This window comes from Paenibacillus sp. sgz302114, from assembly GCF_056120345.1.
The window spans coordinates 1-115,343 of sequence record NZ_JBVYOI010000011.1 but is presented as its reverse complement, the minus strand read 5'-3'; the positions used below and the strand labels follow the sequence as shown (position 1 = coordinate 115,343).

General features: G+C 52.7%; 99 protein-coding genes and 1 pseudogene (1 of these 100 running past the window's edge). 80 read left to right on the top strand and 20 right to left on the bottom strand.

The genetic code is table 11. From position 1 onward, the window contains the following. Positions 1-210, top strand: the 3' end of a protein-coding gene (locus tag AC0LWF_RS22405; RefSeq protein ID WP_474653756.1) for an ATP-binding protein. The gene continues 1,374 nt to the left of window position 1, outside the view; only the last 210 of its 1,584 coding nucleotides appear in the window; its start codon lies off the left edge, out of view; the stop codon is at positions 208-210. A 406-nt stretch (positions 211-616) separates the two neighbouring features. Here the strand turns inward: AC0LWF_RS22405 and AC0LWF_RS22400 are convergent, their stop codons facing one another. Both AC0LWF_RS22400 and AC0LWF_RS22395 read right to left on the bottom strand, forming a co-directional pair. Next, positions 617-2,641, bottom strand: coding sequence for an ABC transporter ATP-binding protein (locus tag AC0LWF_RS22400; protein WP_474653755.1), 2,025 nt, complete (start codon positions 2,639-2,641; stop codon positions 617-619). A 64-nt stretch (positions 2,642-2,705) separates the two neighbouring features. After that, positions 2,706-4,457 carry an ABC transporter ATP-binding protein gene (locus tag AC0LWF_RS22395; protein WP_474653754.1) on the bottom strand — a complete coding sequence of 584 codons (1,752 nt, stop codon included), beginning with the start codon at positions 4,455-4,457 and terminating at the stop codon, positions 2,706-2,708. 520 nt (positions 4,458-4,977) lie between these two features. Between AC0LWF_RS22395 and AC0LWF_RS22390 the strand changes: the two genes are divergently transcribed. Continuing rightward, positions 4,978-7,176 (top strand): copper amine oxidase N-terminal domain-containing protein, encoded by a 2,199-nt coding sequence (locus AC0LWF_RS22390; protein WP_474653753.1) that lies wholly within the window; start codon positions 4,978-4,980, stop codon positions 7,174-7,176. Between the two features lie 77 nt (positions 7,177-7,253). Here the strand turns inward: AC0LWF_RS22390 and AC0LWF_RS22385 are convergent, their stop codons facing one another. Beyond that, the gene (locus AC0LWF_RS22385; RefSeq protein ID WP_474653752.1) at positions 7,254-9,326 is read right to left on the bottom strand and encodes a GxGYxYP domain-containing protein; all 2,073 of its coding nucleotides are present in this window, start codon (positions 9,324-9,326) and stop codon (positions 7,254-7,256) included. A 303-nt stretch (positions 9,327-9,629) separates the two neighbouring features. Here AC0LWF_RS22385 and AC0LWF_RS22380 point away from each other — a divergent pair, with 303 nt between their 5' ends. The 15 genes from AC0LWF_RS22380 to AC0LWF_RS22310 all read left to right on the top strand — a co-directional run bounded on the left by AC0LWF_RS22380 (position 9,630) and on the right by AC0LWF_RS22310 (position 29,947). Further along, complete coding sequence (locus AC0LWF_RS22380) at positions 9,630-11,822, top strand: hypothetical protein (RefSeq protein WP_474653751.1); 2,193 nt, start codon at positions 9,630-9,632, stop codon at positions 11,820-11,822. A gap of 160 nt (positions 11,823-11,982) precedes the next feature. After that, positions 11,983-12,996, top strand: coding sequence for a dienelactone hydrolase family protein (locus AC0LWF_RS22375; protein ID WP_474653750.1), 1,014 nt, complete (start codon positions 11,983-11,985; stop codon positions 12,994-12,996). Positions 12,997-13,018: 22 nt separating this feature from the next. Next, positions 13,019-13,378, top strand: a complete 360-nt coding sequence (locus AC0LWF_RS22370) for a VOC family protein (protein WP_474653749.1) — start codon at positions 13,019-13,021, stop codon at positions 13,376-13,378. 26 nt (positions 13,379-13,404) lie between these two features. Next, positions 13,405-13,983, top strand: coding sequence for a GNAT family N-acetyltransferase (locus tag AC0LWF_RS22365; RefSeq protein WP_474653748.1), 579 nt, complete (start codon positions 13,405-13,407; stop codon positions 13,981-13,983). A gap of 178 nt (positions 13,984-14,161) precedes the next feature. Then, a complete protein-coding gene (locus tag AC0LWF_RS22360; RefSeq protein WP_474653747.1) occupies positions 14,162-15,931 on the top strand; it encodes a sensor histidine kinase in 1,770 nt (589 codons plus the stop codon). Beyond that, positions 15,924-17,546 (top strand): response regulator transcription factor, encoded by a 1,623-nt coding sequence (locus AC0LWF_RS22355; RefSeq protein ID WP_474653746.1) that lies wholly within the window; start codon positions 15,924-15,926, stop codon positions 17,544-17,546. Before AC0LWF_RS22360 ends, AC0LWF_RS22355 begins: the two co-directional genes overlap by 8 nt. Before the next feature lie 200 nt (positions 17,547-17,746). Beyond that, positions 17,747-18,688, top strand: coding sequence for an ABC transporter permease (locus tag AC0LWF_RS22350; RefSeq protein WP_474653745.1), 942 nt, complete (start codon positions 17,747-17,749; stop codon positions 18,686-18,688). 18 nt (positions 18,689-18,706) lie between these two features. Continuing rightward, positions 18,707-19,666 carry a carbohydrate ABC transporter permease gene (locus AC0LWF_RS22345; RefSeq protein WP_474653744.1) on the top strand — a complete coding sequence of 320 codons (960 nt, stop codon included), beginning with the start codon at positions 18,707-18,709 and terminating at the stop codon, positions 19,664-19,666. Between the two features lie 65 nt (positions 19,667-19,731). Continuing rightward, positions 19,732-21,345 (top strand): ABC transporter substrate-binding protein, encoded by a 1,614-nt coding sequence (locus AC0LWF_RS22340; RefSeq protein WP_474653743.1) that lies wholly within the window; start codon positions 19,732-19,734, stop codon positions 21,343-21,345. Positions 21,346-21,420: 75 nt separating this feature from the next. Further along, a complete protein-coding gene (locus AC0LWF_RS22335) occupies positions 21,421-22,335 on the top strand; it encodes a phytanoyl-CoA dioxygenase family protein (RefSeq protein ID WP_474653742.1) in 915 nt (304 codons plus the stop codon). A 310-nt stretch (positions 22,336-22,645) separates the two neighbouring features. Continuing rightward, positions 22,646-23,620 (top strand): ABC transporter permease, encoded by a 975-nt coding sequence (locus AC0LWF_RS22330; protein WP_474653741.1) that lies wholly within the window; start codon positions 22,646-22,648, stop codon positions 23,618-23,620. A gap of 25 nt (positions 23,621-23,645) precedes the next feature. After that, positions 23,646-24,533 carry a carbohydrate ABC transporter permease gene (locus tag AC0LWF_RS22325; RefSeq protein WP_474653740.1) on the top strand — a complete coding sequence of 296 codons (888 nt, stop codon included), beginning with the start codon at positions 23,646-23,648 and terminating at the stop codon, positions 24,531-24,533. A 154-nt stretch (positions 24,534-24,687) separates the two neighbouring features. Then, entirely contained in the window at positions 24,688-26,361 is a 1,674-nt protein-coding gene (locus tag AC0LWF_RS22320; protein ID WP_474653777.1) for a type 2 periplasmic-binding domain-containing protein, read from the top strand. A gap of 108 nt (positions 26,362-26,469) precedes the next feature. Further along, the gene (locus AC0LWF_RS22315) at positions 26,470-28,383 is read left to right on the top strand and encodes a cache domain-containing sensor histidine kinase (RefSeq protein WP_474653739.1); all 1,914 of its coding nucleotides are present in this window, start codon (positions 26,470-26,472) and stop codon (positions 28,381-28,383) included. A gap of 1 nt (position 28,384) precedes the next feature. After that, complete coding sequence (locus AC0LWF_RS22310; RefSeq protein WP_474653738.1) at positions 28,385-29,947, top strand: response regulator; 1,563 nt, start codon at positions 28,385-28,387, stop codon at positions 29,945-29,947. 294 nt (positions 29,948-30,241) lie between these two features. Here the strand turns inward: AC0LWF_RS22310 and AC0LWF_RS22305 are convergent, their stop codons facing one another. Continuing rightward, a complete protein-coding gene (locus AC0LWF_RS22305) occupies positions 30,242-31,120 on the bottom strand; it encodes a helix-turn-helix domain-containing protein (protein ID WP_474653737.1) in 879 nt (292 codons plus the stop codon). A gap of 160 nt (positions 31,121-31,280) precedes the next feature. Here AC0LWF_RS22305 and uxaC point away from each other — a divergent pair, with 160 nt between their 5' ends. The 4 genes from uxaC to AC0LWF_RS22285 all read left to right on the top strand — a co-directional run bounded on the left by uxaC (position 31,281) and on the right by AC0LWF_RS22285 (position 35,963). Beyond that, on the top strand, positions 31,281-32,687 hold the full coding sequence (gene uxaC, locus AC0LWF_RS22300) for a glucuronate isomerase (protein WP_474653736.1): 1,407 nt from the start codon (positions 31,281-31,283) through the stop codon (positions 32,685-32,687). A gap of 27 nt (positions 32,688-32,714) precedes the next feature. Next, positions 32,715-34,226, top strand: coding sequence for a tagaturonate reductase (locus AC0LWF_RS22295; protein ID WP_474653735.1), 1,512 nt, complete (start codon positions 32,715-32,717; stop codon positions 34,224-34,226). 40 nt (positions 34,227-34,266) lie between these two features. After that, the gene (locus AC0LWF_RS22290) at positions 34,267-34,521 is read left to right on the top strand and encodes a hypothetical protein (protein WP_474653734.1); all 255 of its coding nucleotides are present in this window, start codon (positions 34,267-34,269) and stop codon (positions 34,519-34,521) included. 185 nt (positions 34,522-34,706) lie between these two features. After that, positions 34,707-35,963, top strand: a complete 1,257-nt coding sequence (locus tag AC0LWF_RS22285) for a stalk domain-containing protein (protein WP_474653733.1) — start codon at positions 34,707-34,709, stop codon at positions 35,961-35,963. Positions 35,964-36,060: 97 nt separating this feature from the next. Here the strand turns inward: AC0LWF_RS22285 and AC0LWF_RS22280 are convergent, their stop codons facing one another. Next, positions 36,061-36,996 (bottom strand): SPFH domain-containing protein, encoded by a 936-nt coding sequence (locus AC0LWF_RS22280; protein ID WP_474653732.1) that lies wholly within the window; start codon positions 36,994-36,996, stop codon positions 36,061-36,063. Between the two features lie 7 nt (positions 36,997-37,003). Further along, entirely contained in the window at positions 37,004-37,429 is a 426-nt protein-coding gene (locus AC0LWF_RS22275; RefSeq protein ID WP_474653731.1) for an NfeD family protein, read from the bottom strand. 84 nt (positions 37,430-37,513) lie between these two features. Between AC0LWF_RS22275 and AC0LWF_RS22270 the strand changes: the two genes are divergently transcribed. From AC0LWF_RS22270 to AC0LWF_RS22260, 3 genes are all read left to right on the top strand, one after another. Next, positions 37,514-38,440, top strand: coding sequence for an aminoglycoside phosphotransferase family protein (locus AC0LWF_RS22270; protein ID WP_474653730.1), 927 nt, complete (start codon positions 37,514-37,516; stop codon positions 38,438-38,440). A gap of 42 nt (positions 38,441-38,482) precedes the next feature. After that, a complete protein-coding gene (locus tag AC0LWF_RS22265) occupies positions 38,483-38,854 on the top strand; it encodes an iron chaperone (protein WP_474653729.1) in 372 nt (123 codons plus the stop codon). Between the two features lie 62 nt (positions 38,855-38,916). Then, positions 38,917-39,468, top strand: coding sequence for an MOSC domain-containing protein (locus AC0LWF_RS22260; protein ID WP_474653728.1), 552 nt, complete (start codon positions 38,917-38,919; stop codon positions 39,466-39,468). Between the two features lie 110 nt (positions 39,469-39,578). Here AC0LWF_RS22260 and AC0LWF_RS22255 read toward each other — a convergent pair whose 3' ends face one another. Next, positions 39,579-40,664 carry a CobW family GTP-binding protein gene (locus tag AC0LWF_RS22255; protein ID WP_474653727.1) on the bottom strand — a complete coding sequence of 362 codons (1,086 nt, stop codon included), beginning with the start codon at positions 40,662-40,664 and terminating at the stop codon, positions 39,579-39,581. A gap of 152 nt (positions 40,665-40,816) precedes the next feature. Between AC0LWF_RS22255 and AC0LWF_RS22250 the strand changes: the two genes are divergently transcribed. The 3 genes from AC0LWF_RS22250 to AC0LWF_RS22240 all read left to right on the top strand — a co-directional run bounded on the left by AC0LWF_RS22250 (position 40,817) and on the right by AC0LWF_RS22240 (position 43,272). After that, positions 40,817-41,857, top strand: coding sequence for a CobW family GTP-binding protein (locus AC0LWF_RS22250; RefSeq protein ID WP_474653726.1), 1,041 nt, complete (start codon positions 40,817-40,819; stop codon positions 41,855-41,857). A gap of 77 nt (positions 41,858-41,934) precedes the next feature. After that, positions 41,935-42,471 (top strand): hypothetical protein, encoded by a 537-nt coding sequence (locus AC0LWF_RS22245; protein WP_474653725.1) that lies wholly within the window; start codon positions 41,935-41,937, stop codon positions 42,469-42,471. A gap of 129 nt (positions 42,472-42,600) precedes the next feature. After that, the gene (locus AC0LWF_RS22240) at positions 42,601-43,272 is read left to right on the top strand and encodes an adenylate kinase family protein (RefSeq protein WP_474653724.1); all 672 of its coding nucleotides are present in this window, start codon (positions 42,601-42,603) and stop codon (positions 43,270-43,272) included. Between the two features lie 563 nt (positions 43,273-43,835). Here the strand turns inward: AC0LWF_RS22240 and murG are convergent. Then, on the bottom strand, positions 43,836-44,945 hold the full coding sequence (gene murG, locus AC0LWF_RS22235) for an undecaprenyldiphospho-muramoylpentapeptide beta-N-acetylglucosaminyltransferase (RefSeq protein WP_474653723.1): 1,110 nt from the start codon (positions 44,943-44,945) through the stop codon (positions 43,836-43,838). A 247-nt stretch (positions 44,946-45,192) separates the two neighbouring features. On the opposite strand from murG, the gene AC0LWF_RS22230 reads away from it, so the two are divergent. The 9 genes from AC0LWF_RS22230 (at position 45,193) to AC0LWF_RS22190 (ending at position 59,462) form a co-directional block, all read left to right on the top strand. Next, the gene (locus AC0LWF_RS22230; protein WP_474653722.1) at positions 45,193-46,176 is read left to right on the top strand and encodes an iron-hydroxamate ABC transporter substrate-binding protein; all 984 of its coding nucleotides are present in this window, start codon (positions 45,193-45,195) and stop codon (positions 46,174-46,176) included. 121 nt (positions 46,177-46,297) lie between these two features. After that, entirely contained in the window at positions 46,298-48,073 is a 1,776-nt protein-coding gene (locus AC0LWF_RS22225) for a sensor histidine kinase (RefSeq protein ID WP_474653721.1), read from the top strand. Further along, positions 48,066-49,532: a response regulator transcription factor gene (locus tag AC0LWF_RS22220; protein WP_474653720.1), complete on the top strand. Its 1,467-nt coding sequence runs from the start codon at positions 48,066-48,068 to the stop codon at positions 49,530-49,532. The genes AC0LWF_RS22225 and AC0LWF_RS22220 overlap by 8 nt, the downstream gene beginning before the upstream one ends. 1,014 nt (positions 49,533-50,546) lie before the next feature. Further along, positions 50,547-51,464 carry an ABC transporter permease gene (locus AC0LWF_RS22215; RefSeq protein ID WP_474653719.1) on the top strand — a complete coding sequence of 306 codons (918 nt, stop codon included), beginning with the start codon at positions 50,547-50,549 and terminating at the stop codon, positions 51,462-51,464. Between the two features lies 1 nt (position 51,465). Beyond that, complete coding sequence (locus tag AC0LWF_RS22210) at positions 51,466-52,377, top strand: carbohydrate ABC transporter permease (protein ID WP_474653718.1); 912 nt, start codon at positions 51,466-51,468, stop codon at positions 52,375-52,377. A gap of 84 nt (positions 52,378-52,461) precedes the next feature. Continuing rightward, positions 52,462-54,090: an extracellular solute-binding protein gene (locus tag AC0LWF_RS22205; protein ID WP_474653717.1), complete on the top strand. Its 1,629-nt coding sequence runs from the start codon at positions 52,462-52,464 to the stop codon at positions 54,088-54,090. Between the two features lie 178 nt (positions 54,091-54,268). Beyond that, positions 54,269-55,855 carry a DUF4091 domain-containing protein gene (locus AC0LWF_RS22200; protein WP_474653716.1) on the top strand — a complete coding sequence of 529 codons (1,587 nt, stop codon included), beginning with the start codon at positions 54,269-54,271 and terminating at the stop codon, positions 55,853-55,855. A 2-nt stretch (positions 55,856-55,857) separates the two neighbouring features. After that, the gene (locus AC0LWF_RS22195) at positions 55,858-57,585 is read left to right on the top strand and encodes a DUF4091 domain-containing protein (protein ID WP_474653715.1); all 1,728 of its coding nucleotides are present in this window, start codon (positions 55,858-55,860) and stop codon (positions 57,583-57,585) included. Then, the gene (locus tag AC0LWF_RS22190) at positions 57,579-59,462 is read left to right on the top strand and encodes a DUF5107 domain-containing protein (protein ID WP_474653714.1); all 1,884 of its coding nucleotides are present in this window, start codon (positions 57,579-57,581) and stop codon (positions 59,460-59,462) included. Before AC0LWF_RS22195 ends, AC0LWF_RS22190 begins: the two co-directional genes overlap by 7 nt. A gap of 376 nt (positions 59,463-59,838) precedes the next feature. Here the strand turns inward: AC0LWF_RS22190 and AC0LWF_RS22185 are convergent, their stop codons facing one another. Then, positions 59,839-60,636, bottom strand: coding sequence for a class I SAM-dependent methyltransferase (locus tag AC0LWF_RS22185; protein WP_474653713.1), 798 nt, complete (start codon positions 60,634-60,636; stop codon positions 59,839-59,841). Positions 60,637-60,916: 280 nt separating this feature from the next. Here AC0LWF_RS22185 and AC0LWF_RS22180 point away from each other — a divergent pair, with 280 nt between their 5' ends. Then, the gene (locus AC0LWF_RS22180; protein ID WP_474653712.1) at positions 60,917-61,909 is read left to right on the top strand and encodes a phosphotransferase enzyme family protein; all 993 of its coding nucleotides are present in this window, start codon (positions 60,917-60,919) and stop codon (positions 61,907-61,909) included. A gap of 191 nt (positions 61,910-62,100) precedes the next feature. Here AC0LWF_RS22180 and AC0LWF_RS22175 read toward each other — a convergent pair whose 3' ends face one another. After that, entirely contained in the window at positions 62,101-62,391 is a 291-nt protein-coding gene (locus AC0LWF_RS22175; RefSeq protein WP_474653711.1) for a hypothetical protein, read from the bottom strand. 451 nt (positions 62,392-62,842) lie between these two features. Here AC0LWF_RS22175 and AC0LWF_RS22170 point away from each other — a divergent pair, with 451 nt between their 5' ends. Then, positions 62,843-64,447 (top strand): PAS domain-containing sensor histidine kinase, encoded by a 1,605-nt coding sequence (locus AC0LWF_RS22170; protein ID WP_474653710.1) that lies wholly within the window; start codon positions 62,843-62,845, stop codon positions 64,445-64,447. Positions 64,448-64,570: 123 nt separating this feature from the next. Continuing rightward, positions 64,571-67,864 carry a fused isobutyryl-CoA mutase/GTPase IcmF gene (icmF, locus tag AC0LWF_RS22165; protein WP_474653709.1) on the top strand — a complete coding sequence of 1,098 codons (3,294 nt, stop codon included), beginning with the start codon at positions 64,571-64,573 and terminating at the stop codon, positions 67,862-67,864. Positions 67,865-67,902: 38 nt separating this feature from the next. Here the strand turns inward: icmF and AC0LWF_RS22160 are convergent, their stop codons facing one another. The 4 genes from AC0LWF_RS22160 to AC0LWF_RS22145 form a co-directional block, all read right to left on the bottom strand. Beyond that, complete coding sequence (locus AC0LWF_RS22160; protein WP_474653708.1) at positions 67,903-68,334, bottom strand: MFS transporter; 432 nt, start codon at positions 68,332-68,334, stop codon at positions 67,903-67,905. Then, complete coding sequence (locus AC0LWF_RS22155; RefSeq protein WP_474653707.1) at positions 68,331-68,540, bottom strand: hypothetical protein; 210 nt, start codon at positions 68,538-68,540, stop codon at positions 68,331-68,333. Before AC0LWF_RS22155 ends, AC0LWF_RS22160 begins: the two co-directional genes overlap by 4 nt. Positions 68,541-68,568: 28 nt before the next feature. Beyond that, on the bottom strand, positions 68,569-70,140 hold the full coding sequence (locus AC0LWF_RS22150; RefSeq protein ID WP_474653706.1) for a methyl-accepting chemotaxis protein: 1,572 nt from the start codon (positions 70,138-70,140) through the stop codon (positions 68,569-68,571). Between the two features lie 96 nt (positions 70,141-70,236). Then, positions 70,237-71,808, bottom strand: coding sequence for a methyl-accepting chemotaxis protein (locus tag AC0LWF_RS22145; protein ID WP_474653705.1), 1,572 nt, complete (start codon positions 71,806-71,808; stop codon positions 70,237-70,239). A gap of 352 nt (positions 71,809-72,160) precedes the next feature. On the opposite strand from AC0LWF_RS22145, the pseudogene AC0LWF_RS22140 reads away from it, so the two are divergent. After that, positions 72,161-72,316: pseudogene (locus AC0LWF_RS22140) on the top strand (ankyrin repeat domain-containing protein); the annotation flags it as partial. Continuing rightward, positions 72,276-72,452 (top strand): hypothetical protein, encoded by a 177-nt coding sequence (locus tag AC0LWF_RS22135; RefSeq protein ID WP_474653704.1) that lies wholly within the window; start codon positions 72,276-72,278, stop codon positions 72,450-72,452. The pseudogene AC0LWF_RS22140 and the gene AC0LWF_RS22135, both read left to right, overlap by 41 nt. Before the next feature lie 747 nt (positions 72,453-73,199). Here the strand turns inward: AC0LWF_RS22135 and AC0LWF_RS22130 are convergent. Further along, positions 73,200-74,684, bottom strand: coding sequence for an esterase-like activity of phytase family protein (locus AC0LWF_RS22130; protein ID WP_474653703.1), 1,485 nt, complete (start codon positions 74,682-74,684; stop codon positions 73,200-73,202). Positions 74,685-74,820: 136 nt separating this feature from the next. On the opposite strand from AC0LWF_RS22130, the gene AC0LWF_RS22125 reads away from it, so the two are divergent. From AC0LWF_RS22125 to AC0LWF_RS22095, 7 genes are all read left to right on the top strand, one after another. Further along, positions 74,821-75,738, top strand: coding sequence for a hypothetical protein (locus AC0LWF_RS22125; protein ID WP_474653702.1), 918 nt, complete (start codon positions 74,821-74,823; stop codon positions 75,736-75,738). A 179-nt stretch (positions 75,739-75,917) separates the two neighbouring features. Further along, on the top strand, positions 75,918-77,186 hold the full coding sequence (locus tag AC0LWF_RS22120) for a DUF4367 domain-containing protein (protein WP_474653701.1): 1,269 nt from the start codon (positions 75,918-75,920) through the stop codon (positions 77,184-77,186). 165 nt (positions 77,187-77,351) lie between these two features. After that, positions 77,352-78,536, top strand: coding sequence for an alanine racemase (gene alr, locus AC0LWF_RS22115; RefSeq protein ID WP_474653700.1), 1,185 nt, complete (start codon positions 77,352-77,354; stop codon positions 78,534-78,536). Between the two features lie 248 nt (positions 78,537-78,784). Continuing rightward, positions 78,785-79,066, top strand: coding sequence for a CopG family ribbon-helix-helix protein (locus AC0LWF_RS22110; RefSeq protein ID WP_090581236.1), 282 nt, complete (start codon positions 78,785-78,787; stop codon positions 79,064-79,066). A 3-nt stretch (positions 79,067-79,069) separates the two neighbouring features. After that, positions 79,070-79,420, top strand: a complete 351-nt coding sequence (locus AC0LWF_RS22105) for a type II toxin-antitoxin system PemK/MazF family toxin (RefSeq protein ID WP_090581240.1) — start codon at positions 79,070-79,072, stop codon at positions 79,418-79,420. Between the two features lie 166 nt (positions 79,421-79,586). Then, positions 79,587-80,279: a hypothetical protein gene (locus AC0LWF_RS22100; protein WP_474653699.1), complete on the top strand. Its 693-nt coding sequence runs from the start codon at positions 79,587-79,589 to the stop codon at positions 80,277-80,279. 9 nt (positions 80,280-80,288) lie between these two features. After that, on the top strand, positions 80,289-80,963 hold the full coding sequence (locus tag AC0LWF_RS22095; protein ID WP_474653698.1) for a hypothetical protein: 675 nt from the start codon (positions 80,289-80,291) through the stop codon (positions 80,961-80,963). Positions 80,964-81,109: 146 nt separating this feature from the next. Here the strand turns inward: AC0LWF_RS22095 and yicI are convergent, their stop codons facing one another. Next, a complete protein-coding gene (gene yicI / locus AC0LWF_RS22090) occupies positions 81,110-83,434 on the bottom strand; it encodes an alpha-xylosidase (protein ID WP_474653697.1) in 2,325 nt (774 codons plus the stop codon). Positions 83,435-83,574: 140 nt separating this feature from the next. Between yicI and AC0LWF_RS22085 the strand changes: the two genes are divergently transcribed. The 25 genes from AC0LWF_RS22085 to AC0LWF_RS21965 all read left to right on the top strand — a co-directional run bounded on the left by AC0LWF_RS22085 (position 83,575) and on the right by AC0LWF_RS21965 (position 103,114). Further along, complete coding sequence (locus tag AC0LWF_RS22085) at positions 83,575-84,444, top strand: helix-turn-helix domain-containing protein (RefSeq protein ID WP_474653696.1); 870 nt, start codon at positions 83,575-83,577, stop codon at positions 84,442-84,444. A 173-nt stretch (positions 84,445-84,617) separates the two neighbouring features. Continuing rightward, on the top strand, positions 84,618-85,349 hold the full coding sequence (locus tag AC0LWF_RS22080) for an SAF domain-containing protein (protein WP_474653695.1): 732 nt from the start codon (positions 84,618-84,620) through the stop codon (positions 85,347-85,349). Next, positions 85,346-86,215, top strand: a complete 870-nt coding sequence (locus AC0LWF_RS22075) for a CpaE/TadZ family protein (RefSeq protein ID WP_474653694.1) — start codon at positions 85,346-85,348, stop codon at positions 86,213-86,215. The genes AC0LWF_RS22080 and AC0LWF_RS22075 overlap by 4 nt, the downstream gene beginning before the upstream one ends. Then, positions 86,215-87,636 (top strand): ATPase, T2SS/T4P/T4SS family, encoded by a 1,422-nt coding sequence (locus AC0LWF_RS22070; RefSeq protein WP_474653693.1) that lies wholly within the window; start codon positions 86,215-86,217, stop codon positions 87,634-87,636. The genes AC0LWF_RS22075 and AC0LWF_RS22070 overlap by 1 nt, the downstream gene beginning before the upstream one ends. Beyond that, complete coding sequence (locus AC0LWF_RS22065) at positions 87,630-88,565, top strand: type II secretion system F family protein (protein ID WP_474653692.1); 936 nt, start codon at positions 87,630-87,632, stop codon at positions 88,563-88,565. The genes AC0LWF_RS22070 and AC0LWF_RS22065 overlap by 7 nt, the downstream gene beginning before the upstream one ends. A gap of 39 nt (positions 88,566-88,604) precedes the next feature. After that, positions 88,605-89,495 (top strand): hypothetical protein, encoded by an 891-nt coding sequence (locus AC0LWF_RS22060; RefSeq protein ID WP_474653691.1) that lies wholly within the window; start codon positions 88,605-88,607, stop codon positions 89,493-89,495. Positions 89,496-89,518: 23 nt separating this feature from the next. Beyond that, positions 89,519-89,671: a hypothetical protein gene (locus tag AC0LWF_RS22055; protein WP_177182765.1), complete on the top strand. Its 153-nt coding sequence runs from the start codon at positions 89,519-89,521 to the stop codon at positions 89,669-89,671. A gap of 18 nt (positions 89,672-89,689) precedes the next feature. Next, positions 89,690-89,836 carry a hypothetical protein gene (locus AC0LWF_RS22050; RefSeq protein ID WP_177182766.1) on the top strand — a complete coding sequence of 49 codons (147 nt, stop codon included), beginning with the start codon at positions 89,690-89,692 and terminating at the stop codon, positions 89,834-89,836. After that, positions 89,833-90,258: a hypothetical protein gene (locus AC0LWF_RS22045; RefSeq protein WP_474653690.1), complete on the top strand. Its 426-nt coding sequence runs from the start codon at positions 89,833-89,835 to the stop codon at positions 90,256-90,258. The genes AC0LWF_RS22050 and AC0LWF_RS22045 overlap by 4 nt, the downstream gene beginning before the upstream one ends. A 20-nt stretch (positions 90,259-90,278) precedes the next feature. After that, the gene (locus AC0LWF_RS22040) at positions 90,279-90,761 is read left to right on the top strand and encodes a hypothetical protein (RefSeq protein WP_474653689.1); all 483 of its coding nucleotides are present in this window, start codon (positions 90,279-90,281) and stop codon (positions 90,759-90,761) included. 48 nt (positions 90,762-90,809) lie between these two features. Beyond that, on the top strand, positions 90,810-92,057 hold the full coding sequence (locus tag AC0LWF_RS22035; protein ID WP_474653688.1) for a M24 family metallopeptidase: 1,248 nt from the start codon (positions 90,810-90,812) through the stop codon (positions 92,055-92,057). A 495-nt stretch (positions 92,058-92,552) separates the two neighbouring features. Then, the gene (uxuA, locus tag AC0LWF_RS22030; RefSeq protein WP_474653687.1) at positions 92,553-93,605 is read left to right on the top strand and encodes a mannonate dehydratase; all 1,053 of its coding nucleotides are present in this window, start codon (positions 92,553-92,555) and stop codon (positions 93,603-93,605) included. Between the two features lie 10 nt (positions 93,606-93,615). Further along, on the top strand, positions 93,616-94,503 hold the full coding sequence (locus AC0LWF_RS22025) for a sugar phosphate isomerase/epimerase family protein (protein ID WP_474653686.1): 888 nt from the start codon (positions 93,616-93,618) through the stop codon (positions 94,501-94,503). Further along, positions 94,500-95,645 carry a Gfo/Idh/MocA family protein gene (locus tag AC0LWF_RS22020; protein ID WP_474653685.1) on the top strand — a complete coding sequence of 382 codons (1,146 nt, stop codon included), beginning with the start codon at positions 94,500-94,502 and terminating at the stop codon, positions 95,643-95,645. Before AC0LWF_RS22025 ends, AC0LWF_RS22020 begins: the two co-directional genes overlap by 4 nt. A 47-nt stretch (positions 95,646-95,692) precedes the next feature. Further along, the gene (locus AC0LWF_RS22015; protein WP_474653684.1) at positions 95,693-96,508 is read left to right on the top strand and encodes a sugar phosphate isomerase/epimerase family protein; all 816 of its coding nucleotides are present in this window, start codon (positions 95,693-95,695) and stop codon (positions 96,506-96,508) included. Then, positions 96,495-97,580: a Gfo/Idh/MocA family protein gene (locus tag AC0LWF_RS22010; protein ID WP_474653683.1), complete on the top strand. Its 1,086-nt coding sequence runs from the start codon at positions 96,495-96,497 to the stop codon at positions 97,578-97,580. The genes AC0LWF_RS22015 and AC0LWF_RS22010 overlap by 14 nt, the downstream gene beginning before the upstream one ends. 28 nt (positions 97,581-97,608) lie before the next feature. Further along, positions 97,609-98,523: an AraC family transcriptional regulator gene (locus AC0LWF_RS22005; RefSeq protein WP_474653682.1), complete on the top strand. Its 915-nt coding sequence runs from the start codon at positions 97,609-97,611 to the stop codon at positions 98,521-98,523. 54 nt (positions 98,524-98,577) lie between these two features. Beyond that, positions 98,578-99,360, top strand: coding sequence for an SDR family oxidoreductase (locus AC0LWF_RS22000; protein WP_474653776.1), 783 nt, complete (start codon positions 98,578-98,580; stop codon positions 99,358-99,360). A 164-nt stretch (positions 99,361-99,524) separates the two neighbouring features. After that, a complete protein-coding gene (sigY, locus tag AC0LWF_RS21995; RefSeq protein ID WP_474653681.1) occupies positions 99,525-100,067 on the top strand; it encodes an RNA polymerase sigma factor SigY in 543 nt (180 codons plus the stop codon). Then, complete coding sequence (locus tag AC0LWF_RS21990; protein ID WP_474653680.1) at positions 100,064-100,462, top strand: DUF5345 family protein; 399 nt, start codon at positions 100,064-100,066, stop codon at positions 100,460-100,462. The genes sigY and AC0LWF_RS21990 overlap by 4 nt, the downstream gene beginning before the upstream one ends. Beyond that, on the top strand, positions 100,450-100,662 hold the full coding sequence (locus tag AC0LWF_RS21985; protein ID WP_474653679.1) for a hypothetical protein: 213 nt from the start codon (positions 100,450-100,452) through the stop codon (positions 100,660-100,662). The genes AC0LWF_RS21990 and AC0LWF_RS21985 overlap by 13 nt, the downstream gene beginning before the upstream one ends. A gap of 3 nt (positions 100,663-100,665) precedes the next feature. Further along, on the top strand, positions 100,666-100,869 hold the full coding sequence (locus AC0LWF_RS21980; protein WP_474653678.1) for a PLD nuclease N-terminal domain-containing protein: 204 nt from the start codon (positions 100,666-100,668) through the stop codon (positions 100,867-100,869). Between the two features lie 13 nt (positions 100,870-100,882). After that, entirely contained in the window at positions 100,883-101,851 is a 969-nt protein-coding gene (locus AC0LWF_RS21975) for an ABC transporter ATP-binding protein (protein ID WP_474653677.1), read from the top strand. Beyond that, positions 101,848-102,645, top strand: a complete 798-nt coding sequence (locus AC0LWF_RS21970; protein WP_474653676.1) for an ABC transporter permease — start codon at positions 101,848-101,850, stop codon at positions 102,643-102,645. Before AC0LWF_RS21975 ends, AC0LWF_RS21970 begins: the two co-directional genes overlap by 4 nt. Positions 102,646-102,733: 88 nt before the next feature. Continuing rightward, complete coding sequence (locus AC0LWF_RS21965; RefSeq protein WP_474653675.1) at positions 102,734-103,114, top strand: ATPase; 381 nt, start codon at positions 102,734-102,736, stop codon at positions 103,112-103,114. 54 nt (positions 103,115-103,168) lie between these two features. Here AC0LWF_RS21965 and AC0LWF_RS21960 read toward each other — a convergent pair whose 3' ends face one another. Both AC0LWF_RS21960 and AC0LWF_RS21955 read right to left on the bottom strand, forming a co-directional pair. Continuing rightward, on the bottom strand, positions 103,169-104,239 hold the full coding sequence (locus AC0LWF_RS21960) for a fatty acid desaturase (protein ID WP_474653674.1): 1,071 nt from the start codon (positions 104,237-104,239) through the stop codon (positions 103,169-103,171). 226 nt (positions 104,240-104,465) lie between these two features. Then, a complete protein-coding gene (locus tag AC0LWF_RS21955) occupies positions 104,466-105,629 on the bottom strand; it encodes a hypothetical protein (RefSeq protein WP_474653673.1) in 1,164 nt (387 codons plus the stop codon). A 240-nt stretch (positions 105,630-105,869) separates the two neighbouring features. Between AC0LWF_RS21955 and gatC the strand changes: the two genes are divergently transcribed. The 6 genes from gatC (at position 105,870) to AC0LWF_RS21925 (ending at position 113,505) form a co-directional block, all read left to right on the top strand. After that, entirely contained in the window at positions 105,870-106,157 is a 288-nt protein-coding gene (gene gatC, locus AC0LWF_RS21950; RefSeq protein WP_090581334.1) for an Asp-tRNA(Asn)/Glu-tRNA(Gln) amidotransferase subunit GatC, read from the top strand. A gap of 44 nt (positions 106,158-106,201) precedes the next feature. Beyond that, a complete protein-coding gene (gene gatA, locus AC0LWF_RS21945) occupies positions 106,202-107,659 on the top strand; it encodes an Asp-tRNA(Asn)/Glu-tRNA(Gln) amidotransferase subunit GatA (RefSeq protein ID WP_474653672.1) in 1,458 nt (485 codons plus the stop codon). 36 nt (positions 107,660-107,695) lie between these two features. Beyond that, positions 107,696-109,138, top strand: a complete 1,443-nt coding sequence (gatB, locus tag AC0LWF_RS21940; protein WP_474653671.1) for an Asp-tRNA(Asn)/Glu-tRNA(Gln) amidotransferase subunit GatB — start codon at positions 107,696-107,698, stop codon at positions 109,136-109,138. Positions 109,139-109,276: 138 nt separating this feature from the next. After that, positions 109,277-111,112: a DUF4097 family beta strand repeat-containing protein gene (locus AC0LWF_RS21935; protein WP_474653670.1), complete on the top strand. Its 1,836-nt coding sequence runs from the start codon at positions 109,277-109,279 to the stop codon at positions 111,110-111,112. 78 nt (positions 111,113-111,190) lie between these two features. Then, entirely contained in the window at positions 111,191-111,625 is a 435-nt protein-coding gene (locus tag AC0LWF_RS21930; RefSeq protein ID WP_126019515.1) for a Fur family transcriptional regulator, read from the top strand. Positions 111,626-111,780: 155 nt separating this feature from the next. Continuing rightward, on the top strand, positions 111,781-113,505 hold the full coding sequence (locus tag AC0LWF_RS21925) for a glycosyl hydrolase family 18 protein (protein WP_474653669.1): 1,725 nt from the start codon (positions 111,781-111,783) through the stop codon (positions 113,503-113,505). A 75-nt stretch (positions 113,506-113,580) separates the two neighbouring features. Here AC0LWF_RS21925 and AC0LWF_RS21920 read toward each other — a convergent pair whose 3' ends face one another. Beyond that, the gene (locus AC0LWF_RS21920; RefSeq protein WP_474653775.1) at positions 113,581-113,955 is read right to left on the bottom strand and encodes a YgzB family protein; all 375 of its coding nucleotides are present in this window, start codon (positions 113,953-113,955) and stop codon (positions 113,581-113,583) included. A 142-nt stretch (positions 113,956-114,097) separates the two neighbouring features. On the opposite strand from AC0LWF_RS21920, the gene AC0LWF_RS21915 reads away from it, so the two are divergent. Then, positions 114,098-114,973 (top strand): nucleotidyltransferase-like protein, encoded by an 876-nt coding sequence (locus AC0LWF_RS21915; protein ID WP_474653668.1) that lies wholly within the window; start codon positions 114,098-114,100, stop codon positions 114,971-114,973. A gap of 189 nt (positions 114,974-115,162) precedes the next feature. On the opposite strand, the gene AC0LWF_RS21910 is transcribed toward AC0LWF_RS21915, so the two are convergent. Next, the coding region (locus AC0LWF_RS21910; RefSeq protein ID WP_474653667.1) for a hypothetical protein at positions 115,163-115,343 on the bottom strand (181 nt) is incomplete at its 5' end.

Here is a 115,343-nt window from a genome sequence, read left to right as displayed (position 1 = left end):
ATCGAATTGTCAGATACGGGGACAGGGATGTCCGAAGCTACGAAGGAGAAACTATTTGAACCGTTCTACACCACGAAAGGGCATGGCACGGGACTCGGCTTGTCGATATCACACAAGATTGTCCAGGATCATGATGGCAGAATGGATGTGAAGGAGACGAGCGCGAGCGGGACGGTGTTCTTGATCATGCTTCCGTTGGTGGGTTTTTAAGTCGGGTGAGAGCCCCGAATTTGGCTGCTGAGAGCGGGAAAATCCTCTCTCACCGATCCAATTTGGACACTTTGCGCCGGGGCTGTTACCACACTCCAGTCAAACTCGACTCGCTGGCATGATAACTGAACCTGAAGGGGAAGTCGACTAGAATTAATCGACGCGAGTGGCTGAGAGAACGTATACGTGCTCTCGCGTGCCGCAGATGCCCAAAACCTTGGCGTTTCAGAGCTGAGAGCACATATATGATTTCTCAGCGCGAGAATCGCACGTACGAGTGGCTGAGAGAACGTATACGTTCTCTCGCGCTCGGCAGAGAAGTCCGGTTCCCCCGGACTTTCACAAGTACAAACAAAGGGAGAGCCCCAACAACAACTGGGGCTCTCCCTTTGTTTCCCTAACTAGCTTAAGCCAAGGCGCTAATCACGGCGCCTTGCTGCAGCTGGTACATGGCGAAGTACTTGCCGCCATGTGCCATCAGCTCGTCGTGATTGCCGCGTTCTACGATGCGGCCACGGTCGAGCACGAGAATTTGATCCGCAGCGCGGATCGTCGAGAGCCGGTGCGCGATGACGAACGTCGTGCGTCCGCGCTTCAGCACATCAAGCGCTTGCTGGATGATCGCTTCGGTCTCCGTGTCGATGCTCGCTGTCGCTTCGTCGAGGATCAGAATCGCCGGATCGAAGGCGAGCGCACGCGCGAAGGAGATGAGCTGCCGCTGACCGGCGGACAGCGTGCTTCCTTTCTCGATGACAGGCTCATCAAGCCCGTGAGGCAGCTGCATGAACATGTCGTACGCGCCGACGTCGCGGAGCGCTCCTTCGATCTTCTCCCGCGTAATCGCCGGGTCGTCCAGACTGATGTTCGAGGCGATCGTGCCGGTGAAGAGGAACGGCTCCTGCAGCACAATGCCCATATGCTGGCGCAGCTGCTGCTTCGACATGTCGCGCACGTTAGTGCCGTCGACTGTGATGGCGCCGCGATCAATATCGTAGAAGCGGAAGAGCAGGTTCAGAATCGAGCTTTTGCCTGATCCGGTGTGACCGACAAGCGCGACCGTCTCGCCCTGCTTCGCGTTAAAGCTAATATGCTTCAGCACGTCTTCGCCTTCCTTGTAGCCGAACGAGACGTCCTCGAAAGCAACATTCCCCTTATAACGCGCCATCCGCTGTTCAGAAACCGGAGTGCCCGGCTCATCCAGCAGTGCGAATACGCGCTCCGCCGATACCCGCGCTACTTCGAGGTTCGACAGCTGATTCACCATCCCGACGATAGGTTGCATCATCCGGTTCATGTAATCAATGAACGCGTAGAGGACGCCGACGGATACAGCCGTACCGAACCAGCCGCCCGCAAACATCCAGATGACCGTGAGAAAAATCACATTCCGAAACACGTTCAGCAAATTGTGACTCGTCACCGAGTTCAAACGCAGCATTTTGTTCTGATACTTGAAGTACTCGTCGTTCATGACGTCGAACTCCGCTTTTGTTTCTTTTTGCTTGCGGAAAACTTGGATGATCGGCATGCCTTGAATGGATTCGTTAATCATGCCGTTGATGTCACTCAGTCGCGAGCGAATGACATGGTTGAAGCCACCCGCATATTTGCGGTAAATAACGATCCAGAAGTACAGAATCGGCAGCAGCGGCAAAGCAATTAGAGCAAGCCGAGTATCGAGCAGGAAGAGTGCGCCCATGATCGCGGTCATATAGATGATGCCGGAGAAGAAGTTCGCGAGCACCGATACATACAGCTCGCGGATTGCCTCTGTGTCATTCGTCACCCGTGCGACGACTTTGCCTGCCGGCAGATTATCGAAGTATTGAACCGGCAGCTCCTGAATATGCCGGAATACGTCATTGCGCATCTTGCGTACAATGCGGTTCGCCGACACTTGAAGCAGGAATTTCTGACCGTAAGCGAGCCCCGCCCCGATGAGCAGCATCCCGACATAGCCAGCTGCCAGCGTAATCATGCTCTTCAGCTCCGGCTGATAGAAGTGATACGTCTCATCTCGGCTCAGCAGAACAGCAGGATATTGCTGCTTGCTGCCATCCTCGGCAGTAAGCGTTAGCTTGCCGTCGGCGAACTTACGCGCACCCTTGTCAGGCACACCAGCCGCATCGACAAAATAATACGTAAGCCCCGTCTGCAGCACGCGCACCTCGCGGCCCTTCGCCTCGCCAGCCTTCCAATGATCGGCACGCTTATAATAACTGCCGTTGTACGCTACGTCATAGCGTCCGTCTTGTTTGCTCTCGTACCACGGTTTCTCGATGCCCATAATGTTCGTATCAATCATCCGTTTGGCGAGAAAAGGTCCGACCAGCTCCGCGGAGATGGCGAGTGCAAGCAGCAGAAGCGCCAGCAGAATCGGTCGTTTGTAATGCCATGCATATAGAAATAATCGTTTTCCGTTATTGCCCATTGTAGGTGTCACCTTCGTTTCCTTATATCTCATTTAAGTCTGCAGCCGGGGGCGCTTCCGCGCATTATTCTTCCACCACGGCAGCGAGCTGCTGTCTATCGTATTGTTCTTTGTACCAGCCATTATTCAGAAGCAGCTGCTCATGCGTGCCTTCTTCTGCGATTCGTCCTTCGTCCAGCACGATAATCCAATCCGCATGCTGCACGGCGGAGAGCCGGTGCGTCGTAATGAGCGTCGTCTTGCCGGCTCGTTCCCTGCGAAGTCCTTCCAGAATCTCAGTCTCTGTCTTGGCATCGACTGCCGAGAGAGCATCGTCCAGCATAAGAATTTCCGGGTTCGCGATGACTGCTCTTGCAATGCTGACCCGCTGCTTCTGTCCGCCGGAGAGGGCAACGCCTTTCTCCCCAACGAGTGTTTCCAGACCGTCTGGCAGGTACGCCACGTCTTTGCGGAAAGCAGCCAGCTCCAGTGCTTTGCCTAGCAGCTCATCGTCCATCGAACCGCCTGTAACGCCATAAGCGATATTTTCGCGGATCGTCTTGCTGAACAAAATCGGCTGCTGCGGCACATAGCCGACCCAGCTGCGAATCTGGTCGAGCTCGATATTCGTAATCGGGACACCGCTAGCCTTCAAGCTGCCTTGGCCCATCGGGTACTCGCGAAGCAGCTGACGAAGCAAAGTCGTCTTGCCGCTGCCTGTTCTGCCGACGATGCCGAGCGTTTGACCGCGCGTAAGCTTTACATTAATATCGACTAGGTTGTCGATGGAAGAGGACGGATAGCGGAAGGTGAGCCCTTCGGACTCAATCGATTCCGGCACTTGCACCTGCACGGGCGACTTCGCATCCACGACGTTCGGCTTCACGCCCAGCGTCTCATTGATCCGGTCGAGCGAGGCGTTGCCGCGCTGCATAATGTTGATAAGCTCGCCGATAGCGAACATCGGCCAAATCAGCATGCCTAGGAACATGTTGAACGACACCATATCGCCAAGGGAAATCTCGCCCCGGAACACGAGCCATCCGCCAAAGCAGAGACCGATCAAATAGCTGATGCCGACGAGAATTTTGAGTGAAGGCTCGAACAGCGCATCAATCTTGGTCACTTCGATGTTTTTGCGGAACACCTCATCGGTCATGTCGCTGAACCGTTTGCGATCCGCATCTTCCTGCACGAACGCACGGATGACCCGAACGCCAGAGACGGATTCAAGCACTTGGTCGTTCAGCTTGCCGAAAGCGTCCTGTTGAATCGTAAACCGTTCGTGGATTTTTTTGCCAAAATGCTGCATAACAAGTGCGAGCACCGGCAGCGGCAGCATCGCCGCAAGCGTCAGCTTCCAGCTGATGAAGCCAGCCATCATAACGAGAATGGTCGCCATCCAGATGGTGGAATCGACCAGCGTCAGAATGCCGAAGCCTGCCGTATTCGATACGGCGCCAATATCGTTCGTCGCCCGGGCCATCAGGTCGCCGGTGCGATTGCGTTCATAGAACGTTGGCGTCATCTTCAGCAGATGGCGCATGAGGCGCGAGCGGAGTTTACGCTCCAGGATGAAGGAGGAGCCGAACAGCTGCGACCACCAGACATAAGTGATGAGATAAACGATGACAGTGAGGCCTGCCCAGTAGAGCAGCAGCTCCGTCAGCTTCTGCCGCGTCATCGTGCCTTGGCCGATGCTATCGATGGCGAAGCCGATCATTCTCGGAGGGATAACCTCAAAAAGACCGCAGATCGTAAGCAGCACGAGAGCAAGCGTGTAACGCTTCCAATGCATTTTGAAAAACCAGCTTAATTTTTTTAATACGTCAAACACGTAGATCAACAACCTTTCCAGCTTAGATCGATACAAAAAAAGAGGCCTACCGCCGTAAGCGATACGCCTCATCCTGCATGCAGGGCTGCGTGTCAGCGTGAGAGCTGCCGCGGCTAAGCCTGATGCAAAATAAAAAAGGCGCACGATTACGTTGCCGTAACCATGCACCTACTTCCGTTAACAAGCGTGAATGCTTCGCTTAATTAACGCCCGTTTGCGCGAGGGTTACGTCCACTATGAAATTTGCACTGCGAGTAAAATCAATCATATGTGCTGTGCGCCGATTTCTCATGTCGTAACCCTCCCTTCCGTTCATCGAATATATGTGCCACTGTATCATTGGCCGCCAAACATTGTCAACGGGGAAATCTGAAAATGTGTCTAAAATATGTCGCTTCCCAGTTTTTTGCAACTAAATAGTCAGATGCTGCGTCAAATGATCTGTACTGGTTATGAATTTCCAAATCACGTTTGCGGGGAACACATTCGAAAGAAGTTTAGCGAGTAGAGGAGACGGAGCATGAAATCTTTGAAATGGATGTTGATCTTATCAATTTTATCACTCTTAATATTGCCAATCGCCACCACAGTACCAGGGGATGCTTTTGCGGCGGGAACGGCTAGCACAGGCACAACGTCCGTCACAAATACGGGCACGCCTGTCCCGTGTACAACGATAGACCCAGGCACGACAACAGATCCGAACACAACAACAGATCCGAACACAACAACAACAGATCCAGGAACAACAACTCCAGATCCGGGCACAACAACAACACCGGATCCAGGAACAACAACGCCAGATCCAGGCACAACACCAGTTCCGTGCATCAATGTACCCGTGCAAACGGACAGACTGGATTTGACAATCGGAAGCACGAACATGTTGCATAACGGCAGCACGTATCAATCCGCTCAGCCTGTCATTAGTCTGAACGGCAGAACGTTCCTCCCGTTTAGTTCAATCGCAGCTCGCTATGGCTACAAAATCTCGTACAATGCGAAGACGAAGGAGTCCATCGCGACAGGCACTCAGCATACGCTTGTGTTCAAGATCGGCAGCGACGTGGCGACCAGAGATGGCGTTCAGACGAAGCTCACGGGTCCAACCTTCGTATCGAAGGGATACTTGATGGTCCCGCTTCGCTCCTGGGGCGAGATGGCAGACAGCACAATTGCAGTCGTTGGCAAGCAGATTACACTGAAATGGTCGTCCATCGTTATCCCGCCGAAGCCAACAGCAGAGTTTGAGGTGCTGCCTACTGAGATCTATGCCGAGCAAACAACGGTTACCTATGTAGATCATGGGACAAATGCAACAGGACAGCCGTTTGTAGACGAGCGATGGCAGAACCGGATGGACATCTTCCCAACAGCTGGCACTTATATCGTCACAAGACAGGTTGAGGACAGCAACGGTGTCTGGAGTGATCCGTACAGCGTTACCGTAACGGTCAAGGCGCCGAACTTGCCGCCTGTCGCGGACTTCACAACAGATAAGACGCAGTACCGGATTGGCGAAAATATTACCTACACCGACATCAGCTCCGACGATGAGAATGCGATTGTCCGCAGTACGTTCACAGGCAACGACAAAGCATTTTTCGAGCCGGGCGACAAGGCCGTCATGCTGGAAGTCGAAGATAAGCATGGCATGAAGACGCAGATTACGAAGATGGTTACGATTACGAACGAAGTGCTTTACACGAAGGATGAATATGGACGGCTATTCACGGCGCCAGGCGATATTTATACGGTTGACGGCTCGGCTGCACTGACGTATGCAGCGAACAAATATACGATCCAATCGGAGCCTGCCCAGATGGTTCGGAGCAACAGCCCGGAGACGCTACTGCAGGAAGGCGTCGCGTATCATGCTCAGATGACGGGCAAAGTGCGGTTCATGTTCCATAATGTCAATAAAATCGGTTATTCCGTTACGGTTCACCTGCTCGCGACGAATATGGGCAATTCAACTGCACGAGTGAGTAAATCCGCAATCGGCATGGGCGGCCCGACAGCTTCCCCCGAGCTTGCCGGCAAGCTGTCCACATCCCGTTACCTGAGCTCGCTCGCGAGCAATCCCGAGCCGGTTTGGACGGCGATTGCACCAGGCGAGACGAGGGAGATACTGCCCGATATTGCCAAGGTACCGCTCAAACCGAATGAATCCTTCAGCTCATACGCGGACATCTTCTCCGACAAGGAGCTGCTGTACACCGTTGTCGTCACTGCCGTAGGCAAGGACCCGGTCGCGGAGTTGCCGAATTTGCCTGCTATGCCGCGAGACGGGCATGTTAGAGGGACCTTCTACAATGCAGACCGTTACATTGAAATTAACGATATTCTCGGTAATAAGCCGGAAGTGGTTAAGGTTGGCGATAAAGTCATTGACCCTTTCCTCGACGGAATTGACGAGACATCGGGAAATCTCGAGTATAACGAGGGGAATTACGGGGTGTTGTACCGCATGCATATGGCACACGTTGCTCCTCATACGCTGATCTCGCTTAATCCGCGCGGCGGGTTGTATACGGGCGCGTTTATGGTTAACGGCCAGCTCGTAACGGTGTCAACACTGAGAAACAATACGCAGGCTACCGTCCTGTACCGGACCGGAGATACAGAGGAAGCGGTCGACATCGTGTTCACCGTCGCTTCCGGAGCATATCTGCCTGTCGCGATGCTGTTCACGCAGCTGCCGCCGCTTCGCCAGTAGCATGCGTTTTAAAGTAAAGAGGCTGGAAGCCGTCATCCCAATGACGGCTCCCAGCCTCTTTGTTGTTCCATGAATGCTTAGTGCGACAGACCGTTCGCTTCGCGAACGAGGGAGAAGTACTGATCGGCGCGTACGACTTGGTATTCGGAACCAAGCGCTTTGCTCATCTCTACGACATCTGTAGGCGTCATGCTCCATGCCAACAGGCCGAGCGAGACGAAGAGCGGCGACTTGCCGTCCCAATTCGCTTTTGCAGCTGCGAGGATGTTCTTGCCATCTTGCGCGGTGCTGATGCCTTGAATCGTCGAAACCGGCAGCTTGCCCTGTTGGATCTTGACGCCGTAGTTGCCTTCCCAGCTTTGGAACAGCCCTTGTACATGCAGGTCGTTCACGTAGGAATTCGCTTTCGATTCGCTAAGCGGCACGTTCTGGCCATCCACCCGGTTCAGGACGTAAGGAATGGTCATGCCGGTCTTCTTCAAATACGCATACGACTGCTTCATGAACGTAGAGAACGTGCTCTCCGGCCATGCATCCGGGTAGAAGTAGCCTGCGCCGGATGGTCCTGCGATCAGCAAATCGTTTGCAGTTGCCGTGCGTTTGTAGTAGTCGAGCATCGCAGGCGCGCCGTCATAGAGAAGCGGGCTCGATGTCCAGTTGATCGGCACTTTGCCGCGGTTCGGATCATCCCACAGAATGCGCATCCGGTGCTGGTTGTACTGGAAGTTATCGCCTTCACTGAATGTGTAGGTGACGTAGATTTTGTTCGCGAGCTTCGGAGTTGCTGCTGGCTTCGCATTGTCCGCAACGGGTTTTGCACCGGAGAACACAGTCAAATTGCTGAACCAGTCTGCCGCGAGCACGTAGACGCTGTGATTCGACGTCACTTCGGTGCCGCTGAATTCGCCATCGACATCGTTGCTGAACCAGCCGAGGTAAGGCGAGCCTGGCTCAACGCTAGACAATATACGCTCGAACAGCGCTTTTTGCTCAGGCACGTTCGAGTCCAGCCAGACGACCATCGCTTTGTTCGCGACTGCATAATCGCGCAGATAGCCGTACGACTCACGCTGTTGCGAGGTTGCCGGCTGTTCGCTGCCAGCAGTTACTTTGTACTGGTTCCACATATCCACCGACGCAGTGAGCTGCTTCGTGCCGGCAGGAGGCGTGAACTTGTACACGAAATAGCGTCCGTTATCCGCGAAGCGATGACCGCCGCTGCCGGAAGAGAGCTGCGAGCTCTGCGGATCATAGAGGAAAGGTGCCTCGTCAGCAGTGCCCGGAATGAAGTGCGCGATTGTCTGGCCGTCAGCCTGAACCGTCACTTCATGCACAGCCGTACCCCAGCCGTCCTGTGTGAACGCGTCGTCGAAGCGCAGGTACACATCCGAGTTTCCAAGGAAGCTCGTCAGGTCGAGATCGTACACCTTGCGGTTCTTCGCATCGCGCTCTTGCGTCGTGTCTTGCGCAATCGTCTTGAACGACGGTGGAAGCGTGGAAGGCAGCTTAACGGAAGTATCCGGGCTTAGGCCGACCAGCATCCGGTGCGATGTTTGGCTCCACAGGTTCTCATACGCCCAAGTGTAGGCATCCAGACGATCCTTGAATTTGCCCCCAAGATCATCCAGCACCTTCAAATTGTAAGGAGCGGCAGTTAATTTGGCAGCCAGCTCAGGACTTGCCACGACAGCGCCTTTCAGCCCTGCCATTGTCGTTGCGACGTTGATGGAATCGGCTACTTTCGGATCATAGACGATAATGCCTTTTGCTTCATGGGCAAACTTCTTGACGATGTCCCAGTAATTGTCGCGCACCTTGTACGGCACGTCGAGGTCGTTCAGCCAAGTGAACTTGCCTTCTTCTTTATTTTCGATCAAATAAATCCGAGGCTCCGTGCGGTTCACGATCCCTTGCAGCGTAGCCATCAGAAGCTTAATATCTCCAGGCGCATCGTACACATCGGCGACTTCAAGCTGCTTCACCTTGGCGAAGGTAGGCAATTCTTGCTGCTTCGGCCACGAGATGGTGGAAGCGGACGGTTTATCACTTGCTGTCTGTTGCTGCGGATTGCCGGCAGCGGCAGATGCGCCGAGCGATAAGGATACGGTACATAGCAATGCAAGACTAATTGAGACGATTCTTCGGATCAAGTTGCACACCTCATCTTAGCGGAATTTTGCAGCTCCAATGCTCTTGCCTCGTTCGTCCACCTCCTCAGTCGGCTGAGCTTTGAGCTACAGTATATATTTAATATAATCTATATAAAATTTCAATGATTTCGACAAAGGTTATCAAGAAGTTACAGCGAAATTTATCGAGTAGTTCAATAGTATCGTGGATAAAATGGGGTTAAGTCTATTATTTTTACTGAAATTAATATATATTAAATATATACTAACCGGATGTGCGAAAATGAAGCTGCAATGATGATGATCCAGGGAGGAATGAGGCAATTGAAGAAGGCGAGGAACGAATGGACCGGCTTTCAGGAGTCACGTCCATATGGGCCGAAGTATGATTTACGGACTGATTTTGTCATGGTGTACGGGATTTCAAAAGATTTGCCGAGCCGCATTGAAGGCTGGAAGAAAGCCGGTTATACGATCCATCTCATGACTGGTGTCTCATGGGGCGAATATCAGGATTATCTGTTCGGTCGATTCGACGGGCGCGACCATTGGGATGAAGCGCAGAAGGATCGCGCGGGCAACCATTTGCTCCATGGCAAGGACGTGCCTTACATGGTGCCGACGATTTCTTTTGCCGAATATTTGGCGACATTCATTAAGAAGGCGATTGATTGCGGCGTCGAAGCGATCCACATGGAAGAACCGGAGTTCTGGGCAGCAGCGGGCTACTCGGACGCTTTCAAACGCGAATGGCTGAACTTCTATGGCGAAGAATGGATTGCGCCGCATTCATCCCCTGACGCGCAATACCGTGCATCGAAGCTGAAAGCGCAGATGTACTATCGGGCGCTGGACCGGCTGTGCAGCCAGATGAAGGAGTATGCGCTCGTGACATACGGCCGCACCGTTCGCTTCTATGTGCCGACGCACAGCCTGATTAACTATACGCAGTGGCGGATTATTAGCCCAGAGGCGCTGCTCGTGTCGATGCCGTCTTGCGATGGCTTCATAGCGCAGATTTGGACCGGTACGGCGCGGACGGCGAATGTGTATCAAGGCGTACGCCGCGAGCGGACTTTTGAGACCGCTTACCTCGAATACGGCAATATGCAGGAGCTTACACGCGGCACAGGGCGGGAAATGTGGTATTTGCACGATCCAATCGAAGACAATCCGCGCTATACGTGGAGCGATTATCGGCAGAACTACAAGTCGACCGTCGTCGCTTCTTTGCTCCACCCGGAAGTGAAGCAGTATGAGGTATGTCCGTGGCCTTGGCGCGTATTCTCGTTGGAATACCCGAGGCAGGCTGTAGACAAAGAAACGATTCCTAGCCAATATGCGACTGTGCTCTTGACGGTGATGGAAGTGCTGCGGGATATGCACAATCATGAAGAAGAGCAGGCAGGAGAGGGCTATACGTCCGGTGTTGGACTTTGCTTCGCGAACTCCGCGATGTACCAGCGGGGAGATGTTATTCCGGAAGGCGAGGAAGATACGGCTGTCTTCAAATACGACGGCACGACGACCTCCGACCTGCTCTCGCCGCCGCAGCAGGAGCTGCTCGACTTCTCGGCGTTCTACGGCATAGCGATGCCATTGGTGAAGAGCGGCATTCCGCTTCGCACGGTGCAGCTCGATAATATTCTTACATTCCCTGGCTATCTGGACGGATACCGCGTCCTGCTGCTCAGCTACGAATTTATGAAGCCAGAGCATCCAGGCATCCATCAGTCGATTGGGCAATGGGTACGAGAGGGCGGCGCGCTCATCTATATTGGCGACGGCTCGGATCCGTTCCATAGCGTAAACGAGTGGTGGAACCGTGCTGGCGCGCGCCGGACGTACGAGCGTCCGGAGGAGCATCTGTTCGAATCGCTCGGCCTTGGACGGGAGCTGGCGGAGGGCGAACATAAAGTAGGCGAAGGCGCCGTGCTGTTCCTGCGCCAGCATCCGACGGAGCTGTCCCGTTCTGCCGAGGGCGCTAAAGTGGTGCAGGATCTTGTGCGCCATGCGCTCGCGATTCGCGGCGAGGAGAGCGACTACAAGGTGAATCAGGCGCTCCAGCTTAAGCGCGGACCGTATCTGATTACCCATGTGCTTGATGCGGAGGGCGCTTCGGACAGTGGGCGTGGAAACGTGGTGCTGCAAGGATCGTTTATCGATCTATTCGAAGCCGATCTTCCGGTGCTTACGACAGTAGAGCTCGCACCGGGCGATGACAGCTTGCTGTATGATCTTGGAAGCTTGAAGCAGCAGAAAGTTGGTAGCTTGGCTAAAATAATCGTTAGCTCATCGAAGATTCGTGACGAGCAGCTGGCTGCTTCGCGCTTCTCCTTTGTATCCGAGTCTCCCTCAGATATGACGATCAGCACGCGAATCGCTGTCGCAAGCGAGCCGGTTCGAGCACTGGCAGGCGATGCGGCTGCGGAATGCGTCTATGATGCTGCATCGGGCACGGTGCTGGTTCGTTACCCTGGCGCGCCAGAGGGAATTTCTGTCGGCTTGGAATGGTAAGCTTGGTAGCGGTTTGAGGGAAAGCCGTCTTTTGACCGATTGGTCAGGAGACGGCTTTTTGATATGCGGCAGGAAGGAGTTCAGCTGGTGTTTCGCGAACATGGTTGTAAGTATGTAGGTCGTATTATCCTGTAGTGCCATTGATAAGGAGGAGTAATAGATGTGGAATCCAGACCAGTATTTGGAGTCATTCTATAATCGGGTTCAGCCAAGCGAGCGTTTTGCAGCAGAGACGTCTGAGGAATGGCAGGCGTGGAGGGATCGGCTGCGCAGCCGGTTCGTAGAGCTGCTCGGAGGTTTTCCTCATGAAGCGGCGGAGCTTGCGCCTGAGCTGCTGGAATCCGTCGATTGCGGCAGCTATACGCGGCAGCGGATCCAGCTTCAAACCTATGGCGGCATGTATATGCCGGTGTATGTGTTGATTCCGAAGTCGTATCGTGCTGGCGACGGAGCGGTTATTGCGCTGCATGGCCACGGTTATGGCAGCAAGGATATTGTCGGGTTGAATGAGGACGGCACGACGCGGACGGGCGACCCGGGGTATGAGAAGGATTTTGCCGTACAGCTTGTAGAGAAGGGCTTCCTCACGCTTGCTCCCGAGCTGCTTGGCTTCGGCAACCGCAAGCTGGCTGAGGATGCAGACAAATATAGCTCCTGCCACCGGCTATCGACGTTTCTGCTCGCGATGGGGCAGACGATGGCGGGCCATCGAGTCTATGAGACGCTTCGCTGCGTCGATTATTTGCTCACTCGCGAGGATGTCGATGCTGCGCGTATTGGCGCGATGGGCATCTCGGGCGGCGGGCTCGTTGCTTCCTTCGCAGCCGCAGTCGATGATCGTATCTCGGCTGTTGTCGTAAGCGGCTTTGCGAATACGTTTCAGGCGAGCATTCTCTCGATTTCACACTGTATCGACAACTTCGTGCCGGGGCTGTCGCTTGTGGCGGAGATGCCGGATTTGCTCGCCCTGATCGCACCGAAGCCGATGCTGCTGGAGTCGGGAACTCGCGATCCGATTTTCCCGGAGCATGCCGTTATTGAGGCATATGAGAAGCTTCAGACGGTGTATGGGCTGCTCGGAGTGGAAGAGCGAGTTGTGCTCGATCTGTTCGAGGGTGAGCACGAAATATCGGGTAAGCAGGCACTGGATTGGCTGAAGCGGGTCTGGGCTTGATTTTTCAGAGGAGGCGAATGGGATGAAAGCAATCAAATTGAGACCCTTTATTCCGTCGGGGGAAGATTACGAGCTGGCGATGCGTTTCTTTGAAGAGCTGGGCTTTGAGAAGGGGTATTCCGACAGCGGACTGAGTATCTTCCGAAGCGGCGAGCAGGAGTTTTTTCTGCAAAATTACCACAATCAGGAGATGCAGAACAATCTAATGGTGGAGCTGGAAGTCGAGGACTTGGACGACTGCTGGCAGCGGATTGAAGCGATTGCGAAGTCGGGGCTTTACCCGATTCGGGCGAAGGAGCCGATGGATTATCCATGGGGCAAACGTGAGGTTCACCTCGTTGATCCGGCCGGTGTGTGCTGGCATATCTCGCAGACGAAATAGACGGTAGAGAGGGAACGTGGAAAGTGATGGACGTGAAACCTATTGTACTGACAGGCAACCGGGTCGAGCTTGTGCCGATGAATTCCGGGCATGTTGAAGGATTGTACGAGGCCGGGAAATACCCGGAAATTTGGGAAGTCACGCAAGGTGCGATGGCAACGCTTGATGACGCAAAAGCATACGTGGAGAAAGCGCTCAGCGGACAGGGAGATGTGCGTTTTGTCATTAAAGACCGCGCAACCGGAGTTATCCTCGGCAGCACGCGGATGTTCGATATCTCCGTCGCCAACCGCAGCCTCGAGATCGGCTCAACATGGCTGACCCCATCGGTGTGGCGTACGAGTGTGAATACGGAGTGCAAATATTTGCTGCTGAAGCACTGCTTCGAAACGCTAGGCACGATCCGCGTTCAGCTGAAGACCGACCTGCGCAACATCAGATCGCAGCGGGCGATCGAGCGTCTCGGCGCGGTGAAGGAAGGCGTTCTGCGCAACCACATGATCCTGCCCAGCGGGATCATCCGCGATTCGGTCTACTACAGCATCCTCGATCGCGAATGGCCATCGGTCAAGGAGCGGCTGGAGAGCTTGATGAGCCCGCTGTAAAGTCGCTCTCCATGTACAGAAATAGCTCGCTTTTTCCAAGGACGACCTTCGAACGCCAAAGGTCGTCTTTTTTGCTATGCAAGGAAGGCTACTGTTTTTTTCCGCACAGGAGTGCTACTCTATTTTCATAGTAAAATTTGTAAGCTGTAGAAGGATACGGAGGTTCGGGGTGATCATCATGGTCCAGAAAAAGCGTACGCTGCGATATAAATTTTTTGTCGGATTCGTTATCGTCACCGTACCCCTGATTTTGTTTCTGTTCTATAACAACTATTACGCGATGAATGTTGTGCGGGAACAGGTGTCGCAGTCCAACAGTAATTTGATCTCCACGCAGGCGGCGAAGAAGGACATCGCCTTGGGCCAGACGGTCAGTTATCTGCTCAGGCAAGTGACCAACAACACCTCGTATCCGAATTTGTTAGCGCTCTCATCGTATCCGGAGGACAGCGGAGACTATTTCTTTGCCAAGCAATCCTTGCTCACTTCGTTCGACCAGGACTATGGGGCGTACAAGGAAGTCGACACGTTCTTCGTCTATCTGGATAAACCGAGCCGGCTCATATCCTCACAGCGTTCGTACTCGGAAATCGAACGTTACCATCAAGTGCTGGACGCGTACATGTCCGACAAGGAGCATCGGAAGGTGCATGAGTGGGATATCATCCAGATGCCGGATGCCAATTATTTCGTTCGCATCGAGCAGGTGGCCGACAATGCGATCTACGTCGGCGCCTTGATCAAGGCAGAGATGCTGATCGACGAGTTGAACGCGGCTCCGCTCGACTCCGGGCTAGAAGAGCTGCTCGTATCCAGTTCAGGGGTGCCGCTCACGGCCACCACGCTGACAGGCAAGGACGTCGAGAACATCGAGCACAGCTTGAAGAAGCCAGGTAACGAAGCATACCGCAAATTCAACCGCGCAAACGGCGTCGAATACTTGGCGGTCAGTGCCGCGTTCGCGCAAGCCCCGGTGCACATGATTGCCATCGTGCCTGAGAACAGCTTGTTGAAGCAGCTGTTCTACTTCCAATGGGCGATATATTTGGTTCCTGTTCTGGGCCTGGTCGTCATTTTGTTCTATTCGTTCTTCCTGAAGCGCACGCTTCTGAGGCCGATGCAAGCGCTTATGGCCGGCATGAGGCGGATCATGCACGGCGATCTCAGTGTCCGGCTGAAGGAAGGGTCGTCGTTCGAGTTCGCCTTCCTCATCGATACGTTCAATGGCATGGTCGGTCAGATCAGCCGACTCAAAATCGATATCTACGAAGGCATGCTGAAGAAGCAGGAGGCCGAGTTCAAGCATTTGCAAGCGCAGATCAATCCGCATTTCTACCTGAATTCGCTGAACATCATCTACAGCCTCTCCTCCCTTCGCAAGAATGATCTGGTCGAGAAGATGACCGAGCATCTCGCGGATTACTTCCGCTTCATTACGCGGGCACACCGTGAATTCATCACGATTTCGGAAGAAATCGACCACATCTCCAACTACTTGGAAATCCAGAAGCTGCGTTTTCCCGATAAGCTGGCTTACAAGGTGAACGTTCCAGCAAGCTATGCCGGCTACTTCTTGCCGCCGCTCACCATCCAGCCGTTTATTGAGAACGCTGTCATTCACGGCATGCCGGAGGGTGAAAGGCTTTATGTCATATCGATCGAGGTCAAACCGCCTGACGACGGCAGCGGCGGCTGCGAAATTGTCATTACCGACAACGGCCGTGGCGTTTCACCGGAGAAGCTGCGGCAGCTGCAAGCCGGCATCACCGCCGACGGCGGGGAACAGGGGGCCGGCGGGCTCGGTATTTGGAACGTCAGACGCAGGCTTGGCATGATTTACGGAGAACGGGCGGAGTTCTGCTTCTCCTCCGAAGAGCAAGAAGGCACAGTCATTCGCATTCGGTTGCCCGCGGAGCGGGATAACGAAGGAGGAGACAGCGATGTATAATTTGCTCGTCGTCGATGACGAGAAGTATGCGGTGGAAGCGATCTTGAATTGTATCGACTGGGAGTCCATCGGCGTGACCGGCTTGTTCAGCGCATACGGCGTCGGCTCGGCCAAGGAGCAGCTGAACGCGAACCCCATCGATATTATTGTGTGCGACATCGAAATGCCCGGCAGCAACGGACTGCAATTGCTCGAGTGGGTGAATGAGCATAAGCCGGGCACGATGACCATATTCATCACCGGGCATGCCAATTTTGCCTATGCGCAGCAAGCCATTCAGTTAGGCGGCTTCGATTATTTGCTGAAGCCGGTTAAGCATAAGCAGCTCGCCGAGGTCGTCTCGCGGGCATGCGAGAAGCTGCAGCAGGAGCGAGATAGGCGGGACTACTCGGAGCGCTACGAGAAATATGCTCAGCTGTGGGAAACGCAGAAGCCGCTCCTCTGGGAGAAGTTCTGGCGTGACGTGCTGGAATCGCGCGCCATGCCTACCAAGGAGCGCCTCGCGCAGGCTATCTCGGCGTACGGGCTGCCGATCACGCCGGATACACTGGTCAGGCCTATCCTGCTCAGCGTCGAAGAATTCCGCGAGGCGTTCAGCAAGCGGGACGAGGAGATTCTGGAGTACGCGCTGCTCAAGAGCGCCGAGGAGATGTTTCTGAATGCTCGCCGGGGAGCGGTCATTCGGGATTCGGGAGGCATTCAGTTCGTGCTGCTGTACGAGGATGAGCTTGCGCCGGAAGGACATGAGCTCGCGGACGTGTGCCAGGCTTATATGCGGGCGTCATCCGACTACTTCTACTGCCGCTTGTCCTGTTATATCGGCGAGCAGGCGCCTATCGGCGGCTTAGCGGAGACGTACCATGCCCTGCTCGAGATGGAGCAAAGCAACGTGGCGGCGTCGGAATCGGTGCTGTTCCTGCGGGATGTCGGCTTCGAGCGGAGCGGCCGGCGGCAGATGCAGGCGCCGACCGATATCGATTGGGCGGAATGGACCGTGCTGTTCGAGTCGGGTAAGAAAACGGAGCTGATGGAGCGGGTGAACGCGGCGTTCAAGGAGCTTGCCGCGCAGCCGGTCACGCAAGAGTCGCTGGAAGCGGTCTATTATTTGTTGCTGCACATGGTCTATCATGTTTCTCACCGCAAAGGCTGGTCGGCCAAAGAAGTAGTCGGTGCCAAGCTGCTCGGCGGCGAAGGCTCCGCCACACGGTCGCTTGCCCGGCTGAGGAGCTGGGCGGAACGGCTGCTCACGGCAGGCATGGAGTACTACAGCCAGCATGAGGGCGATCACCGCGCCAACATCGAGAAGATAAAGAAGTACATTCAGGAACATATCCGGGACGTTAACCGGGAGGATATCGCCGCGCATGTTTATTTGAATTCCGCGTATCTGTCGCGGCTGTTCAAGAAGGAGACGGGACAGTCGCTGATGGATTTCATCATTCTGGCCAAAATCAACCAAGCGAAAATATTACTGACGGAAACGCAACGAAAAATCAGCGACATCGGCGGTGCACTAGGCTACGAGAACTTCTCTTACTTTGGGAAGGTGTTCAAGAAGACGGTGGGCATTACCCCTCAAGAATATCGCAAGCGCTATCAAGGCATTGTAGGCTGAGGAGGCTGCCGCTTGCAGCCGGAATTGTGCCGTTCTCGCGTATATCCCTTTAACCCCCGGCCAAGCCACTTGGCGGGGGTTTGTCATAATAACGTCATCTTTGTCACTTCTATTCATATCTGACCCGGCCACTCTTTCCCTACAATAAGCTTAAGAAACGGAATTGATGTCGAAATGAACCAGAGGTGATTGTACTGAGCATGGAATTGAAGAAGAACCGTATCTCGTTTCGCCGCAAGCTGATCAAGAACCGCTACTTGCTGCTGATGATGCTTCCCGGAACGCTCTACCTGCTTATCAATAACTATTTGCCGATGTTCGGCACGCTAATCGCTTTCAAAAGCGTCAAAATGTCGCTTCACAACTGGTGGTTTACCAGCCCGTGGGTCGGCTTCGACAACTTCAAGTTTCTCTTCAAGTCGTCGGACGCATGGATCATCACGCGCAACACGGTGCTATACAACGCGCTGTTCATCACCATTACGCCGGTTATCGCCGTGACCTTCGCGATCATGCTCAACGAACTGCGGAATCGGCTTGCCGCCAGATTCTATCAGAACATAATGTTCTTGCCCTATTTTCTCTCCGCGGTGGTTGTTGGGTATTTGGGCTACTCCATGCTGAGCGTGGAATACGGCTTCGTGAATACGCATATTCTCGCCCCCCTGGGCATTGATTCAATCGCTTGGTACAACGAGCCGAAGTATTGGCCGTTTATCCTGCCGCTCGTCTACATCTGGAAGAACATCGGGTACTCCACAGTTATCTATTTGGCCGCGGTCATCGGCATCGACAACGAATATTACGAAGCGGCCCTCATCGACGGCGCGTCCAAATGGCGACAGGTCGTGAGCATCACACTCCCTCAAATCCGTCCGATTATTATCATTCTCACGCTGATGGCCGTCGGGCACATCTTGAACGCTGACTTCGGCTTGTTCTATCAAGTACCACTCGATTCAGGCTCGCTCTATCCGACGACAAACGTTATCGATACGTATGTGTATCGCGCGCTGCTTTCCTTGGGAGACATCGGCATGTCCTCCGCGGCGGGTTTATACCAATCGGCAGTTGGGTTTGTGCTCGTCTTGTCGGTCAACCTAATCGTTCGCAAGTTCAATCGTGAGAGCGCTTTATTCTAGAGAGGAGCGACAACCGCAATGAATACGACGACTGCACAAGCACCGGCAGCGGAGGCTGCCGTCTCCAAACCGGCGGCCAAGCGCATCAACTCCATCTCGGCCGGCCCCAATCTGGTCATCAACGTGATTTTCCTTCTCTACAGCATCGTCTGCCTGCTTCCGATTCTGCTCGTCATTTCCGCTTCCTTGTCCGACGAGACGTCGATCACGCTTCATGGCTACGCGCTTATACCGCGAGAATGGAGCCTTTCCGCCTATCACTATCTCGGATTTGATATGCACAAGATTCTGGGCGGTTACGGCATCTCGATCGCCACGACGATCATCGGCAGCTTGACAGGCATGCTGATGACGGCCTTGTATGCGTATCCGCTGTCGCGTACCGATTTTCAATTCCGCGGCTTCTTCTCCTTCTTCATCTTCTTCACGATGATCTTCGGAGGAGGCCTCGTTCCGAGCTACCTGGTCTATACGTACATCTTCCACTTGAAGGATACAATGTTCGCGCTTATCGTGCCTGGCTTGCTCATGAGCGCGTTCCTCGTCCTGACGACGAGAACCTTCTTCCAGCAGACCATTCATCCGTCAATTCTGGAGTCCGCGCAGATCGATGGCGCAGGCGAGTTCCGAATTTTCTTCGGCATCGTGCTTCCGCTGTCGCTTCCGGTCATGGCGACGATCGGGCTATTCTATACGCTCGGTTACTGGAACGACTGGTTCAACAGCCTTGTCTACATCAATAACGACAAAATGGTCAATCTCCAGTACATGATGTACAAGGTTATGCGCAATCTGCAGTTTCTGCAGTCCAACGCCCAGAGCAGTTCGGCTATCGGCGCACAGGAGATCGCCAAGATTCCGAGCGAAACGGTCAGGATGGCCATGTGCATCGTCGGCATGGGACCGATCGTGCTTGCGTATCCGTTCTTCCAGCGTTATTTTGTCGCCGGCTTGACAGTCGGTGCAGTGAAGGGCTAATCCCGGTCTGACCGGTTAGCAATTATACAATTACGTCTTCAACTACAAAAAACGGGAGGTATTATATGAAAAGCTTAAAGAGAAAAGGCCTGACCGCCTTAGCAACTGCTTTCGCGGTGTCTACGCTGCTTGCGGGCTGCGGAAACAACGATAATTCCGGCGCGAACGGCAATGCCAATTCCAGCGACGCGAATGCGGCGACGAAGGAGACAAACGCGGCGAAAGATAACGCGGCGAACAACGGCAGCACGAACGAGGCTGCCGCAAGCAACGCCTCCGATGCGTCCAAGCTGGAGCCGTACACGATCAAATGGTTCGTCCCTGGCGCAGCGGCCCAGAAGGATCAGGCAATGGTCAACGAGGAAGTCAGCAACTATTTGAAAGACAAAATTAACGCATCCTTTGATCTCGAAGTCATCGACTGGGGAAGCTGGGACGACAAAATGAACCTGAAATTCGCGTCCAGCGAACCGTTCGACTTGCTGTACACGGCGAACTGGAACGGCTTCACGACGAAGATATCCCAAGGCAACATCATTGACATGACGGATCTGATCGACCAGTACGCGCAGGAAGCGAAAGGGGTCATCGAGCCCGCTCTTCTCGAAGGCTCCAAAGTGAACGGCAAAAACTACGGCATGCCGACGAACAAGGAAATGGCGACTCAATGGGGCATCATGCTCCGCAAAGACCTCGTGGATAAATACAAAATCGACATCACGACAATCAAGACGTTGGAAGATCTCGAGCCGTACTACGACATGATCAAGGAGAATGAACCGGGGGTAACGCCTTTCTACCTGAACAAAGATATATCGCTGCTCAACGTATGGAATTCCAACCACTTCGATCACTACGACGGCGCCGGCGGCACGCTTCCTCTCGGCCAATCGGATTTCAAGCTGATCAACGGTCTGGAAACGCCGGAGGCGAAAGCCGGCTACGACTTGATTCACAAGTGGTATCAAAAAGGCTACGTCAATAAAGACGCGGCGACGCTTCAAGACTTGAGCGGCGGTCTGAAAGCAGGCAAGGCGTTCGCGTATCCAGAGCAGCTGAAGCCGGGCAAAGACGCCGAAGTCAGCACGCAAACAGGCGTGAAATGGGTGCAGGTCGAGCTGACGCAGCCGATCATCGGCACCGGCGATACGCAAGGCGCGATGACGTCGATTTCCAGAACGTCCAAGGATCCTGCGCGCGCCATGATGTTCTTGAATTTGCTGTACACGGATAAATACTTGGTCAATCTGATCGCGTTCGGCATCGAAGGCAAGCACTACAAGAAGGCGGGCGATAACACAATCGATTTCGCCGACGGCATAACGGCTCAAACGTCGGGCTACAACCTGAATCAGCCTTGGCTGTTCGGCAACCAATTCAACGACTACCTGTGGACGAACGAAGATCCGCAGAAGTGGCAGAAGTTCAAGGACTTCAACAAAGCAGCGAAGAACGACGCTTTGCTCGGCTTCGTGTTCGATCCGACGAACGTGAAGACGGAGACGGCTGCAATCGCAAACGTCGGCAAAGAGTTCAATTCGGGACTCAACACCGGTACGCTCGATCCGAACGTGTACTTGCCGAAATACATCGATAAGCTGAAAGCGACCGGCATCGACAAAGTCATCGCCGAAGAGCAAAAACAGCTCGATGCGTGGCGCGCGGCGAAGGGACAGTAAGGCGATAAGGAGGGAAGCCAGTGCTGCTTTCGGCACGGCTTCTCTTCATATTTCGAACGGAAAGCAGGTTATAAGGTGGACAACAAGGCGTTATCAAAGGAACAAATCGAGCATTTCATCGAATTCGGATGGGTGAAGGTCGAGGAAGCGTTCCCGCGCGAGCTGGCGCTGGAATGCCAGCAATTCATCTGGGAGAAGCTGAGTCGGTTCGGTGTTGAGCGGAGCGACCCCTCGACGTGGCAGCAGCCGATGTACAACATACGGGAGGCCTACAACGGCGGAGCCTTCGACCGCTGCAACACGGATCGGATGGCGGATGCGATCGAAGACTTGACCGGCCATGGACGATGGATCGACCGTGGTGTCTACGGGAAGGAAGAGGTCGTCGCCACGTGGGGCTGGTGGCCAGTCAATTTCGCGCTTGGCGCCGATCGGCCATGGACCGTGCCGACGAGCGGCTGGCATTGGGACGGCGGCCATTTTCGCCACTACGTAGACAGTCCCGATCAAGGACTGTTATGCTTGTGCATCTTCTCCGAAATCAGGCCGCATGGCGGCGGAACGTTGATCATAGAAGGCTCTCACAAGGTCGTGGCGAAATTTCTGGAGAAGCATCCCGAGGGGCTCGAGCCGCAGGAGGGCATCGACATGCTGAACGCGGAGCATCCGTATTTGTCGGAGCTCACCGGCCTGACGGGGGCGGGTGAGGACGATCCCGATCGGATCAAACGCTTCATGGATGAATGGCATGTTGATACCGACGGCTTCAAGCTGCGCGTCGCGGAAACGAGCGCTTCGCCTGGCGACATCATCTTGTGCCATCCGTTCTTGTATCATGCGGCGTCCCAGAATCACTCCGGCAGCCCTCGCTTCATGTGCAACCAGAAGACACCGCTGAAGGAGCGGATGAATTTCAACCGTGAAAGCCATGACGATTATTCCCCGGTGGAGATCAGCATTCGGCAAGCGCTGGATAGGAAGCAGGAGTAGGAAGCAGACGCTTTTAAAATCTTAGGGAAGCACCTGGAAGAAGCCTTATAGGCCTTCTTCCAGGTGCTTTGCTTTTTGTGTGAAAGGAAGCCTGGTTTTTTCCGTCTCAGCGTGCTTCACATACCACCCAACCCGAAATTTTGCGCCACGAAGCAAAATTTGAGACCTTATAATACCTCCCCTCGCCAGCTTACAATGAACACACGGCAAGTTTGTAAGTGCTTACATTCCGCGCTGTCCTTATGCACTATCCTTTCGCACTAGCCTTACTACATCAAATTCATCATCAAGCTTTTGGAGGTCTGCCAGCATGAGTGCCGATTTGAGTTATGAACTGTCTGCTAAGCAGCAGCTGCCGGTTAGCCGGAAGGACAAGGCGCTGAAGCTGGTCCGCAAGCTAGCTGGCCAGAAGTATTTGCAGGTGATGGCGCTGCTCGGTGTGGCGTGGATGGTTATTTTCAACTACATTCCGATGTACAGCGTCATTATCGCCTTCAAAAACTACAACATTATCCACTCGGTGCACGATGCGCCTTGGGTCGGGCTCGATAACTTCCGCGAGTTTCTCGACGACGATGAGCTGCCTGGGGTCATCTGGAACACGGTCGGCATGAGTATCATCAAGCTGGCCATCTCGTTCCCGCTGCCGATCATTTTCGCATTGTTCCTTAACGAGCTTCGTTCACTCAGGCTCAAGAAGATGGTGCAGACCATCTCGTACCTGCCGCACTTTCTGTCCTGGGTCATCCTTGGCGGCATCCTGACGACATGGCTCGCGGATGTCGGCATTATCAACCACCTGCTTATGGCGCTCGGATTCATAGATGAGCCGATCAGCTACTTGGCGGAGCCGAGCTACTTCTGGTCGATCGTCATCACCTCGGATATATGGAAAGAGCTTGGCTGGTCGGCGATCATCTACCTCGCGGCAATCGCAGGCGTATCGCCGGAAATGTACGAAGCGGCCACAATCGACGGTGCAGGCCGGTTCCAGAAAATGTGGTTCGTCACCCTGCCGAGCATCAATGGCACGATTACAATTCTGTTCATCCTCGCGGTGAGCGGCATTCTGAACTCGAACTTCGATCAAATTCTCGTGCTGCGAAACTCGCTTAATGAGAGCGCCAGCAATGTCATCGACGTCTACGTCTACCAGACAGGCATACTGAGCAGCCGATATTCCTATTCCGCCGCAGTTGGGCTGATCAAATCGGTTATCGCGCTCTTGCTGCTGCTGACGGCGAACCAAGTGTCGAGGAAGCTGAACGATACGTCGCTATTCTAACGGTAAAAAGGAGGCCTTACTAACGATGCTTCTGCTCAAACGAAGAACTCCCGGCGAAGCGATCTTCGATGCTGGCAACGCCTTCGGCATGCTGGTGATCTGCTTCATTACAATTTATCCGATCTGGTACGTGCTCGTTAACGCCTTCAATGAAGGGCAGGATGCGATGCGCGGCGGCATCTACTGGTGGCCGCGGGTGTTCAGCTTCGACAGCTTCCATGCGGTGTTTGTTAACCCCGGCATTATGACGGCGATGGGCATTACGGTCGCCAAGACCGTCGTAGGAACGGTGCTGCACGTCTTCTTCACCGCGATGGTCGCCTATGCGCTCTCAAGAACGGAGCTCATCGGACGCAAATTGTACATGTTAATCGGCACGGTTACGGTGATCTTCAGCGGCGGTCTCATTCCGTACTACCTGCTCATTCGCGATCTCCATCTGCTGGACAATTTTCTCGTTTATATCATTCCGGCGATGTTTAATTTCTTCGATCTAATCATCTTCCTGGCATTTTTCCGCGAGATTCCATCAGGCCTTGTGGAAGCGGCGAAGATTGACGGCGCCAACGATTTCTCGATCTTCGTGCGGGTCATTATCCCGGTCTCGATGCCGGTCATCGCGACGATCGCGCTGTTCCATGGCGTGTACCAGTGGAATGATTATTTTACGGGGATGATCTTCATCAACAACATGGATCTGCAGCCGATCCAAACGTTCCTGTACCGCGTTATCGCCCAGTCGAGCTCCAACCTCATGATGGCGGCGATGCCGGGGGGCATTACGAAGAGTGTCACCTCGCAGTCGATCAAGCTCGCAACGATGGTCGTGACCACGCTGCCAATCGTGCTGGTATACCCGTTCTTGCAGAAATATTTTGTCAAAGGGCTGATGATCGGTTCGATCAAGGGCTGAGCAGCTGCTCCCAAAGTCGGTTTTTCGTCAGAACTGGTAGCGTTTACACCGGGGATGACCTTATAATAAGCGAAGCAAAGGGGAAGAGCGCATGAGAAGAGGAAAGCTTCATCGCGTCATTGCTTTCATGTCGGTACTTGCTTTAGTTTTCACGATGGCAGCATGCTCGAGCAGCAACAACGATAACAGCAATAGCACCGCGAATACGAGCGACAGCGACAATAGCAACAAAGCCGCCAATACAACAACAGACGGCAACGCAGCTGCAACGAACGATGCCAAAGCGGACAACAAGCCTGCAGCTAACCCAGACGAGCCGGGCTGGAAGTCCGATACGTCGCCGATTACGTTCGACTGGTACCTCAACTTCTCCTGGTTCCCGAATAAGTGGGGCGTAGATGCAACTTCCCAATACATTACGAAGAAAACCGGCGTCAACATCAACTTTATCGTGCCGGCAGGCAATGAGAATGAGAAGCTGAATACAATGATCGCTTCCGGCTCGCTGCCAGACTTTATAACGCTTGGCTGGTATGAGGACGGCGTGAAGAAAATGATCGAAGGCGGAATGGTAGAGCCGCTTAACAAGCTGGCGGAGCAATACGATCCGTACTTCTTCAAAGTGGCAGACGGTGCGAAGACATCGTGGTACACGCAGCCGGACGGCAACTTCTACGGTTATCCGAACGCCTCGTCGTCGCCGAAGGATTTTGAGAAGTTCTCCGGAGATTACACGTCGAATCAAACATTCGTCGTTCGCAAAGATATGTACGAAGCGCTCGGCAAGCCGGACATGCGCACGAAGGAAGGCTTCCTGAACGCGCTGAAGCTGGCAAAAGAGAAGTTCCCGGAAGTGAACGGACAGCCGCTCATTCCGCTCGGCCTTCATGAATTTACAGAGACGGGCAACTACTCGCTCGAAGGTTACCTGCAGAACTTCCTTGCCGTACCGTATGAGAAGGATGGCAAGCTGTACGACCGCCGCACGGATGCTGAATATCTCGGCTGGCTGAAGACGTTCCGCAAAGCGAATGAAATGGGCTTGCTCGCGAAGGACATTTTCATCGACAAACGTCCGCAAATGGAAGAAAAAATCGCGCAAGGCCGTTACTTCGCAATGCTGTATCAACGCAGTGATTTTGCCGCTCAACAGAATGCATTGTTCGCGAAAGACCCTAACTCGGTGTACATCGCTGTAGACGGACCGGCTGATGAAGCGCAGGATCCGCCAACATTGTCAGGCCCTGGAATCTCCGGCTGGACGGTAACGCTCATCTCGAAGAACGTGAAGGACAAAGCAAGAGCGATTAAGTTCCTGAGCTACCTCGTCAGTGAAGAAGGCAACAAAGACTTGTACATGGGTATTCCTGGCGAGACGTACGATGAAGTGGACGGCAAGGCAACATTCAAGCCGGAAGTACTCGAACTGCTGAACAAAGACCGCTCCGCGTTCGATAAGAAATATGGCGCATCGTATACATTCTGGATGCTGATGGATACGAATATGAACCTTCAATGGGCGCCGCCAAGCGTTGAGCCTTCCAAGCAAATGGAAGATTGGACGAAGGGCAAGACGACAAGCTTCTCGCAATTTGATCAGATTGACCCGACAGGCAACTCGGAGGAAGGCATTGCGAATACGAAGATCGCTCAAACTTGGGGCAAAACATTGCCTAAGCTTATCCTCAGCAAATCGGATGCGGACTTCGACAAGCTGTTCACCGAATTCCTCGATAAGCGCAAAGACGCCGGTCTCGATAAAGTTCAGGCGTACCAGCAGACTCATTATGAAAGTAATGTAGCCAAGCTGAAAGAGTTTCTGAAATAATAGAATCATGCGTTCCTGTTCGACGAACAGCCGGTGGACTATCCGCCGGCTGTTTATGCCCGTTTCTTGGGTCTATCATTCAACTCTTCTGAAGGCGGTTGCATGTGGATGAAAAATCGGTTGCGAATGACAAGTCGAGAGCTGCTATTCAAGCTGGAGCAGCTGTCCCTTCAGAAGAGACTCTTCTTCTCGTATATTCTTATTCTTCTTCTGCCAACGCTCTTCATTTCGTTCCTTATCTTTAAAGAGCTGAAGGACAATTATATGAAGGATATTATTAAGAAGTATGAGAATACGCTCGAGATCGAGCGCGTCAATTTGAACAACAATATCGAGACGATGGAGCGGGCGGCGCAGTTGTCCATCTCTGATAAAGAGGTGCTCTACTACTTGGAGCGGACGAGTGAGCCGAATGCGTCGGAGCTCATTGCGTTCGATACAACTGCCGTCTCGAACATTCTTCGCTTGCAGTTCAACAATCCGAACATTGAGCATATTCGACTGTTCTCGAACAATAAGCAGATTAACGAGATATGGCCGGTCATTCTGCTGGAGCGCCGAATGTCGGCGGAGCCTTGGTATAAGAAAGTGAATGAGCTGAACGGTGCGGAGCTGTGGTACTTCGACCGAATGGACCGGGAGCCGATTCGTCCGATAGTGGCGGATGCGAAGGAATCGAGACCGAAGCTGTCACTGCTGCGCGAGATCGAGTATCCGGCAGGCAGGCATGTCGGCATTATGCAGGTCGATATGCTGCTGACGAATTTCTTCCCGAATGTGTACCAGAGCCAAGGCGATGGCCAATCCCAGATGTTCATCATCGACCGAGAGGGCAAAATGTTCCGAAATGCCGGAAGCAGCTTCCTCGGTAGTGTCGGCTTAACGGAGAGCGACATCCAGCATGAGCTGAGCAAGCATCTAACCGGAGGCGGCAGCGGACATTTCTTGTTTGAGCAGGAGGGCACGCCTTTCCTCGGCAACTATATTCATATTGAGAAGCTGGACGCCTATGTGTTCAACGTCGTTTCGCTGAAGAACGTGTTTGCAGACATTAACAAATCGCGGAACAAAATCATTTTCGTCAACATTCTGCTTCTCGTTATTCTATCGATTTCGACTTACTTCCTGAACGCCATTATTTTGAAGAAGCTGCATACGCTGTCGGACTTCATGAAGCGGGTACGCCAAGGCGACTTTAACTTCGACTTCACGATTCGCGGGGGCGGCGAGGTCGGAGAGCTGGCCCACCATTTTCGCAAAATGCTGAAAAAAATTAATGAGCTCATCGCCGATGCCGTCACGAAGCAGGCGGCTTCCAAGGAGGCGGAGCTGCGGACGCTGAAGAATCAGATTGATTCGCATTTCCTCTATAACACGCTAGAGAACATCAAGATGCTCGCGGAGATCGAGAACCAGCCTGTCATCTCTGATGCGCTTACCTCGCTTGGAGGCATGATGCGTTACAACCTTAAATGGACGAGTGAGTATGTGCGGCTGAAGGATGAGCTCGGTCATATTACGAATTACATTGCAATCATGAATGTGCGGTTCGACAATACGGTAAATTTGCAAATCGATGTTCCGCCGGACTTCCTGGAGCAGGAATTGCTCAAAATGTCGCTGCAGCCGATCGTCGAGAACTCCGTCAAGCACGGCATGAAGTGGAAAGCGTCAGAGGAGCGGAACCTCGTCATTACCATTTCGGCAGTTGTGACGGATACGAGCATTGTGCTTGAAATTGCCGACAATGGTACCGGCATGACGCCGGAGCAGACGACGGAGCTGAATCGGAAGATTGGTAGGGAAGAGACGGGTTGGGTCGGCAGAGGCGGTCACGGAGAGGTGGCTGCAGCGCAGGAGAATCAGACCGAAGGCAGCGGCATCGGGCTGCGCAACGTGCATCAGCGAATCCAGCTGTTCTACGGCAAAGAGTACGGCTTGCATGTGGAGAGCAGCGAAGGCGCGTATACGCGTGTCATTATGCGAATTCCTTATTTTATATGGAACGGAGGGCTGAGCTGACATGCGGAACTTATTAATCGTCGATGATGAGAAGAACATTCGGCTGGGGCTTCGAGCAATTATCGAGCGGGGGCTTCCGGGGAGCTACCAGATCCAGTTCGCGGCCGAGGGCGAGGAAGCGTTGGAGCTGATCCGCGAAGGCGGAATCGAGCTAGTCATTACCGACATTCGGATGCCGGGCATGGACGGACTGGCGCTAATTCGGGAAGTGCAGGCGCTCGAGCTAGAGCGGAAGCCAGCAATGATGATTCTGAGCGGACATGACGACTTCCAATATGCGAAGAAAGCGATGCTGTACGATGTGAGGGAATACTTGCTGAAGCCGATCGTGCGGGATGAGCTGTTCGCTTCGCTTGAGCGGGTGGAGCAGGAGCTTGCGCGCAGGGCGCAGCTAACGGAACGGCTCGAAGAGGTGCATCATTATCGGGATGAGCTGCTGGCTAGCCAGCTGAATTATATCTTCCTGCATCCAGCTATGGAGGAGGCGGAGATTGCGGAGCGGTGTGAGAAAGCAGGCTGGAGCGCTGTTGTGGCTGGGGATGCGGGCTACTATGTTTCACTGCTCAGGCTAGCTGGCGGCAGCCGGTCCGGGCAGCTTGAAGCGCTTGTCGGGGATGAAGTTGTCGGGGGAATCCGGTTTTATTTTAAAGATAAAGATGACCGGTTTGTCCTGTTGTGCGAGTCTGCTGGGCCGCTTGAGCGACTGGTCGCGTTCATGCAGAAGCATAAAATGGCTGGGCAGATTGGCATAAGCGGCAGGATGCACGGGGCAGGAGATGTGAAAGCGGCATACGCGGAGGCGCGCGAAGCGCTCGGGTACGGATTCTTGCAGATTTGCGGCGAGCCGCTGCTGTTTCATTATGACCGGGAGAGAGAGCATGCCGGCGAAGGTGGACTGGTGCCTCTTGAAGAAATCCGCAAGCTCGCCAACATGCTTGGCACCGACCGCGATAAGGAAATGAAGGCGATTCTGACCGAGCTGCTTGATGCGAAGCGACTGGTTGGTTTTGATATGGCGTATATCGAGGAGATCAGCAGGCAGCTGAACGAGCTCGTCTTCGACAGCGTCTTTAATCGCTACGGCGAAGAGTCGGTGGAGATATTGCGCATCTACAAGAAGGTCGGCAGCATCTACAATTTTGAGACGATTCACGATTATTTTCACGGCGTCGAGGATTTGCTGCTGCGTCTGAGCGACTATGTGCGAAGCCTGCGCTCGGTTCATGCGGAGCATAAAGAGATGAAGAAGGCGGTCAGCTACATTCACGAGAACTATCACCGCGACCTGAACATGGCAATGGTGTCCAATCACGTCTCGCTGAACTATTCGTACTTCAGCCAGTCATTCAAGGAGTTCACGGGCGAGAGCTTCGTTACATACCTGAAGAAGGTGAGGATCGAGAAGGCGAAGGCGCTGCTGCTGGAGGAATCGGACTGCAAGGTCTACGAAGTGAGCGAGCGCGTCGGCTTCGAGAACGCGAAGCAGTTCAACCGCGTCTTCCGCGAGATGGAAGGCATCTCGGCGATGGAGTACCGCACGAAGGCTGCGGTGCAGCGGGCTTGAGGGATAAGGGGAAGGCAGCCGGGGGCTGCCTTTTTTTGTGCTGCCTTAGGTTCTATAATCAAACGAACCACTACCCGGCCCGATTGCAAGGAGTTACGGTACTCAGCGGCCTTATTCGGCGAAAAGCGGTGTTGGTTTTGTTCTAACGGTTTTCAGCGACGTTAACTGGTTGATAGAGGGTAATTTGTCGTCCAATGAGTGGCAATAGCGTCTCTACGAACCGTTAGCGACAAGTAGAGCCGAAAAACAGGCAAATAAACGCTCTGAGTACCGCTAGAACTTGGTGAGTTCAGCTCACCCCAGCCGCCCCATCTTCCGAAACCCAAGCGGCGTCGTCCCCGCCACTTTCTTGAAGATCCGATCAAAATGCCCCGCGTTCTCGAAGCCGGTCTGCTCGGCGATCACGATCACCTTCAGCTCGGTCTCCTTGAGCAGTCGCTGCGCCTCGCGCACCCGCGTCAGATGGATGTACTCGACCAGCGTAAAGCCGGTGATCGTCTTGAAGCTGCGGCTGAGGTAGTACGGGCTAATGTAGAAGCGCTTCGCGAGATCGGCGAGAACGAGCTTCGTGTCGTAGTGCTCATTGATGTGCTGGACGACCTCGGAAATTTTGTGCTGGAGCGGACTTGCTGCCACCGTAGAAGCGGAACCGTCGCTGCTTTGCTCATCTTGCGAAGCCGGTATTCTGGCAGCAAACAACAGCAGCTCGGTGAGCAGCACGCGCAAGCAAGTTTCGTAGCCGAGGCGGCGCTCGACGGTTTCTGTGACCATCCTGCCAAGAAGCTGGTGGACAAATTGCTGCTCCTCGGAACCCAAACGCAGGAGGCGAGCATTGCTCGCGAAAGGCTCAAAGAGCGCTGGATGGTGCAGCGGATGGCCCTCGCCGAGGAATGCGTCGCTGAAGTTAATGACGATGCGCTCATGCGCAAGCGGTCCGAACGCAGCAGAGTTGTGCACGACATGTTTGTTCACGAATACGAGGTCGCCGGCGGCAATTGTATAGGATCGGTCATCAATAAAATGATACCGCTGCCCTGACACCTGATAGTAAATTTCATAGGTACGATGAATGTGATTGTTCCGCTCAAACGGCTTCGTCCGGCGGACCTGTTGGATAAAGAAATCGCCTTCCTCATCCCCGTAGGAGAGCGGTTCATCTGCAATTAGCCTCACTCGTAGCACCTCTTTAGCATAATGGCTTCATAGTTCGATTTTAGCGCAAGATCGGTGAATTATGAAAGAGAAAAAGCAAGATTAGTCACGAAATCTCGCAAATATTGCGCTATGCTGTAGAGGGGAATGGACTCTATTACAAGGGATGGTGCTAGCTGTAATGAAAGCTTTTATGGATGATGATTTTCTATTACATAGTGAGACGGCGCAGAAGTTATACCACGAGTACGCGAAGGACATGCCGATTATCGACTATCACTGCCACCTAAGCCAGCAGGACATCTACGAGAACAAAGCCTACAACAACCTCACCGAGGTTTGGCTGTACGGCGATCACTATAAATGGCGCGCGATGCGTGCAAATGGCATTGAAGAAAAATATATTACAGGCGGCGAAGGGGTCAGCGATTACGATAGGTTCTTGGCCTATGCCCGCACGGTTCCGATGATGCTTGGCAATCCGCTCTATCATTGGTCGCATCTGGAGCTGCGCCGGTTGTTCGGGATCGAAGAGTTAATTAACGAGAAGAACGCGCCGATTATTTGGGAAAAAGCGAACGCTAAGCTGCAGGTCGGCGGTTTCGCGGTGCGTGACTTTATCCGTAATGCCGGTGTGGAGGTCGTCTGCACAACAGATGATCCGGCTGACTCGCTGGAGCATCACGCTCTCCTGGCGCAAGAGAAGGAGCTCGGCTTCCAGGTGCTGCCTTCGTTCCGTCCGGATAAAGCGCTCGAAATCAACCGCGCTACTTTCATCGAATATATTGGCAAGCTGGGTGCGGCGGCCGATATTAACATTGCAAGCTACGAGGATCTGCTTCAAGCGCTAGAGAAGCGGGTGCGATACTTCCATGAAGTCGGCAGCAGAGTGTCCGATCACGGGCTTGATTATATGCCTTGGGCAGAGTCGACGCGCGAGGAAGCGGCGGAAATCTTTGCGCGCGGACTGCAAGGCGGCGGCGTCTCGCTCGAGGAAGAGCGCAAGTACAAGGCATACACGCTCGTGTTCTTAGGCGAGCTGTATGCAGAGCTGGGCTGGTCGATGCAGCTGCATATGAACGCACACCGCAACAACAATGCGCGCAAATTCGCGCAGCTTGGCCCAGACACGGGCTTCGATTCGATCAGCGACAGCCCAGTCGCGGTGCCGGTTGTACGATTCCTCAGCCGCTTGGATGAGCACGACAAGTTGCCGCGCACGATTGTTTATTCGTTGAACCCGTCGGACAACAATGTGCTCGCTTCGCTCATCGGGAGCTTCCAAGGCGGGGGCATTCCGGGCAAAATCCAGCTCGGCTCCGCATGGTGGTTCAACGATACGAAGGATGGCATGCTCGAGCAGCTGAAGTCGCTGGCGAACATGGGGCTGCTGAGCCGTTTTGTCGGCATGCTGACCGATTCGCGCAGCTTCCTCTCGTATACGCGGCATGAGTACTTCCGCCGAATCTTCTGTAATTTGATTGGCGAATGGGTGGAGAATGGCGAAGCGCCGAATGAGATCGAAGCGCTAGGTGAGATGGTGCAAGCGGTCTGCTATAACAATGCGAAAAACTACTTCCGTTTCTAATTCGGCTCATAAGAGAGGGCTGTCCGTATGAACGCGAATGCAAGTTCAAATACAAATGTAAACGCGAGTGCTCTTAGCCGTTCTTCCCTGACAAGCGAGCAGCAGGAGCAGTTCGACTTGATGCTGGAATCGCCTGTCACGATTGTTCAAATAGGCGAGGGGAACTTCCTGCGCGGCTACTTCGATTGGATGATTCATGTGCTGCGGCAGCAAGGCTTATATAATGGCAGCATCGCGCTGTGCCAGCCGCGTCCGAGTGGCAGAGCGAAGCTGGATAAGCTGCGCAGCCAGCAAGGCATCTATAATCTCGTCACGCGCGGCTTCGAGCACGGGGAGCAAATCGAGCGTAGAGACACGATCGCCGTGTTTTCGAGAATGATCGATCCTTATGCGGAATGGGAAGCTTTTCTCTCGCTTGGCGAGGAACCGCAGCTTCAGGTTGTCATGTCGAACACGACGGAAGCGGGTCTCGTCTACGCGCCGGAAGCGTATGAGGCAGGAAAGCCGGTGCTGTCTTACCCGGGCAAGCTGACTTTGCTGCTTTATCGGCGATACGTGACGTTCGGCAGTGAACCGGAAATAGGCTTGATGCTGCTTCCCTGCGAGCTGCTTGAAGGCAATGGGGATTTGCTGCGCGAATGCGTGCTGCGATATGCGCAGGACTGGGGATTGCCGCAAGAGTTTCAGGCTTGGGTTTCGTCGCATAACCGGTTTCTGAACACGCTGGTCGACCGCATTGTTACCGGCTACCCGGAGCGTGAGGCGGATAGCTGGTTCGCAGAGTGGGGTTATTCGGATGCGGCGCTCGTAACGGCTGAGCCGTATCACCTGTTTGCAATCGAGGGCGAACCGGAGCTGGACCATCTGCTGCCGCTTGCCAAGGCGGGGCTTGAGGTGAAGTGGGTTCCAGATTTGACGCCGTATAGGCTCCGCAAGGTGCGTCTGTTGAACGGTGCGCACACGTTGATGACGCCGCTCTCCATTCTGCGCGGATTGACACATGTGCGCGAAGTGATGGAGCATGAGGAGCTTGGCGCATTCGTACGGAGTACGGTGATGGATGAGATCATCCCGGCTGTGCCGCTGCCCGCGAAGGAGGAGCTTCGCAGCTATGCGTACTCCGTGCTGGAGCGGTTCTTGAATCCGTTCATCGAGCACCGGCTTGAGGCGATTGCGATGAACAGTGTCAGCAAATTCAAGGCGCGGCTATTACCATCGCTGCTGCATGATCCGTCGCGTCAGGGTCTAGTGTGCGGATTCGCGGCTCTGCTGAGGTATTACCAAGCATCGGCGGATGCGGACGGCCGCTACTGGGGGCGTACTTTCGCAGGCGCGGCCTATGAGCTGAAGGACGACCTTGCAGTTGCTCAGGCCCTTGCAGCATGCTGGTCGCGGCAGGAGACGGGTGGAATAAGTTCACCGGCTGAGCTGGCTGAAGCGTTGTTAGGTTTGACGGCGGTATGGGATCAGGATCTATCTAAGGTTAGCGGCTTAGCTGAAGCAGTTGCGGCGGCTTGGCTTGAAATGGGTGCAGTGTAATCGTGAAGTGAGCCCGTTCATTCGGGAGGCGACTGGCAACATGCGTGATGATACTAGTAAAGCTAGAACGCCGCAGGAGATCAACCTTGAACTCTACCCGCAAAATGATATTTACAGCACGGTGCTCCAATACGAGCGAGATGACCGGAGCGGATTGTTAATTGGCTGCCTCGCCCGGGTGAGGAGACTTACATGCTTGATAGCAGCGAAATCCAAGAGCGCATCCCGCATCGCTGCCGTGAACGGCGAGATCGTCTGCGAGGCGGAGATTATGATTGCTTTTAGCACGATATAGAGTGTATTCACACAGGGAGGCCATCCATCAGAGGGTGGTCTTTTTTGGTATTCAGGAATTTTCTTACATGCTAGAATGGATTGCGATGCACTTATTAATAGGGGGATGTTCGTGAAGGGGCTTAAGGTTGCAGCGATAGCAGGTATTGCGCTGGTTAGTTTTTATTCAGGCGCTCGTGCGGACAGTTGGATAAGCAAATAAAAGTCGATGCAAGGCCAGTCCCGGTGACGGTGGACGGCAAGCTTGTTACACCGAAGGACGGCAAGGCGGCGACGAATAACTCGAAATTGCCGAAGACGGACTTCTCATTATTGTACAACGGCATTTATTATGTTCCGCTCGGAACCATTCTTGATCTATCAAAGGTCAATTATAAGTGGGATAGCAAATTAAAAGGTTATGCGATTACGACCAAACCGAATACGACCACTAGCTCGAACATTTTGAACAATAATGATGTGAAGGTGACTGCAAGCTCGCTCGGACTTCAAATCGATGGAAAGACGATATCCCCGCTGAATGGCATCTATATAAACGGCAAAGAAAGGAATCCTTTCTCGCTGCAGGTAGGCGGTGCTACTTATATGCCGATTGATTACATACTGGCTAACTCGGGATATCAGGTCGATTACGATACGAAGACCAGATCCATTATGGCCAAATCCCCTGCTTATTTAGCTCAGGGTGGAACGAAAGAATTGATGTCGTTTACGAAGTTCGAGACGAAGAATATTATTTGGAAGTTTACGAACCGCGGTCTCAACTACAAATACATCTACGAAGATGGCGAGAATTTGCTGAAGGACGAAGAGAGCTATTTCGGACAACCGTTGAAAGATAAGGTGGAAGCCTACATCTACGGTAACGAGGGCTTCCTTGGCGGTTACCGGCAAGCAAGCTACAATGGTGATTCGGATACGTTCCGCATTAATGGGGATGACTTGGGCGGCGGAAGAAACCAGGATATTCGGTATCATTTTGTCCACGAAATGGCCCATGCTTATACGAACCACAAATGGGGAATGCGTGCGATTAGCGCGGCAATGAATGAGCATCCATTATGGTTAATGGAGGGCATTGCAGAATACGTTGCGAAGCAGAAGGTGACGTATACGCCGATGGTGCTCCCGAACAATCCTAGATTGAAAGATTTAGGGTATGGCAAAGAAACGTATACGAAAAATTTGCTAGAGCTCGCGGACAGAAACCATTTTGATTTTGGCAAAATGAAGCTGTTCATGGATTCCGAGTCCTTCGGCGATTATATGATCTATGAGTCGATAATCTACTATTTGGAGACTGCATTAGGTCATGATAAGCTGTTCGCTTATGTGGATTTGCTGGCGGCAGGAACAGGCACGGAGCAGTCGCTTCAGAAAGTATATGGCAAATCCGAAGCGGCGTTAGTGAGTGATTGGAAGGTTTATTACGGTTTGAAATAAGCGGCGAAGCCCACATAATAAAAGTGCCGAAGAAGTCCCATCAAGGACCTCTTCGGCGCTTCACGATCAAGGAGGTCCGCCGCAAGCGGCCCTCTCTTTATTTGGGATTCGTAATATCGAAGATTTTGCCGATCATCCCCGCGGAGCCAAGCGCGTTCACCGCGTCGGTCGGGATAAAGATTGTCGTTGCCCGGCCCTCCGCCATTTGCCCCAATGCCTCGAATGACTTATAAGCTAGTATCTGCGCATCCAGTCCAGCCAGCTTAATGGCCTCGATCCTCGTTCGCTCCGCCTCGGCGACATGCTTGATCGCTTCCGCTCGGCCTCGCGCTTCGAGCTCCTGCGCCTTCTGCTTCGCTTCCGCATCGAGAATTTGCCGCTGCTTCTCGGCCTCGGCCGCGAGGACGACGGCTTGCCGCTGCGCCTCTGCGCGCAGCACCGTCGATTGCTTCTCGCCTTCTGCCTGCAGGATGATGGCGCGTTTCTCACGCTCCGCTCGCATCTGCTTCTCCATCGAATTCTGGATATCCGAAGGGATGGCTAACTGCAGCACCTCGACGCGCTCAATACGAACCCCCCAGCTCTCAGACGCTTGATCGAGCACCATTCGAAGGTCCGTCTGGATACGGTCGCGGTTGGAGAGAATTTCGTCCAGCTCCATTTTGCCAATTGTCGCCCGCAGTGCAGATGCCACAATGTTATGTATGCCGCCTACATAGTTCGCAATGCCGTAGGTCGCGAGCTTGGGATCCACAACACTGAAGAACGTCGCAAGCTCCACGCCGATAGCAACATTGTCCTTCGTAATGACCGATTGCGAGGGGACGGTTTCCTGATGGATGCGAAGATCGTGGCGCAGCCGGATTTTGTCAATGACCGGTATGATGAGGTTCACCCCGGCATGAAGCGTTTTGTTGTATTTGCCGAGCCTCTCCACGATTGCTACGGTTTGCTGCGGAATGATCCGAATGCCTTTAATGACAATAACTGCGACCACTGCAAGAATAACGATAAAGACAATAATGCCAACCAATCTGCATCTACTCCTTCGTCACGAATAATTTCGTTACTCGTACCTCTGCGACGGTTACTTTCGTTCCCACTTCAAGCTTCTCGCCAGACACCGCGGACCAAATCTCTCCATGCACCTTGACTAACCCCGCCTCCTCAGGCGTGATGGTTTGGATGACGAACGCTGCTTGTCCCACCAAATACTCGGAGCCTTGCCGCATGAGCATTCTCGAACTCGACGGAACGACTTTCCGAAGAATCGGCAGCAAGAACATATACAGTAGAGCGAGCGCGATTACAAACGTGAAGAATTGAACCAATAGCGGTAATCCGGTCAGTGCGGTTATGATAGTAATAACGGAAGCGGCCGCCATCAGCAAGAAGTAAAACGTTCCCGTAAACAGTTCAACCAGCACAAGCACGGCAGCCAGTATTAGCCAAGCGATCGCGTACAAGCAAGTCCCCCCTTCATGAAGCGTCCATTTCTATGTCTATGTTTAAATGGGTAGAACAGAACTGTCCAGGAGGTGAAAATAAGGATGAACAAGCGGTATCGCTTCAACGAGAATGAGATCGAACATATCACGAAAGAGTTTGGTCATGCTTTCTACGAAAAGGTGCAGAGAGATATTGAAGTTTATGCAGATAAGTGGGCATTGACATCGCTCGAGCTCGTTCCTTCCTATTCCGCGAAGCTTGTTTTTAAATGCCATTCAGACAGCTATGGTAGCGCCGTTCTCAAAATAGGCATAGTTTCTAAAGGAGTAATAGGTACAGAGCTGAGCACTTTGCTCGAATATGGCGGTAGACGATTCGGTAGAGTATTTGACGCTGATATTGACAACGGTGTCATCCTCGAAGAGTGTGTAAGTCCGGGGATTCCTCTCAGGAATGAGAGCTTGCTTGAAGAGAGGCTTTCTGTTTTTGCTTCTCTATTCAATGATTTGCACATTCCCCCCGTTAAAGCAGACATATATCCGACTTATACAGAGTGGGTCAGCAAGATAACGGAATACATGAGCACTCGGCCGGATTGTAAAGAGTTATATAGACATATGAAAAAAGCAGAGGATATCTGCGTATCCGTTGCTGTCTCCTATTCGAATCAGATGCTCCTTCATGGCGACTTTCATCATGATAATATTTTGCTAGGTGATGATGGGAAGTACGTCATTATAGATCCTAAGGGTGTAATAGGCGATCCGGTATTCGACGTTCCGAGATTTATATTAAATGAGTTCGGTGACGAAATAACGCAGGAAGTCTATGAGAAAATAAACGATATCATAGGCAGTTTAGAAGAGAAGCTTCATATTCCAAACGACATCTTGCGGAAATGCCTTTACGTTGAAACGGCGATGGGGGAGTGCTGGATGGTGGAAGACGGAGCGCCTCCGGAGGAATATCCGCGACTGCTAAAGGCGGTTGATTTCGCAGAATCACTCTTAGACTACAGCAGAGCTTAATGGGCAGAATTGAAGTATAGACTTATTTTAGGAGGAACGGGAATGGAAGCTTTTGCAGAATATTTAGCTGGCATCAAGGACCCGCTGCACCGGGCTCGTACGGAAGAAGTGCTTGGTTGGATCATTGAGAAATTCCCAAGCTTAGTGCCGATCATTGCATGGAAACAGCCGATGTTTACCGATCACGATACCTACATTATTGGCTTTAGCGTCTCCAAGCAACATATGGCGGTTGCCCCTGAACGGGCAGGAATGGCCCATTTTGCTGAAGATATTGAACAGGCGGGTTATGATCGTACGGACCTGCTGTTCCGCATAAAGTGGGGAAGTCCGGTTAATTATGAACTGCTTGAGAGAATGATTGCCTTTAATATTGAGGATAAGGCGGATTGCACTACTTTTTGGCGGAAATAACAGGAAACCGAAGCATGGTTGATACGAGCTAATAATAGACTCGGAAGGTGATGGTGACGATCGTGGAAAATGCTCTCGGAACAGTCATATCAGTCAGTCGCAGCGCAGCACATACGTTCAGTAAAGAAACCGCTCCGGTCATTAGGCTGCTTGCCGGGCTAGGCGTGGAAGGTGATGCGCATATGGGCACGACCGTAAAGCATCGTTCACGGGTTGCCCAGGACAAGAGTCAGCCGAATCTACGTCAAGTTCATCTCATTCATTCGGAGCTGTTTGATGAAGTAGGGAATGCCGGTTTTCACGTCGAGCCGGGGCAGATGGGGGAGAACATGACAACCCGCGGGATACAGCTGCTCGGTCTCCCCACCGGCACAAAGCTGTACATTGGTGAATCAGCGATTGTTGAACTTACAGGGCTTCGCAATCCATGCGCGCAGATCGATCAGTTCCAGCAAGGGCTGTTAAGCGCGGTTCTGGACCGCGATGAGGACGGGAACCTAATCCGCAAAGCAGGCGTAATGGGGATCGTGCTGGTTGGGGGAGACGTTCGTGCTCACGATACCATTCGCACTGAGCTGCCGCCGGAACCATTTCGTCCACTAGAGCGGGTTTGAAAATAATCCGAGGATCAGGCAGGCAGAGATGGCAAGGGATAAGGGTGGATACATCATGACAATACAAAAAGGCGAGCGAAAATCACTGTGACGTGACCTCGCTCGCCTTCTTATTTGCGCACAGCCACTCCTGCGAAGCGCGCCCACTCCTGCTTGATCTTGCTCTCGTCGAGCTCGATGCCGATCATGACGAAGTACGGCTCGCCGACGTAGCTGCTCGGCGCCCATTCGATCCGCTTGCCCGCCAGCTGGAATAGCATCAGGCTGCCATCGCGGCCGAAGGGCATATACCCTTTGGCGCGCAAGCAATTGTTGCCGCGCCCGCTGACGAAGCTCTCGAACTGGCGGCGCGTCAGTCCGCCTGCGTCAGCGCCGGGATAGATCGCCGCGGTGCGAATGCGCGCGAACGACGTGCTCGTCGCGCTCCCCGCCGCGCCGCCGGCGCTGGCGCCAGACCCCGCTGCAGCGGCTTTGCCGGCTCCGGCGGGTACCGAGCTGGCGGCGATGCGCCCGCCGCCTGCCGCTGTAGCGCGCGCGCCGGTCACAACGGCTGGCTGCCGCCGGCCCGTCGCCGCGACGCCCTCGAAGACGATCGCGGAATCGATCTCGCAGCGGATTGCCGTCACATAGCGGGCAGCGGGATTGCGGTCCAGCGTGAGCTGATGCACTTTGTCCGCTGTACGGTTCGAGATGAGGTCGGCCTTGTTCGCGATGATGACATCCGCCACCTCAATCTGCTTGCGCAGTGTCCGGATCAGCTCGCGATCCGATGAGAAAACGCTGTTATAATCAAGCGCATGCTCGGCATCCAGCACGGTGACGATTCGGTGCAGCTTCACTTTGCCGATAATACCCGGCTCGGTAATCGCCTCCGCGATTTCTTCCGGGTTCGCAACGCCGGTCAGCTCCATTACAATAACGTCTGGCCGCATGAGAGCAAGCCGCTCCAGGCAAGAGGCCAGCTCGCTCTTCTTGCTGCAGCATAGGCAGCCCTCCGTAATGCGCTCCAGCATCTGATAGGCGGACTCGCTGCTGACGAGCGTGCCGTCCACGTCGACGGCGCCGATCTCATTCATGAGCACCGATGCCCGCAGACCGCTTGACCTCGCATGCTGCAGCAGTCTTAGCAGCAGAGTCGTTTTGCCGCTGCCCAGAAAGCCGCTCAACACGATTACTGGAATTGCTGTTTGTTCCATGATTGCGCGCTCACTCTCCCTCTAAGGTCCATTGCAAGAAAGAATATGCGGCAGCCAGCCAAAATAATACCCCAGCGTCCTTCAACTATTAAATTCGCTCAAATAACGGTATAATTTGAGCCAGCCATTCTATGTGTGAGAGGACGTAATTTATGCCAGCTTCTATTGAACATTCGATTCCGGTTCATCTGCTGTCCGGCTTTCTCGGCAGCGGCAAAACGACATTACTCAATCAAGTTGTTGACTATTATAAAGCGCAGGATGTGAAAGTCGCCATCATTATGAACGAGCTTGGCGACGTCAATCTGGACGGTCAGTTCGTGGAGGGTGACGTGCCTATGGCGGAGATGCTCTCCGGCTGCATCTGCTGCACCATTCGTGGCGATCTGAGCATCGAGCTGAAGGAGCTTATCGACGAACATCAGCCGGAGGTCGTGCTGATTGAATCGACGGGCGCTGCGAATCCGATGGAAATCATCGACGCGGTGACGGAGGCGGCGCTGTTCATGCGCATCGACCTGCGTACGATCGCTACGGTCGTTGACGGCCCGGAGCTGCTTGAGCGCAGCCGCCGGGGCGGCAAGACGTTCAAGCTGATGCAGGACCAGATTCGCTGCGCGACGGACCTGATCGTGAACAAGGCTGATAAGCTCGCGCCCGAAGAGCTTGTCGAGGTGCAGCAGCTTGTGCGGGAGCTGAACGCGTTCGCTCCGCTGACCGTGACCGTCCGCTGTGTAACGGACCTCAGCATCTTCGATCACGAAGCAGCAGCGCCGAAAGCGAAGCTGGCTCCGTCAGCTGAGCGCTTCGATGATACAGCCAGCGGCAAGCATGTATGCGGCGCGAACTGCAATCACGATCACGATCATGACCATGAACACGAACATGGCGATTACAGCTCGCATTCGCATGTCATGACGCTGACGCATTATTTTGCCGGACCAATTAACAGCCATGCCTTCGAGGAGCTCATCCGGCGTCTGCCGAGGGAAGTGTACCGGGCGAAAGGAATCGTCACCTTCACCGATACGAGCAGCCGCTTCCTGTTCCAGTACGCTTATCGCGAGGTGGAGTTCATCCGCATTACGCCTCAGGGGAATGTGAGTGATGTGGCGGTGTTTATCGGGGAGCATTTCGGCAAGGAAGCGCTCCAGCACGAGCTGGAAGAACTTGAGCAGAACCGGCTTGGATAAAGATTTCGCAACTAGGGCATGCTACCGCTTGAACGGGCTGGACTTTATTGTCTGCCCCGGAAGGGAGCTGTTACATAGTGAAAAAACAACTACGCAAGCAACTTTTTGTACTCGGTTCGGCAGCTGCCTTGCTGCTCTCCGCAGTACCGGCCTACGCACAGGAGCCTGTAAGCACGGCAACTCCGCCTTCGGAGCAGCTGGAAGCACAGCATGAGCAGGAGCGCGGACACTGGCGCTGGTCGCATCATGGCAAGGGCGATCACGGCAAAGGTGATCACGGGCATCACGAAGCTCGCAAGCTGAAGCATCTGAATGAAGCGGCAGCGTACTTCGGCATCAAGACGGATGGCAAGTCGACCGAGCAGATTATTAAGGAACTCAAGGCGGCGCGCGATGCTGATCCGGCAAAATGGGACAAGTTCAAGACCGAGATGAAAGCGAAGCGGCTTGCCCATCTGCAGGAAATCGCGAAGGGCCTCGGCATTAAGACCGAAGGCAAAACGGCGCATCAGCTGCGTGAGGAAATCCATGCGAAATGCAAGGAGAGCGCGAAGAAGAATGACGGCAAAGGCGAGTCTGGCGCGCAATCGCTCCAGATGCCGAGCAAGCAATAGCTCATAATTACGATAGAGGCAGCAGCCGAGCGTCATGCTCAGGCTGCTGCTTTTTTTATATCTATTTTTACAGGAAAAGGAAAAGCTCTGTGGAATAGAAATGGGAGACAGCTAAAAGGGGGAATGAGCATGAATCAACAGCAGAAGGAGAAGCAGCTCATCATAATCGACGGGATGCCGGGATCGGGCAAGACGACGATGGCAACGCATATAGCCAAGAAGCTCGCAGCTGCGGGGGTAACGAACCGTTTGTTTGTGGAGCTAGAAGAGAACCATCCGCTTATGCTGAAGGACGTCCAGTTTGAGTTGCTATCTACAGACGCGGGGGCAGACAAATTCATCACGGATCTGGAAGCTTGTTATGAGGCATTCGTGCAGGATCGGCTTATTCAGGAGGAGCAGATCACGATTATCGAGAGCGTCATGCTGCAAGATGTCATCAGCGTCTCGCATTTGTGCGGCATGGATCGGGGCAAGCTGCAGCTGCTGGCGCTATCGCTGCAGCGGCTGCTCGAACCGCTGAATCCGCGGCTCATTTATTATTATCAGATGGACGTGGAAGGACAGTGGCGTTTTATTTGCGGCGTTCGCGGCAATGAATGGGGACCGGTGTCGCTGCACACCGATGAGGACTTCAAGGAAGCTGGCGAGGTATGGTCCCTCAGCCAGGTCTTCGTTCGCGGAGTTGTCGATGAGTGGGCGATTCCGAAGCTGATTATCGAGAATCGCGATTACCTGTGGGATCAGAACACGGATCGGGCTGAGCAGTTTGTCGCGGAGACATTCGGGCTGGCTTGGTAAAGTAGCAATCGATCCGCGGCTCGGTTGCTCGTATGTTCAGTTGCGAAGCCTCCCAGCAGTTTAGCTGTTCAGCCAATCAGATACCACTCAGCCACTCACCCACCACTCGGTAGTAGATACCCAGCCGTTCAGTCACCAATCATGCTCATAAGTGCGATAATCCACTTATTTTCGGCGAAAACGTCCGATTGGCTGCTCATAAGTGGATATATCCATCTATGTCTACGCATATTGCCCTAAATGCACTTTCAGGGTCTAGATAAGTGGCTATTTCAGCTATATCCACTTATTCTCACCGTAGCGCCTGACTCGTCTCCGATAAGTGCTAAACGTTATTCCAGGAAAACCAGCTCCTTTCAGCCGCGAAATAGGCAAATAACGATTGTGGGGTTCGTTACATTTTGTCACGGGTGAAATTTTGCTTAATAAGGTTACTACGATTCGTTAGCGCGGATACTCGGCGTAATGCAAGCGGCTCGCATGAAAAAAATGCCCGAGAGGAAGTTCCAGGAACTTCATTCTCGGACACCAAAAAAACGGCTGCCCTCACTGGCAGCCGTTTCCTATTCACGCGCAAGCTGGTCAATCAGCGCAATCACCTGCAACGTAGAGTCGCCTTGCTGACCCTTCTGCATCTGCTGCTTGATCGCCTCGCGGCTCTCGTACACCTTGCCGAGCGACTGTAAGAATGTTTCGTCGGTCAGCTCCTCCTCCTGCAGCACCTCGCAAAAGCCTGCTGAGCGGAACGATTCGGCATTCAGAATCTGATCGCCGCGGCTTGCAGACTTCGAGAGCGGAATGAGCAGCATCGGCTTGCGCAGCGCGAGAAACTCGAAGATCGAGTTCGAGCCTGCCCGCGAGACGACGATATCGGAGCAGGCAACTGCATTCGCTAGCTCATCGTGGATGTACTCGTACTGTCGGTAGCCTGGCGTCCCGGTAAGCTTGCTGTCGAGCTCGCCTTTGCCGCAAATATGAATGATCTGATACGTTCGAGTCAGCTCCTCCACGTTGCGGCGAATGACATCATTGATGCGCTGCGATCCGAGGCTTCCGCCCATAATGAGCAGCACGGGCTTGCCTGGCGTGAACTTGCACCACTGGATGCCCTTCCATGCGCTGCCCTTGCGCAGATCGCTGCGAATGATCGGGCCAACATGCACGGACTTGTCACCCTTAATCAGCCTCGCTGTCTCTGCGAAGGTGACGCATATCTTCTTGGCGAATGGTCCGGCGATTCGATTGGCAAGACCAGGCGTCAAGTCCGACTCGTGTATAATAACCGGCACGCGGTTGAGCCAAGCGCCGAGCACGACGGGGACGGAGACGAAGCCGCCCTTCGAGAACAGCACATCCGGCTTGAGCCTATGAATGAGCCGGTATGCCTGATACACCCCCTTCACGACGCGGAAGGGGTCTTTAACATTCTCCAGATCGATATACCGGCGCAGCTTGCCAGTGGCGATGCCGTAGTAATCGACCCCCTGCAGCCTGCTAATCAGCTGCTTCTCGATGCCGCTATGCGAGCCGATATAGGACACTTTCCAGCCCTGTTCAATCATCGTCGGAATGATTGCTGTATTGACGGTCACATGTCCCGCCGAGCCGCCGCCGGTAAACAGAATATGGCGCGGTGCGTCTCGATCCAGGGTTGATGCGGGTTTAATTGGCATTGTCCGATCTCCTTGATCACATTCTTATTGTGAGCGTACCACAAAATATTACCGATGCGTGAGCAAATGAAGCTGATCCCGGCTAGCATTTCGCCAAATGCTTACATCTTAGAAACGATATGCGCGGACCGGGCATTCATGCCCATTTATTTTCTGTGACGAACCGTTGACAAGGCTTGACTTTGATAATGAGATTCATTATCATTCTCGATAGACAAATAACTTAGTAAGGCAGGGGGCTACCACGTTGTTGCGTAAAACAGATCGTGTTAAGAAATTCAGCATTGTACTAATGAGTATTCTAGCTATTATGTTTGTACTTACAGCTTGCGGAAGTAACAATAACGGCAATACAGCAACCGAGAACACAGGTGCAGACAATGCAGCTGCAGCTGAGCCAAAGGTTGTCAAAGATGCAATGGGCCACGACGTTACAATTCCAGCAAATCCTCAGAAGATCCTTGCTTCCTACCTCGAAGATCCAGTTGTAGCTCTTGGCGACAAGCCGGTTGCTCAATGGTCTGTAGCTAACGGTATCCAAGACTACTTGGCGCCGCAATTGAATGGCGTACCGACAATCGCGTACGACCTGCCAGTTGAGTCCGTGCTTGGTTTCGCGCCTGACCTGATCATCATCGGTTCTGAATCTCAAGTTCAGAAAGGTCTATACGAGCAATATGCGAAGATCGCTCCTACTTATGTACTTGGCGATAAAGTGAACAATGACTGGCGCGAAGCGCTTAAGACAATCGGCGGCTTGCTCGGTAAGAGCGATGCAGCTGACAAAGCAATCGCGGATTACGATCAGAAGGCAGCAGATACGAAAGCGAAGCTTGAAGGTTCCGTTGGCAAGAAATCCGCGGCTGTGCTGTGGCTTGTAGCGAAGAACTTCTACCTTGTAGACGATACGAAGTCGAGCGGCTCGGTTCTGTATAAAGACCTTGGTCTGACGCCTCCAAACCTTGTTTCCAACATGCCTGCTGAAGCTAAAGCAGCTTGGAATCCAGTTACGATGGAGAAGCTTGCTGAACTGAACGCAGACTACATCTTCCTCGTCAACAGCGATAAGACAGATGCTGCCGAAACGCTGAAAAACCCGGTATGGCAGAACATTCCAGCCGTGAAGAACAAACACGTCATCGAGCTTCCTGCATCGAGCGCTTGGCTCTACTCCGGTAAAATTGCCGGTGAAATGATGATGGACGATGTTGTGAAGAACCTCGTGAAATAATAACGGCTGCTAGCAATACGTGCAGCGTAAGCGATGGAGCGTATTTCCTTTTTCGAAATTCGAAGAGGAGATACGCTCTTTGTGCTATAATGAGGGCAAAAAAAGTAGGATGGCCTGGCCGATGAACCTATTGCGCAAATTGCCGATTCGCGGGCAAATGTACTTGATCGCTGCATTAACCGTAAGCGTAATCATTGTAATCTTGCTTTTTAATTACAGCCGTAGCGCTTCATATTTGACGAAGAACAATGAGATGTATACGCGTGATATTTCTAACCAGTTGGAACAGACGATTTTATCTAATTATGATGTGATTAAGTGGCTCACCTATAACGTTGCGTACAATCAATCCATTCAAGACTATTTGCTTGATGAGGACCCGCTAACCAAGTATCAACGCTTCCCGACGCTCAAGAACTTGTTTATCAACCTGACGACGGTCAAGTCAGGCGTCCTCGACTTGATTGTAAGCGGTAAGAACGGAAATTCATTCTCGCTGCAAGGTTTCTCTACGGAACAATTCGGTAACTTTATGCCGAAACGGGCCGATTCATACTTCTCGAACGTGACAGAATGTCCTTCCGGCAGCATTGAGCGGTATTGCTTTGCTGTCGGAACGAACATATTCTCCAGCAATATCCATAACCGATATACGAGCGAGATCGGCCAGATTATCGTGGTCATTGATGCAACAACGCTTACCGGCGGCTATGATTTGAAGACGCTTCAACCGGGCACGACCGTTTATTTGCTTGACCGTAGCCATACGATCTTCATGAGCAATGACCGCGATAAGATCGGCCAGCCGTTTCAGCTGCCGAGCGACGAGGATAAGAGTGGCCTCGTTCGCGTCGACGGGAAGCTGGCTCATATTCAGATCAAGGACATTCCCGAGATCGGAGGCAAATTCGTCCGTGTTATTCCGGATGACGTGTTCTTCAAGGATATCCGCAAGCTTCGCAAGCAGACTCTCATTGCTGTAGGAATCGGGGTTCTGCTGCTGCTGATTCCGTTCCTGTTTATTTTGAACAATATGATTTTGCCGCTGCGCAAGCTTTATTATTATATGCGGATTAATCATCAGGGCGATTTGAACCGGCGTCTCGATCTAAGCGGTTCGGCGGAAGCGGAGGTCATCGGGGCGCGATATAACCAGATGCTCTCGAATGTGCAGGATTTGACCGAGCAGCTCGTAGATTCGAAGGAGCGGCTGCTGACGTCGGAGATAGAGAAGAAGCGGGCGGAGTATGATTTTTTGAAAAGCCAGGTGAATCCGCATTTCCTCTATAACACGCTCGATACGATACGCGGTCTTGCCTCTGAGCGGGGCGTGCCGGAAATTCGCGAGATGACAGGCGCGCTATCGCGCATCTTCCGCTACAGCATCAAAGGCAATGATGCCGTTCCGCTATCGGAGGAGATACGGATTGTCGTGGCGTATATGAACATTCAAGAGGTCCGTTTCTCGCATCGGTTTGAGCTGAACTGTCACATTCCAGAGCCGCTCATGTACCTGAAGGTTCCGAAAATGATCCTGCAGCCAATCATTGAGAACGCTGTATACCACGGGCTGGAGCCTCGCTATGAGAAGGGGACATTAAGCGTCTCCGCGAAGCTGGATGAGAGTGGGCAGGATCTGATCCTGACGGTGCAGGACGATGGCGTCGGCATGGACAAAGAACAGCTTGAGAGGATCTTGCAGCAGTTGAATCCAAGCGGGGAAGTGGCTGCAGCGAGTGAAGAAGGCAGTAAGGGCGTTGGACTGGCGAATGTCCACAACCGGCTTCAGTATTTGTACGAGCATCCTTACGGAATTGACATTTGGAGCCAAGAGAAGGCGGGTACAATCGTGACCCTTCGCATTCCTGTGCAGACGGAGATGAGACACCATGTATAGAGCGATGATTGTAGATGATGAGCAGTGGGTCGTTAAGAACCTGCTGGATGCAGTTGAGTGGTCGCGCTTCGGGTTTGAAATTGTCGGCACCGAGACAAATAGTCCAAGGGCGCTTCAATTGATTAAAGAGTTGAACCCGGACCTCGTGTTTATCGATATTCGGATGCCGGAAATTAGCGGCCTCGAGCTGATTAAGAGGTGCAATGAGCTGCAGCTCGATACGCTCTTCATCGTCGTCAGCGGCTTTGCGGAGTTCTCTTATGTGCAGAAGTGCATGAACCTTGGGGCGCTCGGCTATTGCCTCAAGCCAATTGAGGAAGAGGAAATTATTCCTTTATTGAAGAAGGCGAAGGACAAGCTGGATGACCGTTCTGCCAAAGATGTGCCTTCCTTAATGGACTGGATTATGGAGGACAAGCAGGAGAGCGGCGAGCGGATCGGGCGGCTGCTGACGAACGCCGGCATGGACCCAGCGAGAGGCTTGCGTGTGATTGCAGGGCTGGATGTGGAGGATGCGGAGCTGCTCCGTCCGTTCCGCCAGCTGAAGCTTAGCGCAGGAAGCGGCAAAGTGCTCTATGTAGCGGAAGAGACCGCGCCGGATTCGATCCATGCGCATCTGCTTGAGTATCGCGGAAAATTTCGTGGTATCGGCATAAGCGGGCTCGTCCACGAAACGGCGCAGCTGCGTGAAGCGATTGAGGATGCGGAGCTTGCGGCGTTCCAATATTTTATCGCTGGGGTGCCGACGCTTTGCATGGCGAACGTAAACAGCAGCAAGGGGTTCGGCGATTTCAAGCAGCTCACGACATCCCTCCAGCAACAGAACATGTCAGAGCTGCTCGCGCTGTATGATCAATATGCCGAGTGGTTTCGGACCGGCGCTTATCAGATGAAGCATGTGTTCTATCTCTACAACACGGTCATGTCGACGATCATTCAATCGCAGCGAGTCGAGGAAGATCTGCTGGCAAAATATTGGCTGGTCGATTACGAACGGCTTATCGAGCGCTATACCGATGTGGACGACTTGATCCGGGACTTGAAACGGATGTCTGGCGCTTACTTAGGCGGCCTCTATCATCAAGGTCAAATTCGCAGCGATTCGTTCAGCGCAGTGATCGATTATGTGAACCGGAATTTTCATCAGAACCTATCGCTGCAGATGCTAGCCGATGAGTTTTATATGAACCGAAACTACATCAGCCAGCTGTTCATTAAACATGTGAGCCAGTCGTTCACGGACTACTTGGCTGAGCTGCGGGTGCGCCATGCGTGCGAGCTGCTGCGGGGCAGCAATTTGCCGGTGCATCGGGTTGGGGAGCGAGCGGGCTATCCGGACGCGTATTACTTTAGTAAGATTTTCAAAAAAATGATCGGCAAGACGCCTCGGGAATACCGGGCAGCGAGTGATGCCATGCAGAAGGAACAGCGGGCAGGGACAGCGGGCAGAAACGATTAATTAGGGGAACTATTATTGGCAACTCTAATTGAAGCGAGTTTAAGTTTATGGTAGTGAAAGTTGCGTTTTAACGTAGAGCATATGCGAAGAGGGGCGGCCCGGTGGCCGTCTTTTTTTCTGTGAAAAAAGAGGTCCAGCAGATCGTCTACATTGGTTGGATACGAGCGTAAACGGAGAGCTCCCCAGGTATCTACATTGTGCAAAACCGGCGAAGTTACCTCAAAGAGAGTTCCCTAGGTATCTACATTGTGTAAAACAGGCGAAGTTACCTCAAAGAGAGTCCCCTAGGTATCTACATCGAGCGAATTCGCGAAATCCCCCAAGAGAGCACCCGCCCAAGAAGAGTACTGGCTACCTTTCATGCGATCAAACCCGGCCAATATAGCCCAAGAAGAGTACTGGCTATCCTTCATGCGATCAAACCCGGCCAATATCGCCTAAGAAGTGTAGTGGCTACCCCACATGCAAGCAAACCCGGCCAATTTCGCCGAAGAAGAGTACTAGTTACCCCTCATGCGAGTAAACCCGGCCAATATCGCCGAAGAAGAGTACTGGCTACCCTTCATGCGATCAAACCCGGCTAATATAGCCCAAGAAGAGTACTGGTTACCCCTCATGCAAGCAAATCCGGTCAATATCGCCTAAGAAGAGTACTGGCTACCCTTCATGCGATCAAACCCGGCCAATATCGCCTAAGAAGTGTAGTGGCTACCCCACATGCAAGCAAACCCGGCCAATATCGCCTACGAAGAGTACTGGTTACCTCTCATTTAAGCAACCCCGGCACCGATCTTCGCGAAAAATGCTGCATTAACTGCGATTACCTCTTCCTTCCACACTGGAAATGGACAATTGCTATATCTTTTTGTATTTTGGTTAGATAATAACTGTGCCCGTGCACGGAAACATGCAAAAAACAACGATTGCAACAACAAAAGCAGCTAAGCATCGTACATGGAAAGCGTTTTCATAAATCGGTACGATTAGTGCATGCAGAGCTGATTGGAGATGGTCATGATGAAGAACTCCTTATGGAGAAGAATGATGCAGTACAAGATGTATTACCTGCTGCTGTTGCCAGTAGTCATCTATTACGCGATCTTCTCCTACATCCCGATGTACGGGGTAACGCTTTCCTTCAAGAAATACATGTTCAACAAAGGGGTACTCGGAAGTCCCTGGGTCGGCTTCGACAACTTCCATTATATCTTCCGGTATTCCGCTTTCTGGAATGCGTTCCGCAACACGATCATGATCAGCTTCGGCAGGCTCCTCGTGGAGTTCCCGATGGCGATTATCGTCGCGCTGCTGCTCAATGAAATTGGAGGCTCGCGCCTGAAGAAGCTGTACCAGACCGTCTTTACGTTCCCGCACTTCCTGTCGTGGGTCGTCCTCGGCGGTATTCTGGTCAATATACTCGGCAACACCGGTACGGTCCACGCGCTGTTCGAGCTGCTTGGCTTGCCGGAAGTCAACTTCCTGTCCAATCCGCATACGTTCAGACCGTTCCTCTATATTACGGACATTTGGAAAGAAGCCGGATGGAGCGCGATTATCTATATGGCGGCCATTGCGGGCATCAGCCCAGAGTTGTATGAGGCGGCCTATATGGACGGAGCGAACCGCTGGAAGCAAATGCTTCACGTAACTTGGCCTTCAATTAGCGGCATCGTTGCGATGATGCTCATTCTGGCAATCAGCGGCATTCTGAACGGCGGCTTCGAACAAATCTTTAACCTGTACAGCGCTGGAGTCTATGATGTGTCGGATATTCTCGATACGTTCATATACCGGTTGTCGTTCTCGGGTAATGTATCGCTTGGCTACGGTGTCATTACAGCAGTTGGTTTGTTCAAATCCGTCATCAGCCTCGTGCTGCTCGTTATGGCGAACTTTATTGTGAAACGTATGGGTCAGGAGGGGCTGATGTAAAATGGATAATGCGAATGATTTCAATCAAGCAACCGGCCTCTCGGAATCACGGACTGCAACCCGCGGCAAGAGCAACGTCGATCTGGTGCTGCATCTGTTGTTCCTGCTGGCAGCGCTATGTGCGATATTCCCATTCTATACCGTCGTCATCAGCTCCTTCGGTACACCGACAGGCCACGTACTGCCGACGACGTTCACGCTCGAGGGCTACAAGCAAATTATTCAGTTCGGCGTTGGACGAGCTTTCACCGTATCGGTTCTCGTCACGCTGGTCGGAACGTTCATGAGCTTGTTCCTGACGACGATTGCCGCTTATGCGCTTTCGAAGAAAGGAATGCCAGGCTGGAAATATCTAATGGGCTTTATCGTGTTCACGATGTTTTTCGGTGGCGGACTTATTCCATATTACTTAACCATCAAAGGGGCAGGGCTGATCAATAGCTACTGGGTTATGATTCTGCCATCGGCAATTAACACTTTTTACATCTGGATTATGCTTTCCTTCTTCCGTGATTACCCTGTAAGCTTGGAAGAGTCTGCGAAGATTGACGGTGCCGGCGACTTTACCATTCTTCTTCGGATCGTCATCCCGACTTCAATGCCGGTTATTGCGTCGATCTCGCTCTTCTATGCGGTCGACCGCTGGAACGATTGGTACACGCCGATGCTGTTCCTTCAGGATACGACGATGTATCCACTGCAGCTGATGCTCAAGAACATGCTCGCGAACATCGGCCAAATTCTTAGCATGAATGCCGGCATCTCCTCCGTCGCACAGAGCAAGATCAACATCCCGCAGGATTCGCTGAAGATGGCGGCGATTATGGTTGCAAGCGTGCCGATTATGGCCGTTTATCCTTTCTTGCAAAAGTATTTTGCCAAGGGGGTGATGATCGGTTCGATCAAAGGCTGATGCCAGCCTGACATAGCGATACATGTATAGCGGGGTCAAACAGATATTATCGAGATTGTTCATATACCAAGGAGGTTAAGAGACATGAAGAAAAAGAATGCTCTTACGGTTGGTCTTAGTGTAGCGCTGCTCACTTCCGGTTTGCTGGCAGGCTGCGGCTCTAGCGGTGACAATACAAGCAATTCAGGGAATACAAATACAGCTGCAAACAGCGACGCTTCGAATACGAGCGGCAATGGCAGCAACAACGGCAGCGGCAATGCAGCGCCTGAAGATTTATTCAAAAAGCATCTCGATATTTCGATCGCCTATATGGACATCGGCACCGTCATTAAGGATGGGCAGTCGGACGACATGCAGAAGATGTTGGAGGATAAGTTCAACATTACGATCAAGCCGGTGAACGAATCCTGGGGCGACTATGGCGATCGGACCAAGCTGTGGGCGGCATCCGGCCAACTGCCGGACGCGTTCTTCACGGATGCAACGAGTGGAGATCTGTTCAACCAATGGGTGGAGCAGGGCATTATTAAAGCGCTGCCGGACGATATGAGCAAATATCCGAGCTTGAAACAATATACGGATCTTCCAGACGTGAAAGGCGCAGCGGCGTCGGACGGTAAAAATTACTTCATTCCGCGTATGCTGGCAAGCCGCAACGAGCTTCCGAACGACCGCGGTATTCTCATCCGCAAGGATTGGATGGACGAGCTTGGACTTAAAGATCCGACGACTTATGATGAGTTGAAGGTGGTACTGAAGACGCTTGGGGAGAAAAAACATGTTATTCCGCTGACGACTTCCAGCATCGACTGGACGAGTGACAGCGTGTTCCATAACCTCGCTCCTGCGATGCAGTGGTGGCAGAAGATTGACGGACAGTGGAAGCCAGGCTGGATGACGGATGCATTCGCTGACGTGGTTGCACATGAGCGTGATCTGTACCAATCCGGCATTCTGGATAAAGACTTCTCCGTACCGAACATGGATGCAGGCGCGAAGTTCAATCAGGGCAAAGCGGCAGCACTTGTAAACACAGTTAAAAATATGGCTTACGACGTGCCGAACTGGTCGAAAGAAAATCCAGGCGTGAAATATATCGACGCGGTGAAGATTTTGCCTCCGATCCCGGCAGCTGATGGCAACAACTACCTGTACGGTTACTATGATTACTGGTCCGGCACGATGTTTAACGGCAGCCTGAGCGATGAGAAGCAGGATCGTATCTTGGCAGTGTTCGACTGGCTGGCTTCGCCGGAAGGTCAGAAGACAGTTCGTTACGGCTTGCAAGGTACAGACTGGGAGCCGAACGGCGACTTGGTAACGAACAAGCATGCCGAAGAGAAGGACTTCGATCTGGCGAAGAAGTACCCGTCCACCTCGCTGTTTAACGGTTTGGCGATCTGGTCCGATGGCAAGCGTTATGTTGAAGGCTACGGACCAAGCGAAACAGAACAAACGCAGAAGTACCTCGATGAAGTTGAAGCACAGCAGCTGCAAACGGGCCAGAAAGCGCCTGTAAACTGGGTTGTTAACGCATATGCAGGCTCGCTCAACACAGGCGGCGGCGATGTGCAGGGTCTCGTAACGAAGCTCGTAATGGGCAAAGAGGACATCAAGGAAGCGCTGAAGAAATTTGCGGATGAGCAGATGGGACTTGGTCTCCAAGATGCGATCGACAAAGTAAATGAGAAGTTTAAAGACGAGAACTAAGGAAATGCACAAACAAGGGTGGAAGTCGGATGACTTTGCCCTTGTTTTTTCCCATTGATAGCGTAATTCATCTCATGGAGGCAGACGCTGGAGGTTGACTATATTCGTATCTATCAGCCGGAAGACGGGAAGTACGGGCCGGCGATTTCATTGATTTAAACCAAGCTAGGAGGAACAAATGATGAAGTACGAAGTTTTCGGCATGAATGAGTGGATCTACCCGGATAGTATCGTGGAGGACGGCGGTGCTAGGACCATCAAGTTAAATACGGCGCGAGGCAGCTACGCGGCATGCCAGATTCTATTCAATAATGCGGCTCCGACCGCGCCTGTTCGTTGTGAATTTAGCTCGACAAGCAGCGTGTTTCCGCGTCAGCCGGAATATTATCAACTGATTGATATTTTTGTAGAGAAAAATACAGGGCCAGTCAGCTTCTGCGTGCAAGAAGGCGAATCGGCGGAAGGCTACACGACAAGACAAGCTCCTTTCCGAGTATATGAAGCAATGCAGCCACTCACGGTAGATGCGTTTTCGCGTGCTGCTACGGAAGCGCTTTACGTTTGCTGGGAAATTCCGGTGGACGCCGCTGCGGGTAGTTATTCGGGCGAATTGTCCATTACGATTGGAGAAGACAACTGTCTCATTCCAGTAGAGATTGAAGTATTCGCTGCCGTCGTGCCTGCGAAGGAGACGCTTGCGGTCACGAATTGGTTCAGCCTGCCGAATATGGCGAAGCGCTATAATGCGGAGCTGTGGTCGGAAGGGCATTGGGAGATGATCGAGAAATACGGCCATTTGATGCGCCGCGCGCGTCAGACGCATTTCTGGGTGCCGATGGATGCGATTCAGGTAACTCTGGTTGGAGAGGATCAATATGCCTTCAACTTCGAACGAGCAGAGCGGTTGATTCAGTTGTACCTCGGCCTTGGTTTTACGCATATCGAAGGCGGCTTGGTCGCTGGACGCAAAGACTTCTGGGGCTCCGAATTCCACATCTTCAATACATGGAACGGCGGTGAAGCGCTCAAAGCGATCGCGGCGGAAGGCTACGCGTACTTGTCTCAGTTTCTGCCTGCATGGCGCTCGTTCCTTACGCAGCATGGCTGGCTGGACATTCTCGTGCAGCATGTGGCCGATGAGCCGACGGAGAACAGCGTAACGGAGTATCGTATCCTGTCCGGTATGGTGCGTAAGTTTTTGCCGGGAGTTCCGCTGCTGGAAGCGGTGGAGACGTATGATCTGTCGGGCGCGGTCGACATTCTCGTTCCGAAGAACATCTATTATCAGGAGAATCAGGAGCAATTCGAGAAGCTAAGATCACTTGGGGACAAGCTCTGGTACTACACCTGCTGCATCCCTGGCGGCACTTGGATGAACCGGCTGTGGGACATGCCGTTGCTGCGGTCGCGTTACCTGCATTGGGGCAACTATAAATATGATTTGGAAGGGTTCCTGCACTGGGGTCTTAACTTCTGCGACGATGATAAAGACCCATTTAATCAGACTGATATTTTCTTCCCGCCGGGCGACACGCACTGCACGTACCCAGGGGAGAACGGTCCGCTTGGAAGCATGAGACTTGAGGCGATGCGAGCAGGCGTCGAGGATTACGAGCTGCTGAAGCAGCTGGCTGCGAAGAATAAAGCATTGGCTGATGAGCTGACGGCATCCTGCTTGATGAGCTTTAATCAGGCGAATGAGGACCCGGTTCATTTTGCCGAAGTGCACCGCAAGCTGCTTGCAGCTGTATCAGAGGGGGCTTAATAATGTCAGAGCAAAAGTTGAAACTCGAAACGAGAAGTCTCCATTCGCTTGTAAAGGTGTTCGCTGATGAGGAGCTGCAAGAGGGGGCTTGTGAGAGCGGATCTGCGCTGAAAGGCGAGTTTTATTCGTTCCAGGTGGCTTATCGCACTGCATCCTATATGAAAAATATTCGTGTGAGCGTGAAGTCAGCGTTGGCGGATTCGAGTGAGATTACGATCCGAAGCGTTGGCCTCGCTCCTTCCGAGCTACCTAACTATAATGATCCAGACGACTATCTGCTTCGCACGACGCCGGGCTTGTATCCAGATCCGCTTTATCCGGTTGAGGCCGGAAGCGGTGTCGTCCATGCGCTGCCGAATCAGTGGCGGTCCGTATGGGTGACGGTTCAGGTTGCCGTTGAAGCGCCGGCGGGTGTCTATCCTGTGGAGATTTATTTTGCTGATGAGAGCGGGGAAGCTCTGGGCTCTGGCCTATTCCAGCTGGAGGTTATCGGCGCTGAGCTGCCTGAGCAGCAGCTGGTGCATACCGAGTGGTTCTACCTCGACTGTCTTGCTAGCTGGTATAAGGTGGAGACGTTCTCCGAAGCCCACTTTGAGATTATTGAGAAGTATGTGGCGCATTACGTGGAGTCCGGAATGAATATGATTCTGACGCCGCTCTTCTCGCCGCCGCTTGAGCTCGATTATGGCAAGTATCGTCCGACGGTGCAGCTTGTTGGCGTGAAGCGCTCGGGCGGCACGTATTCGTTCGAATTCTCACTTCTGGAGCGTTTTGTCGAGGTGTGCCTGCGGAATGGCGTGAAGCATTTTGAGTTCTCTCATTTGTTCACGCAGTGGGGGGCAAAGCATGCGCCGAAGATTTTCGCTGAAGTGGATGGTGACGGAATACAGCAGCAGATCTTCGGTTGGGAAACAGATGCTGCAGGCGAGGCTTACCGTGAGTTTCTGACGCAGTTTATTCCGCAGCTGGTCCAGTTTATTAAGGCGCATGGCCTTGAACAGAGCTGTTATTTCCATCTGTCGGATGAGCCGGGTACATGGTGCCTGGATTCGTATACAAGCGCGAGCAACACAGTTCGGACGTTACTGAATGGCGAATTTCCTATTATCGATGCGCTGTCTGAGTATGATTTCTACAAGCGCGGCCTGCTGACGCATCCGGTCGTTTCGACTGAGCATATTCACACGTATATCGAACATGAGGCGGATAATCTGTGGGCCTACTATTGCTGCTGCGAGTACAAGCATAACGAATCGAATCGGTTCTTCAACATGCCTTCGGCGCGCAATCGGATCATCGGTGTTCAAATGTACAAATATGATATCCAAGGCTTCCTGCATTGGGGATATAATCACTGGTACTCGCAGCGTTCGCGGCGGGAGATTAATCCGTATCAGGTGACGGATGCAGACATGGCGTTCCCGTCTGGGGATGCATTCTTGGTCTATCCGGGCGAGGACGGTCCGATTGATTCGATCCGTCTGGTGGTGCTGCGTGAAGCGCTGCAGGATGTTCGGGCACTTCGTCTCCTCGAAAGCTTGACGAGCAAGCAGGAAGTGATTGCGCTTCTGGAAGAGGATTTGAGCGAGCCGATTACGTTCCGCCAGTATGAGCGGGGCAGTGCGTGGATGCTTGCGATGCGCGAGCGGGTGAATCGCCGGATTGCGGAGTGCGTTGTTAAGCAGGAGCAGGAGCGAGATAACATGCCAGGTCGTGGTCTGCCATGCTGAAGCTGACGGATTGGCAGGAGACACTGCTGTATCATCCGGTAATACCGTGCGGTCCTGTCCCGACCGTCTGCGACGGCGAGGGGATTTATCCGTACGAGAGCTTCTGCGAGACGGCGGAGCGCCCAGTGCTGCGCAAATTTCGGATGATGGCAATCGAGAATGAATGGATGAAAGTGACGGTCTGTCCCGATCTAGGCGGCAAAATCCATTCTATCTTCCTGAAAGCGAACAGCAAAGAGATTCTGTTCGACGCAGGCGCGGTGCGGCCTGTGCGGATTCTTCCGCGCATGGCGTTCATCAGCGGCGGCATTGAGGTGAGCTTCCCGATCGCGCATACACCTGTGCAGATCGAGGCGGTTCATGCGGAGGCACGGCAAATCGGCGACCGTCTCTATATTTGGTGCGGCGAGCGAGAAGTGCGCTATGGCATGCATTGGACGGTCGAGTATTCACTTGGCGAGAACGACCGTTATTTGACGCAGCGGGCGAATTTCGTGAACAAGACCTCGGAGGCGCATTCTTGGATGTCTTGGTCCAATGCGGCGCTCCCGGCGCGAGCAGACTCGCAGTTTCATTTTCCGGCGGGCCGTGTGCTGCGGCATGCGGACATTCTTGAAGAGATCGAATGGTCTCGTGAGCGTGGGTATGAACTGGCGGACTTCGACCGGATGCAGGGCTTCTTCTGGAAGTCGGCCGACTGCAATGCGTTCGGCATGTACACGCCAAGCCTCGGAAGCGGCTTGTACCATATTGCCGATCCAGCGGAGACGCCGGGCATAAAGCTGTGGCTGTACGGCCTCGGCAAGCACGAGGATTGGGCGCATTCGACGGCGATTCGCCGGGAGAGCTATGTGGAAATTCAAGCAGGTCCGCTGCTGGAACAAGCGGACAATAACAAGCTGCAGCCAGGTGCGCGGCATATGCACACGGAGTTCTGGATCCCGAGCGCGGAGCCGCTGGAGATCCGTGATCTTGAGCTGCCGGCGCCGCAGCTGATTCCAATCGAAGAGGTTCCTCTCTTCGGCCCAGTACCGCGCAGCGGCACGGCGCCGTGGCTCGCGCTTGCGGCGGCATACGCTAGCCGCGATGCTAGCGCGCTTGCGGCTCCGCCGGCGGCCGAGGATTGCGTCTGGCCGCCGTCCGGTATGGAGCAGCTAGGCGAAGCGCTGCTCTGGGCCGCGGAAGCGGGAGGCGCGGGAGCGGATGAGGGCGACGGGACAAGAGCAGGGTCAGGTGGAGACGGCGACGATGTGGGAGCAGGAACAGACGCAGGCGGTGACACAGGCAGTGGCGATGCCTCCGCTCCTGCCTCCCGCGGAGAGCGCGAGCAGCTGTGGCGGTATTACTATGCCGTCTGGCTGGCAGGGCGAGGCTCGCAGGGCGAGGCCATTGCTGCGCTTGCGACGGTCGAGCTGGACTGCGGCTATGCGCTGCTCGGTCGGCTGCTGCGCGCGTGCAGGCAGGATTACGCAGGCTCGCGCGCTGCATACGCGCGTATTCGCTCGGCAGCGTGGAGCCTGCATCCGCAGCTGTTCTTCGAGCGGGATGTGACGCTCGCGCATTTCGGAGCGGAAGCGCATGAGGAGCGCGAGCAATGGTTCGCGCAAGTCGATTCGCTGCAGGATGACGCGCTGATCGAGCGGAGAGCGAGCTTCCTGCTGGACCGCGGCGCCGTCGCTGAAGCGAAAGCGATCCTTGATCACCATGCCTTCGGCAAGGTGCATCAGCGGTACGACCGCTCGCAGCTATGGCAGCGAATTGCCGCAGAGGCTGGCAAGCCAGTCAGCAGTGCGAGCGAAGACGTGCTCGCACGCCTCGGCGAGGATGACCTTGCCGTCTACGGCGCGTATCGCGTGTCGGAGCAGAAGCAGGAGTAGCATCGGCTTGGTGGCGAAGCTGCTGAAAGTACCAAATACGATCTCTCGCAGTCGTATATGCGTGAAATAGCTGCTGAGAGTACCAAGATCGATCTCTCGTCAGCAAAAGTAGCTGGAAAGGCAGGCTCTAAGGTGCTGAGAGTACCAAATACGATCTCTCGCAGTCGAATATGTGCGAAATATCCGCTGAGAGTATCAAAATCGATCTCTCGTCAGCTAAAGCAGCTTTGAGCTTTCAGCACGAGCACTACTATGCTCAAATTAGGCTAATGAATCGTACTGCGCTTATTTGCGAGCAATCGCCTTTTCATAATGCTAACGAACCCCAACAACGCTATCTGCGTGCATTTCACCTCGAAATGCACGCTTTTTTGTACTATTTCGCAAAGCGCATCGATAGCCACTGTGGCAGCGCCGCAAGCGGGTTCGACTTCCAGTCGCAGTAACTCTCCAACTCGGCTTGCGACGGTAGCGGTGCATTGTCGTCCGATTCGTCTACCCAGAACGAGCCGTCCTCTGCATACATCTCTTCCATTCGCGCTACACTGAAGCCGGATGATACGATCGCATTCACAAAATCCTGTACCCGCCATTTGTACGTCGGAACGTCTCCGAGAGGTCCGATCTCATCGTAAGGCTTCACGACGGCAAGCGTACCCGCCTCACCGGAGAATGGACGCATGAACGGATGAACATCGAACATAACCGAGCATCCGTTTGGCTTCAATATTCGATGAATGTTCCTGTACATGGCGTTCAAATCATGAATCCATACATGAACCCCATTAGAGGTGTATACCAGATCATAGCTGTCATCTGCCACACTGCCAAGCTGCATCGTATCTTCCACTACAAATTCAATCTCCCAGCCATGCTTGCGGGCGATAGCTGCGCTATTCGCGATCTGCTTCTCCGAGATATCGCAGGAAGTGACCTGCGATCCGAGCAGATGAAAAGCATACACCGCATGATTGTCACCGCTTGAGGGAACACAGACCCTTTTGCCCTGTAGGCTAGGGAAGGCTTCTCGAATAAGCGAGTAGGTTACAGGATGGAAGGCTGACGCGGGATCGTTGATGATTTTGTCAATTGCCTCGTCTGTCCGATAGCGCAAGTACCAGGTTTCAGCCCATTCGTTCCAACTGTCTTTTATAGTGTGCTGCGAAGAAGCCACTCGTAAAAACCCCCTTGTTCGGTATGACTCAACTATGCCATAAGCTGACGCGTAGTGGAACAAATTCATGGAAGTATCTACCTGCGCAGGCTACAATGATACTAGCAACCAAGTACTGGGGCTAAAGTAACACAACTACAATCTCTTACAAAAGGAGTGATGATGTTTGCATACGTACGAACATTTCAATAAGCCGGTGAGAGGTCGCGAAGAAGCGTAAGCTTGAAATACAGCGTCAAGCGCCACCTCTCATTAGGCACTGGGAGGCCAATAGGCGACAATGATGTTACTTATGAACATGTGGCGTGCGACAGTTGATGATGCGCCAGCGAAACAGCTCATTATGAATTGGAACCACGACGCGAATTCGCTCCAGTTCTGGAGGGCGAGCAGCAATTTTATATATCGTTTTGAAGCGGATGACGGTAGATCATTCTGGCTTCGTTTCATTCACGAGGCGGATAACACGATCACGAATATCGAGGCAGAGCTTCACTATATCCAATACTTAATCGCGAGGGGATATGCTGCGGCTGCGCCTGTCTTGTCACTGAATGGCCGCTTCGTTGAAACGATCGATTCGGAGCAGGGACGCTATTATGGTGTTGTTTTTGAACAAGCTGCGGGGGTCCGTGTACAAGCGAGTGGAGTGACAGAAGATCAGCTGGGGCGATGGGGCCAATCTCTGGCACAGCTGCATCTGCTCTCGGAAGCCTACCAGCCACCTCTCGGGACAAAAGCAAGGCGCAGCTGGGAGGACACGCTCCGCTTCATCTCAGATGTGCTGGAGCGTCACCCGAACGAGGAGGCAGCCATTGCCGAGCTCAGCCGTGTTGATCAATGGCTTCGGACGCTGCCGAGCATCGCTGGACATACGGGACTTATCCATTATGATTTTCAGCTTGATAATGTGTTCGATATGGGAGAGGGAGCGGCATACAGTGTCATCGACTTCGATGATGCGATGTACCACTGGTTCACGATGGACATTGCAGCAGCGCTTGCTGATCTGGATGACCTAGACGAAGCCGGAGCTATCCATGCTCGGACGCGGTTCCTACAAGGGTACCAGGCACTCAGACCGCTGAACTCCGATTCCGATGATGATTTCATAGGGCAGCTGTCTGGATTCAGACGCTTCTCGAAGCTCTACTCCCTCGCACGGCTGTTGAGATGCATGGAAGGACTCGAACTCTCGAATGCCCCGGATTGGCTGATTGGACTTCATCAGAGGGTGCTGACTTGGTGCAGCCAGATGAGGGAAGGGTTTTGAATATTCGATCCTATGATTGAGAATGATATAAGCGTCATGATAAGCGTCCTAAATTTTGCCATCATGTCCTTCTTTCCCGGTGGGATGAGTAACTTGTTATTTGGCCATAAGATTTACATGTCAATAAAAAGAGAAGCCAACTCCTTTGCGGAGCGGGCTTCTCTTTTTATTGAGAATTACGATCTTTGAAACTAGGATTGCTCGACGGCTATTTCATATTTCTCAGCGATCTTGATTAAATATTGCTCGATGTAATCATAATCTTCAACCTTGTTGCTAGCAATGGAGACTGTATCTTCCCAGCCTTTGACATGAAGCTTGATAACCTTTGTCTCAAAGGTTCTGAGTAACCTTCTCACCGGCTCTTTCACCACTTCCAGCCGCTCAAGCTTGCTGTAATCAATCTTCTTGGGAGCACTATCCTTTTCCAATTTCAGCACCATTTCGCCCGCGTCTAAGTTGACATCAACTGCTTTCAGCAATTCGATCAACCTCCTGATTTGAATAGAAATGGTTAAACTAAGTCTTATACCATTTTATTCAACAAGCTGCTAAAATATGTGCTTCTAACGTGTCCCGAATTTTGTTCTACGCTCATAAAATGTCTTCTCATCAGGTGATCCAAAACCATAACAAATTAATTCATACGAAACAATGGTCTGCCATTCCAGATTATATGGTAACTACATTTTGAGTGGAATTATTCGCGTAAGTTACGTTTCCCGAGAGTATGTTCAGCAACAGGAAGAGCAATAACAATATTTTTAGCTTTTGCATTGGACCTGCATTCCTTCACATTTTCTCAGAAGTATGCCCATAAAACCACGCCCGCTGGTAAAAGAAACTATAAGCTTATCGAACCCGATAAATGGTATACTTGACAGGAAAACGGATGTACAACAAATTATTCGAAGCTGAGGAAGATCAGACATCATGCTTAATAAGCCAAAAGGACATCAATCGAATACGGCGCTCAGAATTGCGCTTTCTTATGTCATTATCGGCGGTATTTGGATTTTGCTGTCCGATCAGGTGATGGAGATGCTGCATCTCTCCGATGTGATTCGGATTCATTCAACCAAAGGGATTTTCTACGTATTTATTACCGCGTTTATTTTATACTTCTGGGTTAAACGAGCAAAGAAGGATCTGACCGAGAGCGAGGAGCGATATCGCATCCTTGTCGAGCATTCTCCAGAACCGATTGCGGTTTATTGCGGAGGGGCTATCGTGTTTATTAATCCGGCCGGGGCAAAGGTATTCGGAGCGGCGGAACCACAGCAGCTCATAGGCAGACCGATTGCTCACCTTGTGTCTTACGACTATTTGTTGAGTAGTGCGTCGGAACCGGGTATGTCTACGGAACAAGTTTTTCATCGCGTAGACGGTCAAGCGATTGATGTGGAGGTTACTTCTGTACCGATTATGTACATGGGTAAGCCGGCGATGCAGCTGCTATGCCGGGATATTACAGAACGCAAGCGCTCTGAGCGCAAGCTGGCGGAGAATGAACAGGCGCTCAAGTCGCTGGTGGATCATAATCCGGATGCCATTTTCTCACTCGACCTTAATGCCCACATGCTCAGCGCTAATCCGGCGATTGTGAAGATTACCGGCTATCAGCAAGGCGAGCTGCTGCAGCAATCCTTTTGCCAAATTATTAATGAACCAGATAAACAACCTACAGAAGCGATATTCGAGCAGTCTCTGCAAGGGGAGTCCACGAGTATTGAAATTACGATTCTCCATAAGGATGGGACGCATGTCGATGTGAACTTGAAGATGGTCCCGATCATTGTCAATGGTCAAATGATAGGCGTCTATGGCATTGCGAAAGACGTTACAGAGCTGAAGAGGACGGCAGAGCTGCTGTTGAAATCCGAGAAGCTGTCCGTCGTTGGACAGCTTGCCGCAGGCGTTGCGCATGAAATTCGTAATCCGCTGACGTCATTAAGAGGCTTTGTTCAGCTGTATAAGACGAAGATCGATCAAGCTTATTACCAGATCATGCTGTCGGAGCTCGACCGGATCAACGATATTGTCAGCGAGTTTCTGGTTATTGCCAAGCCGCAGGCGGTTGTTTTTGAAATGAATGATATTCGCAAAATGATGGATGACGTCATCTCGATCCTCGAAACGGAAGCTACGCTTCGGGATGTGCAGATTCACGCCGAGCTAGCGCCGGATATTCCGCTCCTATACTGCCAGCAGAACCAGCTCAAGCAGGTATTCATTAATGTGCTCAAAAATGCGATTGAAGCGATGACAAGCGGCGGCGAAATCGTCATTCAGATGGAAGTGAGCGAACAGCAGGTTGCGATCAGAATCAAGGATAACGGCTGCGGTATTGAAGAGGAACGATTGACATTGGTTGGCGAGCCCTTCTACACGACGAAGGAGAAAGGTACGGGGCTTGGTCTAATGGTCTGCCATCAGATTATGGAGGCTCACGAAGGCTGTCTTCGGATTGAGAGCAGCGTTGGTCTCGGCACAACGGTTGAACTTATTCTGCCGCTTAACAATAGTGCGGCCGCATAATGGTACTATAGAACAGGCTCCCGGACATCATCTGCCGGGGGTCTTATTTGTTTATACAGCAACATGACGCCCGCCTCGAAAGCATATTGATAACAAACAAGGTTAGCTTCGGAGGCGATCGGTATGAGCGATGAGGTCAGTCGGTACGTGCCTGTTCATCACATTCGTTTTGTCACTGCTTCCGCTTTGTTTGATGGTCATGATGCTTCCATTACGATAATGAGACGGATATTGCAAGCAAGCGGCGCTGAGGTCATCCATCTGGGTCATAACCGATCGGTGCAGCAAATTGTCCAAACAGCTATCCAAGAAGATGTGCAAGGTATCGCGGTATCTTCGTATCAAGGCGGCCATGTCGCATTCTTCAAATATATGGTGGATCTGCTTCGTGAGCTGGGTGCAGGACATATCCGCATCTTCGGCGGAGGCGGAGGCGTCATCATTCCATCCGAGATGGAGGAGCTGCACGAGTATGGCGTCTCACGGATTTTTTCGCCAGATGACGGGCGGAGGCTTGGGCTGCAAGGGATGATCGATGTGATGGTGCAGGCGTGCGATTACAGCACGGTAGCGGATTTCGAGCACAAGCCGGAGGCGCTCGCAGCGAGAAACAACGTCACGACGGCGAAGTTTATGACGCTTGCGGAGAAGAAGGTGGAGCTGCGGACGACGAACGAGGAGAAGGCGCAGCTGGAAGCGTTGTTCGCCCAAGTCGTCAAGCTGTCGGAGTCTGCTGTAGGCACACCAGCACCGGTGCTCGGCATCACGGGTACAGGCGGCGCAGGCAAAAGCTCGCTCACCGACGAGCTCGTCCACCGCTGCTTGCAGCATTACCCGGAGCGCAGCATCGCCGTTCTGTCGGTGGATCCGACGAAGCAAAAGACCGGCGGCGCGCTGCTCGGCGACCGGATTCGAATGAACGCGGTGTATGCGGACCGCGTCTTCATGCGGTCGTTCGCGACGCGGGGCTCACGCTCGGAGCTCTCGAGCGCGCTTGCGGATGCGATTGCCGCGGCGAAGGCGGCGGGCTATGAGCTCATCATCGTCGAGACGAGCGGCATCGGGCAGGCGGATAATGGGATTACCGCCGTTGCTGATTTATCCGTTTATGTCATGACGAGCGAATATGGCGCGCCAAGCCAGCTGGAGAAGATCGAGATGATCGACTATGGCGATCTCTTCGTGATCAATAAATTCGACCGGCGCGGCTCCGAGGATGCGCTGCGCGATGTGAAGAAGCAGGTGCAGCGCAGCCGCGGGCAGTTCGAGCGTGACTGGCATGATATGCCGGTATATGGCACGAACGCGAGCCAGTTCAATGACGCCGGCATGAACCGGTTCTTCGCTGCGCTCATTGCGAGGCTGAACGAGAAGTGCGGCTTAGGCTGGGCAGCCCTGCCGCTTGAATTCGTTCAAGCCGGGCAGGAGGCTTCGCAGAAGCGCTCGATTATCCCCGATGATCGGAGCGGGTATTTGAGCGAAATTGCTGCCACGGTGCGGCAGTATCGGCAGATGGCGAATGAGCAGGCGGAAGCAGCCTCAGCCTGCTATCGCCTTGAAGGTGCGATAGAGGCAGCGCGCCTTCAAGGCGAAGCGGCGGCGTTGCAGGCACTTGAGCAGCTCTACGCATTGTATGCCGGCAAGCTTAGCTCGCATACGCGGAAGCTGCAGAAGGATGGGGCTTCCGTGGCGCAGTCTTACGCCGCTGCGACCTATACGACGCATGTTCGCGGCAAGCCGATTGTCGCAGAGCTGTATTCGCGAAGCCTCTCGGGGCTTGATATCCCGCGGATCGCGCTGCCTGCTTACCGCGACGATGGCGATCTTGTTAGCTGGATGTACAAGGAGAATGTGCCCGGTCAGTTCCCTTACACCGCTGGCGTGTTCCCGTTCAAGCGCAAGGAGGAGGACCCGAAGCGGCAGTTTGCCGGCGAAGGAACGCCTGAGCGAACGAACCGCAGGTTCCATTACTTGTCCAAGGATGACACGGCGAAGCGGCTCAGCACAGCATTCGATTCCGTGACGCTGTATGGCGAGGACCCCGCTTATAGGCCCGACATCTATGGCAAAATCGGCGAAAGCGGCGTCAGCGTCTGCACGCTTGATGATATGCGAGTGCTCTATGCCGGCTTCGATCTGTGTCATCCGTCTACTTCAGTGTCGATGACGATAAATGGCCCGGCGCCGATCATTCTGGCGATGTTTTTGAATACGGCGATTGAGCAGCAGAATGATGCAGCTGCCGCGAAGCTTGGCAGAGCTCTCACCGAAGAGGAGCTTGTGCAAATTCGCCAGACCACGCTGCATAGCGTTCGCGGCACCGTGCAGGCAGACATGCTGAAGGAAGATCAGGGCCAGAACACTTGCCTCTTCTCGATGGCGTTCGCGCTGCAGATGATGGGCGATATTCAGCGCTATTTTATCGATCACAATATTCGCAATTATTACTCGGTCTCGATTTCTGGCTACCATATTGCCGAAGCGGGGGCGAATCCGATTACGCAGCTAGCTTTTACCCTCGCCAATGGATTTACTTATGTGGAATATTACTTGAGTAGAGGGATGCCGATTAATGAAATCGCGCCGAACCTGTCGTTCTTCTTCAGCAATGGGCTGGACCCTGAGTATGCGGTCATCGGACGAGTGGCACGGCGCATTTGGGCGGTGGTGCTGCGGGACAAATACGGAGCTGACGAGCGCAGCCAGAAGCTGAAGTATCATATCCAAACATCAGGCCGGTCGCTGCACGCGCAGGAGGTGGATTTCAACGATATCCGCACGTCCATGCAAGCGCTGATGGCAATTATGGACAATTGTAATTCGCTCCATACGAACTCGTACGACGAAGCGGTGACTACGCCGTCCGAGGAAGCTGTCCGCCGGGCGATGGCGATTCAGCTCATCATTAACAAGGAGCTTGGCCTGATGCGGTGCGAGAATTTGCTGCAAGGCTCCTTCCTTATTGAGCAGCTGACTGATCTCGTGGAGGAGGCGGTGCTGCTGGAGTTCGAGCGGCTTCATGTGCGAGGCGGCGTGCTTGGGGCGATGGAATCTCAATACCAGCGGGGGCGCATCCAGGATGAATCGATGGTCTACGAGATGAAGAAGCATAGCGGCGAGCTGCCGATCATCGGCGTCAATACGTTCCTGAATCCGAATCCGCCGCAGGAAGAGACGATGCAGCTGCAGCTGACGAGAGCGAGGGAGGACGAGAAGGAGCAGCAGATTGCGAATTTGCTTAAGTTCCAGGAGCGGCATAAACAGCAGGCGCCTGAAGCATTGAAGCGGCTGCAGCAAACGGCGGTAAGCGGCGGCAATCTGTTCGCGGAGCTGATGGAGACGGTGAAGGTCGCCAGTCTCGGGCAGATTACGAATGCGCTGTATGAGGTAGGCGGGCAGTACCGGCGTAATATTTGAGATGCGAAGGGACGCGAGTGAAAATGATACGAAAACCTCTATCCCTTCGGAATGCCGCCTGTTGCGATATTGTCGGCTGTTCCGGCAGGGAGCTGATCGGCCATATCGGCGACGCCTGTCTTAATATGTCGAGAGAGCAAGCTGCCGAATACGCTGAGGCCGATCGTCGCGCCGAGCGCTTGGAACAATTGAACTGTACTGAGCGCAACGCCGCTATCGGCTTTGTCGACAGATTCCTGCACGATCAGATTGTCGCTGCCGAACAAGACGCCGATGCCAAGACCGAGAATGAAGAACGTCGCTACAATGTAGACCACCGTTGTGCTGAGGCCGATCTGTGTCAACATGATGTAGCCGATGATTGGGAGCACGAAGATTGTAATAAACAGATCGCGGTAAGGCACCTTCGTGATGGGGAAGCCGTTCAGAATGCTAGACGGAATGGCGTCCGCCATGAAGGCAAGGTTCAAGTAACCCGATGCTGTCGGGTTAGACCCATTACGTTCTGTGCGAAGAACGGGAACGTCGCGATGCCGCCCATGATGCCGAGCATCAGAATAAACACGATGGACGAGAGCACGACGACACTGCGGTTGCGGAACATTCGCAGCGGAATAATCGGCTCCTTACTTATATGTTGACCTGCCACAGACGGAATATAAAAAGCCGACCGCATATATGCAGCCGGCTTGGATCTGATCAAGCTAGACTTTAAAGAAATTAATATTCCGGTTGAGCTCTTCGGAGAGATGAGCGAGCGTTTGCGAGGAGCTAGCGGTTTCTTCCGCTGCCGCTGCTGATTGTTCGCTTGCTGCAGCAATTGTCTCGACTGCGCGCATTACTTCTTCCGTCTGAGCAGATTGCTCTTCACTCGCAGCTGCGATCTCCGTCACTTGATCAGCTGTGTCGCTTACCATCCGAACGATGTTGTCGAAGGTTTGACCGGTCTTGGACGTTTGCGTGGTCGCAAGCTCCATCGCCCGCAGGCTTTGATCTGTATTATGCTGCATTCCTTTAATAATGCCGGCAATTTGCTGCGTCGCTTCACTGCTGCGCTCTGCAAGCTTACGCACTTCATCGGCAACGACCGCGAAGCCGCGTCCTTGCTCACCAGCTCTAGCTGCCTCAATCGCAGCGTTCAGAGCAAGCAGGTTCGTCTGTTCGGATATATCGTCGATAACTTCGATAATTTGGCCGATCTTTTGCGAGTCGGTCTCCAGCAGCTTCATCTGGGATGAGAGGTTCTCCATACTTTGAACGGACGCATGGATCGTCTCGCTGCCGCTTAGTGCACCGCGTTTCGTTTTATCTGACAGCTCGGATACCATATTTGCTTTCGTTGCGACATCATTAACGGCGATTGACATTTCGCGGACAAGCTCGCTGATGATTTGCGCCGATTCTGCTTGCTCGGTGCTGCCCTTGGCAATTTCCTCCGTCGTTGCGGATATTTCCTGCGATGCTCCAGATACGCTCTGTGAAGAATGCAATGTCTGACTGATCAGCTGACGCAGATTGTCCATCATATCGTTAAATGCTGTCGCCAGCGTGCCAAGCTCATCCTTGCTTTTCGTAGACGCTTTCTCGCGCAGATCGCCTTTTGCTGCCTTCGTTGCCACTTCAAGAATGGAGCGAATTCCTCTGACCATAGATTCAGAAATCCAGTATGCGAGGCTGATGCCGATCAATACGGCGATGATGCCGAATACGATAATGAGTGTTTTGCCGACTGCGTTCGTATGGGCTGCTTTCTCGACCTCGGCTTTCGCGCCGTCATTATTGAATTCAATCCAATTAGTGAAGTCCTCCATAACCTGCTTGCGAATTGGCGTCAGTTCATTCAGAAGCTCGTAGCCTTTCTCCGGTTGATTGTCTTTGCGGGCCTGAATAATAGCAGGCAGCTTATCCGAGTACGCCTGCATATGCTCTTCGAGCGACTTGAAGATCGTTTCTTCTTCCGGTGAAATAATATAGGACTCATAGCTCTGCATATCTTGCAGCGAGGACGCCATGCTTTCTGTAATTGTATTCGCGATATTGTCGATTTCCGTTGGATTGCTCTCTAGGTTAATTTTGTTCGCATTGGTGCGCGCTTCGACGAAGTAGTCCTTGATGACGCCGATCTTATTTATGCTCGGCAGCCAGTTGCCCTGTACGATGGAGCTTGATTTCTGAAGAGATGCCATCTCGACGATGGCGAGGATGCCAATGCCTGACAGCAGCACCAGTATAGCGATAAAGCTGGACATTAGTTTTGTCCGGATAGAGAGTTTCATAATTAGCCTCCTAATGTGTTCGATTAGTAGCAGATAAGCAGCTATATAAAATAAAAGCCGGCCGCAAAAGGAAGCAGCCGACTGCTTTGCATGATGTTAGACTCTGAAGTAGTTGATATGATGATTGAGTTCCTCGGAAAGATGTGCAAGAGTTTGGGAGGAGCTGGCCGTCTCTTCGGCAGCTGCTGCCGATTCTTCGCTTGCTGCTGCAATCGTCTCAACGGCACGCATCACTTCTACAGTTTGAGCAGCTTGCTCTTCGCTGGCAGCGGCGATTTCAGTCACTTGATCTGCTGTGTCGCTCACCATGCGCACGATGCTCTGGAACGTTTGGCCTGTCTTCGACGTTTGTACTGTAGCATGCTCCATCGCCTTCAAGCTTTGGTCCGTGTTATGCTGCATGCCCTTGATAATACCGGCAATTTGCTGTGTCGCTTCACTGCTTCGTTCCGCAAGCTTGCGTACTTCATCAGCGACGACGGCGAAGCCGCGTCCTTGATCGCCTGCACGTGCTGCCTCAATCGCTGCGTTCAGAGCAAGCAAGTTCGTCTGTTCGGAAATTTCGTCGATGACTTCGATAATTTGACCGATCTTCTGTGAATCTTTCTCAAGCAGCTTCATCTGGGTAGAGAGGTTCTCCATACTTTGAACGGATGCTTGAATCGTCTCGCTGCCGCTTTCTGCGCCGCGCTTCGTCTTATCGGACAGCTCTGCAACAAGGGTTGCTTTCGTTGCGACATCATTAACCGCTGCGGACATTTCACGAACGAGCTCGCTGATGACTTGTGCGGATTCAGCCTGTTCTGTGCTGCCTTTGGCGATTTCCTCTGTCGTTGCGGAAATCTCTTGGGATGCCGCGGATACATTCTGAGAGGAATTCACCGTTTGACCAATGAGGTTGCGTAAATTATCCATCATTTCGTTAAATGCAGCTGCAAGTGTGCCAAGCTCGTCCTTGCTGCGCGCCTTCGCTTGATCCCTTAAATCGCCTTTCGCCGCTTTGACAGCAACGTCCAGAATGGAGCGGATTGCTCTGACCATCGTTTCGGATATCCATGCTGCAAGAAGGAGACCGGCGACGACTGCGATAATTCCAAAAGTAATAATAAGTGTTTTGCCAACGGCATTCGTACGAGCGGCTTTATCAACCTCAGCTTTAGAGCCGATATTGTTAAACTCGATCCATTTGTTGAAGTCTTCGGATACAATCTTGCGTATAGGCGTCAGTTCAGTAACGAGCTTGTAGCCCTTCTCCGGCTGATTATCCTTGCGTGCTTGAATAATGGCTGGCAAGCGTTCGCTGTATGTAGTTAAATCCTGAGTCAATTTTTGGAAAATGGTATTTTCTTCGGGAGATATGATGAATGATTCATATCCTTGCATCTCTTTATTTACCGCGGTCATATTGTCATTAATTGTAGCCGCGATCTTATCAATTTCGGCAGGGTTGCTTTCCAGGTTAATTTTGTTGACGTTTACACGAGTTTCACTAAAGTAGTCTTTGATAACACCAATCTTATTAATGCTCGGCAGCCAATTCGTTTGCACGATGTTGCTAGATTTCTGCAAGGACGCCATTTCAACGATGGCTAGTGTTCCGATCCCTACCAAGAGCACCAGAATGGCGATAAAACTGGACATTAGCTTTGTGCGAATGGATAGTTTCACTAATGTTCTTCCTCCCGTTTACGTCGATTTGTCAGTCCATAGTACTAATAGTAGAGGTAAAGTGTTAAAAAAAATGGGTAAAAACTATTTGATTTGTGTATGAATATAGCCCGAAAGATCAGCTTCAGGATCAAATTGCTAGGAAAGTGCTAGGAAATGATTTCGACAAATACAGACAAATTCCTTTCGGGAACAAATCGATTTTTGTCGAATTGTAACGATTTTTTAACAATTTGAGTTAGGTTTTCAGTTACATCATTATATATGAAGAAATTACAGGTCAGAAAAAACATTATCATTGACAATGAGAATCATTATCGAATAAACTTTGGGTATTAATTGAGATCGAGGTCTGCTGCACGCTTCGATGAATTGGGGCGGGGACGATTGGGAGACAGCGCTTGGCGCGGCATCCCATGTCGGTCGGCGGGAGATTGCACAATTTTTGCTCTCCAAAGGAGCTCGTATTGACCTGTTCGCTGCAGCGATGCTCGGCGAGCTGGAGCTCGCATGGCGCTCATGACGGCGGCCAAGCGGCAGCAGCTGGCGAAGCGCCGGCAAGCGGTCCGATCGTCGGCAACAAAGTGACGATCTACAAGGTTGTCGTTTCCCACCTGCCGGAAGCGGCAGCTGAAACGGTATAGCTGGGCTAGGTTAGCACAGTCAAACAGAAGTACAAAACAGCCGTCCGAATTATTTCGGACGGCTGTTTGTTGCGCTGTGGAAGGCTCTAACGAACTCAGGTAACGCTATTCGGCCATTTCGAGCTACTGTTGCTGCCTAACGAACTCCAGGAGCGTTATTTAGCTCAAACCTCTTTCTTTTGCCTGATTTGAGCCGAATAAGGACGCTGGAGTTCGTTAGCGCGCGGAAAGGACCGATTTTCGGCAAATAAGCTCCATACGATTCGTTAGCGGTGTGGTAGGAGTTGAGGTAGGGCGAAGAGAGTACTCCGGGTATCTATATGAGTGGAAAATCTACAGATTGGGGCAAAGAGAGTACTCCAGGTATCTACATGAGTGGAACATCGGCAGATTGAGGCAAAGAGAGTACTCCAGGTATCTACAGCAGGAAGGGGAGCGTGAGTTAGTGTGAGTAGCATAAGGCTAGGTAGTACGGGACGAACAGGATTGTAGAAGCAGAAGTAGAAGCAGAAGTAGAAGTAGAAGTAAGAGAGCAGAGATGTGCAGGAGTAACCAGTTGAACGAAGTGCAAGAGCGGGGCCAGAAGCCCCTGCAGAAGCCCCCCACCAGCAGAAGCTCCGCACAAGCTCACTCCCACCAAAAAAAGAAGCATGCGGGGATCTACGCCCCTACATACTCCCTACTCCCGTTCCTACTCCACCTCTGAACTCCTCACTCGTACTCCCCACTCGTACTCCCACATCTGTACTACCACAAATCTTTTACCGCGATCTCCCACACTTGCGTCTGCTTATCCGTCACTTTGAGTACGCCATTCGCGTCGTATTCGCCTACGCCGAAGTCGTTGTCGTTGGCAACGAGAATCGTGTTCTTGTTCAGCACGGTGAGCCCTTCGAACTTCTCGAACGGATAACCGAGCTTCGTGAGGTCGAGAACGAGCGATTTTGGTGCCGTTACGATGCCGGACGCTTTCAACTCATCGCTGCCGAGCGCTTCGACATTGCTGCTAATATCAGCTTTGTTCAAGACGTTCGTCGCTTTGGACAAGTCGATCTTGTACACGCGCTTAATTTGCGCAGCAGCGCCTTCGTTCTTGTCACGCTCGTCCACGAGCAGCACGTCCGCCGCTAGCGCATGGAGATCGGAGATGACGACATCCTTCTGCGATACATTCACGAACGTTTTCGCATCCTCTGCGACATACACGTATTCGCCGATGACTTGCTTCGTGGCCAGATCCATTTTCAGAATCCGCAGGTTACGGGACGCTTCACCAGTCGCTTTGTCAGGCACAGCCATCGGGCTTTGAATGGACGCATACAAGTATTTGCCGTCCGGGCTGATCGTTACGCCTTCAAAGCCGCGGTTCACGATGCGCTTCGAGTACACAGCTGGGAATGCTTCAACGATAGGGATTTGCGCATTCGCAAGCTTCGCCTTGTCGCCGGCAGGAACATAGCGACTAACAATTGTGCCGTCACGCTTCACTTGAATAAGCGATGGGCGATATTCATCAGCCATCCAGAACGTATCGTCAGACGGGCTATATGCAATGCCCTCAAGGTCAAGACCATCCGGGTCAAGCGGCAGCAGCTTCGCGCCTGTATTATCGTAAGACTTCTCGTCGCTCGCGATGTTGCTAAGGCCCGTCGTGCTGCGATCGCCAGTGACAACGCCCTTCGCACCTTCAGGCAGCTGGAGCTTGTTCGTCTCCAATATCGTAACTTGCCCGCCAGCGAGCTTGATTTTATAGAAACGCGGCACGTAATCCTGAACCGGGAACGTACGGTTTACCGTTTTGTCGATTGTAATAAGTCCGTTTGGACCACGGTCAGCCAGCGTGTAGAACACGTTGTCCGGGTCACCTGGCATATGCAGAAGTCCAGAGAAGCCGCCTTCCTTGAGTCCGAGTCCGAGGCTTGGCGGGTTCATCCACGTATATTTTCCTTCTACAAAAGGATATTCGCGAAGCGTCACCTTCTTGCTCGCGTTGTCCCAAGCGACGTTCTGTCCAAGCGCTTCGCCCATCGCTCTAACCGGCACATACAGGCTGCCGTTGATTGTGACTGCGTCCTTGTCTAATGCGACTTCATTGTCACCTGCAAACAGCTTCACTTTGACCGCGATCGCCTTGAGCGCAGTGTCAGCAGCCTCTACGATTTGCGAGCTGAGTACTGCAACGGATACGACCCCCGCGATTGCGGCCCATTTTGTAAAGCGGAACTTCATCATTAGCTCTCCTCAATTCTCTAATATAGTGGTGAGACGCTTAGTAGCTTCTACTAGATTAGTGGAGTTGTGTTAACTGGATATAAATAGTAAATGGAGGTATTGTAAAGGAAGAAGTTCAATAAGGAGTGGTCTGGCGATGAAGATGCTTTCGATTTATTTTCATAGAGATTTTGACGGTATCGTTTCCGCGGCATTATTGACAATCATTTTTAAAAAGATGGGCAAATATGAGCAATTCACGTATTGTCCTGTAGATTTCAATATAAAGAATACTTGGCTGGATAGGAGCCTGGAACAGCCCGCGGCTATATTGGATTTCTTTTATCATCCGGATGCGAAATATTACTTTGATCACCATGAATCCTCGATATCGGAGCAATTCTTAGGTAAGGAAGCGGTGGATGAGGAACATATTTGCTGGGATATCAAGTTTAAATCGACACCAGCCATACTCAAGCATAAATTTGAGAACCGTTTTGATTTTAATCCATACCGAGATTTACTTGAGTGGTCAGATATTATAGATAACAGTGATTACGCATCTCCGAAGGATCTATATGACAGCAACGATAAGTACATTTTAGTGAACAAACTTATTAGTTTCTATCAGGATCAGAATATGGATGATGAAATAATTAAGATGATTCCGTATATGTTAGATTCACTCGACGATTACTTATCACAACAGAGTGATGTATTAGTACAATTGGCCCGAGAAGAGAGAAGGGTGCTGCACGAGTTAAAAGAAGTGATGCAAATGGACCGTAACATCGGCTTCGTCGACCAATGTGCGACGAGCTTTGCAGTACAGCGATTTGTCTCCTACTACTACTATCCGGATCTTGATTACCAAATCATCATCTATATGAAGGGCTCGAATTATATGGTTAACATCGGGCGAAATCCATGGAAATCTTTTCATTCCAAAAATATAGGGGAGCTCGTAGCGGGATACGGCGGTTTCGGAAGGAAGGATGTCGGCGGGATAATCGTTCATACACATTGTGAAGCCAAGGCACTCGTGAAATCGCTTATTCAAGATTTAACCAACTAATTGACACAACTCCGCACAAGCTTGTCATGCTAGTCTGCATAATTGTCCAAGTCCCCTCATAGACATAGAACATCTCAAGCGTAAACGGCTTCAAGTCCCGTACGAGCTGCCAACCTTTTTTTGGCGGCTTGCGTACAACTCCGGATACGTTTAAATCAATGGAATGAGGGGTTGATCTCATGCGTCGTCGAATCAGTTTTCTCGCAGTTATTTTGCTATGCCTCACGGCGGTGCTCGCAGGCTGCGGGACTAAGGACGCGGAATCGGTAGTCAAAGATTTGGACAAAACGTTAAACAATCTAGGCAGCTATCACGGCAAGGGCACCATGATTCTGCATACCGGCCAGCAGCCGCTGGAATATCAAGTGGACGTATCGTACCAGAAGCCGCAGTACTATCGCATTGCCCTCACCAATGCCAAGAAGGATATTACGCAAATTGTTCTTCGCAACGATGAAGGCGTATTCGTTCTGACGCCGCGCCTCAATAAAGTGTTCCGTTTCCAAAGCGATTGGCCGGCGAATCAAGGACAAGTCTACCTGTATCAAACGCTGGTGCAGAGCATTCTGCTCGATAATTCCCGTCAGTTTGCGGTAGACAACGATGCGTATGTGTTTGACGTCATGGCGAACTATCAGAACGGCTCGCTGGCGCGGCAAAAGATTTGGCTGAACAAGTCCGATTATGCGCCAAGCAAAGTGGAAGTGAGCGATGCGAACGCAGCAGTGATGGTAGAGGTCAAATTCGATTCCTTCGAATTTGGTTCGAAGCTGGAGAAGAGCGTATTCGATACGCAGACGAATATGGGCACACCGGCAGGAGACAAGCCGACTACAGCGCTTCCGTCGGATGACAGCAACAGCAACAATGGAAGCAGCAACAATTCGGATCAAGCGACGACTTCGCCGGACAACAACGCATCGCAATCGGATAATGCTTCTACGAACTCGAATGCCGACAACAATACTTCCGGCAACAATCCGGACAACAGCGCTTCCAGCAGCACCAATGCAGACGATTCGAGCAACAACAGCAGCGATAACAGCAGCGGTAATGCAAGCGAGGATGCAGAGGATACGATGGCGCCGGCTGGCAGCCAAAGCTTCTTAGCGCTCGAGCCTTCCTACTTGCCGGACGGCGTGTCGGAGAAGGATCAGCAGGACATCGTATTCGGAGGCAATGCGGGCATCATTATCCGTTATGCTGGCGACTATGAATATACATTAATTGAGACGCAGCCGAAGGATGTAGCCGTATCGCAAACGAAAGGCGAGCTGAAAGACCTCGGATTCACAGTCGGCTCCCTCTCTGGCTCCCTCCTTGACGGAGAACAGCAGACGCTGACTTGGACTTATAATGGTACGGAATTCCGTCTAACGAGCGGCGACTTGCCAGAGAACGAAATGTTGAAGATCGCACAATCGGTACAAGGCGAGATGACAAAATAATGCTTGTACAATAAACAATTTCCAGCACTTGTTTAGCCCGAAAAACCCGCCAATTCATTGACAGCCGGAAGCCTCAGCGTTTAACATATAGGCTACGGGTTTAATAAGAAAACGCCTGCCCAAATTGCGGTAGGCGTTTACTTTTGGAAATGAAGGTGGACCAAGTTGGACTTTGGTGCTTATTATCGCCCCACTCGGGCAGAGATATCATTAGATGCGCTCGCGCGCAACTTGCAGTCCTTTCGCGAGGCGATGCCGCAGGGCATGCGGCTTATGGCGTCTGTAAAAGCGAACGCTTACGGCCACGGAGCGGTTGAGATCGCACGCGAGGCGGAGCGCTGCGGCATTGATTACCTCGGCGTCGCTTTCCTCGACGAAGCGCTGCAGCTTCGGCAGGCGGGCATCGCCGCGAACATTCTCGTGCTCGGCTATGTGCCGCCGGAAGGGCTTGCTGCCGCACGCGAAGCGAACATCGCGATCGCGCTGTTCAGCGACGACATTATTGCAGCAATAGCTGCACTTCCGCCAAGCGATAAGAAACTGACGGTTCATGTCAAGATCGACACCGGCATGGGCCGGCTTGGCGTGTTAGCAGGCGACGATGCGCTGCCGTTCATCCAGCGTGCGATGCTGGAACCGAACTTGAATGTCGAAGGGCTGTTCACGCATTACGCGCGCGCGGATGAGACCGATAAGAGCTACACAGAGCTGCAATACGGTCGCTTCTCCCAGGTGGTGGAACAGTTAAAGGCAGCGGGGCTTGAAATTCCGGTTATCCATGCCGCTAATAGCGCGACAGGCATTGATACGCCGGAGATGGGCATCGGCATGCTGCGTCTCGGCATTAGCATGTACGGCCTTTATCCGTCTGCCGAAGTGAATCATACACGGATTGCGCTTGAGCCAGTCCTTACCTTGAAGACCGCTGTGGTCATGGTGAAGGATGCGCCCCCGGGCTGGGGAATCAGCTACGGTACGCGTTATTTTACACAAGGGACAGAAGCAATCGGTACAATTCCGATCGGTTATGCTGACGGTTTCAGCCGGATGCTGACGGGCAAGGCGGAAGCGCTGCTGCGCGGACAGCGAGTTCCGGTACGCGGCACGATCTGCATGGACCAATGCATGATTGGGCTAGATGCGGCGGCAGCGGCGGGGAACAAGCCTGTCGAGGTTGGCGAGGAAGTTGTCCTGATTGGTTGCCAAGGCGATGCAGTTATAACGGCAGATGATGTTGCAGACCAGCTTGGCACGATTAATTATGAAATCACTTGCATGATTGCAAACCGCGTGCCCCGTGTTTACTTGCGAGGCGGCAGCGTAACGGCGGTATCTAACCCGCTGCTGTAAATTTCGCAAGGAAGCAATTCCCTGTGAAGGATTTACATTGGATTTAGAGGATTTTATCGTCTTGCCGCGAATAATGTATTTTGAAGGCGTTCGCGGATGCATTGTAGGTCAAATATGTCACAATCGTCATACAGTTATGCAGCATACTTGATATACGGCTCGCATACATATGAGGGTGTATAATACGGACCAAACAATGACATACTGTTACTGTTTTTTGTTGGAAATGTTTTGGAGGTGCGAGTTCGGTGGCCAATATGCAAAACACCAAAAGGATTATGATCAGCTTACCGGATCATTTGCTGGAGGAAGTCGACGGAATCGTCGCCAAAGAAAACTCGAACCGGAGCGAATTTATTCGTCAGGCAATGAAATTGTATTTGATTGAACGGAAGAAACGTCAGATTCGTGATTCGATGCAGCGCGGCTATTTGGAAATGGCCAAAATCAACTTAGTGATGGCGTCGGAAGCTTTTCAAGCGGAGGAAGATGCCGGCGATACGCTCGGCCGACTCGTAAGCGGGGTGTAAAGCTTGATCGTTAAACGCGGCGATGTGTTTTTTGCTGATTTGTCACCTGTTGTCGGTTCTGAACAGGGAGGTGTGCGTCCTGTTCTCGTTATTCAAAATGATATTGGCAACCGCTTTAGCCCAACCGTCATTGTAGCTGCGATTACAGCTCAAATACAGAAGGCTAAGCTGCCGACGCATGTAGAGATTGATGCGGCACTTCATGGGTTTGACCGTGATTCCGTCCTTCTTCTCGAACAGATTCGCACGATTGATAAACAGCGTCTTACCGACAAGATCACACACCTCGACGATGAAACGATGCGCAAAGTAGACGAGGCGCTGCAGATCAGCGTTGGTCTTATTGATTTTTGAATATGGGATAATCACGACAGCAGGGCCGACTAGGGCTCTGTTTTTTTTTGCATTTATAGAGGTCGGTCTTTGGACGTAGTGGAAGTTCAATCTTCCGCCGCTGTCTGGCATTCGGCACTCGGTTCATAATGAGAGTAAGATGATGAACTGATGGAGGATGACAAATATGAGCACAATGAATCGGCCGGATTTTGCAATAGCGGGTATGGGACGTACAGGCGGCGGCGATTTTCACCGCGTAGAGCTGGAAGGCGTCAGCACGGTAGACGGCAATCTCGATTGCTATTCGTTCAAGATGAGCGGGATGGCGACGGTTAAAGGCAGTGTGAGGGCCGAGGAGCGGTTCGAAGGAAGCGGGAAGCTGAAGGTGGAAGGCCCGGTAGCGGCGGCTGCAATTAAGCTGGAGGGGCAAGTGACCGTGAGGGGGGACGTACAGTGCGACGTCTACCAAGGCAGCGGCTTTATGAAGGTGCATGGCGATTGCCGTACGAACCGTTGCGAAGTAAGGGGAGCGCTCTCCGTGGGCGGAGTGCTGAGCGCGGATCAGCTGCATGTATGGCTGGAAGGTCCGTTTCGCGCAGAAGCGATTCGCTGCAGAGAGCTGCGTGTGAAGAACACGCACAGCGGGACGCTTAAGAGGCTGCTTCACTCGATTCTGCCTTCTGCGTGGCAGACGCAGCTGCGTGCGGAGCACATTGAAGGCGATGAGATCGAGCTGCGGGAGACGACTGCATCGCTCGTTCGCGGACGCCGGGTATCGATCGGTCCGGGCTGTGTCATTAACCGTGTTGAATACGAGAGCGAGCTTATCGTGCATCCGGACGCTGTCGTCCACTCGCGCGAACAGCTCGTGCGTTAGGAGGGCTGAATGATGGCAACTGGCGTAAGCAGAAAGGTGAAGATTACCGGCTCGGGCTCGACGTCCGGCGGTCTGTTCGACAGCGTCCGCGTGATGGGCGAAGGCCAAGTGCTTGGCACCATTGAGAGCGAATTGGTCAAAAGCATGGGCTCGCTTCATGTGTCCGGCACTCTCAAGGCGGGGCAGTATCAACAGATCGGCGAAACGACGGTGTCCGGCGATGTGCTTGGCGGCTATATGAATGTGCTTGGCCAGCTGAACGTTTCCGGCCGCGTCCGCTGCCGTTCCATGAAGCTGAGAGGCCAGCTGGACGTGCTCGGCGAATGCGAAGCTGATCACTTCGATGCCAGGGGCGGCTTCCACATTCACGGGCTGCTCAGCGGTAAAGAAGTGGATATCCGCACTTGGGGCCCATGCAAAGCGAAGGAAATCGGCGGCAATAAGGTTACCGTTCGCAAGAGCAAGTGGGGCGGCATGAAGCAGTGGTTCACGGCTTCGCAGAAGAGGGAGCTCACGGCGGAGCTGATCGAAGGCGACAACGTTTATTTGGAGCACACGACGGCGGATGTCGTTCGCGGAACGGATGTAACGATCGGTCCGGGCTGCAGAATCGGGCTCATTGAATATCGCAAATCGCTCAAGCTCAGCAAGGATGCGGAAGTGAATGAGCAGGTGAAGCTGTAGGAGCTGTAGGTGAGCAGCAGCTTATAGGAGGTGCCGTGAGGTCCGAGGAGGTGCGTGCAGGATGAGCGCATTTCTTGGGAGCTCCTTCTATACAAAAACAAAAGGACGTAAGCAGATCGATCATCTGCCTACGTCCTTTAATCATTTTACAGCTCGATAACCACTTGCGCTGCGCCTGCAGCCGGGATGATCCGTACGCCTTCAGCGCCTGCATCGGCCGCGCCGCTTTGAACGGAGGCAACGCTGTTCACGCCGCGAAGGAGAACTTGCCAGCCTTCGGCTTGACCTTGCGCGTCCACCGTAATCGTGGAGCCGCTGCGTGTCGCGCGAGCCGTAAACGCTGTTTCGCCTGTAACAGTCGGTACAACTGCAGTTGCCCTAGCGCCGTCTTGAAGCGCGAACAGCTGAAGCGTAACGCCTGCTGCATAATCGTAATCCGGACGGCTGTCTTCCGCGCCGACAGGAATGAGTGAATTTTCACGAACGAAGAGCGGCATGCTGAAGTAGTCATACGTATCTTGACGCCATACGCCGCCTTCTACTTGCTCGCCAGTGAGGTAGTGTGTCCATGTCCCTTTTGGCAAGTAATAAGTCGATTCACCTTCCGTGTTGAAGATTGGTGCGACAAGGATGGAATCGCCAAGCATGTATTGACGGTCGAGATAGTCAACAGTCGGGTCTTCGCCGAATTCCAGCACCATTGCGCGCATCACCGGCAGACCGATTCGCACGGATTCTACGGATTGTCCGAACAAGTATGGCATAAGGCGCAGCTTCAGCTTCGTATAGTGGCGAAGCACGTCAACCGCTTCTTCGTCATACAGCCAAGGCACTCGGTACGAAGTGCTGCCATGCAGACGGCTGTGGCTCGAGAGCAGGCCGAACGCTACCCAGCGCTTGTACAAATCCGGCGGGGAGCTTTGCTCGAAGCCGCCGATATCGTGGCTCCAGAAGCTGAAGCCGGACAAACCTAACGACAAGCCGCCGCGGAGGCTTTCCGCCATCGACTCGTACGTCGCTTCGCAGTCGCCGCCCCAGTGAACCGGGAATTGCTGGCCGCCTGCTGTAGCGGAACGGGCAAACAAAGCAGCTTCGCCTTTGCCGCGCTTCTCTTCAAGCAGTTCGAAGACCACTTTATTGTACAGCTGCGTGTAGTAATTGTGCATTTGCTGTGGGTCGGAGCCGTCGAAGTACACAACATCCGTCGGGATACGCTCGCCGAAGTCGGTTTTGAAGCTGTCGACACCCATATCAATAAGCACTGCAAGCTTGGATTTGAACCAATCGCACGCTGCCGGGTTCGTGAAGTCAACCAGACCCATGCCGTACTGCCACAAGTCCCACTGCCATACGCTGCCGTCCGGACGTTTCACGAGGTAGCCGAGCTCCATCGCTTCGTCGAACAATGGGGAGCGTTGCGCGATATAGCTGTTGATCCATACGCAGATGTGAAGTCCTTTTGCCTTCAGACGCTCCAGCATTCCCTTCGGATCTGGGAATACACGCTCATCCCATTCGAAGTTGCACCACTCGTATTCTTTCATCCAGAAGCAGTCGAAGTGGAACACCGCAAGCGGAAGATCGCGTTCAGCCATGCCGTCAACGAAGCTCGTTACTGTCGCTTCATCGTAGTTCGTTGTGAACGAAGTCGTCAGCCACAAGCCGAACGACCAAGCCGGTGGAAGAGCTGGCTTGCCTGTTAGCGCTGTATAGTTGGATAGCACATCCTTAAGCGATTCGCCGCCAACGATGTAATATTGGAGCTGTTCGCCGGCTACGCTGAACTGCGCCTTGGACACTTTCTCTGACGCGATTTCGTAGGAAACGAGCTCAGGGTGATTCACGAATACGCCGTAGCCGCGGTTCGTTACATAGAAAGGAACGTTTTTGTACGCTTGCTCGGAAGCTGTTCCGCCATCCTGGTTCCAGATGTCAACGACTTGTCCATTTTTGACAAAAGGCGTGAACCGCTCGCCAAGTCCGTACACCGTCTCGCCAATGCCGAGGTCCAGCTGCTCGCGGAAGTGGTGGTTGCCGTCATTCGCTTTGATATAGCCAGTGGAGCGGAAGCCGCTGCGAGTCAGCTTGCGACCTTTGTACGTGTAAGTGATTGTTAGCGGGTGCGCTTTCGTAATCGTAACCGCTGTGTCGCCGCTCGTTAGAGTAACAGCTTCTGCAGAATCTTGTATCTCTACAGCTGCATCGCCCTCTGTCATAAGCGGGAATGATGCTGGGCCGAGGCGGCGCGTTCCTTTATGGTGATAAAACTTAGCCTTGATGATATCCTTCATCGGCGAAGAGAATTCCATCGTCATGAGCGGTTCGTTCAGCGTGTTTGCGCGGTTCTCCAAGTGCCGGTGTGTAGCGTATACGGTAATGCGATTATTTGAAACGGTAACGTCATGGACTTCATAAGGTGTGAGTACTTGATACCCTTCGCGGGTCATCCAGTATCCGTCGCTGAATTTCATAAATCGGTTCATCCTCTCAAAATAGTTGTTCACTGTACCTAGTAACAGTATAATGATTGAAAAGTATTCATTCTTGTATTATTATGCTTGATATTAATACAATTATGATATTTGGAGTTGGTATGGTGGATATCCATCATTTGCGTGAAAATCGCCGTCACGGCAGCACAGGCGTACCTGTCGGTATCTATCGGATGGACCAAGCGGCTGGTGAGCCGATTCTAGATAGTCATTGGCATGAGGAAGCGGAATTTCTCGCTGTCGTGAGCGGGGAAGCGGTGTTCCAGATCGGCTTGGCTACCTATACGGCAAAGGCCGGGGATGTGCTGTTTATCCCAGGCGGCGAACTGCATGGCGGCTATTCGCTGGATGGCGCTGCGTGCTCTTATGCGGCGCTCGTCTTTCATCTGGATTGGCTGATGAGCCAAGGGGACAGCGCAACGACGCAATATTTGGAGCCGATTCGTCGGGGGCGGCTTGTGCCTGAACCTCACGCGGCTACTGGGTCAGAGGCACTCGCTGAAAGCTTGTTCGATCCGTTAATGTCGCTCATTGCACTAGAGCATTCGGAGGATCCAGCGAAGCCAATGCGGCTGAAGGCAGGGTTGTACATGCTGTTTGCGGAATACGTGACGCGTGATGCGTTCGTGCGTAGGGAGCCTCGGTCGTCGCTCGATATGCATACGCAGGAGAGGCTCAAAACCGTGCTGACCTACATTGATACTCATTATGCGAGGAAGCTAACCATCAAGGAGCTGGCGGCAGAGGCTGGCATGAGCGAAGGACATTTTACACGAGTGTTTAAGTCGTTTATGCGCAAGACGCCGATTGATTATATTAATTCGCTTCGCATTCGAATTGCTGCAGCGCTCCTTGCAGATCGAAGAATCTCGATTGGCGAAGCGGCGCTGGAGTCTGGCTTTGACAACTTCAGTTATTTCTGCAAAATGTTCCGTTCTGTTTATCAGTGCACACCCTCGGAATATCGGGAACGGGATGGATTAGGGTAATAATGTATTTTTATGGTAGACAGCTCCATCTTTGTTTGCTATTATGAGTTCAATATTAATAAGCAGATGATTAGCGACCGCTATGCGAAGAACGCAAGCACGGGCACATGCCCGGCTTGCGTTCTTTTTTTTGTTCTCGCTGAGAAGCTGCGGAAAGGATGGGCTATGAACAGATGAACAGAAAGCGGAATTTGCTCGTCACGGTCACGGCTGCGCTGCTGTCAGCATTGCTCGTATATGGTGTTTATGTGCTGCAGCTGCGGCAGGTACAGTTCCAAGAAACGGTAAGCATCGTCGTACCTCAGCGCTTTGTTGCTGCCGGTGAGCGACTGAGTGCAGAGATGCTTGGGATGAAGCAGATTTCGAGAGCCTCTTACGAGCCGGAGATGTCTATGGATACCAAGGAACTGATCGGATCGGAGGCAATTGTTCCGCTTGGTGCGAATGAGCCAGTGCTGGCGTGGAAGGTAGGCAAGTTCCGACTGCAGCCCGGGCGCAATCAGTCGACCTTCCAAATCCCGAGAGATTATGTCTTGTCCGTATCAAGCGGTATCCGGGCAGGAGATAAGGTCATTGTATATGGATCGGGAGCCGAGTCGGAGTCAGTGAGGTTGTTTGAAGAACCGGTAACCGTCGCTTCTGTGAAGACATCAGGCAATTTGGAAATTGATGATATGAATGATTCGAATTTGAAGGCAATGGCAAGCAGCGATCAGGAAGGGATGTATGCAGCAAGGCGTGATGCCAATGGCGTCATAGATGCCATTAATTTGAATTTGACGGAGACACAGTGGCTGAAGCTCGATGCGTTGTGCAAAAGCGGCGCAAGTAAAGTCGTCATTGCGTACTCTTCGGATTCGCTCGACATTGCAGCTTCTAAGACAGGTAAGGAGGAGGTGCGATGATTGGTGTTCAAAGCCAAAGGGGAATGGCGCACAGGGCTCCACTCCTTACGTTCTTCGGCACGACACCGAATATCGGGACGACGGTGACGGCGTTCGCGACTGCTTGTCGATTAGCGCAGTACAGCGGCTTGTCGGTCGGGTATTTGGAGTTGAACCTGAAGAGCGCTAAGCTCCATCGTTTCATTGGCGTCGATCAGCCAGCTGCCACGCTTGATGCGCTGCGGCCTGAACTGCGCACGGGCACGCTTACGACGGAGAAGCTGCTTCGCTCGATGCATGTAAGTCAGGCGGTACCTGGTTTGCATATGCTGCTTGGCAATTTGATGCGTGATCAGGCGGAGTTCTACACCATTGAAGAGATTGAGCATTTGCTCGGTGCGGCTGAAGCGGCTTTTGATATTGTTATCGCTGATGCCGGTGCTTATTGGGATAATGCAGCCATTCTTTGCGCGCTGCGCAGAGCGGATCGACGGCTGATGACCACAACGGGCGCTTTATCCCATTTTCAAGAGGATGGACAACGCTGGGTGAAACAGCTTTCAGTACTTTACGGCATTGGGATTCATGACTACGAAGCGGTTATTATACATCAGCCATGGGGTAAGGGAGGATTTCAAGTGAAGGACATTTGCAAAGAAATGGGTGTTTCGCTGCTCGGGGAGATGGCTCTGCCACAGCCGATGCTTACTCAGCTTGACCGGGGGACGTTAGACGAATGGATGATGCAGAATGAGCAGGGTAAAGAAGCGATGAAGGAGCCTGCGAAGCAGCTTATTGCGGCTTACGGGCTGAAGCGTCCAGCGAAGCTTGTCGTGCAGCCATGGTATAAGAAGCTTTTGACGCATCGCGGCGGGGTGAGCTCTTGATGCAGAGGGAGGAGAGATTCTCACCGTCTGCCTTCTCTGCGAAGCTCTGGGCGGTGGAGTCAGGCGTGGCTGTGGTGGCGGAGGGCGGCAGCGATGCAGGCGCACAGAGGGATTTTGGTAGGCTCGCCGATGATATTCGCTCGTACCTTGCGCTGCCCCGTGGTGATACGGAAGAAGAGAAGCGGGAGTACAACGAGAGCTTGAACCGGGCGGTGCTCGGCTACACGGATGATCGCGAGCACATATTGGCCGTCATTGCGGATCGGCTGCTGCGTCAGAGAATCCATGAGCTGCCAGGGTACAGCCATCTCTATGGCACGCTGGCAGAAGCGCTGTTCGCAGAGGTTATTGGTATGAACGTGCTGGAGCTCATACTGGCTGAACGCATCGGACTTGAGGAAATTCAAGTTGTCGGCACTCGCATCTTCGAGGTGCGCGACGGCAATAGTGTGCCATCGGCGTATGCGTTCGAGTCGCTGAGAGAAGTAGAGCGTATTCAGCAGAACCTCGTGCTCTACAACAACGACCGGATTAATCCGCGCAAAAGATGGGCTGAAGTGATGCTGCGCGACGGAACGCGAGTGACGATGACTGGCTTCGGGTTCACGGCATTGCCGACATTGACACTTCGGTTCTACACGGTACGTAGGTTTGAGCTGGCTCAGCTGAGTATGCCTGAATACGGCACGATAAGCGAACGGCTGCGGATGATGCTGCTTGCGGTGTTAGATGCAAGGTTCAACGTTGTTATTATCGGACCGACCAACTCCGGCAAGACGAATCTTATTAAGGCGCTTATCGGAGAACTGCCAGATGAGGAACGGCTTGTCACGATTGAGAGCCGGCATGAGCTGATGCTTCAGCGGGATTTCCCGTCCAAGAACGTCATCGAGTACGAGGTGGACGAAGAAGATGCGCAGCACCGCTCGACGCAAGCGTTCAAGCTGGCACTGCGGCAATCGCCGCAGCGAATTATTCACGCTGAGATTCGGGATGATGATGCGAACATCTATGTTCGTGCCTGCACGCGTGGACATGCCGGTTCGATGACGACGCTGCATGCGAATACGCTTGAGGATGTGCCGGAAGCGATTACCGATATGTGTATGCTCGACGGCCGGGGCATGAGCCCGGAGCGGCTAGCGAAGCGGATAACAGAGTATGTCACTCAGATTGGCATTGAGATGCAGTTCTCGGCAGGTAAACGCAGACTTGTGAGACTTGCGGAGATTGGCTGGAAGCAGGGTGGGCCTGCCGTTCGGGACTGGGCTGCGTTTAATGAGGAGTCGCAGCAATGGAGCTATCCTGCGGCGCCATCCGAGCAGGCATGGACGAAGCTAGTCCTGGGTGGCAGAACTTGCGCTGGCTTCACTCTGCAGCGTGCGTGGCCGGGGGAAGGGGGTGATTGCACCGGATGCTGAGGCTTGGACTGATCGCTTTCACGATTGCGCTGTTCGGCTGTTTGTACATCGTGGTTCACGGCTTGTTAGGTGTCTGGCTGCAGCATCAGCAGGCTGCTAGTCGGCTGAATTACAAGCAGGATCAACGGATGCAAGCGCGCATCTCTAGATATTTGGAACAGTTTGAAAGGCCGCACCGTCACTTGTCAGAGCTGCTCGAGTCGCTGCATCTGGAATGGCGAATCAGTTCTGTTGCCGGGTTGAGCTTGCTTCTGCTGCTCGTAGGTGTTTCATTCGGAGCCTTATTCTTTCAAAGTGTCAAAGGGTCGTTGATGCTTGGCGGACTCCTCGTATCGCTGCCTTATATGACGCTTCGCTCCATGCTCACTCGACGTCAAATGATGACACGGGTAGATTTCTTACCGGCTGTAGAGCTGTTCTATCAATGCTGTCTCGTTAGTGGCGGCAGGCAGATTCGCGCTGCTCTGCAAAGGACTGTCGAAGAGAAGCGGTTGCTCGGGCCGATGCAAGCCGTGTTCGAGCAGCTGTATCGCAATGTTTCTGTCCGTGGCGACGACGAAGCGAGTCTGCGCATTTTTGCAGCTTCACTCGGTCATGTGTGGGCTGATTATTTTGTCAATATCGTCCGTGCAGGACTTGCTGAGGGGCATCCAATAGCAGCGAACTTGAAGGATCTGATCGTCGATATGCGCAAAGCTCGCATTGCCAATCAGCAGGAGCGCAACAAGCTGCTCGAGATTCGAATCGCAAACTTCTCTCCTGTTTTTTTCCTCATCTTGTTTCTAGGGATCAACTTTCATTACAACGCGGACAATGCGTACCAATACTATATCGCCGATCAGGGAGGCCGCAATATGCTGCTGAACGCAGCGGTCTTGATATTCTGCTCCTTCGTGATGGGATTGTGGCTGTCTCGCAAGAAGATGTGAGTAAGAGCGGCGTGGCAGGAGAGGGGAGACTTGAGGCTGATGAATATTTCCATTGGTGAAGCGGTTATGTGGGCGGCGCTTGCTGGGCAATACGTGCTTGGCTTTGTATTCGTGGCTTCGCTGCTGAAGATAATTACGGCGAGGCGACCACGGTTTGCGCATTTGGCATTGATGCAGTGGCGGACGAGAACGGTGAGCGGCAAGTGGCTTGCCATCGCTAGAATCAACCGAGGAGAAGCTTCGTTCAAGGAGCGGGAGCGTCTGCTCGCGGGCTGCGGGTTCACGGGTGATGCAGCGCTGTACGTATTGGCGCGTCGGTTGTTTTTTGCAGGAATGCCGCTCTGGTGCCTGATTGCTTACGGGGTATCGCTAGTCGATATTGCCGGAATACCGCGAGTCGCCGCTCCTCTGCTACTGTCTATTATTGTGCTGCTTCTGCTCTGGGATCAACCTTGGCTGGATGCCATACGAAGGACGCGCGCCGAACGTATGACCAAAGAAATCTATATTGTCAGCAACCAGCTGCTCTATCTAGCAGGCTCTTCGCTTCATATTCATACGAAGCTCATGCGTTGTCTGCCTTATACCCGCACAATGCGCAGCGAGATGCAGATGCTGCTTGGCGAGTGGTATCACGATGCGGAAGGTGCGCTTCGCCGGCTAAAGCTGCGGCTCGGTACCGAGGAAGGATTAAGCTTCGTGGAGACGATTGACTCGCTTCGGCTCCATGAAAGCGAGCGTTATTACGAGCTGCTGCGCGAGCGAATTCAAGATTATAAGGAGAAGCTTGAATTGGCGAAGAACAGCCGGAAGGAATCGACATCTTACCTTTTGTTCGTGCTCGCTGGCTTGCCGATTATGTATACGTTTCAAATATTTATCTACCCATGGGTTAGAGAAGGACAGAAGTTGTTTAGTAATTTGAACTAATAAATATTGGAGGCGGTTGGGAAATGAGAAATATTTTGATCACGGTTATGATGCTTGTTGTCGTTGTATTGCTGTTCAATGCTGTAGTCGCCAAAGATTCGACTGGAACGAAGGATCAGATAGAAACGCAGGGCACGAATGCGAATACGAAGATCGGAACCATCGTGCTTCCGTAAGGAAAGGGAGGGCTCGATATGCGTTCTTTATTGATGACCATGCTGCTTATTGTCGTCGTCCTTATCATTTATTCGAATGTGACCGGCGGCGAGAAGGGAACTAAGAAACAGCTCGTGCAAGCGGGGACGCATATGCAGGACCGTATACGGAGTATGAGCCCGTGAAGAGCTTGCTTGTGTTTATTTTGCTGGCTGCGATGATGTGCTGGTTTATGTTCTCTCCGATCTATAAGCATGTGCTGATTGTGAGGCAAGCGGTGTTGCAGCAGGAGGTGGACTATTTGCTGGAAGTTGGAGCGAATGGCGATCATGGCTATATCGATGCGCAGATGCTGCAGGAAGCAAAGGTTCGTTTAGCTGCTTTTGGACTTAAACCCGGATCTATTACGTTTGAAGTCAGCTCCGAGGGAGGCGCTAATGCTACGAATGCTGCTGCGCCGCTACCGAGAGGGACTTCGCTATCGCTGAAAGCTAGCTATCCGATTGAGGGTTTATTAGCCATAGATCAGCTGATTGGAATTGCACCGCCTCCCGATGCCTTGAAGCTATGCGCTTCGGGCATGAAGATGAGTGAATATGTCCCTTAGAATAGAAAGGGGCGCGAGCGATGTACAAGCTTGTGTTTATGATGCTGATGATGGTCATTTGGATGCTGCTGCATGCGCTGCAAACGGATGAGGAGATGGCGATTAATGCTTTATTTCAAGGAAAGCATGCTGTCAATCGAGCTGCCCATGCAGCGGCGCAGCAGGTGGATGGGGCCGCGCTAGCGAATGGCCAATTGCACATTGATGAGGCTGCAGCAAGAGCGGAGGCGGACCTCTATTTGCAGCGCAACTTGCAGCTGGATACGAATGGGGTACCGTTGCCAGGCACGTTTTTGAAGGAGCGCGTTGAGGTGGTTGCGTTCGAAGTGGTTAATGATGATGAGGATTTTCCGTATAGCTATCGCAACGACAGCTTTGATTACGAAGTGACGCTGCAGAGGCCCGGTGTTATCTTGATTGCCCGAATTGTTTATCCGCGTGTATTTCATGTGATTGCCCCCATAGAATGGACCATTAAAGGAACAGCAGAGCTGACGTCTTAGTTGACTCAGCCGCTGGTCTTTTGTTGTAATGGAGGAAAATACGGAATTATGCAAGGAGCGAAAGCGATGCATAGCAATTTGATCGCAACGATTGAGAAGGATGAAGTATTGGCGCGAATCGTCCGGCTGCAGCAGCTTATGGCTGCCGAGCAGGCAGATGCTTTTCTTGTGACGCAGCATGTCGATTTGTTCTATATAACGGGCTCTATGCAGGCAGGCTATGCTTTTATTCCTGCGGTGGGAAATCCAGTCTTCTATGTGAGGCGCAGCTTGGAGCGAGCACAGCTGGAGTCGGCTGTGCGCGTAGAGGCGATGCCGTCGTTGCGCGGATTTAAGACGCAGCTGGAGCAGGATCATCCGGCTGTGTTTACTGGCGGCATTAGTGAGGCGGGGGTGCGGATCGCTACGGAGATGGATGTGCTGCCGGCGGCTAGCTATGCGCGGCTAGTTGATGTGCTAGGCAGCGGCTGTACGCTGGTGGATGGATCATCGCTGATGAGGCAGGTGCGTATGGTGAAATCGCCATGGGAGGTAGGCCGAATTGAGGCTGCGGCGCAGGTCGTTGCTGAAGCGCTGGTTGAGGCGACCCCCATCATCCGGGAAGGTATTACGGAGCTTGAGCTGATGGCTCGTATTGAATATGAAATTCGGATGCGCGGGCATATCGGATTGATGCGGACCCGGACATATAACATGGAGATTACGACAGGCATGGTTGGGGCGGGCGCGGCTGTTGCGGTGCCGAGTGCTTTTGACGGGCCTGCCGGTGGGCTTGGTCTCGGGCCATCCTTTCCGCAAAGCACCAGCCGGAAGGTGATTTCGCGAGGCGAGCCGATTCTCATAGATATCGGCTGCTGCATTGATGGCTATGTGATTGATCAGACCCGCACGGCGGTTATCGGGGGGCTGCCGGATGATTTGGCTGAAGCGTATATGAAGGCAGAAGAGCTGATTCATGCTGCTGAGGCTGCGATGCGACCGGGCATTGCGTGCGACAGTCTCTATGCGGATGCGCTCGCGGGAGCGGCGGCAGCTGGGCTTGCGGACCACTTTATGGGCCATGGCATCAATCAAGTGAAATTCCTCGGTCACGGCATCGGTCTTGAAGTCGACGAATGGCCGGTTCTTGCCAAAGGCTTCAACACTTTGCTTGCACCTGGAATGGTGCTCGCGGTCGAGCCGAAGTTCACATTCCCCGGCCGCGGCGTTGTCGGCATCGAGAACAGCTACCTCATTACGGACACCGGTTGCCGCCAGTTGACCCGTTCGCCGGAAGGGTTGATTGTGCTCCCATAGCAGCGGGCTGTTGTGGTCGGTGCGTCGAGAGTGCTTTGTGGCTGGAGCACGAATATATGCTTAGCGCTCAGCGGCTTCAGATTGTCACACGTCGCGAGTTAGCCTGAGAGAGGATTTTGCCTCTCTCAGGTAGTGGATCGGCACGTTTGTGCAGGTGAGAGAGGCTTTTTCCGCTCTCTTTGCGAAATATGCGACGAATCGAAGGGGAATAGCTAGTTGAGAGAGGCTTTCCCTCTCTCATATGAGTGGCGCAGTCAGCAGCTCTTTTGTCTGAGAGAACGCATACATGCAGCATCACGCCCACGAACCCACGAACCCACGAACCCACGAACCCAACTTAACTCAAACACTGCTTTTCACCCCATCATTTAACTGTGGTTAAGCACATCCTCGAAGTTGGTCTTTATTTCCCCGCGCTATGCTACAATTAGCTTGAAATTCCATGTATATACAGCTAGATGGACACTAACATTCCTAATCCAAGAGGTGTAGAGCATGATTATGTCATTTAGGTGGTTCGGCCAGGACGATCCGGTCACTTTACAAAATATCCGCCAAATTCCTGGGGTTTCCGGCATCGTTACGGCGCTTTACGATGTGCCTGTCGGCGAAGCGTGGCCGATGGAGTCCATCCTCGCGCTGAAACAGACTGTCGAAGCCGCTGGCTTACAAATTTCAGTAATTGAAAGCGTTCCCGTACACGAGGACATCAAGCTCGGACGCCCGACTCGCGACCGTTACATTGAAAACTACAGTCAAACGATTCGCCGCCTAGGTGAAGCTGGCATACCTGTCATTTGCTACAACTTCATGCCGGTCTTCGATTGGACACGCTCTCAATTGGCATTCCAGCTGCCAGACCGCTCGAACACGCTCACCTTCGAGGACGAGACGATATCCCGCATGGATCCAGTCAATGGTGATCTTTCGCTTCCGGGCTGGGATTCCAGCTATACGAAAGAAGAGATGGGTCAGCTTATCGACGCTTACGCCGACGTGACGGAGGACAAGCTCTGGAGCAACCTAGCTTACTTCCTAGAGCGCGTCATTCCAGTCGCGGAGGAAGCGGGCATCGTCATGTCGATCCATCCGGATGATCCGCCATGGCCGATCTTTGGCTTGCCGCGCATCGTCAGCAACTTTGATCAGCTGCGCCGTCTCACGGAGCATGTAGACAGTCCGGCGAATGGCATTACGTTCTGCTCAGGCTCGCTTGGCGCGAACGAAGATAACGACCTAATCGCCATTATTCATCATTTCGGCTCCCAAAATAAACTGCATTTTGCACATACGCGCAACATCTTGCGTACCGGCCCGCGCTCGTTCCAAGAATCAGCGCATCTCTCTTCCACCGGCTCCATTGATATGGTTCGCGTACTGGAGGCGCTCTACGACACCGGCTTCACCGGTCCGCTCAGACCGGACCACGGCCGAATGATTTGGGGCGAGCAAGGCCGCCCGGGCTACGGCCTCTACGACCGAGCGCTTGGCGCGACATATTTGAACGGCATCTGGGAAGCGTTATCGAAGACGAAGACGAGGAGCTGACCAGCCTGTTATGGCATCATCCAAGCTTAAATTATCCGTATTCACCGTTGCTACGCCGGACATGACACCGGAGCAGCTGTGCGAAGCAGCCGCCGCTTCCGGCATCGATGGCATCGAATGGCGATGCAAAGAAACCGCGCCGCATCTGCACAGCGAGCCGCCGTCCTTCTGGGGCAACAACCATTGCACCCTCTCGCCAAGTGCTGACGAGGACCAGATCAATCGCTTCGCGCAAGCTGCCGCCAAGCACAACAGACAAGCGATTTCCGTCACGCCATATCTCACCTGCGGCGACATCGAGGGCACCGAAAACATCATGCGATTGGCCAGCAAGCTCGGCGCAACCATGATCCGTGCCGGGGTACCTGGCTACGACCGCAGCAGCAACTATAACGATCTATACAATCAAACAACATCCTACTTACATGAAGTCGAACAGCTTGCTCGCGCTTATAACATCAAAGCGATCATCGAAACGCACCACCTGACCATCGCGCCGAGCGCCTCGCTTGCGCACCGGCTTGTCTCAGCATTCAATCCTGACCATATCGGGGTGCTGTACGATCCCGGCAACATGGTTTACGAAGGCTACGAGAATTACCGGATGGGGCTCGAACTGCTCGGCCCATATCTCGCTCATGTCCATGTGAAAAATGCGGGCTGGCAGCAGCCGTCCGCCCAACAATCAGATGATCCGCTTCAATCCATCGAATGGAGCGCAGGCTGGAGGCCGATCGCGAATGGTCAAGTGCCATGGAAGCAGGTACTGCGCGACCTGAAGGCAGTCGGCTATGACGGCTGGCTCGGACTCGAGGATTTTAGCCAAACCTTTGACACACCAACCATGCTTCAAACCTATGCGAATCAAATTCGAACTTGGATGGAGGAAATTAAGTGAAACAGCTTCGTTTTGGCATTATCGGTATTGGGAATATGGGTTCAGGTCACGCGTCGATTCTGACATCGGGCTCGATCAAAGGTGCTGTCCTCACCGCGGTATGCGACGGCTTCGAAAGTAAGCGCGCTTGGGCGAGAGAAACATACGGCGATAAAATTGCAGTATTCGAGAACTCCGCAGCGATGATCGATTCCGGGCTGGTGGATGCAGTTGTTGTGGCAACGCCGCACTATGACCATCCTTCCGAGGCGATCCATGCATTCAGCAAAGGGATGCACGTTCTCATCGAGAAGCCGGCCGGCGTTTATGCCAAGCAGGTAAGGCAGATGAACGAAGCGGCGGCAGCCAGCGGCAAGACATTCGGTATCGTCTACAACCAGCGGATGAATCCGCTCTACCAGAAGCTGCGCGAAATGATTCAATCTGGCGAAATCGGCGAAGTCCGCCGCATCAACTGGATCATCACCAACTGGTACCGGACGCAGGCTTACTACGATTCCGGCACTTGGCGCGCAACTTGGGGCGGCGAAGGCGGAGGCGTGCTCATTAACCAATGTCCGCATAACCTCGATTTGTGGCAGTGGACGACCGGCATGATGCCGACTCGCATGCGCGCTTTCTGTCAATTTGGCAAAAATCGCGACATCGAGGTAGAGAACGAAGTGACCGCATATGCGGAATACGAGAACGGTGCGACAGCGGTGTTCATTACATCGACATCCGAGGCGCCGGGCACGAACAGACTCGAAGTTGCAGGAAGCCGCGGCAAAATCGTCATCGAAGACGACAAAATGACGTTTTACCGTATCCGTGAAGAAGAAGCAGCGTTCAACGCGCGCAACAAAGAGCCATTCGCTTCGCCGGAATGCTGGAAAATCGACATTCCAAGCGGCGGACCTAGCCCTGAACATGCGGGCATTCTCCAGAACTTCACCGACGCAGTGCTGAATGGAACGCCGCTTGTTGCACCAGGTGAAGAGGGCATATTCGGTCTCACGCTCTCGAACGCGATGCATCTCTCGACATGGATTGACGGCTGGGTCGAGCTGCCGCTCGACGAAGCGCTGCATGAATCAGAGCTGAACAAGCGAATCGCCAGCTCCAAATTCCAGAGACAAGCAGCATCTGCTGCGACAAAATAGTCCGAAGCCCATCGTCCCCCACCATCATCCATTAAGGAGTGATCACAATGTTCAAGAAGCAAATCGCCGCGCAGCTCTATACGCTCCGCGACTATGTGAGAACAGCCGAAGAGCTCGACGAAACGCTAGGTAAAGTAAAAGCGATCGGCTACGACGCCGTGCAGCTATCCGGTATCGGCCCGATTTCGCCGGATGAAGTAGCCAGCATTTGCGAGCGCCATGGTCTGACGATTTGCGCAACGCATGTGCCGTACGAGAGGCTGCTGAACGATCTGGATGCGCTCATCGCCGAGCATCAATCGTGGAATTGCAAATACATCGGCTTAGGCGGGCTTCCCGAGCAGTATCGCACTAGCCGCGATGGCTATGAAGAGATGGCAACAATCCTCTGCGGCATTGGAACGAAGCTAGCAGCAGCGGGACTGGAACTCGTTTATCACAACCATAAATTTGAGTTTCAAAAGTTCGAAGGAGGCAGCGGTTCGACGGGCATGGATATACTCCTTGAAGGATCAACCCCGCAAGGGCAGTCAGCCGCTTACAGCCTGGAGCTGGATACGTATTGGGTGCAGGCGGGAGGCGCCGATCCGGTCGCATGGATTCGCAAGTCCGAGTTGATGAAGGTCATCCATCTCAAGGACATGGCGATCTTGAACGATCAGCAAGTGTTCGCAGAGATTGGCGAAGGCAATCTGAACTGGCCGGCCATTATCGAAGCATGCCGTGAAATCGGCGTCGAATGGTATGTCGTAGAGCAGGATACATGCCAGCGTGACCCGTTCGAAAGCTTGGCGATCAGCTACAAAGCGCTGCAGCAATGGGTGTATCAAGAGGAGGAGCTGAAAGGCGATGTCACTGTTTAATCGAAATGACGGCATGAATTACGCGCCGGTATCCATCGTGAAGCCGTCGCCGGTGTGCGGCCCGGGCGAGTTTATCTTCGCGGCAATGGCGCTTGACCACGGTCATATCTATGGTATGACGAACGGTCTGCTAGAAGCAGGCGGTACGATAAAATGGGTGTACGATTCGGATCCCGCGAAAGTCGAGGCATTCCGCAAATCCTTTCCGCAAGCGCAAGTCGCCCAGTCGCCAGAAGTCATTCTGGAAGATGCAGAGGTGCGTCTCGTTGCATCCGCCGGCATTCCATCCGAGCGCGGCGCATTAGGCGTGAAGGTGATGAACCATGGCAAGGATTATTTTGTGGACAAAACGCCGTTCACTTCGCTCGATCAGCTGGAAGCGGCAAAAGCGGCTGCAGCGTCCACTGGACGCAAATATATGGTCTACTATAGCGAACGGCTGCATGTGGAGAGCGCGATCTACGCAGGCAGACTCATTCAGGATGGCGCCATCGGACGCGTCCTGCAGGTCCTTGGCACAGGTCCTCACCGTCTCAATAAAACGTCGCGCCCGGACTGGTTTTTCCGCAAGGAGCAGTACGGCGGCATTCTTTGCGATATCGGCAGCCATCAGATCGAACAGTTCCTGTCCTTTGCAGGCTGCAAGGACGCGACGGTTGCCCACAGCAAGGTTGCCAATTACAGCAACCCGGATTACCCGGAGCTGGAGGATTTTGGCGATGCGACGCTTGTCGGGGATAATGGAGCGACGAATTATTTTCGCGTGGACTGGTTCACTCCTAATGGTCTTGGCACATGGGGTGACGGCAGAACGACCATTCTCGGGACGGACGGCTACATCGAGCTGCGCAAGTATATCGATGTCGGACGCGAGAAGAGCGGCGATCACGTCTATCTCGTCAACCATGAGGGCGAGCACCATCTTTCCGTTGGCGGGCAGATCGGGTTTCCTTTCTTCGGCGATTTGATCTTGGATTGCTTGAACCGCACAGAGAACGCGATGACGCAGGCTCATGCTTTCAAAGCGGCTGAGCTTTGCCTGCTTGCTCAAAATAAAGCGATTCGCATCTAGCAAAACGTGTACTGAAAATGGGAGCGGCATGATAAAATCAGTTCATATGTACTTCAATATGGAGGGGAACTGTGTGCCGCTCACGATGCAATGGCAGCAGCCGATCGAGCTCATCTATCGGAATGATCATCCGATGCCTGGTGCTCAATTTCATTCGCATGCCTTCTATGAACTGTATTATTTTCAAGAAGGCGAGTGCAATTATTTGATCGGCGACAAGCTGATAACGTTACAGCCTGGCGATTTGATTCTCATGCATGGCATGACGCTTCATTGTCCCAACCCGTCTCCGCATAAGCCTTACATTCGCACGATCATTCATATGGATCCGGCCTACATACATAAAGTGCTTCAAGCGGACACCGCCGCGATGCTGCTTAGACCCTTCGAGGAGCTGCGCAACATTCGCATTTCGCTCTGCGCGGAAGACCAAGCGGAGCTCGAGGGACTGCTTGAAGAGATGAACCAGCTCTATAAGCGTAAAAGCGAGACAGGTGTGCGAACCGCCTATGATCGCTTCGTGCTGCGGGTCGTCGAGCTGCTGCATCTCGTTCGCGATTGGTGCAGCGAGCCGGCCTACGAGCGCGAGCATCGCTCTTTGAAGGAGCAGCATGTGCAGAGCGTCATCTCGTACTTGGAAGATCATTACCTGGAGGAGATCACGCTTGATCATATCGCAAGCGCGCTTCACCTCACCAAGCCGTACTTATCCAATCTGTTCAAGGATGTGACGGGTACGACCGTATTCAAATACTTATACAACCGGCGAATCAATCAGGCCAAAATGCTGTTTCGGCTCGAGCCCCGCCAGTCCGTATCGGAAGTGTGCCGCGCAGTCGGCTTTCACCATCTGGCTCATTTCAGCAGGTTGTTTAAGACGACGGTGGGCGCAAGTCCCGAGACGTACCGGAAACGGATGCTCCTGCACGTGACAGAGCATTAGCTTAAGCATGGAGGCCTGTCTGCCCGCCGCCGGTTCCCATCGGAGGCGGTTATCATCGCACAAGCAAGTCCGTTATTTGATTTAACCGGCCGCACTGCGGTCATTATTGGAGCTGCGAGTACACTCGGCTGCGTCATGGCGCAGGCGCTCATCGATCATGGCGCGCACGCGGCGCTTGTCGTGCGTGATCCCGAGAAGTCCGAGCCGAAGCTGCGAGAGCTCCTGGCAACGGGCCGTGCGGCGCTGTTCCAGGCTGACGCCGCTGTGAAGACGGATCTCGAGCGCGTCCTCGGCGAGATCATCGAATGGTCGCCATCGGGGCAGGCGAATATCCTGCTGCATACGGCAGGGACGAACAGCGCGACCCCATTCTTCGAGATTACCGAAGAAGAATGGGACCGCATTATGGACGTCAACGCGAAGAGCGTCATGCTCGCCTGCCAAGTGTTCGGCAAGTCGATGATTGACGCTGGCGCCGGCGGCAGCATTATTACGATCAGCTCGGTCTCGTCGGGACCGCCGCTGTCGCGTGTCTTCACTTATTCGGCGTCGAAGCATGCCGTGAACAGCATGACGCAGTTTCTGGCGCGCGAGTTCGCGCCGCACGGGATCCGCGTCAATGCCATCGTGCCGGGGTTTTTCCCGGCGGAGCAGAATCGCGCGATTCTGTCCGAGGAGCGGGTAAACAGCATTATGGGACATATGCCGATGAAGCGCTTCGGCGATCCGAAGGAGCTGCAAGGCGCGGCCGTCTGGCTTGCTTCCGATGCGGCGTCCAGCTACGTGACCGGCTCGCTCATTCGAGTGGATGGCGGTTACGGCGCAATGACCATATAAGCTGAGCGTTCGGCTCGTTTCTGCTGCAAAGCAGAAGCGGGCCGATTTTTTTGTAGGGGCAGTGAACAATTCGGCATAGCTGAGCGTCATATTGGGGACAACGAAGTTAATGAGCTTGAGACGATAGAACAAGTAAGGGAAAGGGAAAGAGAAGGAGCTGGGGCATGAACACAGTACAGCCGCCAGTCGAAGACGAGCAGCTAATTAGGAGCGCGGTTCGCGGCGACGAGCATGCGCTGGCTAGCTTGCTGCACAGCCACTATCCGATGCTGTACCGATACATGCTGAAGGTGACGATGAACAGGGCGCTAGCGGAAGATTTGGTGCAGGATACGATGCTGAAGGCGATTGAACGCATTCACAGCTTTCAGAGCAGAAGCAAGTTTTCGACATGGCTCATTTCGATAGCAACAAGGCGGTACTTGGATGAGATGCGCAAGCAGCATCGGGAGAAGAGATGGCAGACCGAGGAGCAGGCGCTGCATGCGATTCGGTTCGATGCGGCGATGCAGCAGCGCGATTGGCCGGATGCCCTAGATGCGCTCGGCACGCTGTCTTATGAAATCCGGGTGCCGATTCTGCTGAAATATTATTACGGCTACGCCTACGAGGAAATAGCGGCGTGGCTCGAAATTCCGGTCGGGACCGTGAAGTCCAGGCTGCATAACGGATTGAAGCAATTGAGGAAGGAGCTGGGCGACGAATGACAAATCCAGAAGCTTCGAAGCGTTCGAAGCGAGTACAGGAGCGGGAACCTCAACCTAAACAAGAACAAGCGCTCGAAAAAGATTACCGCGAGCTGCTTGACCCTCACATCGAGCAGTGGGATCAGTCCATTACTCCGCCGAACCCGCCTTCGCTTGCTGCGCTAACTGCGCTTGTCAGCGAGCAAAATAAAGCGCATCGGCAGCGATACTGGAAGGAGCTGGCGCTGCTCTGGCTTCTCGGCGCGCTGGTGCTGAGCGGGCTGCTGCTGCTCTGGCAGAGCAGCATTGTCCTATTCCTAATTGTGCAAGGAACGGCTTTCGTGGCGGCAGCCGTCTTCCTGGCCGTGAACGGCGTGAATCGCAGAGAGAGGCGGCGACGCGAATGGCAGGAATGAAGCTCGTTCTCCTTCTCGTTGGAATCGCGATTCTGCTGATCGCCCAGTCGTCCTGGCTGTTCACGGATGCGCGGAAGCATAGCAAATATCCGTGGTTCTGGGGGATATGGGGACTCATCCAGTGTCCGATGCCGCTGCTGTTCTATCTCTTAATCGTTCGGGTAGATTGGAGCCAATATCGCAAGAGAAAGGGGAGCTAGAAGATGGATCAACTTACAACAAATCAACTGCTGTCGATTATTTTGCCGTTTGCAGTCGTCCAGCTTGTTCTTATGATTACAGCAATCGTCGTATGCGCTCGAGCTGAACGAACGAGAGGGCCTAAATGGATGTGGATTCTGATCATCGTGCTGTTCAATATTGTCGGACCGGTCTTGTTCTTCCTCATTGGAAGAAAACAAACGTAGGAAAGGTGCGACAATGATGGAGATGGAGAAGCTTCTCGAGGTTCATAACCTCAGCAAACAGTTCGGCAGCAGCTCTACTAAAGCACTGAAGGACGTATCCTTCTCGCTAGGGGGAGGTCGCTGCACAGCTTTGCTTGGACCGAACGGCGCAGGTAAAACAACGACGATTCGTATGCTGACCGGACTGCTTAAGCCTACGTCTGGAAGCATCCGTATCGCGGGCGTACAGCCGGGAGCGGATCATCGCGCGCTGATCGGATATTTGCCGCAGACGCCTGCCTTTCACGGCTGGATGAGCGGCTTGGAATTCGCCCAATATGCGGCTGAGCTATGCGGCATGGGAAGACGTGAAGCGGCGCAGCGAAGTGCCGAGCTGCTCGAGCGAGTCGGCATCGGGGCAGCAGGCAAGCGGCGTATTGCCGGCTACTCCGGCGGCATGAAGCAGCGCCTCGGCCTTGCGCAAGCGCTCATCCACAGACCGAAGCTGCTTATTCTGGACGAGCCTGTGTCCGCACTGGACCCGATCGGTCGGCGCGATGTAATGGAGCTGCTCAGCGAGCTGAAGCAGGAGACGACGATTCTATTCTCGACGCATGTGCTGCATGATGCGGAGGAGCTGTGCGATGATGTGCTCATTATGGAAAGTGGACGCATCGCGCTGCAAGGGCCTCTCAGGGAGATTCGCGCGGCGAATCGTGACCCGGTTCTGCAGCTCGAAATCGAGAACGAGTCAGGCTCAGGTGCTCGCGAGGCGCTGGCGATCTGGCTGCAGGCACTAGCCAAGCAAGCAGATTCTTGCATCATTCGTTACGAGATAGATCCGCTTAACCGCTGTGCAGCTAAGCTGCTCGTTCGTGACAGGAGTGAAGCGAGACGCATCGTGCTAGAGCAGCTGCTCGAACGGAACCTTCCGGTAACGAAGCTGGAAATCGGCTATTCAACATTGGAGGATCTCTTCATGAAGGTGGTGAACCGAGCATGAAGCTAGGACCTATGCGGTGGTTTGTACTATACCGCAAAGAACAGCTGGAACTGCTCCGCAGCTATAAGCTGCTCTGGGTGCCGCTCGTGTTTATTTTGTATGGCGCGATGCAGCCGGTCATGTCCTATTTTCTGCCTGACATTCTTGCTCATGCCGGGAACTTGCCGCCTGGGGCGGTCATTTCCATTCCGAAGCCATCTGCTCCCGAAGTGATGGCCCAGACGCTGGGGCAGTTCAATACGATCGGCGTTCTCATTCTGTCGCTCTCTGTCATGGGTATCGTCTCTGCCGAGCGATCAAGCGGACTTACAAGCATGATTCTCGTCAAACCCATCTCTTATTTCTCTTTCGTTACGGCCAAATGGGCAGCAATGACGCTGCTCGTCATCACCGCCTTCGCGGGAGGCTTCGGCGCTGCGCTGTACTATACGACGGCATTATTCCAATCCGTCAATTGGCAGAACAGCCTGTACGCCTATCTGCTGTTCAGCCTCTGGCTCTGTCTCGCTGGATCGCTGACGCTATTCTTCAGCTCATGGCTGCGAAGCGGAGCGGCTGCTGCGGCATGCGCACTTGGGGTGGCGGCGCTGCTCGCGCTAACTGCTTCTGCATTTCCTCATGAGCTTGCTTTTAGCCCAGGAATGCTCCCGCAAATGGCGTATTCGCAATATGCCGCTGCACCAAGTGAGGAACATATCGCGGGTAGCGTCGCAACGACGTTTATACTCATCCTTGCCCTGCTTGCCGCTGCATCTGCGCTGCTTCGCAAACGACCTTCCCTTGATGCCCTCTAGTAATCTCTCTCTATTGGACTTCAATCCTATTTTTTAGTAGGATAGAAGGAGATAGAGATTCGGTAAAAGGTGACGGGAGTGGTTGTACATGTTTAAGCTAGGCCAGCGTGTTGTAATTATGTCGGACCTTTTTGAACAAGGGCTTCCGGTAGGGGAATATGGCTATATCATCGCGTATGACCGTAATGCGGACAACGTGTTCGACTATGTAATTCGGGTTCCGAAAGCGAACCGTAATTTTTACGTGCCTGCTGCGGATGTGGAGCTTGAGGAAGTGCTGGTGCGGCTTGAAGTGGATCGTTTGGAGCGGGAAGCGCTCATCGACTTTGCACTGGCAACTCATAATGAGGAGCTGTTTAAGCGCATTATGAATGGTGACCTCGAGAATTCCGAAGAGGAAGACGCGGAAGGCGAGCCTCAGACGCGGGAAGAGTTTATTCGCCAAGTGCATTTGAAGGCTTGGATTTAACAGACGACATGAAAAGGCTGATGCTGGGATTAACCAGTATCAGCCTTTTTTACGCTATGCGCCTTTCGCATCCCGGTCAATACGTTCAGCGAACTCGCGATATTTTGCCACAACATATGTCGGTTCCTTACGGATTCGCCATAACGCGGAGACCGCCTCGCGAACAGCTGCTGAGAAGCTAGGGGCAGCGGCAGGACAATCCTGCTTAATCTCTTCATGAAGCTTCGGCAAATTGTAATACGGAACCATCGGGAACATATGGTGCTCCATATGGTAGTTCATGTTCGTGTACAGAAACCGGAGAATCGGATTCGCATAGAAGGTCCGGCAGCAGAGCCGGTGATCTAGTTTGTCTTCGTACAAGCCCATATGCTGAGTTACATTCAACACAGTCATGAGGAAGGACCCGTAGTAAGCTGGCAATCCGATGAACATAAGAGGAAGAATGGTGTGCATATAGAAACAAAGCCCAATCAAGACTACAAACACGCCGATGAATATACGTGCTTCCCAGCGGAGCTTGCCGTACTGGCTTTCCGGAATGAGCTCGTTCTCGTCCTTGCTCAGATGGCCAATGGCGTGCAGGAACAATGTTTTTGGCGTATTGCCCTTCACATCTTCTATCCGAAAAGCTGCCCGGATCAGTTGGCTAAACTTCGGCGGGCGAGGGGCCATAATTTCCGGATCGCTGCCGACGATGTAGGTGTCCGTATGATGACGCACATGGCTCCACCGGAAGTTCGTCGCTTGCACGAGGATGAGGAACGAAGTGAACTGATAGACCACTTCATTGGGCCAGCCGGTTTTGAACGGAGTTCCGTGGCTGTATTCATGCCATTTGGAAACCGAACCAACGAAGTAAACCGTACCGTATAAGGCAAAAGCGGGGATGGCCCACCATGTACCCCGCGATAGATACGCGAGATAACCAGTCCCTACCATAGCAACAAGATAGAGCAAAATATCTCGCAGCGCAGGAGCATTTCGTCTGACCATGAGCTCCTTTAGCCGTTTCCTCGGAATCGGACATTTGTACCAATCGGCCGACACAAGCCCTTTCTCCATGGCATGGAACCGCTCGGGACCTGTAATACTATAATCTCGTTTTGCAGCAGCATCACTCATCGGATTGCTCCGCTCCTTATCAACTATAATGGGATCGCTTACTTCATAGTGTAAGGGAATAGGTATGCATGCGGCTTTCCGAAAATTATGAGAGAGGATTTGACACATCAACCGGATGCTCGAAAATAGAAAGGCCGCCCTCCTGCCACAAAGGACAAGGGGACGGCTGATCATCAATCAATTCCAATTCCAATTCCAATTCAATTCCGTTAAGTATGGTCCTTGATTACGCATTCGTTGTCGAAGTCGAAGTTGAAGTTGTAGCGCTAGTGTCGCCTTCCTTCACATGCTTCTCCCTAATATGGAATTTACGTTCCAGCTTGCCGTTCACCACATTCGCTGCAAGCTCATCAGCTTTCGCAATTTGTTTATCCGCTTGCTCCTGCGTCAATTTCCCTGCTGTCACTGCTGAGTTCAGACCTTCAACGATCGTTTGTTTCACCGCATCGATCACCTTCTGTACATCTACGCTTTTATCCTTCGCCACATCTGCCAGCGTTTTGCCGGACGCGAGCGCGGTCTTCAAGTCATCAGCCGTAATGCCGAGCGCCGTTGCAGCTCCGGACAGGTCGGTGTTGCCAAAACCGAATTTACCGATCATCTTCACGTTGGAGTCTTTACCGTTCACCGTATTCTCCGCGATCTTCGCTGCATCAGCAATCGCTTTGTCCGCTTGTTCTTGCGTGAGGTCGCCTGCTTTCACGGATGCGTTCAAGTCATTAATGATTGCCTGCTTCACGGCGTCAATAACCTCCTGAACGTCAATTCCTCTATCGTTTGCAAGATCAGCCAGCGACTTGTTGTTTCCTGCTTGAAGCGCTGTGTTTAATTCGGCGTCACTCATACCGAGTACTGGCGCCGCAGCTGCGTTAATGTCCGTTTTGTCCTCGAAGCGGAAGCCTTCTTTTCCCTGGAATCCCATACCGAAGCCGCCGTCTTTGCCTCTGCCGCCACGTCCGTCCGTCATTGCGCCAGGCTCGCTATCGACAAGCTTATCGAGGTTGTCCGAGAACGCTTGCTTCTCAGCCGCTTGCTGCTTCTCGAAAGCCGTAGTCAACGCCTGCTTCAATGCGTCGCGGGATACGCCTTGCTCTTCGGCAACCTGCGCGAGCGTCTTGCCGGCAGCAAGCTTCTCTTTAAGCGCTGCTGCATCTAATTTGAGTAGATCAAGCACTTCCTGGCTCACTGCGCCGCCGAGACCGACCTTTTGCTGGAAATGAACGTTAAACTTGCCTTTCTCCTTGCCTAGTTGCTGCGGAGTCGGAGTCGTATTCGTTGTAGTAGAAGTGGGAGTGGAAGTAGAAGTTGAGTTAGTCGCTGCGTACGCGCTCAGCGGTATCATCACCGCAATGGCTGCTGTTAGGCCGATAGCCTTCATCGTTTTGTTCATTATTATTTCCTCCTGTTTTTTGGTAGTGGAGTTGGTTACATGACCCAGTATGTATGGCAAACCTTAAATCAAGCTGAAATAAATGTAAAAGAACCCTTAGCTCTAGATGAACTTTCTCTTCATATTCGAGATCATTCTGCCACTACCGCACATGCGCTTTATCATTGAGTTTGAACGGCCGCTTACGTTATAATAGGTAGAATATGTGCAAAATGGTTAGAAAGGACGGGACATAATACGATGAGCATTACGATAAAAGATGTTGAGCATGTGGCCAATTTGGCCCGGCTGGAGCTTTCCGAGCAGGAGAAAGAGCAGTTTAACGGTCAGCTGAATGCGATTCTGAAATACGCAGAGAAGCTGAACGAGCTAAATACAGATGATGTAGAACCGACTAGCCACGTGCTGCCGGTATATAATGTGATGCGCGACGATGTCATTAAGCCTTCGGTTTCCAATGAGACGGCGCTGCGCAATGCACCAGATGAGGATGACGGCCAGTTTAAAGTACCGGCTGTATTGGAATAAGACACTTACGAGATACGCTTATATAGCGAAAGGAGGAAAGGCTGTTGGCACTCTTTGATTTACGCCTTCAAGACGTACATAGCAAGTTAAGAACGAAAGAGCTGTCGGCTCTTGACCTCGTAGAGGCTTCCTACGCGCAAATTGCGAAGACGGATGAATCCATTAAAGCCTTTTTGACATTGAACGAAGGAGGTGCGCGCCAAGCTGCGGCTGAGCTGGACAACGCGCTGCAAGCCGGCGGCGAGCAAGGTCTGTTGTTCGGCCTTCCTGCAGGCATTAAAGACAACATCGTTACTGAAGGAATCACGACGACTTGCGCGAGCCAGTTCCTGCGCAATTATGATCCGATCTATGATGCTTCTGTAATGAAGAAGCTGAAGGCCGCACAGTCGATTACGATCGGCAAGCTGAACATGGACGAGTTCGCGATGGGCGGTTCGAACGAGAACTCGAGCTTCTTCCCGACTCGCAACCCGTGGAATACGGATTACGTGCCGGGCGGCTCAAGCGGCGGCTCCGCAGCATCTGTTGCTGCTGGACAAGTCTACTTCGCGCTTGGCTCCGACACAGGCGGTTCGATCCGTCAGCCTGCGGCATATTGCGGCATTGTTGGCCTTAAGCCAACGTACGGCCTTGTGTCGCGCTTTGGCCTTGTTGCATTCGCTTCGTCCCTTGACCAGATCGGTCCGCTGACGAAGAACGTCGAAGATTCCGCTTATGTGCTGCAAGCGATTGCCGGCTATGATCCGGGCGATTCGACTTCGGCGAATGTGGACATTCCGGATTATGTCAGCGCGCTCTCAGGCGATGTGAAAGGGCTTCGCATTGGCGTGCCGAAGGAATATATGGGCCAAGGCATTGATCCGGCTGTGAAAGAAGCTGTACTTGCAGCGCTGAAACAGTTCGAGAGCCTAGGCGCAACATGGGAAGAAGTGTCGATGCCGCATACCGAATATGCGGTCGCAACGTACTACTTGCTCGCTTCTTCTGAAGCATCCTCCAACCTGGCACGTTTCGATGGCGTCCGTTACGGCGTTCGTGCAGAAAACCCGGACAACCTGATCGATCTGTACCGCAAATCCCGCAGCCAAGGCTTCGGCCCTGAAGTGAAGCGCCGGATTATGCTTGGCACGTACGCGCTCAGCTCCGGTTATTATGATGCTTATTATCTGAAAGCACAGAAGGTCCGCACGCTAATCAAGCAGGACTTTGACAATGTGTTCAAAGACTTTGATCTCATTATCGGGCCTACTGCGCCGACAACGGCATTCCGCATCGGTGAGCAAGTGGGCGATCCGCTCACGATGTATTTGAACGATATTTGTACGATTCCGGTCAGCCTTGCTGGCGTTCCGGCAATCAGCGTGCCTTGCGGTTTCGCGGAAGGCTTGCCAATCGGCCTGCAAATTATCGGCAAAGCGTTCGACGAGCGCACGGTGCTTCGCGCCGCGCATGCGTATGAACAGCACACTGAGCATCACAAACAGCGTCCGCAGCTATAATACACGCGGATGCCAACGAAGCAGGAGGGCTACGAGATGTTTGAACAGAACCAATACGAAACGGTCGTCGGGCTGGAAGTGCACGTCGAGCTCCACACGAAGAGCAAAATCTTCTGCGGCTGCTCCACGTCCTTCGGCGCACCGCCGAATACACATACATGCCCGATCTGTCTCGGGCACCCTGGCGTGCTGCCGGTGCTGAACCGCCAGGCGCTTGAATTTGCGATGAAGGCTGCGATGGCGCTCAACTGCCAGATCGCCGACATCAGCAAGTTCGACCGCAAGAACTATTTCTACCCGGATTCGCCAAAAGCGTACCAAATCTCGCAATTCGACAAGCCGGTCGGCGAGCATGGCTGGATCGACATCGAAGTGGACGGGAAGACGAAGCGCATCGGCATTACTCGCCTTCACCTTGAGGAAGATGCGGGTAAACTGACGCATATCGAAGGCGGCTTTGGCTCCCTTGTGGACTTCAACCGTGTCGGTACGCCGCTTGTTGAGATCGTATCCGAGCCAGACATCCGCACGCCTGAAGAAGCAAAGGCGTACCTTGAGAAGCTGAAAGCGATCATGCTCTATTGCGAAGTGTCCGACGTTAAGATGGAGGAAGGCTCGCTTCGCTGCGACGCCAACATCAGTATCCGTCCTTACGACCAAGAGCAGTTCGGCACTCGCGCCGAGCTGAAGAACATGAACTCGTTCCGCGGCGTACAGCGCGGTCTCGAGTACGAGCAGATGCGCCAAGCGGACATTCTCGATAGCGGCGGCAAAGTTGTTCAAGAGACACGCCGCTGGGATGAGACGCAAGGGAAGACGTTCTCCATGCGATCCAAGGAAGAAGCCCATGACTATCGCTACTTCCCGGACCCGGATCTTGTGCAGATCCACATCGACGAAGAGTGGAAAGCACGCGTGCAAGCGTCGATTCCGGAGCTGCCGGATGCGCGCCAAGCTCGTTATTCCGCGGAGTTCGGTCTGCCTTCGTACGATGCAGGCGTTATCACTTCTTCGAAGAAGCTCGCAGATTTCTTCGAAGAATCGCTGCAATATACGAAGGATGCTAAAGCAGTGTCCAACTGGATTATGGGCGACCTGCTCGGCTACTTGAATGCTGGCGGCCTTGAGCTCGATGATATTAAGCTGACGGGCCAAGGCCTCGGCGAGATGATCGGACTTATGGAGAAAGGGACGATTAGCAGCAAGATCGCGAAGACGGTATTCAAGGAAATGCTTGAGTCCGGTAAGCGTCCGCAGCAAATCGTCGAAGAGCAAGGTCTTGTTCAGATCAGCGACGAAGGCGCTATCGCAGAAGTGGTTGACCGCATCGTAAGCGGCAATCCGCAGTCGGTGGAAGATTTCAAAGCCGGCAAAGAGAAGGCAATCGGTTTCCTCGTTGGTCAAGTGATGAAAGAAACGAAGGGCAAAGCGAATCCGGCGCTTGTTAACAAGCTTTTGCTTGAGCGTTTGAATCAATAGGCTTTATCGTTAAGAGAGTGAGAGGCATGTCCGCCGAGCGTGGACATGCCTCTTTTGCATGGCAATAAATGTGATACAATATGTACTACATAATAATGACACGTTGTTCACTTGGAGTACGGGAAGGAGGCTATGCCAATGCGTGAGCGCTCGTGGAGTGCGTTCTTTGCACCGTTGCTTGCATTTATCGTCCCAGGCGGCGGACATTTGGCGCTGGGCAAACATTTGACAGGGCTGCTTCTGCTTCTCGGGACCTTGACGGATATCGCGGCTATGATTCGGTTCGCAGACGAGGGTGGGGGCAAATACGCGCTGCTTATCATCTTTCTTGGCCTCGCGCTGCCGTTCTTCTGGTTCTACAGCGTATTCGATACGCTGCAGTTGAAAGCAAGGCTGCGTGCCGTGGACGCCTCAACCATCGTAGCGGCAACAGAACCGCAGCGAACAAGCGGCTTCATCACTGCGCTGCAAGGAATAAGCGTCATCGGACTGGCGCTCATTCTGCTCTGGCTCGTGCAAGCCCCGGAAGCGCTGCTTGCGGCTCTTGATGATATCGGCTCATACGCCCCAGGATTGGGCTTAATTATTATTGCGCTCATCGCGGCTTCCAGCAGGAAGAATGCGATGTTCAAGTTAGGGCGCTTTACTGCATCAGCCATAATGATCACGATAGGCGCATTTCTGCTTTGGGATCAATTCCGCAGCCGCAACGATATCGAGCTGCTCGGCAAGTGGTGGCCGGCTGCTTTTGTCATGCTCGGCATAGAGGTGGTCATCCTTAGCATCGTGTACCGTACAGCTTCGAGGAAGCCGGCCTTTGATATCGGCGGCGCGGTGCTCGCGACGGTAATTGCAGTTATCGCTTTCGGCGTAACGCAATATGCATCCATGCCATTTCGTTGGTTAGACGAATTTAAGGTGAATTTGACGGGTACGAGCGGATACAGCGAAGAGAAGGGCTTTCAATATAACAAGGGGCTAATGATTGAAGTGCTGCAGCCGGACACGACAAGCATCGCTATCAATAATCCGAACGGTAAAGTGACCGTAAGACGCGGAGAAGTTCAAGCAGTCACCGTGGAGACGGTCATGTGGGTCGATTCAACCGATAAAGTAGAGGCTGACGAAGTTGCTGAGAAGTCGATCATCACAATGAACGGCGGCAAGAAAATAGAAATCGAGGCGAAAGGCCATCCTTACGGTGCTAATGGCAACCGTGTTCCGCGTATGAATATGATAGTGACGATACCTGCACAGTCGGCATTTGGAATTCGGCAAGCAACATTAACGCCGCCGGAAGCGTCTACGAATAATAATGCGACAGCTAGCACCAACACAGCGACTGAACAGATAGCTGTTCTTGAACCGGAACTTAGTCTCGACGTTATGAATGGTTCTGTTGATATTTCGGGGCTCAATTTGCCCGGTGGCCTTCGTATCAGAGCAACATATGGGGAGCTTACGCTTCGCAGCTTGACAGGCCCAGTTGACGCGGAGACGAAGAACGGAGGCATTGTCGTCTCTGCTTTGGAAGGGGACGCCGTGCTCAGTGCTTTTAACGGTAACATTAAATTGGCGCACGCAACCGGTTCCGTGCAGGCATCTACGCAAAGCGGCGATATCGAGCTGTTGCAAATTACAGGTGATATCGAGACGGATACGAAGAATGGCCAAATTACGATTAGGGAAGCCTCAGGCGCAATCAAGGCAGATACTCTTAATGGTGATATTGGTGTGGCTAGTGCTGCCGTTGGCGGTGATTGGGACATTGACAGCTCGATTGGCGAGATTCATTTGCAGCTTCCTGTGCAGGGCAATTATTCGGTGAACGGCTCTGTTACATTTGGCGATGTTTCGAGTGATTTGCCGCTTACGATTAGCAAGAAAACAATCCGTGGAAACATCGGTGCAGGCACGTTTCGGATCAATATAAACGCGAACAGCAGCATACTGGTAAATCGTTACAAACTATAAAATGATTTTCCACTTCATTGACAAAATGAAAAGCCTCCACGTAAAATGGTTCTAACAAAGCGGAAAGGACGTGCCAATATGGGTGCAACCGTTGAACAAGCACTAGAACAATTGAAAAGCACCGGCGTTCGTATGACCCCGCAGCGTTATGCTATCTTAAGCTATCTCATGCATGCCATGACTCATCCCACTGCAGATGAAATTTATAAGTCGCTTTCGCCTTCGTTCCCTAGTATGAGCGTTGCGACCATTTATAATAATCTCCGTCTGTTTGTTGAAGCAGGTCTTATTAGGGAACTGACTTACGGTGATGATTCCAGCCGATTCGATGCTGATTTATCTGAGCATTATCATGCGATTTGCCGCACTTGCGGCACCATTGTGGATTTCGACTACCCACCGTTGACTGAAGTGGAAGCAGCTGCCTCCAGAGAAACCGGATTTAAGGTAGAAGGTCATCGTATGGAGATCTACGGCATTTGCGCAGATTGCACAACGCGGCACAATCACTAATTCATTCATTCATTTAATTAATTATTTTGCTTGATCTGAACAGTTGAACTGGACGCGCGCCTGAGGAGTGGAAGCACACCTTCATGCGCGTTTTTTATGCTCATAATATTCCAAGCGAAACCTATCGTTTTACCATCAGGGAGGAGTGTTGCAACGTGGAACCCGTTCGTTTCCGGGCTAGACGAAAGAGTGGCGGCTATTTGAAATGGATTGTCGTGCTGAGCGGATTGCTCGCTATGCTAAGCGTGATCTGGGTAGGCTGGGAACGGCTATCCCCTAACAATAGAGAAGTGAAGCCTGATTATGGTACAGCGCATCCGATTATTTATCATGGTGAGGCTGCCAAAGTCGGAGCTTCAGTCGAAGGAGAAAACATCAGGCTGCCTTTATCATTTATCCATGATCAGCTTGGGATGGGGCAAGAGGTGTACTTCGAGGAGAAGACTGGCACCATCGTCATGACGAATGCGAATAAAGTCCTTCGCTTCAAGACGAATGCACTGACGGCGACGATGAACAAGGCGGCATATTCACTTCGCATTGCTGCGGAAGTGAAGGATAACGAGGTATACTTGCCGACAACGCCGCTTGAAGAGCTTTACGGTTTGCACATTGAATATAACAAAGCTGAGGATATAGTCACGGTCATGCGTGCCGGAGATGCGGTGCAACGGGGGATCTCTCCAGATGAAGGCGTTATTCGTACAAGCCCGTCTAATCATGCAGCGATCTTCAAGCGGCTGGCTCAGAAGGAAGAATTACGCATTTGGGGCGAGAAGGACGGCTGGTACATCGTTCAGAGCATCGACGGTGTTGCTGGATACGCCTCGAAGAAGGCGATTACGCTAACGGAGCTCGAGCAAGTGAAGGCTCAGCAGGAACCAGCTCCTTATAATGCATGGAAGGTCATCGGCAGCAAAATCAATCTGACCTGGGAAGCCGTCTACCAGCAGACGCCGGACACAAGCAAGATCGGTGATCTGACAGGGGTGAATGTTGTTTCGCCAACTTGGTTTGAGCTGCTAGATAACGAAGGTAATATCAAGAGCAAAGCGGACAAGCAGTATGTTCAGTGGGCGCATAAGCAGGGCATGCAGGTGTGGGCAGTGTTCAGCAACGGTTTTGAGCCGGACCGTACGACGGCAGCGCTCGGAAGTGCAAATACGAGGCTGCAGATGATCCGCCAGCTGTCGGCTTTTGCAGAGTTGTATCAGCTTCAGGGAATTAACTTGGATTTTGAAAATGTGAACACCTCAGACAAGGCGAATCTTGTTCAGTTTGTACGTGAGCTAACTCCGATTATGCATGAACAGGGCGTCGTCGTATCTATCGACGTGTCGCCGAAGTCGAACAGCGAGATGTGGTCCTTGTTCTTGGATCGCGCCGCGCTTGGCAAGACAGTCGACTATATGATGATAATGGCCTACGATGAGCATTGGGCATCCAGCCCTGTCTCCGGTTCCGTAGCGTCTCTGCCATGGACGGAGCAATCGGTTAAGACCATTATTGAAGAGGATGGCGTTCCCGCTAACAAGCTCGTGCTGGGTATGCCACTATATGCAAGGCTTTGGACCGAGAAGAAGGACGATAGCGGCAAGACGAAAGTAACATCGAAGGCACTCGGCATGGACACGGTTAATGGAATCATTGCAGAGCATAAGCTGAAGCTGACCTTTGACGCAGATTCCGGTCAACACTACGTGGAGTATAAAGAAGATGGCGCGCTTCAGCGCATCTGGATCGAAGACGGGCTGTCAATGAAGTCACGTACAGCGCTTGCGAAGAAATACGGACTGGCTGGCGTTGCCACATGGCAAAGACAGTTTTCATCAGACGATATTTGGGGCATCATTAATCAATCATTGAAACAGCTGCCATAATGTTTATCTAAAACAATAACGCCCTTCATGTGTCCAGTGGACTACGTGAAGGGCGTTTCGTTTGTTTTGTAGGAGTTAGACTTGAGGCTGAGTACTCTCTACAATTTCTTCAGTCTCGTCTAGATCCGTCGCTTGTTTCGGATCAAGCGTCATTTTGGTTTTACAGTACATACAGCGGTCGGTTTTGCCTAACATTTTCGTTTGACGGTTGCATTCCGGACATGTGAGGATGCGTGCGCTCGTCGAGAGCATACCTGCCCAGAAGTAGACGCCGACGCTAGCCAGCATTGCAATCATCCCGATGACCATGAAGATAGCAGCGAATACTTTACCTGCTTGTCCCCAGAATACAATTCCGGCCGTACCCAGTATCATTAGGCCCATACCGAATAGCGTAAACATTAGGCCCCAGAGCCGAAATTCATTAATTTTGCTTGATTTTCCGAACATCATTTCAACCCCTTCTGACAAATACCAGCGCTTTTCTATATAAGCGATGCAGGAAAATGCGCAGACATTGTCGAACAACATATAAACAACTGCGAAATCATTATAGCTTAAACAAAAGCATGAAGCTATATGGGGGTAAGACGTGGAGCATATAAAAGCGCATTTTAAACAAAGTTTTGAACATAGTGAGAACGTGATTAGCTTAGCTGCGATAGAGAATCCTTTTCCATATAATCCGTTAATCGACGGGCTGGATCTTCTGCTGCTGGTTGTATCTTCTATAGATGATCCAGAGCGAGGCATCGAGCATGTCAGCTACAGCGGAGAACGGGTCCAGATTCGGACCGTAAGTCCTGCTGTGCTTGAGCAATGGACAGCAGGGGTGGAGAACCGCAGCATCATACAATGGCTTGCACAGGGGGAGATCCTTTTGGATCGAGACAATTACTTGACGGATTTACGTGACAGCCTGTTGTCCTTCCCATCTTCTGTTCGCGGACAGAAGGAGCTTGCCGAGTTCTCAAATTTTATTCGCACTTATCTGCAAGCGAAGCAGGATCTGCAAGACAACAATCTGCTCGATGCCTATACGCATATTCTTGCGGCGCTCCATCATTGGGCGCACATCGCTCTAATAGAAGAAGGTGCTCATCCCGAGCTGACCGTTTGGCGGCAGATGCGTAGGTTCCACCCAGGCATCTACAAGCTGTATGAGGAGCTGACGACATCGCATGAATCGCTGGAGAAGCGGGTGCAGCTTGTCATGCTTGCCTGTGAGTTCTCTGTCATGAGCAAAATGAAATCCTCCTGTGAGCTGCTCTTTACGATTCTTTGCAGCCGAGAGGAGCCGTGGAGTGTAATGGAGCTTCAGCTTCATCCACTGCTTATGGATTTGCATATTGATTTATCGCTCTTATTGCAAAAGCTGGTTAAGCGCGGATACATTCGTGAGGTCGCTTTTATGCCATTAGCCGGTGATACGGAGGCACTTGAGCTGCGTTATCACTGCGTTTCATAAGGAGGGAATCGCAGGCTGTAATGTCTGCGATTTTTTTGTCGAAATGTGCTTGACGCTGTGTAGGGAGATATGATAAATTCTTTATTACCGCCTCCGGGAAACGGACAAACAGTTGAAAGGCTGACAAGCAAGCAAGAAAAAGATTTGAAAAAAAAGCTTGCATTTGAAAGTTCGGATGTGATATATTAATCAAGTCGCCGCTGAGACATGGGCGAACAAATGAAACAAATTTGTTCCTTGAAAACTGAACAATGAGCGACCTGTCAAAAGGTTATAAAAATACGTCGAAACGACGATCGCCATCTGGCGAAAGTGTTTCTGACGAGCTAGTTTTTTGAATGAGCTAACAAGCAAATTCATTTGGCGCAAA

Bases quoted from the DNA above. Each gene is read 5' to 3' on its own strand.
- AC0LWF_RS22200 (WP_474653716.1), top strand. From the start codon at position 54,269: ATGATGAAGTACGAAGTTTTCGGCATGAATGAGTGGATCTACCCGGAT.
- AC0LWF_RS22150 (WP_474653706.1), bottom strand. From the start codon at position 70,140: ATGAAACTCTCTATCCGGACAAAACTAATGTCCAGCTTTATCGCTATA.
- AC0LWF_RS22225 (WP_474653721.1), top strand. From the start codon at position 46,298: ATGAACCTATTGCGCAAATTGCCGATTCGCGGGCAAATGTACTTGATC.
- AC0LWF_RS22375 (WP_474653750.1), top strand. From the start codon at position 11,983: ATGTGGAATCCAGACCAGTATTTGGAGTCATTCTATAATCGGGTTCAG.
- AC0LWF_RS22355 (WP_474653746.1), top strand. From the start codon at position 15,924: ATGTATAATTTGCTCGTCGTCGATGACGAGAAGTATGCGGTGGAAGCG.
- AC0LWF_RS22005 (WP_474653682.1), top strand. From the start codon at position 97,609: ATGATAAAATCAGTTCATATGTACTTCAATATGGAGGGGAACTGTGTG.
- yicI (WP_474653697.1), bottom strand. From the start codon at position 83,434: ATGAAATTCAGCGACGGATACTGGATGACCCGCGAAGGGTATCAAGTA.
- gatB (WP_474653671.1), top strand. From the start codon at position 107,696: ATGTTTGAACAGAACCAATACGAAACGGTCGTCGGGCTGGAAGTGCAC.
- AC0LWF_RS21955 (WP_474653673.1), bottom strand. From the start codon at position 105,629: ATGAACAAAACGATGAAGGCTATCGGCCTAACAGCAGCCATTGCGGTG.
- AC0LWF_RS21975 (WP_474653677.1), top strand. From the start codon at position 100,883: ATGATGGAGATGGAGAAGCTTCTCGAGGTTCATAACCTCAGCAAACAG.
- AC0LWF_RS22240 (WP_474653724.1), top strand. From the start codon at position 42,601: ATGAATCAACAGCAGAAGGAGAAGCAGCTCATCATAATCGACGGGATG.
- AC0LWF_RS22215 (WP_474653719.1), top strand. From the start codon at position 50,547: ATGATGAAGAACTCCTTATGGAGAAGAATGATGCAGTACAAGATGTAT.
- uxaC (WP_474653736.1), top strand. From the start codon at position 31,281: ATGAAAGCTTTTATGGATGATGATTTTCTATTACATAGTGAGACGGCG.
- AC0LWF_RS21990 (WP_474653680.1), top strand. From the start codon at position 100,064: ATGACAAATCCAGAAGCTTCGAAGCGTTCGAAGCGAGTACAGGAGCGG.
- AC0LWF_RS22095 (WP_474653698.1), top strand. From the start codon at position 80,289: ATGATGGCAACTGGCGTAAGCAGAAAGGTGAAGATTACCGGCTCGGGC.
- AC0LWF_RS22270 (WP_474653730.1), top strand. From the start codon at position 37,514: ATGAACAAGCGGTATCGCTTCAACGAGAATGAGATCGAACATATCACG.
- uxuA (WP_474653687.1), top strand. From the start codon at position 92,553: ATGATTATGTCATTTAGGTGGTTCGGCCAGGACGATCCGGTCACTTTA.
- AC0LWF_RS21985 (WP_474653679.1), top strand. From the start codon at position 100,450: ATGGCAGGAATGAAGCTCGTTCTCCTTCTCGTTGGAATCGCGATTCTG.
- AC0LWF_RS22315 (WP_474653739.1), top strand. From the start codon at position 26,470: ATGAAAAATCGGTTGCGAATGACAAGTCGAGAGCTGCTATTCAAGCTG.
- AC0LWF_RS22205 (WP_474653717.1), top strand. From the start codon at position 52,462: ATGAAGAAAAAGAATGCTCTTACGGTTGGTCTTAGTGTAGCGCTGCTC.
- AC0LWF_RS22035 (WP_474653688.1), top strand. From the start codon at position 90,810: ATGCAAGGAGCGAAAGCGATGCATAGCAATTTGATCGCAACGATTGAG.
- AC0LWF_RS22350 (WP_474653745.1), top strand. From the start codon at position 17,747: ATGGAATTGAAGAAGAACCGTATCTCGTTTCGCCGCAAGCTGATCAAG.
- AC0LWF_RS22075 (WP_474653694.1), top strand. From the start codon at position 85,346: ATGATTGGTGTTCAAAGCCAAAGGGGAATGGCGCACAGGGCTCCACTC.
- AC0LWF_RS22390 (WP_474653753.1), top strand. From the start codon at position 4,978: ATGAAATCTTTGAAATGGATGTTGATCTTATCAATTTTATCACTCTTA.
- AC0LWF_RS22060 (WP_474653691.1), top strand. From the start codon at position 88,605: ATGAATATTTCCATTGGTGAAGCGGTTATGTGGGCGGCGCTTGCTGGG.
- AC0LWF_RS22190 (WP_474653714.1), top strand. From the start codon at position 57,579: ATGCTGAAGCTGACGGATTGGCAGGAGACACTGCTGTATCATCCGGTA.
- AC0LWF_RS22360 (WP_474653747.1), top strand. From the start codon at position 14,162: ATGGTCCAGAAAAAGCGTACGCTGCGATATAAATTTTTTGTCGGATTC.
- AC0LWF_RS22120 (WP_474653701.1), top strand. From the start codon at position 75,918: ATGCGTCGTCGAATCAGTTTTCTCGCAGTTATTTTGCTATGCCTCACG.
- murG (WP_474653723.1), bottom strand. From the start codon at position 44,945: ATGCCAATTAAACCCGCATCAACCCTGGATCGAGACGCACCGCGCCAT.
- AC0LWF_RS22290 (WP_474653734.1), top strand. From the start codon at position 34,267: ATGCGTGATGATACTAGTAAAGCTAGAACGCCGCAGGAGATCAACCTT.
- AC0LWF_RS22170 (WP_474653710.1), top strand. From the start codon at position 62,843: ATGCTTAATAAGCCAAAAGGACATCAATCGAATACGGCGCTCAGAATT.
- AC0LWF_RS22070 (WP_474653693.1), top strand. From the start codon at position 86,215: ATGCAGAGGGAGGAGAGATTCTCACCGTCTGCCTTCTCTGCGAAGCTC.
- AC0LWF_RS22040 (WP_474653689.1), top strand. From the start codon at position 90,279: ATGTACAAGCTTGTGTTTATGATGCTGATGATGGTCATTTGGATGCTG.
- AC0LWF_RS22065 (WP_474653692.1), top strand. From the start codon at position 87,630: ATGCTGAGGCTTGGACTGATCGCTTTCACGATTGCGCTGTTCGGCTGT.
- AC0LWF_RS22400 (WP_474653755.1), bottom strand. From the start codon at position 2,641: ATGGGCAATAACGGAAAACGATTATTTCTATATGCATGGCATTACAAA.
- AC0LWF_RS22080 (WP_474653695.1), top strand. From the start codon at position 84,618: ATGAACAGAAAGCGGAATTTGCTCGTCACGGTCACGGCTGCGCTGCTG.
- AC0LWF_RS22210 (WP_474653718.1), top strand. From the start codon at position 51,466: ATGGATAATGCGAATGATTTCAATCAAGCAACCGGCCTCTCGGAATCA.
- AC0LWF_RS21935 (WP_474653670.1), top strand. From the start codon at position 109,277: ATGCGTGAGCGCTCGTGGAGTGCGTTCTTTGCACCGTTGCTTGCATTT.
- AC0LWF_RS22370 (WP_474653749.1), top strand. From the start codon at position 13,019: ATGAAAGCAATCAAATTGAGACCCTTTATTCCGTCGGGGGAAGATTAC.
- AC0LWF_RS21960 (WP_474653674.1), bottom strand. From the start codon at position 104,239: ATGAGTGATGCTGCTGCAAAACGAGATTATAGTATTACAGGTCCCGAG.
- AC0LWF_RS22025 (WP_474653686.1), top strand. From the start codon at position 93,616: ATGGCATCATCCAAGCTTAAATTATCCGTATTCACCGTTGCTACGCCG.
- AC0LWF_RS22130 (WP_474653703.1), bottom strand. From the start codon at position 74,684: ATGATGAAGTTCCGCTTTACAAAATGGGCCGCAATCGCGGGGGTCGTA.
- AC0LWF_RS22345 (WP_474653744.1), top strand. From the start codon at position 18,707: ATGAATACGACGACTGCACAAGCACCGGCAGCGGAGGCTGCCGTCTCC.
- AC0LWF_RS22330 (WP_474653741.1), top strand. From the start codon at position 22,646: ATGAGTGCCGATTTGAGTTATGAACTGTCTGCTAAGCAGCAGCTGCCG.
- sigY (WP_474653681.1), top strand. From the start codon at position 99,525: ATGAACACAGTACAGCCGCCAGTCGAAGACGAGCAGCTAATTAGGAGC.
- AC0LWF_RS22015 (WP_474653684.1), top strand. From the start codon at position 95,693: ATGTTCAAGAAGCAAATCGCCGCGCAGCTCTATACGCTCCGCGACTAT.
- AC0LWF_RS22265 (WP_474653729.1), top strand. From the start codon at position 38,483: ATGGAAGCTTTTGCAGAATATTTAGCTGGCATCAAGGACCCGCTGCAC.
- AC0LWF_RS21970 (WP_474653676.1), top strand. From the start codon at position 101,848: ATGAAGCTAGGACCTATGCGGTGGTTTGTACTATACCGCAAAGAACAG.
- AC0LWF_RS22055 (WP_177182765.1), top strand. From the start codon at position 89,519: ATGAGAAATATTTTGATCACGGTTATGATGCTTGTTGTCGTTGTATTG.
- AC0LWF_RS21965 (WP_474653675.1), top strand. From the start codon at position 102,734: ATGTTTAAGCTAGGCCAGCGTGTTGTAATTATGTCGGACCTTTTTGAA.
- AC0LWF_RS22100 (WP_474653699.1), top strand. From the start codon at position 79,587: ATGAGCACAATGAATCGGCCGGATTTTGCAATAGCGGGTATGGGACGT.
- AC0LWF_RS21980 (WP_474653678.1), top strand. From the start codon at position 100,666: ATGGATCAACTTACAACAAATCAACTGCTGTCGATTATTTTGCCGTTT.
- AC0LWF_RS22180 (WP_474653712.1), top strand. From the start codon at position 60,917: ATGATGTTACTTATGAACATGTGGCGTGCGACAGTTGATGATGCGCCA.
- AC0LWF_RS22255 (WP_474653727.1), bottom strand. From the start codon at position 40,664: ATGGAACAAACAGCAATTCCAGTAATCGTGTTGAGCGGCTTTCTGGGC.
- AC0LWF_RS22050 (WP_177182766.1), top strand. From the start codon at position 89,690: ATGCGTTCTTTATTGATGACCATGCTGCTTATTGTCGTCGTCCTTATC.
- gatC (WP_090581334.1), top strand. From the start codon at position 105,870: ATGAGCATTACGATAAAAGATGTTGAGCATGTGGCCAATTTGGCCCGG.
- AC0LWF_RS22310 (WP_474653738.1), top strand. From the start codon at position 28,385: ATGCGGAACTTATTAATCGTCGATGATGAGAAGAACATTCGGCTGGGG.
- AC0LWF_RS22125 (WP_474653702.1), top strand. From the start codon at position 74,821: ATGAAGATGCTTTCGATTTATTTTCATAGAGATTTTGACGGTATCGTT.
- AC0LWF_RS22010 (WP_474653683.1), top strand. From the start codon at position 96,495: ATGTCACTGTTTAATCGAAATGACGGCATGAATTACGCGCCGGTATCC.
- AC0LWF_RS22320 (WP_474653777.1), top strand. From the start codon at position 24,688: ATGGCAGCATGCTCGAGCAGCAACAACGATAACAGCAATAGCACCGCG.
- AC0LWF_RS22365 (WP_474653748.1), top strand. From the start codon at position 13,405: ATGGACGTGAAACCTATTGTACTGACAGGCAACCGGGTCGAGCTTGTG.
- AC0LWF_RS21920 (WP_474653775.1), bottom strand. From the start codon at position 113,955: ATGTTCGGAAAATCAAGCAAAATTAATGAATTTCGGCTCTGGGGCCTA.
- AC0LWF_RS21930 (WP_126019515.1), top strand. From the start codon at position 111,191: ATGGGTGCAACCGTTGAACAAGCACTAGAACAATTGAAAAGCACCGGC.
- AC0LWF_RS22250 (WP_474653726.1), top strand. From the start codon at position 40,817: ATGCCAGCTTCTATTGAACATTCGATTCCGGTTCATCTGCTGTCCGGC.
- AC0LWF_RS22220 (WP_474653720.1), top strand. From the start codon at position 48,066: ATGTATAGAGCGATGATTGTAGATGATGAGCAGTGGGTCGTTAAGAAC.
- icmF (WP_474653709.1), top strand. From the start codon at position 64,571: ATGAGCGATGAGGTCAGTCGGTACGTGCCTGTTCATCACATTCGTTTT.
- AC0LWF_RS22195 (WP_474653715.1), top strand. From the start codon at position 55,858: ATGTCAGAGCAAAAGTTGAAACTCGAAACGAGAAGTCTCCATTCGCTT.
- AC0LWF_RS22295 (WP_474653735.1), top strand. From the start codon at position 32,715: ATGAACGCGAATGCAAGTTCAAATACAAATGTAAACGCGAGTGCTCTT.
- AC0LWF_RS22340 (WP_474653743.1), top strand. From the start codon at position 19,732: ATGAAAAGCTTAAAGAGAAAAGGCCTGACCGCCTTAGCAACTGCTTTC.
- AC0LWF_RS22155 (WP_474653707.1), bottom strand. From the start codon at position 68,540: ATGCGGTCGGCTTTTTATATTCCGTCTGTGGCAGGTCAACATATAAGT.
- AC0LWF_RS22325 (WP_474653740.1), top strand. From the start codon at position 23,646: ATGCTTCTGCTCAAACGAAGAACTCCCGGCGAAGCGATCTTCGATGCT.